The following is a 98332-nucleotide window of genomic DNA, read 5'->3' as shown; positions in this document are numbered from 1 at the left end:
ATGACGTCGACCAGCGGGGTGGTGTTGATGGTGCTGTTGACTTCGTCTTCACCATCTCCATCATTGCCAATTGCCATTGCCATAATGTGTTCTCTTTCGATGTTACGCTTTAACCCTTAAAACCTCTCAACACAGACACACAAAGATCTTTTTTCTCTGTGGTGCAGCAGGGGTTTCGAGTGGCATGCCACTCGCCTGCGGAACGAAGACTTCTTGCAAGAAGTCTTTCCTTCCTCTGTGCCTCTGTGGTTAAGGGTCTTGGTTCTGTCAGTTTACAACCGAATTACTTCTTAGCAGCCGTTTTGCCCATATTGCCGGACAGAACAACGGAGTGCAGGTCAGCGGAGAAGGCACGGACTTCTTCCATGGCGCTCTTGTTGCGACGAACCAGGAAGTTGTAACCCAGAACAGCAGGAACAGCGACCGCCAGACCAATCGCGGTCATGATCAGCGCTTCACCAACCGGACCCGCTACTTTGTCGATCGACGCTTGACCGGACATACCAATCGCTGTCAGCGCATGGTAAATACCCCATACTGTACCGAACAGACCAACGAACGGTGCTGTGGAACCAACTGTCGCCAGGAAAGCCAGGCCGTCTTGCAGGCGGCTTTGAACTTTATCAACAGCGCGCTGGATGGACATGGAGACCCAGGTGTTCAGATCGATTTGTTCGAGCAGCGCGCCTTCATGGTGTTCTGTGGCTTTGATACCAGAGTCAGCGATGAAGCGGAATGGGCTGCCTTCTTTCAAAGAAGCGGCACCGGCTTGGACAGAGGCTGCTTTCCAGAATTTGGAACGGGCATCTGTGGCTTGACCGGACAGTTTGACTTGATCAATGATTTTAGTGATGAGGATGTACCAGCTGCCCATGGACATGATGACCATGATGATGAGGGTGCCTTTGGCAACGAAGTCACCGGTTTTCCAGAGAGCATCGAGACCGTATGGGTTTTCTACCATTTCTTTGGCAGCTGCAGGTGCTGCTGGGGCGCCAGCGTCTGCTGGGGCTGGTGCAGGGGCTTCAGCAGCGGGGGCTGGAGCAGGTGCAGCGGCGGAGGCAGCAGCAGAGGCGGATTCCTGTGCAGAAACAGGGGCGACGGCAACGGCGGCTGTCACAGCCAGGAGTGTTGCAGCCAGGAATGCGGAGAAACGGGTTTTCATTGAGGTGCTTCCTTTTAACAAAATAAGGTTGGTATTGCTTACTGCTGTTTTTATGTATTACTTGGTTTGTTTGTTGCCTGGTACTTATCTTTTACGAATCGATCTGAACCATCTCTTGCTTCATTTTCTTGGGTAGAGCAGCCTGGTAGATCGACTGCTCTTGCCTGGGATTCCTGATTACTCGAGCTTCCATACATACTGGACTTTGGCCCAGGTCTGTTGTGGTTTGCCGTCGACGGTACCTGGTTTGTTTTTGCAGGAACCTGACATCAACTGGGATTTCACCGCATTGTCGAGACCGCGGAAGCCGCTGGATTTGTCGATCTTGACGTCGGCAACAGAACCATCTGCACCAATCAGGACGGACAACAGGACGGTGCCTGTTTCTTCATTACGCAGGGAGGCACGCGGATATTCCGGTTTGCATCCACCAACGTTGAAGTCGATCACGCCTGGTATGGTCACGGGACCTGTGGCCTTGGTTTCTGCAACTGGTGCAGGTGGGGCCTGGGTCTTGGTGAATGTCGGGTTTTCTGGCTTGACATTCGATACCGCTGATATCGCTGGCTGTTGCTGGACCGGCTGCTGGACCTGAACTTCCGGTGGCGGAATGAACGGTGGCGGCGGGGCCAACAATTTTGGCGGCGGCGGCGGCGGGGTGTCTGGTGGCGGTGGCGGTGGCTTCACTTCTTCTACCAGCTTGACTTCTGCTGGCTTGATCACCACTTCCATCGCTTTGCGCGCCAATCCAGATACCAGGGCATATACCACCAGTACGTGAAATGCGATAACCAGCCCTAAGCCTATAAACTTCTTCCCCGGCTCTTGCTGGCGATTTGAAAAATCCATTACTGCTCCTCCACTACCACAAGGTCAACTGTCTGACGCAAGTCAAAACATCTCAAACAAAAAAGTGATTATAAATGCTGTGTATCAATAAAAAGCCATACCGATACAAAACCACTTATAAATTCATAAGCTGCGGGCTCGTCAAAATATAAATCGAGGTTTTTGATAAAACTGACTTATTTAATTCTGCCTGCAACCAAAGCACCAGCTTCTACTGAGGCCATATATACCTGACCAAGTAATAAAAAATATTAATCAATTACCGCTACCAGATTCTCCGTGCCGTAAATGGCTACACCAGCGATGCAAAGCTGAAAATTTTTTATTACCTGCAGCAAAGTCAGACGCTACAGTCATTTCATCTTTATCAGAACAACTAATTATGTTCCCATGTAAAAAAGCACGAACTTACCGCATGGAAAATGTAAATTTAGTCGTCAGAAATTTTTCCGAAGGCGCATAAAACCACTTATGCCCAGAAACTGTCAAGTGCTTTACTTTAAGCTCTGCCAAAAAACAACATGGCGCATTTTGCCAAAAAAACACCCGTATAGGAAACCTAATTTCTTGTGCTATGCAGCATAAATTATTTCAATGCAGCTTTTTTTACACTTCATTACATTGAGAAATTCGCCCAGACCCTCACTCACCAGAATTTAATTTTTTTTGAGCCTTTTTTCAGGCACCAAACTATCTAAAGTTGCGTCCGAATGTCGCACTACAATGGTGCGCGGCACCATCATAATCCCGTTAACGATGCGCACCCATTGCCAAAATGCACTCAAAAACCCAGAATTGAAAAGAATTGTCACACCGTACAATTCGACAATGAAATAAAAATTTCTTTCCTTCTCCCATCGATAAGACTCTTGCGTTATGGTTACGGCTTTTTAAAACTGAAGCGGAAAAAGCTGCCAGGCAAATAGCGAAGAAAATTAATTTGCACCTGCAATATGTAAATTAATCTATACGGTTTGTGTTCCGTCCTGGTTTTAACGTACAAAACTGCGTTTTGCTTACCGGGCCTGATCCATGCTTACACAGGTCAAACTCGCCAGACGAATTTGTTTTACCAGACAATGAGGTTAAAGAATGTTCATGCGTCACCAGACAGTTGCTTGCATTTTCACTATGCTGCTATCGACATTTCCCTTGCAAATTGCTCAGGCAGCCAATCCTGCGGACCTCAATAAAGTAGTCAGACAAGCCTTTGAAGCTGCGGATGACGGTTTTGACATGGCTAAAACCCAGAATTTCTATTCTGGCTGGGTCAGCGAGGCCATCTTCGAGCCTTTGCTAAGTTATGACTACCTCTCCCGCCCCGCCCGTCTCCTCCCACTTTCAGCAGAAAGCATGCCAGAGGTAACCGAACAGGGAAAAGTATTTACCTTCAAGGTCAAGCCCGGCATTTACTTTGCTCCCGACCCAGCATTCAAGGGTAAAAAACATGAGCTGACCGCGCAAGACTATGTTTACACCTTCAAGCGCCTGCTTGACCCGGTTAACCGTTCGCCCAATGCCAGCTTCATCGAAGGCAAGATTGTGGGCCTTGATGATGTCGCAGCCAAGGCAAAAAAAACAGGTAAATTTGATTATGATGTACCTGTTGCCGGCCTGAAAGCCGTTGATAAATACACATTAAGAATAGAATTAAAAGCGACTGATTACAATTTTCTGTACGTCGTCGCCTATGGTGGCTTTGGTGCCGTGGCGAGAGAAATCATCGAAGCTTATGGCGACCAGACTGGGCTGCACCCCGTCGGCACCGGGCCGTATATGGTGGAGAAATACCTGCCGCGCAGCAAGATCGTGCTGACCGCCAACCCGGAATACCGTGGCTACACCTGGGATTTCAAATCGACAGGCAGCGCCCGAGATGAAGAAATCGTCAAGCAAATGAAGGGCAAGAAAATGCCTCAGGTGGGCAAAGTAGATATCAGCATCATAGAAGAAGAGCAATCACGCTGGCTGGCTTTTCAGGATTCGCAACTGGATATCGACAAGCTGCCGCAAAGTGCAGCAACGGCAGCACTGGATGGAATTGCATTAAAACCTGAGCTGGTAAATCAGGGCATCAAGATGGACAGGGTCACAGATGCTGGTATTGTATTTACAATTTTCAATATGCGTGACCCCGTTGTTGGCGGCTACACCAAGGAAAAAATCGCCCTGCGTCGCGCGATAGGCATGGCTTACAGCTATGAGGATGAAATCGCCCAGATGCGCCTGGGACAGGCCATACGCTCGGAAATGATTATTCCTAAAGACGTAGTTGGCTATGACCCTGCCTATCGCAGCAGCCTGGCTTACGACATCAAGCTGGCCAATAAACTGCTCGACCATTTTGGCTATAAACGTGGAGCGGATGGATACAGAAATAATCCTGACGGCAGCCCGCTCACCCTCAAAAAAACCGTGGAACCCGCAGCCATCTATAAAGTTCAGTCTGAGATTTATAAACGTGGCCTGGATAAAATCGGCTTGCGCATCGAATTCCCGGTCAGTAATTTCGCTGACAATCTGAAAGCGGCTTCCGCCTGCAAGTTGAATATGTGGGGCGGTGCCTGGAATGCCGACTTTCCTGATGGCGAAAACTTCCTGCAATTACTCTACGGCCCCAAAGCCGGTGCAGGCAACCATGCCTGCTATGAGTCGCCCGCCTATGATGCATTGTTCCGCAAGGCAGTATCGCTGCCGCTGGGTGAGGAGCGTAATAAGGTATATGCACAAATGAACCGTCAGGTTGAAGCTGATACACCATGGATTGTGCACACTTCCCGCATCCGTAGCTGGTTGTACCGTCCGTGGATCACAGGATATAAAAAACACCCCATCTTGCATTCAGACTGGGCATTCATTGATGTAGAAAAACATTAAGCCCGGCTCTAAAGTTTCAGTTTGATTCAATACGCACTTATTATCATCGCACAAAATAGCAGGAGAATTTGTTAATGAAGTCCACTCATCCGTTTCAGCACAAGCTGACCAGAACAGGTATGGCAATCTGTCTGGTACTAGCCGGTCTGATGTCATCTACCCTGCCCTTGCAGGCGCAGGCCGCCAAACCTGAATTTGCTGATCCGGAAAAAGTGTTACGCACCATTTTCCCCGTTGCCGAGACTGGCTTTGATCCTGCTGCAACACGTGACCTGTACTCCAACGCCATCAATGAAGCGATCTTTGAACGCCTGTTTACTTATGACTATCTGGCGAGCCCGGCGAAAATCATTCCAGAAACCGCCGACGGCATGCCAGAAATTTCTGCCGATGGCAAAACCTATACGATCAAGCTGAAGAAAGGCATTTACTTCACCCCTGATGCAGCCTTTGATGGCAAAAAACGTGAACTGACGGTCGATGATTATGTGTATTCATTCAAACGCATCATGGACCCGAAAATCGCTTCTACACATGTCTGGCTGTTAGAGGACAAGATCGCGGGGCTGGATCAACTGGCGGCACAGGCAAAGAAATCCGGCAAGTTTGATTATTCAGCCAAAGTACCAGGTCTGGAAGTCGTCGATAAATATACTTTGCGTATACACCTGACCCGCCCTGACTTTAACTTGCCTATGATATTGGCTTACACCGCCATGTCTGCTGTTGCGCGCGAGGTCATAGAAAAATACCAGGATGTACAGGGGGCTGCCATGGCAAACCCCGTTGGCACTGGCCCTTATAAACTGACTGAATGGGTGCGTGGCTCCAAAATGATATTGGATGCCAACCCGGATTTCCACACAACGATTTGGGACTTCCAGGCCAGCTCTGACCCGAATGACCAGAAAATCATCGCCGCGATGAAAGGCAAGCGCATGCCGCAAATCGGTCGCGTTGTCGTCAATGTGATATTGGAAGATCAGTCTCGCCTGCTGGCATTCCAGAAAGATGAAATTGATCTGTTCCAGTTATATGGCGGCCTGGCACCCCAGGTATTGAACGGCCCTGATTTGAAACCTGAATTTGTCAAACGCGGCATACAGATGTCGCGCATCGTTGATCCTGAACTGACTATCTATTACTGGAATATGCAAGACCCGGTATTTGGTGGCCTGAGCAAAGAGAAAGTCGCCTTGCGCCGAGCGATGGCCATGGCACACAATGTCGAAGAAGAAATTCGTATCGTCGATAATGGACATGCTATTCCCCTGCAATATCCCATCCCTCCTGGCGTAGTCGGTCATGATCCTAACTACAAAAGCAGCATCCAATATAATCCCGACGCTGCCAATGCCTTGCTCGACAAGTTCGGCTACAAAAAAGGCAAGGATGGTTATCGCACCATGCCAGACGGTAGCCCGCTGGAAATTGTGCATACTGCCCAGACCGAATCACGCGGCCATTTACAGGCTGAAGTCTGGAAAAAATCCTATGACGGCATAGGCATCAGGATGCGTGCCGAATTCCGGCCCTTTGCTGAAATCCTCAAAGCAGAAAAGCAGTGCCAGTTGATGCAACGCATTTCACCATGGATAGCGGACTATCCCGATGGCGATAATTTCATGCAACTGTTTTACGGTAAAAACATTCACATGAATAATAACGGCTGCGTCACTATTCCTGAATATGACAAGATGTATGAACAATCACAAAAACTGGCTCCGGGGCCAGAGCGCGACCTGTTGTATCACAAGATGACACGCATCATGGAGCTGTATGCAGCACAACGCCTGGGTTATGCGCGCCATCGCATGATGCTGTCGCAGCCACGCGTGATAGGGCACAAGAAACACCCCATCATGCATATAGAATGGATGCAGATAGACATCGACAAAAACAAGTAATTCACAGGCTGACTGAAATTTGAAAACCGAGAGACAAACATGACCGCTTATATACTGCGCCGCTTATGGCAGATGGCACCCACGATGCTGGGTGTCATCCTGCTGGTGTTTTTTCTGTTCAACTGGGTGGGTGGCGACCCCGCTTACATCCTGGCAGGCAAAATGTCGAATGCCGAACAGATTGCCAATATCCGCACCCAGTTGGGCATAGATCAGCCTTACTATGTGCAGCTATGGATCTTCATCAAACAAATCGTCACCTTCAACTTTGGTAATAGCTGGAGTACCGGTGAAGCCGTTTCCTCCATCATAGGCACACGCCTTGGCCCTTCACTGACAGTGCTGATACCGCTGACGATTATCGAAACCATCATCGCGATTGCGCTGGCGCTGGCCATTGCCTTCAAACGCGGCTCTCTGACAGACCGTGGCGTGATGATCGCCTGTACCGTCGGCATGTCAGTCAGTATTCTGGTCTACATCATCGTGGGCCAATATTTCTTTGCCTACAAACTGGGGCTGTTCCCGGTACAGGGCTGGGGTAATCATTTTGCCGAAAACCTGTTCAAGTACTCTGCCCTGCCTATCCTGATTGCCCTGGCAGTTGGCGTGGCACCTAACCTGCGCCTGTTCCGCACCTTTGTGCTCGATGAAGTGAACCAGGATTATGTACGTACTGCCCGCGCTAAAGGCGTTAGCGAAAGCCGCGTGAAATGGGTGCACGTCTTGCGTAATGCATCGATACCTATCATCACCCACGTTATGTCCAACCTGCCGGCCTTGCTGATTGGTGCCTTCCTGATAGAGCGTTTCTTTTCCATCCCCGGCATAGGTCGTGAAGTAATACTGGCAGTGGAACGCAGTGACTTTCCCGTGATCAAAGCGATCACCGTGTATGTCGCCGCAGCCACTATGTTTTTTAATTTGTTGACCGATCTGCTGTACCAGGCGGTTGATCCACGCGTACAGTTGAAATAAGGATCATTCATGAGCACGACTATCACAAATCCTACTGTACAAGCAGTTTCACCCGGACTGTGGGCACTGGCCTGGCGTCGCCTGCGCGCCGACAAAGTCGCCATGATTGCCTTGGCAATCGTAGCTGCGTTTTTATTGACGCTAATACTGTCTGCTACTGGCATCATCGCCTCTGACTGGGAACAAGAAAGCGGCGTCAGTTATGCGCCACCCAGCTTTGTCGGTGCCGATACAGGCCCGGTCGCCAAGGCAGAGGTAGAAGCACCGCCTCCAGAGAATCCACTTGACCCTTTGGCGGACATCATCCGTGAATTGCGCAAGCAACCAGATGCGGACCAGGCCGTCATCGTCAATGACTACGGCATCCCTGATCCGCTAGCAAAGGAAATGGCAGAAATCCGCGCTGAGCTGGCCAAGTCTGGCAAGGCTGTCGTGGGCGAACGCCTGACCACCCTGCCCTTTGGTGCGGACAAATGGGGACACGACATCATCAAGAAAACCATCAAGGGTGCAGAGACTTCCATCGTTGTTGGCCTGGTCGCCGCTTTCCTGGCGACCCTGCTGGGTACCATGTTTGGTGCACTGGCCGGTTACTTTGGCGGCAAAGTTGATGATTTCTTTAACTGGTTTTACAGCATTTTCACTTCCATCCCCTACCTGCTGTTGATACTGTCAGTCGCGGCTGTATTGCAGCAAAAAGGCGTGACCACTATCATCCTGATCCTGGCTTTCACTGGCTGGACCGGGCCTTTCCGCCTGATCCGCGCTGAATACATGAAGCACAAGGCGCGTGAATATGTATGGGCGGCAGATGCCATCGGTGCCTCACACTGGCGCAAGATGTTCGTGCATATCTTCCCAAATGTCAGCCATGTGGCACTGGTACAGGTATCAATCCTCGTTGTCGGCTTTATCAAATCCGAAGTTATCCTGAGTTTCCTGGGCTTTGGTGTGCCGGTTGGCGTGGTGTCCTGGGGCAGTATGCTCAATGAAGCGCAGAATGAATTGATTTTGGGTAAATGGTGGCAATTGGTTGCCGCAACTGCAGCTATGGCCGTGCTGGTAACAGCCTTCTCATTGTTCACCGATGCCTTGCGCGATGCGCTTGACCCCAAGTTGAAATAAGGACAGATCATGAGTCAAGACAACACAAATCAAGCTTTGCTGAAAGTAGAAAACCTGCGCGTGTCTTTCCGTGTCAATAAAAAAGACAGTGTGGAAACCGTCAAGGGTATCTCCTTTGAAATACCCCGCAATTCCACCGTCGCCCTGGTCGGTGAATCAGGCAGTGGCAAATCAGTCAGCTCTCTCGCAGTCATGGGCTTGCTGCCGCCAGACACCTCCAGCATTGCCGCTGACAGCAAGATCATTTTTGAAGGCCGCAGCCTGCTGGAACTCAGCATCGCTGAAAGACGTGATCTCTGCGGCAAGGAAATCTCCATGATTTTCCAGGAGCCGATGACCTCGCTGAATCCGGTGTTTACCGTTGGCTTCCAGATAGGCGAAGTCTTGCGCCTGCACATGGGCATGGATGCCAAACAAGCCCGCCAGCGTTCTATAGAATTGCTAGAAGAAGTCGGCATCCCCGATCCAAAAAACAAGATCGACGCCTATCCCAGCCAGATGTCCGGTGGCCAGCAGCAAAGGGTCATGATCGCGATGGCGATTGCGTGTGAGCCAAAATTGCTGATTGCCGATGAACCGACCACGGCTCTCGACGTCACCATACAAAAACAGATCATCGACCTGATTGATGCCTTGCGTATCAAGCACAAGATGTCCGTCTTGTTCATCACCCATGACCTGGCTTTGGTGGGTGAAATTGCTGACCATGTCATCGTCATGCGTAATGGCGAAATTCGGGAGGCGGGAACGGTAGAACAAATCTTTGAAAGCCCCAAAGATACCTATACCCAGGCGCTGTTGCACTGTCGTCCAACACTGGACACTCGCCCATGGCGCTTGCCAGTGATTGCTGATTTCATGAACAACAACGGTGCTCTGGTCGAGCAAAAACAACGCCCGCGTGGCCTTAATGGCAGCGAAGAAATCGTGCTCGAAGTCAAGGACCTGGGCAAGAGTTTCTACTCCCGTGAAGGTTTCTTTGGCAAAAAAGAATTCAAGGCGGTTGAAGGCGTCTCTTTCAAACTGGCACGTGGCAAGACCTTGGGCGTAGTGGGTGAATCAGGTTCAGGCAAAACCACGGTGGGCCTGACTCTGATGCGCCTGCATCAGGCTACCTCTGGCCAGGCCCTGTTTGAAGGCAAGGATATCTTGTCCATGTCAAACAAGGAATTCCATCACTACAAGCGCCGTATACAAATCATTTTCCAGAATCCGTATGCATCGCTAAACCCACGTTTTACGGTGGGACAGATTTTGATGGAGCCCATGCACATCCATAATATTGGTGCGAATGACAGTGAGCGCTCTGCCATGGCTTATCAGTTGCTGGAAAAAGTCGGCCTGCCTACTGCTGCTTTTCACCGCTACCCACATGAATTTTCTGGTGGCCAACGCCAGCGTATCGCGATTGCACGCTGCCTGACGATGAAACCAGAAGTGCTGGTTTGTGATGAGTCAGTATCCGCACTGGACGTATCTGTGCAGGCGCAGGTATTGAACCTGCTGCAAGACTTGCAGGAAGAATTCGGACTCTCCTATATCTTCATCTCGCATGATCTGGCGGTGGTTAAATACATTGCCGACCAGGTCATGGTGATGAACAAAGGCAAGGTTGTCGAACTGGCCAATTCGGACGATCTGTATCTGAACCCGACCCAGGCATATACCAGGACTTTGCTGAACGCCATACCAAAAGGCTTGCAACACTAAGTTGTAACTGCGAACCGGCTGTCTGCCGGTTCGCACTCTCCTGTTTGAAAAATCCCCTTACACTTATATTTTTGACCAATCCTGCAAACACTGGCAAGATGGCATTCGCCTGCGACATAACGAAACCGTGACGAAACAGGCACAATCTCCCGCATATCCCGTATGCGGCACATTCACTGGAGCCAGGATTGGAAGCACTAAGAAGTTTATTCCGGGAATTAATGCCCGCTGTTGATTTTTGCTCCATGCGCGTAGTCGATGAGCGCAGTGAAGAGTTATTGGCCAGACAAAATGTATTGCAACCGCTGCGCAATGCCCGCAGCCATGGTGCCATGCTGACCGTTATTCATGATGGTGGCTACGGCTATGCCGCAACCAGCGACTTGTCCCGCAATGGATTGAATACCGCAATGCAACATGCCTTGCACTGGGCCAGGCTCAGTTCTGGTAAGACAGTAACCAATTTCAGCCAAATCCCGCAGACCGCTGTGCTTGGTCAATATCAAGGTCCAGCCGCATCCATCTGGAACAGGAAAGACTTGATTGCCCTACTGATGCAGGAATCCGCCACATCACATTTCAGTGACAAGATTGTAGATTGGAGTGCATCCATAGGCGTGACACAAACTGAGCAGCTATTTATCAGTAGCGCAGGTGCTGACATCCATCAGCAATTCAATTACCTGATCCCCAATCTCAGCGTTACCGCCAATGAAGGATCAGAAACCCAGACGCGCAGTCTCGGTGGTCAATACAATGGTTTCTGCCGCCAGGGTGGCATGGAAGTTCTGCAGCAGTCTGGCTTTTATGGCGCAGGCAAACGCATTGCAGAAGAAGCACTGGCGCTATTGCACGCAGCAAACTGCCCGAGTGGCCGCATGGATTTGCTGCTAATGCCTGAACAGATGATGCTGCAAATCCATGAATCCATAGGACATCCGCTGGAACTGGACCGCATATTGGGTGATGAGCGCAATTTTGCTGGCACCAGTTTTGTCACGCCCGACATGTTTGGCCATTTTCAGTATGGATCTGAATTGCTGAACGTTACCTATGACCCCAGCCGCGCAGAACAATTTGCCAGCTTTGGCTGGGATGATGATGGCAGTACTGCAGAAAAAACCTGGATCATCAAAAACGGCATACTGGAAAAACCTTTGGGCAGCGCCCTTTCCCAAGCCCGTGCTGGCATGGCAGGCGTCGCCAATTCACGCGCTTGCGACTGGAACCGCCCAACTATAGACCGCATGGCCAACCTGAATATAGAAGCAGGCAGCAGCAACCTCGATGAAATGATAGCCAGCGTTGAATATGGTGTAATGATGAATACCAATGTGTCCTGGTCTATCGATGATTCCCGCAATAAATTCCAGTTCGGTTGTGAATATGGGCAAGTGATACGCAATGGCAAATTGCAAGAGCTAGTCAAGAATCCCAACTATCGAGGCATCTCAGAAAGCTTTTGGCGTTCGCTGAAAATGGTCGGTGATGCCTCTACGCTGGCAGTCATGGGCACGCCCTTCTGTGGCAAAGGTGAGCCATCCCAAGTCATACGCGTAGGCCACGCTTCGCCAGCCTGCCTGTTTGATCAGGTAGAAGTATTTGGAGGTGAAGCCTGATGCAAAGTTATTTCCTGTTACTGGCCACACATATAGAAACACAACTCGCGGCGAATGAAGTCAGCACCACCTGGCTGGCCGCAGAGTCCAGTGATTTCGTGCGCTTTAATCACAGCGCCATACGCCAGCCCGGCCATGTTTTCCAAATGATACTGAACCTGCAATTGATACAGGGGCAAACCCATGCCGCGATGAGCTTCAATCTCAGCGGCGAAATGGACATGGATTTACCCACCATCAATACTGCAATCCAGGATTTGCGCGCGCAGTTGGCGGATTTGCCAGCAGACCCGCACCTGATGATAGCCACTGAAATCAGTGACAGCACACAGATTCTGCCATCATCCCTGCCGCCAGTAGCCAGCATGCTGGAACAGATACTGGCTGCCGCAAAAGATGTGGACATGGTGGGCTTGCTGACTACAGGTACACAATATCGCGGCTTTGCCAATTCCTATGGTCAGCGCAACTGGTACGAAACCAGCAATGTTAATTTTGACTGGAGCCTGTTTTATGCGACTGACAAGGCCGTCAAATCCAACTATGCCGGCTTCACCTGGAATGAGACAGCATTTCTCAGTAAATTCGCCGCCGCCCGCAAAGAGCTGGCTCTGCTGGCACGACCACCAATTACGGTTGGCGCGGGCAATTACCGCGCCTACCTCAGTCCAGCTGCATTAAATGAATTAATCATGATGCTGAACTGGGGCGGCTTGTCGGAAAAAACCTTGCGCACCCGCCATAGCTGCTTGCGCCGCTTACAATCAGGCGAAGCCAGCATGCATGCCATGGTGAATATCTGTGAAGACAGTCGTGCAGGTCTGGAACCAGGCTTTCAGGCGCAAGGCTTTATCAAGCCCGAAGTAATTCCCCTGATACAGGCGGGCAAACTGGTTGGCAGCATGATTTCTCCGCGTAGCGCCAAGGAATATTCCTTGCTGACAAACGGGGCGCCAGAAGATGAATCGGCAAAATCCCTGGTCATGCAGGCAGGCATGTTAGCAAATGCAGACATACTCAAAGAGCTGGGTACGGGCATCTATATCGCCAATCTCTGGTACCTGAATTTTTCTGACCGCGCCACTTGCCGCATCACCGGCATGACGCGCTTTGCCACCTTCTGGGTAGAAAACGGTGAAATCATCGCGCCATTAAATGTCATGCGCTTTGATGATTCCCTGTTCAAGATGTTGGGAGAAAACCTGCTGGCGCTAAGCCAGGAAACCGAAGTCATCATGGATGACCGTTCTTACGGGCAACGGCATACGGGTGGCGCAATCCTGCCCGGAGCATTGCTCAAAGAGATGCGTTTTGTACTGTAGCGAGATGAGAAACCACATTTTGCGAACATGAAAGGCGATCTTGTGGCAATTTCAAGCAAAAATAGCGCATTTTTCAAAAGAGTATCTATGCTAATCAAAGGCAATTGTATCTGCGCAGATAAGCACAGGCAAACTTAGCATTTGCCCCTTTCGGTGAGAGCAACTACAATTCCGACCTGTTGCGGAAAAGGCGGCAATGAAAGCGTTACGCATCCAGGCAAAAACCTGATGCAGAAACAACAAGTAATAAAACCCACAGCGCAATAGAATAAGGCTTTCAATCTTGCTACCCGGAGAGCCTTAAGCATATTGCGGTCATATCTGGAGTCAACATGGCATTTCTGCAAGGCAAAAAAATTCTGATCACCGGTTTGCTGTCCAACCGTTCCATCGCTTACGGCATCGCCCAGGCATGCAAACGCGAAGGCGCTGAACTGGCATTTACCTATGTAGGCGAACGTTTCAAAGACAGGATTACTGATTTTGCGGCTGAATTCGATAGCAAACTGATCTTTGATTGTGACGTTGCCAGCGATGAACAAATTGAAGCGGTATTTGCCGACCTGGGCAAATCCTGGGACAAACTTGATGGCCTGGTACATGCTATCGGCTTTGCACCGCGCGAAGCGATTGCCGGTGAATTCCTTGACGGCTTCTCCCGTGAAGCTTTCCGCATTGCGCATGACATTTCTGCGTACAGCTTCCCAGCAATGGCAAAAGCTGCTCTGCCACTTCTGCGTGAAGACTCTGCCCTGCTGACCCTGTCTTACCTGGGTGCTATCCGTGCCATCCCGCATTACAACACCATGGGTATGGCAAAAGCTTCCCTGGAAGCATCGGTGCGCTACCTGGCAGAACACCTGGGCAAAAAAGGCATACGCGTCAATGGTATTTCTGCCGGCCCTATCAAGACTCTGGCTGCCAGCGGTATCAAGGACTTTGGCAAATTGCTGGGCTTTGTTGCCGAACACGCACCGCTGCGCCGTAATGTGACGATCGAAGACGTGGGCAATACTGCTGCCTTCCTGCTGTCACCACTGGCGAATGGCATTACAGGTGAAATCACTTATGTCGATGGCGGCTTCTCGCATGTCATGGGCTTGAATGCAGACTCTTACGACAAGTAAGCAGTCCAGTATTTAAAGACGGTACGGGATGCTTGCACATGTATCCCGTACTGGCCTTATACTATTGGCATGAATGAAGCACTCGCCACCATGCCCAAGATCCCAAACACTGTCTTGTCTATTGCACGGACTTTATTGCTGCTGATATTCAGTGTGTTCCTCGTGTCTTCCGGCAATACTTTCGCGGCATCCTGCAATGACCCATGGCCAGCCTGGGAACAATTCAAGAAGACTTTCATCGCCGACGATGGCCGCGTGATCGACCATAGCGGTACGCGCAAACCAACAACATCAGAAGGCCAGGCTTATGCCCTGTTCTTTGCCCTGAGTGCCAACGACAAAGGCGTATTTCAACGCATCCTGACCTGGACAGAGAATAACCTGGCAGCAGGTGACCTGACTGCCCGCCTGCCCGCCTGGCAATGGGGCCAGCGTGAAGACAATAGCTGGGGCATCATCGATAAAAATCCAGCCTCCGATGCCGACTTGTGGATAGCCTACAGCCTCGGCGTTGCCGGAGAAGTCTGGAAAGAAAAACGCTATGCCGCCCTGTCCAGTCTGCTGGCACAAAGAATATTGAATGAAGAAACCGCAGAACTGCCCGGACTGGGATTGAGCCTCTTGCCCGCACCAAGCGGCTTTAACCTGCCAAATAATCAATGGAAGCTCAATGCCAGCTACCTGCCCCTGCCTTTGCTGCGCTGGTTTGAGCAAAAAGAAAGCGATGAACGCTGGAAGCGCATGGTCTCCCCGGCAGTGCGCCTGATTGCTGGCAGTGCCCCCAAAGGCTACGTCGCCGACTGGATTATCTATGACGCGCAAAAAGGCTTCCTGCCAGATACGCAGGGCGTAGAAAAAGGCCAGGGTGCTTACAATGCCATCCGCATATATCTGTGGACTGGCATGATGGCAAGCCAGGATGCAGAGCGCGCAAATTTACTGAAGTTGCTGCGTCCCATGGCGCAGATCGTGGATAGCAAAGGATATCCGCCAGAATATATCGACATCCTGACTGGCGACATCAATGGCCCCGGCTCCAGCGGTTTTAGTGCCGCACTGCTACCCTTCCTGCAAGCGCAAGGCGTACAAAAAACCATCGTGCAGCAGCAATTACGCCTGCAGGCCCAGCCGATCAAGGCTGATGCCTACTACGATCAGGTGTTATCCCTGTTTGCCCTGGGCTGGCAAGAAAAACGCTTCCGTTTTGATGCGAAAGGGGAAGCAGATTTTTACTGGCAGCACTTTTGCTGGCACTTATTTTGAAGCATACGCAAGATATTCTTTGAAACTGGCTGCTTTTTCCTGAAAAATCCTGTATAGTTTCGTTTTTTGCGCTGCAATATAAATTGCAGCGTAGAACCAAGTAGCATCGCAAGCCTGTGCACATCCTCAGGATGGTGCATGTAAAAGCCCTCCCGCCTCGCATGTCTGGTAGTAATCCATAGACATCATCCCGGCGCAAAGCTTTTGTGCCGAAATTTCATTGTCGTCCCTTGTTGGATTTTCTGTGTTCATTTCGTTTGGTTGGCGCTGCATTGTTGCGCGCGTTCGTTAGCAACGCGCTAATTTATACTGGGACAGAAGCAAACGTTCCGGCAAAACATGCTGCAAACTGGCCTTATCGCCGGTGAGCTTGGCATTGCTGCCGCATTTTGCAAACGTCCCAATCACGAAAGAAATTCATGAGTTTTGAAGCACTAGGTCTCCACGTCAACATCATCCGCGCTCTGACTGACTCTGGCTATACCAAGCCAACTTCGGTACAAGAACAGGCAATCCCTGCCGCGATTGAAGGTCGTGACCTGATGGTCTCATCCCAGACCGGCTCCGGCAAAACTGCCGCTTTCATGCTGCCTGCTTTGCATAAACTGGTTACTGCTGAAGTTGTCAGCTACGACGCTGCCAGCAGCAAAACCCCTAATCAAGAACGTCAGGCTGCCCGTTCACGTGGCGACAAACCACGTTTCGTTGCTGCAAAACCAAAAATGCTGGTGTTGACACCAACCCGCGAACTGGCTTTGCAAGTGACTACTGCAACTGACAAATACAGCGCGTACTCCCGCCGCATCAAGGCTGTGTCCATCCTGGGTGGCATGCCTTATCCTAAACAGATGCAATTGCTGTCCCGCAATCCAGAAATCCTGGTAGCGACACCTGGCCGCCTGATCGACCATATGGAATCTGGCAAGATCGATTTCTCTGAACTGCAAATGCTGGTTCTGGACGAAGCTGACCGCATGCTGGACATGGGTTTCATCGACGATATCGAAAAAATCGTTGCTGCCACACCTCCTACACGTCAAACCATGTTGTTCTCTGCAACACTGGATGGCGTAGTCGGTAACATGGCTAAACGCATCACAACTGAGCCTCTGGTCATCCAGATCGCCGGTTCTGCCAGCAAGCATGAAAACATCCAGCAACGCGTTCACTTTGTGGATGACCTGTCCCACAAAAACCGCATGCTTGATCACCTGCTGCGCGACACTACTGTCGATCAGGCTGTTGTATTTACAGCCACCAAACGTGATGCAGACACCATCGCTGACCGCCTGAACATCGCTGGTTTCGCTGCTGCTGCCCTGCATGGCGACATGCACCAGGGTGCACGTAACCGCACACTGGACGCATTGCGTCGTGGCCAGGTACGTGTACTGGTAGCGACTGACGTTGCTGCCCGTGGTATCGACGTTCCTGCCATTACGCATGTATTCAACTACGATTTGCCTAAATTCCCGGAAGATTATGTCCACCGCATAGGCCGTACTGGCCGTGCTGGCCGTAAAGGTCTGGCGATTTCCCTGGTGAACCATGCTGAAGGCATGCACGTCAAACGTATCGAGCGCTTCACCAAGCAATTGATCCCTGTCGATGTTATCGAAGGTTTTGAACCTAAGAAATCTGCAGCACCAGCACGCTCTGCAGCCCGCAAGCCTAACGGCTGGAAACCAGGCGATGCCCGTAAAACAGGTGCCGGCGCAGGCGGTGGCGGTGGTTATGGCAACAATAAGCCAGGTCAACGCAGCTTCAGCAAACCAGCTGGCGCATCGACTGGCACCAGCGCTGGCCCACGTAAAGAAGGTGGCGGCTACAAAGGTAATCGTTCGAACGACAGTGGCGCACGTCGTACATTTGGCGACTATTGATTTGCCAATAGCTTTACCCGGTAAAGCGAACAACATAGACATTGCTGCATAAGCAATATCATTAAAAAGCGATCACTTTGGTGGTCGCTTTTTTTATACTTGTAGCTCCGGCGTATAATCTTTAGCTTCCGACCAATACAAAAGTATAAGCCTCATGAGTAAAGAAACTGACGCCCCTGTCCGACTCACCTCTTTTTCGCATGGCGGTGGTTGCGGCTGCAAGATTGCACCTGGAGTACTTGCCGAAATATTAAAAAAATCTTCAGGATTTCCCGTGCCAGCGGCTCTGATGGTTGGTATAGAAACGGCAGATGATGCCGCCGTCTATAAGCTTAATGATGAGCAGGCACTGATTGCCACCACGGATTTTTTCATGCCCATCGTGGATGATCCTTTTGATTTTGGCCGCATCGCTGCCACCAATGCCATTTCGGATATCTATGCCATGGGCGGCACGCCCATCATGGCGCTGGCACTGGTGGGCATGCCTGTTAATCAATTACCTCTGGATGTCATCGGCAAAATTATCCAAGGCGGTGAAACCATCTGTGCCGAGGCTGGCATACCCATAGCCGGCGGCCACACCATTGATTCTGTAGAACCCATTTATGGCCTGGTTGTCATGGGCCTGATTCACCCATCCAGGGTCAAACGCAATGCCGATGCCAAGGCAGGCGACAAACTCATACTTAGCAAGCCGCTGGGTGTAGGCATATTGTCTGCCGCACTGAAAAAGCAGGCGTTGGACGAGGCAGGCTATGCCACCATGATCGCCAATACCACCAAACTGAACAAACCTGGGCAGGCCCTGTCTGCCCTTGATGGCGTGCATGCCATGACCGACGTTACTGGCTTTGGCCTGCTAGGCCATATGCTGGAAGTCTGCCGTGGTTCGAAACTGGCAGCCCGGCTGGATATGTCAGCAGTACCTTTGCTGGCGAATGTGGAAGAACTGGCCACAAATGGCTATATCACCGGTGCCTCTGCCCGCAACTGGGCAGCCTATGGGTCATCTGTGCAGTTCGACACGCAGATCAGTCCCGCCCAGCAAGCCTTGCTGACTGATCCGCAAACATCGGGGGGATTACTGGTTGCCTGCGATCCGGCAGTTGTTGAAGATGTTTTAAGAATTTTCCGTCAGGGTGGTTTCTTGGAAGCTGCCGTGATTGGTGATATTGTTGCAGGTGAGCCCTCCATAGCGGTACTGCCCTGATTTTTTGATTTTGCCCCTACTTTTGCAAATACCATGAACCAATTAGAACAACTCAAGCAATACACCACCGTAGTCGCTGACACTGGCGATTTCCAGGCTATCCAGGCTTATGCACCGCGCGACGCGACGACTAATCCATCCCTGATCCTGAAAGCCGTGCAAAAACCGGAATACCTGCCTTTGCTGGAAAAAGCCGTCAAGGACACGGCAGGCAAGTCCATTGATGAAACCATCGATCACTTGCTGATTGCTTTCGGTCTGGAAATTTTAAAAGTTATCCCTGGTCGCGTTTCTACCGAAACCGATGCCCGCCTGTCTTTTGATACGGCTGGCACTGTTGCCAAAGGCCGCCAATTGATCGCCATGTACGAAGCTGCGGGCATACCGCGTGACCGCATCCTGATCAAGATTGCTTCCACCTGGGAAGGCATACGTGCCGCCGAGATACTGGAAAAAGAAGGCATACGTTGCAATATGACCCTGCTATTCTGCCTGGCACAAGCGATTGCCTGCGCTGAAGCCGGTGCACAACTGATTTCACCTTTCGTAGGCCGCATCTATGACTGGTATAAAAACAAGACAGGCCAGGAAATCTTTGGTGCAGATGATCCTGGTGTTTTGTCTGTCAAAAAAATCTATACTTACTACCGCAAGTTTGGCTACAACACAGAAGTCATGGGTGCCAGCTTCCGCAATACTTCACAAATCCTGGAGCTGGCAGGTTGCGACCTGCTGACCATCAGCCCTGACCTCCTGCAAAAGCTCAGCGACAGCAATAGCAATGTCACACAAAAACTGAGCAAGGAATTGGCAGCATCTTCTGATCTGCAAAAAGTCAGCATGGATGAAAAGACTTTCCGCCTTGATTTGAATGAAGATGCAATGGCAACTGAAAAACTGTCAGAAGGCATACGTGCCTTCTGTGCCGATACCGTCAAACTGGAAAAGATGATTGCCGCAATGCGTTGAATCAACACCGCCTGACAGGTTATGATGAGGGGGCAGAATTTTCTGCCCTTTTTTATTTTGATGACCCGGACATGAAAAAGCAGTTAGACATAGCAAACTGGAACAGGCGCGAGCATTACGCCTTCTTTTCGCAAATGGATGAACCCTTCCATGGCCTGAACCTGAATGTGGATTGCACCTGGGCTTACCAGCATTGCAAAAAAGAACAAAAGTCCTTCTTCCTGTTTTATCTGCATCAAATACTGCGCGCCATCATGCGCACGGATTCCATGCGTTACCGCATAGAAGATGACAAGGTATTTGACTACGAAGTCATACACGCGAATGCAACCGTGCAACGGGCTGACCATACTTTCGGTTTTTGTCCTATTTACTATGAAGAAGATTTTGCCGCCTTCGCCACCGGTGCTAACATCGCCATGGATAAAATCAAGAACAGCAGCGGCCTTTGCTTTAATGATGAATGCGCACGTGAAGATGTGATTCATTTTTCTGCAATCCCCTGGATCAGCTTTACTGGGCTCACGCATGCGCGACAATATGACCGCAAGGACAGTGTACCCAAGATCTCGGTAGGCAAGTTTTTCAAACAGGATCAGCGCCTCATGTTACCCATAGCGATCTTCGTTCACCATGGTCTGGTGGATGCTTATCACGTCCATCAGTTCGTCACTGCACTGGAGGCCGCCTTGTCTGGCCAAAGCAATTAAGATGATCAAACAGATAAAAACCTCCCTGTTCCTCCTTAGCCTGGTGATCTTGCCAGCCGCGTATGCCTGGACAGAAGCAGATCCTCTCTGGAATAAAACCATGTCGCAGTACAAACAGACAAATCAATGGGTGCCAAAAGACATGCGGACCCAGCTTGATGCTGAGCGTAAAGACCAGCCAAGCAAAACTGCTTATATCAAATCTACACTGAATGGCTGGGAAAAACAGGAACCTAAATATACCATTGCAGCCACAGACAGCAACTGGCAAATCCTGCCCGAGCAAAAAAAATCTGCTGAGGGCATCAACAAGATGCTGACCGGCCTTGATGAACTCAAATCCAGCCTGCTGGAAGGCGAGGTCAAGGTCAAACGGCTAGCCAATGAGAACCTGGATGGAAAAAATCTTGCGGTGTTCCAGCTCAGTGATGATGGCGCAGGCAAGAAAGTCAGTATCAAGGTATGGGTTCATCCTGATACCGCCTGCATGGTTAAAATGGATACCTCCATGCATGTGGCTTTTTATGCTGATGCCGATTTTAGTACACGCTATACTGAACCAGGCAAAGAAGGCCTGTGTTTCAGAGGGCAGATGCAGGGTAATATTGATATCCAGATTCCCTTCAAGAAAGCGAAGATGTCTATCAAACAAAACCACGCTGACTGGACACCAAAGCCAGTCAACTGATGCTGCTGACTTATCTGCACTTCGGAAGGAATTATCATGCACAAAATTAATCACGCCATCTTCCTGCTTGCCTCTGTGCTGGCAATCGCTACAACCCGCGCTGACGATTTCAGCAATGGTGTCAGTTATTACGAGCAGGGAAATTTTAGTTCTGCCATTGAATCATTCAAGGCAGCCGCAGCCAAGGGCAATGCGGATGCGCAGTTCAACCTGGGGTTGATGTATTTGAATGGTGAAGGCATAGACCAGGACTACAAGCAGGCACTCAACTGGTTTGAACAATCGGCGAGCAAGGGTAATGTCAAAGCACAGGTGAACATAGGCCGCATGTACGCAAAAGGCAAAGGCATGGTATCAAATCATGGCATAGCCGCCTCCTGGTTCAAAAAGGCAGCCGACCAGGGTTATGCCGATGCCCAATACAGCCTTGGTATTTTATATGTCACGGGTACCGGCGTGGCACGCGACTACAACAAGGCAAAAGAATTATTTCAGCAAGCAGCCAATCAAAGCAATGCCAGCGCACAGTATCAATTAGGCTTGCTTTACCTGAAAGGCAGAGGCGTCACGGCAAATCTTGTCGAAGCCTATAAATGGCTCAGTCTCGCAGGCGACTATGATGATAGCGAAGTATTCAGAAAATATGTCGCCGCCAAAATGAGCAAGGAAGACGTTGCAGAAGCGCAGGCATTGGCAAAAGACTGGAAGCCTCAGAAAGCAGCCGAGTAAGCAAGCATCTGACAATTTTCGCCTTTCATGCAGCAGATTTTTAACAGGCTTTTTAACTGGCACTACGGTTCAGATGATAGCAATATGCCCATCGTGTATTTGATAATTACCTGGGCCTGAGTCTTCCTTGACCTGCCATTTATGTCTGCCTATCTGTATCTCTGTGCCTTCGTGAATTTTCTTGATGATTTTGACGCTGGCCTTTTCTATCAGCTCTTGCTCAGATTCCAGCTCATCGAGCTCTTTTTCCAGGGCATCTAGTTCTTCCAGTAAATGCAGGCGCTTGGCTTCAACCTTTTCGCCAATGCCACCTGCTGCTTTTTCTGGGTGAGTCATAAAGAAAGCTTGCAACTTGATCAGTTGATCCAGTTCAGCAGCTTTGCGCCCTATCTGGTATTGATTGCCATGAATTTGCGCATCCCTGTATGGATCAAAACCGACCTGTATCTGTGTACGTGTACCAGCAGCAGATCCCAGAGATACGGCACTGATCATCAGTGCCGCCTGTGTCTTGCCACCAAGAATATTACCTACATTCGACCCAGGTTTGCCGACAGTGATTTCTTTTCTGGCAATCAACTCACATTGCCTGGCATTTTGTTCCAATCGTATGCTGTCGCCAGCCTCAATATGGGCATTTTCGGCAAATAGCGCCTGTACTGAACCACCACATTTGATGCGTGAGGTGGTGCCACTGAGAATTTGCGTACCAGGTTTTCTTTCTGCCAGGCCGATGATGCCGCCTTTCACAGCGACATTGCCACCTGCAATAATATCGGCTGCCTCAACCAGTCCATTGACGATGACATCTCCCGTTACGTTTAATATCATCCCGGCCTTGATATCGCCCTCGACATGGATAGTCCCCTCAAAACTGATGTTACCTGTACTCAAGTCCACATCCGGCACTTGCAACACCGGATTGACGACAACCCCATCGTCAACAACTACAGGCTGACCTGCATTGGTCGCCATCAACAAATCCGGGTTCGTTGCCGACGGTGCGGCGCCTTGCAGATTAGCCCCAAATGCCATCTCTGGCAGCGGCTTGGCCAGTATCACTTGCCCCCTGATATTCATGCCAAACTTGCCCTGCACTGGTGGTATGCGTCGCATCAGTTCATCGCCGACATGCACGAGAAGCAAATGGCTAAGCTCGCGAAACTTGATAATCGCCAGTTCATCCCTTTGGGTCACTTCGCTTTTGTGTGCGCCAAACAAAGGCTCAAGGCGACCTGCAACACCCTGGCGCGGAGCATCGCCCTGGGCAATCAGCAAGTTTTCGCACCTGCCTGCTGCCAATGCCGCATCCAGTTCTTTGTGCAATATCCCATGAATAATGCCTTGCTCGCGCAAGGCGTCATTTACTGCCTCACCTACCTGCTTTCCGCCTTGGGCAGGGATCAGCGTTAGCCAGGCCGACAATAAATCATCCGATAACATCAAAGAAAATTCTGCATCCTTGCGGGCACCTACATCCAGCCTGGCCACCTCTGTGGCATCACGACATAATGTAACGAAGGCTAGCAGAGCAGTGGAATCCCTGTAGAAACTGGCATATTCACTGGCGTTCAATGCCTCTTCCAGATCAGCCAAATCAGGGGCGCGAATGCCATTCTGAGGCACGTAGCGGGCGCAGAGTATCCCTGAAGAGTCATCAACAGAAAAAGATAAAATTGCTGAATTAGAAAGCGACTCGCCCACGATGCTTCCTTAAAGTAGATGTTTGGCCTCCACGCTGCTTATTATTACATCACAAATAAGCGACTTTAAGCAATCTAGACTCAGGCGACTTAAATCAAAGTCATATTGACAAGTATGGCGCCAGATTTTAGTTTAATCTGCCCCGGGAAAATGTTCGACATGCACCTCACCAGCATGACCAAAATAACTGACATGCCGCCCCGCCATCCAGACTATATACCCCACACAACCAGCCATCATCGATGGCCGTATGAATTCGGGATAGCGCACCTCATCACGTTGCGCACGACGGATAGCTTCAACCAGGGCGCCTGCATCAAAAGCCATGGGAATAGTCTGATCTTTCTTGCCCAGGGCTACCACGTGCACGCTGTCATCTGCCAAGTAGTAGCTGGTATTGCCAGTGCGGTAATCTGCAAAATATGACTCTACTCCCACCGCCATCAAGCTGCCGACTACATGCCCAAAGTCAGCTTGCCTGCATAAGAGTCGTGGGCAACCGCTTCTATCGTTTGCAATACTGGATTTTCCATTTTCAATCCTTGGTTCACTATCCTTGATTTTCACTAATTCAACTGCTTTATTTGACAGGTACAGCCCTCAAATCATGCATGTTAACGATGTGCTTCATCAACGCGATCAGTTCCAAACGCTGAGTACCAGACAAATGCCCAAAGAACAGAGCGTCGTTTTCATCAGCCAAGGCTGCGAGCTTTGGCACCAAAATTTTCCCCGCCACCGTCAATAGAATTTGCGTCGCCCTTTTGTCGGTAGCGGACATTAGACGGGACAGCAGCCCCTTGTGCTCCAGGCGGGTAATGATCTTGGATACAGCACCTTTGGTCATTCCCAATTCACGTATCAATGCAGCGGGATCAGATGCCCCCGTATCAAACAGGCTGCGCAATGCAACCCATTCAGAGAGCGAAATATCTTCCGCCGCTAAACTGGCCTCAAATCTGGCTGATACATGATTGGAGACAAAGCGCAGCCAAAAACCAGTATGTGACTCCAGCGCACTGACGGCACCCTGAACAGGCGAGTCACGTGATGTGCTAGTCTTTTTTTCACCCATTACCAAATCCTGAATATGTTCAATTTCAGCATTTTAGTTTCCAAGGAAACTAAAATCAAGGATTTTCCAAATTTTTTACTTCATGAATATCAAATAAAAACGGAAAATAAACGCTTGACCCTGTAGTAAACACCATAGTTCAACATAGTCTTTCCTAATTTTGGAAAGACTATATGCATCTGAAAACCTATCTGCGCATCGTGCGCGCCAGTGCCTGGTATGACCTGGTTGTCACTATCGGCTTTGCTACTCCCTGGAGTTTTGCTCTGGTTCACCAAAGCCTGTTGCAGCTCAATAGCAGCCTGGGCATTGCAGGTGAATTCCCCACTTTCGCTGCAACCCATGTATTGATGGCGAACCTGCTGGGGTCTATCGTCACCATCTGGGCAATTTTGCGCCTGCGTGACACGCGCATGGAATATGGCCGCTATGACGCTGCCGGACGCGTCCTGTTCAGTATGTGGCAGCTATATGCGGTTGCTCATGGAGCCAGCCAGATCATACTGGCCTTTACCTTGTTTGAAATCGCTTTTGGGATTTTACAGCTATTGCCCATTTCGCATAAGGATAAAAGATAGTGTTAGGGCGCTTAGCTTAATGAAAAATAAGGAGCCGTATTTCATTATGGTTCCCATTTTTTCATCAACTCAGACAATTTCTTTTCGTCGTTACATTTTTTTTCCGCCATATACAGATTCATCCCAAATTTTCCGGCCCAATCATCAATCAAATCTGCCTCTTTGAGTCCGGCGCCAGTCTTTAAAAAATGGTTAATTTTTTCTCTTTCTTCTTGACTCAAGAATTTGACTAATTCGGCGTAAACTTTCGGTAAAAAAGACAAATTGAGCGCCATTTCTTGTGCAAATCTTTCTGGATCAACTGTTATGCGTAAGGCTTTATACACCGCTACCAAAAATTGTATTTCTTCAGATTTAGATTTTACGCTTACTTGGAAATCGAAATATCCGGGAAATTCGAGATCCCTCTTTTGCCTGGCAACGTCAGCATCCATATAAACTCTTTTTGCAAAAGAAATATATGCAAGGTATTTTTTTCCAACTGGAGATTTATAAAATGCTTTCAGTTCTTCAAACTCTTCTTCAGTAAGATTTTTGGGTATAGCGTATTTATAAGCATTCGCCAGCGACTCACCTGAATTTGAATTTTCAACAAGCACTGGTAAAGTGCAACGATTCCAGTTATCTCGTAATATTTCAGCAATATCTTTCGTCGCTTGCTTATACGAGTCTTTAAATTTGGGGTTATCCCATTTCCAATTTTTCCCGCCGAGACGAAATTGTTTCAGCGCTGTCACTTGAATTGAAACCAAGGACTCTTTGACGGCCGTATCAAAGTTCATGGGAACTGAATATGAGACGTTCCTTTTCGCTACAAAACTTTGAGTCTCTTCGAGGCTGATTGCATTGGCTGTTGAGCAAGTGGCGAGTATACAAATGATCTGTAATTTTGACGTGGATTTCATATTAATTTTCCAAGAGCATCCTCAATCTAAAAGCTGCAATTTTTCCAATAAAGGTTGGCACACATCTGCCACCCTATTGAGGCTATGCTCGCGCAAGGCCGCCAGATCAACCTTGTGCTCGCTTTCCAGCCCCGCCCAAGCCAGCAAGGCGGCACAGGCTTCGGGGTGGTCGAACAGGCCATGCAGGTAGGTGCCGAGTATCAGGTCATCGGGTGAACGTGCACCTTCGTCTTCGCCATTGATGGTGAAGACAGGCTGCGTGTCATTGCTGGCATAGGTGATGCCCATATGGATTTCGTAGCCGCTGACTTGTGCAGTGCTGGCGTTGAATGCGCAAACTCCTGTCACTTGTTGCAGACGTTTTTCCTGCGTCAGCTCGGTGGTAATGTCTAATAGACCCAGTCCATCAGAATCACCAGCCTGCCCTTCTACGCCATGCGGGTCGCTGATGATTTGGCCCAGCATTTGATAGCCACCACAAATGCCGATGACTTTACCGCCATAGCGCAAATGCTTTTCCAGCACAGGCTGCCAGCCTTGCGCTTGTAAGAACGCCAGGTCAGCACGAGTATTTTTGCTGCCGGGGAGGATAATCAGATCGGCAGACGGTATCGCCCTGTTCGGGCCTATGAATTGCAGATCGACATCAGGATGCGCGCGCAGTGCATCGAAGTCTGTATGGTTGGATATACGCGGTATGGCAGGCACAATAATGCGGAACTTGCCTGCATTGCCCTGGCTGGACTGTATCGCGTCTTCAGCATCGAGTTGCAGGCCATGCAGGTAAGGCAGGACTGCCAATACAGGTTTGCCGGTCTTTTTCTCCAGCCATTCGAGGCCAGGTTCCAGCAAACGTATATCACCGCGAAAGCGATTGATGACAAAGCCTATGATGCGCTTTTGCTCTGACTCAGACAGACAATCCAGGGTACCAACGAAATGGGCGAACACACCGCCACGGTCTATATCAGCCACCAGGATGACAGGACAATCCACCGCTTCAGCAAAACCCATGTTGGCAATATCGCGATCACGCAAATTCACTTCGGCAGGGCTGCCTGCACCTTCAACGATAATCGCTTCATATTGCTGTTGCAGGCGTTCATAAGACTCCAGCACGGCTCCCATAGCAATGGTTTTGTATTGGTGGTAATCACGTGCATCCATGTCTGCCCTGACCTTGCCATGGATGATGACTTGAGCGCCGGTATCCGAAGATGGCTTCAGCAAGACCGGGTTCATGTCAGTATGCGCAGGCAAACCTGCAGCCATGGCCTGCAAGGCCTGGGCGCGGCCTATCTCGCCGCCGTCAATGGTCACGGCACTGTTGAGCGCCATGTTTTGCGGCTTCATTGGAACAACGTGCACACCCTGGCGGTACAACAAGCGGCACAGGGCCGCAACCACCGTGCTTTTGCCAGCGTCAGAAGTCGTACCTTGCACCATCAGCGTGGATATTTTCATAGGATAAATTTCTTGTTCAAACGGTCTGTGCAGACTGCCATTCAGCAATCAGTATATGCAATTGCACCAGTCCATGCTGTATCGCTGATGGGCCGGGCGAAAGTATATCTGCCGATTTAATTTCCAGCACCCTGCCATTTCTTACAGCAGGGATATGATCCCAGCCTTCACGGGCAATCACGCTGTCAGGCCGGAACTTCTTGCCACACCAGGAGCCGATGATGATATCTGGTGCACGCCGTATGATTTCTGCAGGGTCGGCAATAATGCGCTCTCGGGCACTATGATGCTGCGCCAGGTCAGCAAAAGCATCTTCACCACCAGCGATATGGATGAGTTCTGACACCCAGCCTATGCAGGACATCAGTGGATCATTCCACTCTTCAAAATAAATTTTTGGCCTGCGTGTCCAGCCTGCGCTTTGCTGTTTGACAGTTGCAATTTGCGATTCCAGTTCTGCGATCAACACGGAACCCTGCTCCTGCTTGCCGACCAGGTTCGCCAATACCCTGATCATATGCAAAATACCGCCAACGTCGCGCTGGTTGAAGGCATGCACTTCTATGCCGGCACTGATCAGCTCACGCGAAATCTCAGATTGCATATTTGAATAGGCAACGACCAGATCAGGTTTGACTGCCAGGATGCGGTCTATCTGTGCAGACGAGAAACCACTGACCTTGGGCTTCTCATCACGGGCGCGGGCCGGTCTGGTGGTGTAGCCAGAGATGCCGACAACATAGTCTTCTGCTCCCAGGGCGTACAAGACTTCTACCGCTTCTGTAGAAAGGCAGGCAATGCGTTGATACATGCTGGCTGAATTCATTTCTTCCCTTGTGGCTGTGCTACGTTTTTGTCGCGCTTCTGTCTGGCTTGCTCCAGTGCCTGGCAAATCAGTTTGGCACCCTCGATAATACGCGGACCAGAGCGATTGACGAGATCACCCTCTATGGAGATCAAATTATTGTTTTTTGTCGCCAGCAAGCTAGGGAAAGTCTTCCATTGCTCGACACCACTCACGGCCTGGGTTTTGCTGTCGCCGGTGATGATGACCTCAGGGTTTTCCTGCAAGACTGCTTCTGTGCCGACCACGGGCGCTGTCGTGGCTAATTTGCCAAAGATATTCTCACCGCCGCAGTTACGAATAGCGTCGCTGACGATGTGGCTGTCATTGAGTGTATAGAGAGGCTTGCCCCAGACCTGATAGAAAACCTTGACCTTGCTTTTATTCTGGTACTGACTGTTTAGCTGTTGCACCTGCTGCCTGAACTCTGCCGCAGCTACCTGCGCCTGTTTTTCTGTACCAAACAGACTGCCGAACTTGATAAGGGTCTCTGCCACATTATCGAGCTTATGCGGTTCACTGAAAAAATACGGGATACCGGAATTGTGCAACATTTCCAGTTGACGCTCATAAGCACCGTGCATCCAGACGATGAGCAAATCCGGTTTCATCGCCAGTATGCGTTCAATATCCAGTTGACGGTTGTCCCCAACCCGCGGGATATTTTTTGCCGCCGCCGGATAATCACTGTACTTGACTGTAGCAATGATCCTGTCACCCGCACCTGCAACGTAAATCATTTCCGTCACATGCGGTGACAGACTGATAATCCGCTGCGCAGGCTTGGCCAGGGTTACCTGATTACCCATGTCGTCAGTCACCGTAATAGCTGCGTGCGAATGTGCAGTTAATACAACAAATCCAACCGCCATCATTACGTTTAATAACCTGGACATAAACTTCCCATATTCAAAATATAAAACCGAAATACATCTCTGAATTTTCTCTGTGCTTACTCTGTGGTGTAGCAGGGAATTCGAATGGCATGCCATTCGCCTGCGAAACGAAGATTTCCTAAGAGAAATCTTTCCTCCCTAGGTGTCTCTGTGGTGAGTGGTTTGAAAGATTTAACTCACCCCATTCATCCAGACCAAGCTCCAACCGCAACCACCCAGCTTCACTGCCAGGCAAGCCAAAACGCAAACCATGCGGCCTGTGTGGCCCTTGCGCAAACCAGCGCAGCCAGATGCCACGTTCTGCCATGAATTGCTTTAGCTGTTCCGATTTATTATTCAAATCTCGATGACTGCACCACTGGAACAAATCAGTACCTGATGAACGCATCTCATGCTCCTTCAAAAGCTGACGCAGTCGTTCGCCCTCTTGCTGCAAGTGTTGCGCTGTCCGTATTTGCCACTGCCCGTCATTCAAAGCAACAATGGCGATTTGCTGGGCAGCCCCGCTGACACTCCAGGGTCCAAGATAATTCGCCAATTGCTGTAACAGTTTTTTTTCAGCTGCGACAAAGCCCACGCGTATTCCTGCCAGACCAAAGAACTTGCCTACTGAACGCAAGACGATCAGTCCTGGCTGATCTGCATGGGCAGCTACACTGATATCTGGCACAGTATCAGCAAAGGCTTCATCAACGACCAGCCAGCCACCACGTTTAGCCAGTTGTGCAGCCCAGCTTAAAAGCTGGACTGATGGGATGAATTCACCAGTAGGATTATTTGGATTACACAGCACCACGACGTCCGCCTGTTCGACGGCGGCATCTAGTTCTGCATATCTGCACTCTGTCACCGCGTGACCGGCCTGCCGCCATTGGTAAGCATGTTCAGCATAGCTGGGTGCCGATACGACGACCCTAGCAGCCGGGCGCAAGCGTGGCAGGGCCTGAATCACTGCCTGCGAACCTGCTACCGCCAGCATCTGTGGTGCACGATAATAAGTCTGCGCAGCGTTTACCAGTGCATCAGAATACTCAGGCAAGCGGTACCATGCATTCGCTGCCAGTTGCGGTACCGGATAAAAATGAGGATTGATGCCTGTCGATAAATCCAGCCAGTCTTCCAGCGGGCGGCCAAAATGGCGCACAGCATCGCGCAGGTTGCCACCGTGTTCAAGCATGGATGACTCCACTCAAAAATAAAGCGGCCAGCAAGGCTATGCCACACCACGAGGCGGCGCCAGTTTCTACCAGACGCAGAGCACGCAAAATATCAATCGCCTTTGCTGTATCGCCTTCACCCAGCGGTGGACGAACTTCTGCCACGCCGTCATAACTGGCAGCACCACCGAGCGCCAGGCCAAGCGCACCGGCACCGGCGGCCATCACCGGCCCTGCATTCGGGCTTGGCCAGCCGGGAGCCTGACGTTGCCAGCATTGCCATGCCAGACGGGTCTTGCCCAATGTGGCATAAGTGCATGCAGTCAGGCGTGCAGGTATCCAGTTCATGACATCGTCAATGCGCGCAGCTACACAGCCAAAGCGCAGAAAGCGCGTGGAGCGATAACCCCACATGGCATCGAGAGTATTTACGAGGCGGTACAAGACTGCACCGGGGCCACCCAGCAAGATGAACCAGAACAAGGTGGCAAAGACAGCATCGCAACCATTTTCGAGAACGGATTCGACACTGGCCTTGGCCAGGTAGGCTTCGTCTGCATCGTCAGTATCGCGACTGACGATATAAGAAGTACGTTTTCTCGCTTCCGTCAAATCACCGGCCTGCAAGGCCGTGGCGATGGCTGCATTATGTTCACGCAGGCTGCGCAAACCCAGACAAAAATACAGCATTACGATGTGCAATATAGCCACCAGCCAATAGTTGAAATATTGAACCAACAGCAGTACCAGTACACTTAATGCAAGCAGTGGCAAAACCGCCAGACACCATGCCAAAGCACCGGTCCAGCGGCTGGCTGTTGGTGTATTCAAGCGGCGTTCTATGGAATTTACCAGATTGCCAAAACCAACCAGAGGATGAAATTTGCGCACTTCGCCCAGCGTCAAGTCCAGCAAAACGCCCAGCAGCAGGCATAGCACCATGACCACGCCATCCAGCATCACCATGGCTGGCCTTTCAAGTACAGTGGCAAACCGGCAGCAACCCAGACTACATTGTCTGCAATGGCTGCGACAGACTGGTTCAGTCGCCCCGCTTCATCGACAAACCAGCGTGACACTGCTCCCATCGGGACAATGCCCATGCCGACTTCATTGGACACCAAAATAATTTTGCCCGGGGCCTGTGCCAACGCATACAACAAGGCCTGACGTTGCACGGCAAACTGTGGTGGAGGCGTGATGTGCCCTATCTCAGGAAAATCTACCTCTCCTGAAAACAGCAGATTAGACAGCCAGACTGTCAGGCAATCAACGAGGAGGATGTTGTCTGCCCGGCTGCGCGCCATGATGGTCGCACCCAGTTCCAGGCTTTGTTCCAGCGTGCCCCAATCTGCCGGGCGGCGTGCACGATGGTGGGCAATACGCTCCTGCATTTCAGTATCGCCTGCGCTGGCAGTTGCAAGGTAAAGTACTTGTTGTTTACTGTCACTGAGTTTGATTGCCAATTGCTCGGCAAAGGCACTCTTGCCCGAACGCGCACCACCAAAAATCAGGCTGGTACTATGTGCGGGTTTCATATTTGATCTCATGATGTTTCAACTGAGAACAATGCTGCCGTTGCCGCTGGATTGGAAGCAAAGTAGGCATGAAAATAAGAAGCGCGCACATTGCCAACGCGGTAAATAGCTTCGCCCTGCTGCTGTGTGGAATGCTTGATGGTATGGCTGCTGGCAGTCAACGTGGTTTCAAAACGCGAGTAATGAAAGGTATGCCCGCGCAATTCACCCTGCGGTGTTGCCAGGGCTTGCGCACCCAGCGCTGCCAGCCGTTTTTGCATGATGACTTTGCCCGGCAATATACCCGCCATGGGCCAGCTTTGTTCCTGTTGATCCACCAGGCCTTCGGTAATCGCCATCATGCCGCCGCACTCCGCGAATATAGGCATGCCCTGCGCATGGGCAGCGTACAGCGTTGCCAGCCAGTTGCTAGCCTGCGTCAGTGTCTCTGCATGCAATTCAGGATAACCGCCAGGCAGATACAGGGCATCCGCTTGCGATGGTATCGCGTCATCTGCCAAAGGCAAAAAGAAAACCAGTTCCGCCCCCAGCCCGATCAGACATTCAATATTGGCTGGATAGATAAAGGCAAATGCGGCATCACGCGCAATGGCGATGGTCTTGCCAGCCAGATTGGCGGCTGATTGAGATACATGCTGTGAAACATGTTCTCGTAATTCAAAACTGGTATCAGGCAAGGCATCCCAGGCTTGCATATCCAGTTCCAGGCTGTCAGCCATGGCATCAAGTATGGCTTCAATGCGGTCCACTTCTTGTGGCAAGACCAGGCCCAGATGGCGTTCTGGCAAGGCTTCATCCTGCCTGCGCAGGCTGCCGAGCAAGGGTATATCGCGCATGGCAGCCGCAACCATCTTGGCATGGCCTTCTGAGGCGATGCGGTTGGCGATGACGCCAGCCAGGTGCACAGGACCAAAATCGCGCAAACCCATGGCCAGCGCACCGACAGTCTGCGCCATGGCAGATGCATCGAGAACCGCCACAACAGGCACACCAAAGGCACGCGCCAGATCAGCCGATGAGGGATTACCGTCATACAGACCCATGACACCTTCGATGAGGATGACGTCCGCATCCAGCGCTGCGCGTGCCAGCATGCCTTCAGAATCAGCCTGCCCCACCATCCACAAATCCAGCGAATGTACGGCAGAACCGCAAGCACGTTCCAACATCATGGGGTCGATAAAGTCTGGCCCGGTTTTAAAGACGCGTACTGTCTTGCCGAGTTTGACGAGCTTGCGTGCCAGTGCTGCGGTAGTCGTGGTTTTTCCCTGGCCTGAGGCTATGGCCGAGATCAATACGACCTTGGCGCTGGGCCTTACCATTCCACACCCGCCTGCGCCACGATGCCTTCTTTGAAAGCATGCTTGATGACATTCATTTCTGTGACTGTATCAGCAATCTCGATAATCTCTGGCAAGGCACCACGACCGGTGACGGCGACGTGCTGCATTTCTGGCCTGCCATCGAGATCATCAATGACCACCTGCAAATCCAGATAATGATATTTGAGGGCGATATTGAGTTCATCGAGCACGACCAGACCTATGGTCGGGTCATTCAAAAAGCGTTTTGCCTGTTCCCACGCAACTGCGGCCTTTTCCATATCACGTTCGCGGTTTTGCGTGACCCAGGTATAACCTTCGCCCATTGCATGGAATTCAACTTCATCAGGGAAACGGCGCAAGAAAATTTCTTCACCAGTTGACATCGCCCCCTTGATGAACTGCACGACACCCACCTTCATGCCATGTCCCATGGCACGCATGACCATGCCAAAGGCGCTGGAACTTTTACCCTTGCCATTGCCGGTATGTACCAGCAAGACACCGGTCTTGCGCTGGGCTTTTTCTATCTTTTCATCCATCATCGCCTTCTTGCGCTGCATGCGGCGTTCATGACGGGTGTTGATATTGTCAGTCTCTGTGTCCGGCTTGGGAGGCAATGCACTTGTCATGATGGTAGTTTCTCGTGTGTTTAGTTTTGAGGCAGGAATATGGTTTGCCCGCCATGTGTGAAGCGCTCGATTGGATGCCCCAGACAGACACTGAGTTGGGATGCGCTGAATATGTCATCTGCTGGCCCGGCTTGCCAGCTACCATCACCCATCAGCAACAGGGCATGGGTGGCAATACGATAGGCCATATTGAGGTCATGGCTAACCATGACAACAGCCTTGTTTTGTTGTGCATCTGCTTTACTGCACAAGCGGGCAAACAATTGCATGACGCTGACCTGGTGCCCGAGATCAAGTGCATTCGCTGGCTCATCCAGCAACATCCATTTGGCGTCCTGGGCCAGCAAGGCGGCAATCGCTACGCGCTGTCTTTCGCCGCCAGACAGGCTGCGCACGTCGCGCTCTGCCATGTCGGCGACATCCATTTCACGCAGGGAAGCCATGGCAAGATCCATGTCGTCATTGTTTTCCCAGTAATGCGAATTCTGGTATGGATGGCGGGCGCTGAGTACAGTATCCAGTGCAGAATAGCCAAAAGCATCTACCCTGCCCTGTGGTAAAAATGAACGCTCACGGGCCAGCCCCGTCAATGTCCAATCTTGCAACGGTTTATCACGCAAATAGACCTGGCCACTTTCTATGGGACGCAAACCGGCAAGTGTGCGCAGCAAGGTACTTTTGCCAGCACCATTACGGCCTATGATGCACCAGCATTCACCTGGCTGTATTTGCCAGTTGAGTTCACGCACCAGTACGCGCTTGCCTACCGATAAATTCAGATTGCGGATATCCATCAGCGCCTCCGCAATTGATGCAATTGCAGCAGGAACATCGGTACGCCTACCAGCGCAGTAATGACGCCAACCGGCAACTGCTGTGGTGCGACCACAGTACGGGCCACCGTATCTGCCAGCACCAGGAAACAACCACCAGCCAGTGTCGCAACGGGTATCAGCAAACGGTGATCAGGGCCCCAGGCAAAGCGGCAGATATGCGGCATGATGAGGCCAACAAAACCTATGCTGCCCGCATTGCTGACTGCACTCGCGGTCAACAAGGCAGAACATAAAAACAGCAGTTGGCGCAAACGGCCAATATTGACCCCCAGGGTGCTGGCATTGTCGGCATACATGGCTGCGACATTGATGGAACGCGCATTGCGCATGACGAACATTAATATGGCACCAAGTATCAACCAGGGCAGATAACGTGACTGGGTATTCGACAGATCACCTATCATCCAGAACACCATGCCGCGCAAACGGCTGTCTGGCGCGATCGACAGCATGAGGGTGATGATGGCACCGCAACCGGTAGCGACGATAACACCAGTCAGCAACAGGATAGGTGCACTGCCATCGGTACTACCCGCACCGCGCAAGTCGCGGTAAGCAAGGCCGAATAACAAGAGCGCAACGGTAATTGCACCGACAAAGGCAGCCACGTCCACCAGCCAGAATGCTCCAAAAAATAATATGGTTGCCAGCGCACCGACAGATGCCCCACCAGATATGCCCAGCACATAAGGGTCGGCCAGAGGGTTGCGCAACAGCGCCTGCATCATGACACCTGCCAGCGCCAGCGTGGCACCGGTCACAAAGCCGGTCAGTGCACGGCCAAGGCGCAAATCAAGCAAGCTGCCTGGCAAGCTCGTTGGCGGGCCGCGTAGCAATTCCAGCAAGGCTTGCCATAACTCGGCAAAGCTCAGAGATACCGAACCGCAGACGCAGGCAATCAATACACTGCCTACGGCGGCGGCCAATAAAATAGGGAGAACCAGACCAGCACGTTGAGCGACCGCCATCCTGGGGGATTGCTTGCGCTGTCGTGCAGAAAAAAAAGACGCCATCATCAGTCTGGTCCAAAGGTGAAACAGGTTTTGATGTGCAGCGTCTTTAAAAAACCAGACCTGTACATCAGCTTATCAGCTTGCGGATGTGTGGGCGATGCAGCCATATCCGCCGCATCGCTACACATCAATGCCAGACTTATTTAAAGCCGTAGTTCACGCCAACAAATACATTGGAACCGGCTGTTGCATAGCCTCTTGCCAGTTCATAGTCTTTGTTCAGGGCATTATTCCAGCGTGCCAGTACCGTTGTGTTTTTTGCGATCTCATATGTTGCGTACAGGTTCAGCAAATTATAAGAGCTCAATAATCTGTTGTTAGCTGCGTCATCATAACGGTCGCCAGAGAAAATGGTTTCCACACCAACTTTTGCGTTTGCAAAAGAATATTCTGCAGCCAAAGTACCGTGCTGTTTGGAGCGACGAGCCAGACGTTTGCCTGTCGTGTCGTCCTTAGGATCTTGGATGTCGATAGATCCGCGCAAAGTCAGATCAGCAAAACGGGTACTGCCGCCTATTGTCAGGCCAGACAAAGTTGCCTTATTGACGTTGTAGGCACAACCAAAAGGATAATTTGGTGGGCAGACATCTTTACCAGCTGAAATCAACAAATCAGTTGCCTTGTTTTGATAATAAACAGCGCTTAACTGTGTATCACCCTGCTCAAAATACATCCCAATTTCAGCATTTTTTGCTTTTTCCGGTTTGTTAGTGGCAACACCATAATTAGGGTAATACAGCTCATTGTAAGTCGGCGCGCGGAAGCTAGTACCATAACTGGCATTGACGCGCAGTGCATCGTTGAAGCGGTAACCATAGGCGACGCTGCCAGTGGTATTTGAACCATATTGCGAACTGCGGTCATTGCGGATACTAGCGCTGGCCAGGTGTGCATCCTGTTTGAGCACATAAGATGCGGCAAAAGAATCCGTAGTACGCTTGCGATTGAGCGCTGCAGTTGCAGTATCAACATTTTCCTCGCGTGTTTCCACGATCAGTTGCAGGACATCCTTGCCGAAACGGATATCATTCTGAAAACTCACACTATCCTGGGTGGTAGTAATCTCACTGGCAGTATATTTGCTTGAAGTCGCAGTTTCACTGACACCCTTGTCAGTAGCTTTGGCCACCTGCAGCGAGGCAGACCAGTTGTCAGTGAACTTGCCACGGCCAAAGACGGCAATGGTTTCCAGTGTAGAGATACTACGGTTGTCCTGGTTCAGGCCAGAATCATACTGCGCATTGTTGCGGCTGTGTAAAACGCTGGCACCAAGCTCGTAACCTTTGCTGATTTCCCATACCAGACGACCATTGAAACTATCCAGTTTGTAGCCGTCTTTGTCAGGGTTATAGCCAAAATCCGCTGTTGGCTTGGTCGCAGAAAACCCCTCGCTCTCTTCGTGGCCAGCATTCAAGCTGAGACTGAGATTATTGGCCACAGAACCAAAGATACCCGCCTGCAATTTACGAGTGCCATAGCTACCCAAACCAGCCGACACGGTAGGAGAGAGAACACCAGTACCCTTTTTAGTGAATATCTGTATCACACCACCCATGGCATCAGCACCATAGAGGCTTGACAGTGGGCCATACACGACTTCAATACGGTCTATCTGTGACAATGGAATGGAAGACCAGGTAGCACCGCCGGTAGTGGAGGAACCGATGCGCACGCCATCAATCAACACTACGTTTTGCGCATTGTTGCCACCGCGCATGAAGACGGAAGCTGTCGTGCCAGGGCCACCATTGCGGGCGATTTCTATGCCACGTTGCTGTTGCAAGAGATCAACAACTGAAGCAGCGCCGGATTTGGCGATGTCTTCCGCCGTGATAACGACGTTGTCAGCCAACACATCCTTGGCGGCCTGGGTCTGGCGACCAGCGGTAATCACCACGCTGGAAGCAGCGCCTACAGCAGCAGTTTGTGCAAAAGCGAAGGTGGATGGGAATGCAGCAGCAATGGCCAGGCTAATGGCAAGCGGTTTGAATACAGATGTCATGATATTTCAGAAAAAATAGAGCAAGTAACCGACGTCCCCGCAGGCTACTTTGAACAAAGCAATAAGGACAATTAGTCGTCAGCGACAGGGCCACGCAGGCAGCCTGTGCTGTCAGGATTTCACACCATGCCAATCAACGGCAATGCATGCGTTTCTGTTTAACGAAATTTCCCCGTCCGTATTGCTTCACTTATTCTGGCCGGTATCCGGGCTGACAAGTATCACCATCTGACCTTCCCATGCACATAGCACAGTGGTATTGGAAAATGGCTGGCTGCGTGTGAACTATGTAAGTGTTCTAAATTCGCAGCAACTTGTACACCGTTGCGGGGGCAGCACACTTTTGCAAGAGCTTAGTGTTTCCCGTTTAACCGCAGATATGAATATACCCGCGAGCACCAAAACCCCGCCATTCTATAGACAGATGGGGGTAGCCGCAAGTTTGGAAGGTTTAAAAACTGACGCAGCTCAGTTTATTAACTTATTGAAAACAAAGCAGATTTGCTCCAAGCCGGGCCCGAATTCAACTCAAATGGGCGGTCTTGGATATCCACGCGGTCACCAGTTCAGTATGCAATTCAGACATTTCTGAGAGCTGTATGCCTACGTGATAGACCTCGCCACTGAGGATGGCATGCCTGATTGTGCCTTTGCAACTGACCTTGTAAATCTGAGATTCCTGAAAAATGCCGGGGATTTCTATCAACATGGGGTAACTGCGTTGCGGTATCAGGTTTTCGGTCGTATGCAAGAGCACACCCTCGGCCGATATATTGACCAGCTTGGCGAGAACTAGTTTGCCGTCAGGCAATTTGACACCTGCGCGCCAAGTCACGGTAATGCGTGGGGATCTCCTGAGTTCTATCATGCAATGACCATGGGAAACATGGATACCTGTCAGTCTTGCGTAAATACTATCTGCATTAAGTATGAAATACCAGTATTTCCTGATATTCACCAAAGGCAAGACTGCGGTTTTGTGCACAGATCAGCTCTGCCAGTTCCTCTGCCCCCATACCTGCCTGCCAGGCCAGCAACATGCGTATGACACCGGCGTGGGTAACTACAATGGCTTCCGGTATATTCAGTGCACGCATATCATTTAGCCAGTTTATTACGCGTTGCGCCAGGTCTATAGCGGATTCAACGCCGCCAGGCTTGTAGCTGGCGGGAGCTGCAGCCCAGACATCTATGTCGGTTCTTGGGATCACGTCCCAGGCTTGCATTTCCCATGCACCGAAATTGAGTTCTTGCAAACGCTCATCAAATACAGGTTCTGTGTGCAACAAGCTGGCTAGCCTGGCACAACGTTGCAAAGGGCTGGAAAATACTGGCAAGCATGTTTGCAGTTGACTGGACAATTGCTGCGCCAGTGAAACACAGTCGGCATCAAAGACATCAACATCTGTTTGCCCATAGCACAGACCTTCTGCTATTCGCGGTTTGGTGTGCCGGAGTATATGCAGGCGCATATCAGGCCACCTGAAAAGCCAGCAAACCCAGGTAGATAGCCACTTCTGCCACTTGCTGGGAAGCCCCCAGACAATCACCGGTAAAGCCGCCTATCCTGCGCCGGAACATACGCGCCATACGCCAGGTCAGCAATAACACCAGGCAAAGGGCCAACAGCAGCGAATACAATGGAAAAGGAAAGAAGTACAGCAGCGCTGCGCCCGGCAAAAGCACAGTCAGGCAGGCGACGAAAAATTCGCCATTACTCATCTCCTGTGCCAGCGGCTTGGCCTTGCCTTCATGCCGCGCATATTGCATGAGCCAGATCAGGCTGCATGAAGCCAGCCGCGAGAGGGGGTGTGCGAGCAGCAAGGCAGGTACCACTGCCGAGGCAGGCAAGCTGATGAGTAAAGCCAGCTTCAGGGCCAGCATCAGTAAAATACCTATGGCACCATAGGCTCCGACGCGTGAATCCTTCATGATTTCCAAGACGCGCTCTGGCGTCATGCCACCGCCAAAACCATCGCAGACATCAGCAAAGCCATCTTCATGAAAAGCGCCTGTCAACAAGATGCCTGCAATAGTAGATAGCACCACTGCCACCGCATGTGGACACAATTGCGCTGTGGCTGCATAGACACTTGCACACACTGCCCCCACAATCCAGCCTGTTGCCGGGAAATAGCGTGATGACTGGCGCAACCAGTCAGGCTCAAACCCTACCCAGGCCGGTATGGGGATGCGGGTAAAGAACTGCAGGGCGATGAAGAATAAACGTAGTTGATGCAAGCCAGCTCCTGCAGTATGGGTAATCGCAGTATGGGTAATATCTAGTCGCCGCTCTTTTCGCTCACCTGCGCAGACGCAAAAGTCGCCATCTGGTTCAGGAAGTTAACCGCAGCCTGCAGCATAGGATAAACCAGCGCTGCCCCCGTACCCTCTCCCAGGCGCAGGTCGAGTTGCAGCACAGGCTTGGCCTGCAATGCCTGCAACATGCGAGCATGGCCACTCTCGTCAGACTGATGAGAAAACACACAGTAATCGAGTATTGCCGGCTGCATCCTGGCTGCCACCAGTAAGGCGCTGGTCACGATGAAGCCATCTATCAGCAAGACCATGCGACGCTCTGCCGCCGCCAGCATGGCACCGACCATGGTCGCAATTTCAAAACCACCAAAGGTAGCCAGCACATCTGCAGGTTCTTCTACATTTGCATGCAAGGCCACCGCAGCTTCAATGACGGCCTGTTTATGGCGTATGCCTTCTGCAGACAAACCTGTGCCTGCACCTACGCAATTCGCAACAGGAGCACCCGTCAGCTTGTGCATGAGTGCAGCCGCAGCCGTGGTATTGCCTATGCCCATCTCACCAAATCCCAGTACATTGCCAGACAAGCTGGCGACTAGTTCAACACCATTTTGCATGGCAGCCTGACATTGGGCAGCAGTCATTGCCGGTTCTTTGGCAAAATTGCGAGTGCCATTGGCGACTTTCATGCTCAGTAGTTTTTCACGCGGGCCAAATTCATGATTGACCCCGGCATCCACCACATGCAGAGCGATGCCATTCTGCCTTGCAAAGACATTGATCGCCGCACCATTGCCCAGGAAATTCTCTACCATCTGCCAGGTCACGTCCTGAGGAAAAGCAGAGATACCCTCAGCCACGACGCCATGATCACCAGCAAAGACGACGATAGCAGGCTCACGCAACTCCGGCTGTGTGCTTTGCTGTATCAAACCTATTTGCGCCGCCAGATGCTCAAGACGGCCAAGGCTGCCCAAGGGTTTGGTCTTGTTGTTGATGGCAGCACCTAGTTCAGCTTCCAGTGCAGGATTGGCGGTGCTGGCAATATGGAGATTAAGCATTTCTCACAGTCGGTAGTAAAAACAATTAATAGTAAAAACGGTCAAGCAAAATGACTACCCAGGTTGCCAGTGCAATCAACACTGTCAGCAAGACAGCGGCACTACCAAAGTCCTTGGCGTTCTTGGACAAGGTATGGCGTTCCAGCGAGACGCGATCTACTACAGCTTCAATCGCTGAATTGATGAGCTCAACCACCAGTATCAACACCAGCACGGCTATCATCATCAGTTTTTCAAAAGCTGACACTGGCAAAAACAAGGCAATAACAGAGCCACTAACCACCAGCACCAGTTCCTGACGGAAGGCATGTTCGTTTTTCCAGGCAGAGCGCAAGCCATCGATGGAGTAAAGGATGGCCGAAAATATACGGCGCAGGCCACTTTTGCTTTTGAATTCACTGACAGCTTGTTCTTTTTCAGACATTTTTATTCCTTAAACCCACACTTGAACAGTATCGCAGATGAAGACCGGGCCAGCCGACCTTCACTCAGGTGGCGAATTTTACAGGACTATAAGTCAGTAACAAGCAGATTTACTTATTGCAAATCAATTTCTTGCATGCTGGCAGCGTCCCTGCACACCATCTCGCTGCATATATTGTATTTTGGCGACGAAGCCGTGACGTTCATTTCACATTGTGGTATAACTTATATATTGCAGCGCACCAACCATAATATGAAAAACGATACGCCCGCTTCTGATAAAACATCCATACAGGTCATAGAACGCATGGTGTCCTTGCTGGATGCCCTGTCGCGTTACCAGGACCCGGTCAGCCTCAAGGAACTAGCTATCGTCACAGGCTTGCACCCCTCCACTGCCCACCGCATCCTTAATGATATGGTGCTTACCCGTTTTGTAGATAGGGCAGATACTGGTTCTTATCGCCTGGGGATGCGCCTGCTGGAACTGGGCAATATCGTCAAGAGCCGCCTGAATGTGCGTGAGGCCGCGCTGGAATTCATGCGTGCCCTGCACCGCCAGACCAACCAGACCATCAACCTGTCGGTACGCCAGGGCGATGAAATTGTCTATATAGACCGGGCCTTTTCTGAGCGCTCAGGCATGCAGGTGGTGCGTGCAATCGGTGGACGTGCTCCGCTGCATCTGACTTCAACAGGCAAACTCTTCCTGTCCCTTGATGAACCGAAGGCGATACGCGCCTATGCAACCCGCACCGGCCTGGCTGGTCACAATAAGAATTCGATTACTGATCTCGCTAAACTGGAAAAAGAATTGTCGGCTGTGCGTGAAAACGGCTATGCACGGGACAATGAAGAACTGGAACTGGGCGTGCGCTGCATGGCAGCAGGCATCCATGACGACAGCGGCAAAATGATTGCTGGCCTGTCTATCTCTGCGCCTGCAGATCGCCTGCAGGAAGAGTGGCTAAGCAATCTGACTGAAACTGCGAGGCAGATTTCTTTCACTCTGGGCTACATGGAAACGAGATAAAAGGGAATACCTTTGCCAGCACTGGCTTAGCCCATGATACGGTCATGGGCTAAGCAAATCATCTTTCCAAACTAGCCAAGGTACTCGATGTAATCAAAGCCATGTTGAATGGAGCCAATAACTTTCAGCTTATTCTCCTGACCTTCAGTAAAACTGGCCAAAGTCCCAGCAAAACTGATTTTATTGGCACTCAACTCATTTTTCCAGTAGTCGTAACCCGCCTGATCTGGGATACGACCCAAGATATTTTTGTACAAAGTCGTCAAGAAAGTATCAACTGAGGGATTTGCACCATAAAGCGTCTGGAATTCTTTCGATTGCATAAATCCCGCTGCGACCGTCGTCAAGTTAGAACCATTGTCCATATCCTTGATCCAATATCCGAGACCGGCCAGATCTGGAGTGCGACCAAAAGCAGCCTGATATATCCTGTAAGCCTGACCAGCAGTACCATCAATATCAAGCGCTACCGACACATCTGCAAATTTGAGTCGCTCAACGCTGTTAAGTGTATCCACTCCTTGAGAATTTGGTTTACTCACATTGAAACCCGTATTGTTTCCCGCAATTGAATAGGTGCTTCTCAAACCAGTGTACTGGGCAGTATCAAGTCCAGCGGCGCCATCAAGAAAGTCGTCACCACTACCACCAACAAAGAGGTTGTTGGAAGCATTGCCAGTAAACTTGTCGCTAAAAGCAGCACCAATGATATTCTCTATCGTTGCATCGAAAGCGATAGACAAATTATTGATCGCTGCATCCCCGGCAACAATGCGCCCCACAGAATTCAATGAACCCGGTGTAAGATTGATGGTTGCAGCCAATGTTGCCTTCGATACATCAATAGTATCGACCACGCCAGTATCATTGATGATCTTCAGCGTCTGCCCATCAACATCGCCATAGGCGTAGGTATCATTGCCAGTATGAAATGGTCTGCTTCCATACAAATACTTCAGGGCCAACATATCGTAAGTCGCAAAAAACTCGCCTTGCTGGTTTTGCGCGATCGGATTGTAGGACATGATGGAAATCCAGCTACTGTCCTCGGATGTCGCAAGATAATTGCCCGCCTCAGCACTTGGCGGCTCACCAGCATTATAGTTACCAGGGTGGTTAAGTCCTATCGCATGCCCTATTTCATGAATCAGTATCTTGTAGGCATCACTGCCTTTTTGATAACTCGCATCCATGTAAGTTGTCGACATGAATAAATCGCCACTGCCCGCACTGAAGGTTGAACCATCCGATGCAGGCACGGGTAGTTTGGCATATCCGGCGCTCTTCTCCTGGATATTATTCGCCAGCCTGATGCCAGACTGGATATCAGCCTCTGCAACTTCCTTGAAAGTTACATTCAACACTTGGGATATCTCAGCAAAGATGGCTCTGGCAGCTGCCATCTGTTCCACAGTGAAAGCCTTGAACCCATTTTTATCAGAATCGGAAGCATAGGAAGCTGAAGATTTGATAAAGCTAAAGCTGATCTCTACCGGGGTTCCTAGCGCTTTGCCCGCATTCCAGCGGTAATTAATATCATCAATAAGTACATCTATCATGTAGTCGCCCGAAAACGGCTTAGCAATTTGTCCTTTCAATAGATTGAAAACATTCGGGCAAAAAATAGAGCGCAGCAGAAGCGTGAAAACTCAAGTAGACGAAGGATATAAGGAGCAAATTTTACGCCGCAGCGACAACCAAACCGTTGCTTTTTTGGCACGCAAAGTAATTAAACTTTAAATTGCTTTGGTGGCACCGAAACAAATCAATTCTCGATGTAAAACTTCGCTTTTTTTCATGAGGAATTAACTTGATTATCTCCCTGCTGCATCAACCTGCCAAACACGAAAAGTGTAGCATATTTGAAATGCAAAAAAAACAAGGCCAGCGGAACCGCTGGCCTTGCGTTCGAGTCAATCCATCAGACTTATTTATAGGCACCCGCACCAACAAAATAATCATCAACTTTTTCGAAGTAACTGGACTTGGTTTCCAGGGCCTTAGTGACAGGGTTTGGCCATTGATAGTCAATCCAGCCGTCATTCTTGGTTTTGAGAGCAGTGATCATTTCCTTGATGATGGGCTTGCCTTCCACTTTCAAATCCAGCAAATTCTTACCGACCATCTTGGGATTGGCACCATGAGACAAGTTCAGACCATTCATGTCATACACAAACAAGTACAGGTCACGGTCATGAAAGTCTTTGTTTGCGGTGTCATTAAAATCGGCAAAGGCTTTTTCCTTGCCATTTTTCTTGATGTGTGCGATTCCTTTTTTAACCATGGCTTGCGCTTGAGCAGTCGTGCCGCGCTCTTCCCTTGCCATCGCTGACGATGACATAAAGAAACCCATTACTGCCAACAAAAACAGTTTGCTCATTAATTTCATGACTATCCTCCTCGTTAGGTCCGGCCTGCCTGGCCGGCGCATGGTGATTATTGCTTTGCAGAACCAATCATTCATGACTTGGGCTTTACAGTCCAGTATTAGTCACTGTGCAGTGCAATAAATTTACTTTCCTTTTCAATTAGAGCCATCACAGCATAGTCTAAAAAAGCTATTTATAAGTCAGCAAATTTACAACACCCTCTACATCATCCAGGTGACGCACGAGTTTTTCCAGCTCTTTTGCCTGACCAGCAGTTTGCACACAGCCCTTTAAAGTGACAAAACGCCGCTGCCCTTCTATCCAGATGCTGGTTTCGGCAAAACGCCCATCTGCTTCTATGGCACGTTTTACCCGGGGAATGATTTCCTGGTCGTACTGGTAGGAATTTGGCAGGCGACAATGCCCTGAGTGATAACAACTTGTGCCGCGCTCTATTCTGGAGTGTGCCTCGGACCTGGCCTGCGCTGTGGTCAGCAAAGGACCTTCAGGCGCGGCACAATCACTGATGGCATGAGTTACTTTGAGGAAGGGGTCGTTGAAGTAATTGCTGCGTGGCTCTTCTGCATTCGCGGTGCCAGCACCAGCAATAAGTAGCGACGCAAAAAACAGATGGCAGGTAAATTCTTTTGGTGACATGTAAATCCCTATCAGCGAAATGCGCTGCAGAATTGCGCAAACAAGAATTTACATATTAACCATATTTCAAACAACATGCTTGACTCATAAAAAAGCCAGCACCTGCTGGTACTGGCTTTCTCGCTTTCTGACTCAAACAATGCTTTACTAGATTTTTGCCCCAAAGCGATCGAAACGTGGAGAATAATACTGATCCCCATTCAGTGAATACATCAGGCGTTTGACTTGTCCGGTGATCAGCTCACGCTTGACCAGGCCTATGTAGCGGGAATCCTGGCTATTATCACGATTATCACCCAGCATCATGTAATCACCTTCCGGGACTTTGACAGGGCCAAAAGAACGCAAGGCTTCGCGTTCCGGCATGACGATCATGTCATGTTGCAGGCTACCCAGGCTTTCTTTGTAAACCAGTTGCTGGCCCTTGTATTCACGCTTTGGTGTCAGATGGTCGTCACTGCGCGGCTCTAGCGCCTCATAGCTGGCAGCAACACCATTAATGAACAGCTTTTCTTCGCGCATTTCGACCACATCGCCAGGCACGGCAACCAGGCGCTTGATCAGGCGCACACCATCTGCTGGCGAGGTAAAGGTCACCACGTCACCACGCTGTGGATCAGCGACATGCGCAAGGATGACATCGGTGAACGGCAATTTGACGTCATACGCCAGACGGTCGCAAATGACGCGATCACCTTCCAGCAAGGTCGGATACATGGAACTGGTAGGCACGATATAGTAGTCAGCCAGGGCGCTACGTACAAAGACCATGCCCAGCATGAGTACGATGAAACCTTTATTGTCAGCTAACAGTTTCTTGAGCTTCACAGCAATCTCCCAAAACAAAAATATCTTTCAATGAACCAAGCTTACCCTCAATAGACAAAAAAATACCCCGAAAGTTCGGGGTATTTTTCAAGTATGTTGCAAAAACCATCTGAACAACAGATTTAACAGATTATTTTGCGTGCATCAATGCAACAGTGGTGTCCAGCATACGGTTGGAGAAGCCCCACTCATTGTCATACCAGCTCGATACTTTAACCAGACGGCCAGATACTTTTGTTAGTGTTTCATCATAAGTACTGGAAGCTGGATTGTGGTTGAAATCCACAGACACCAGAGGTGCGGTGTTGTAATCCAGGATACCTTTCAGGGCACCTTCGGATGCATCTTTCAAGACCTGGTTGATCTCTGCCACTGTCGTATCACGAGCAGCAACGAAAGTCAGGTCAACGACGGATACATTGATGGTTGGTACGCGCATGGCGTAGCCGTCCAGTTTGCCATTCAGTTCTGGCAAGACCAGGCCAACGGCAGCAGCTGCGCCAGTTTTGGTCGGGATCATGCTCATGGTGGCTGAACGGGCGCGACGCAGGTCTTCATGCATGACGTCAGTCAATACCTGGTCATTAGTGTAAGCATGGATAGTCGTCATCAAACCATTGACGATACCGATAGCATCATTCAAAGGCTTGGCCAGAGGTGCCAGGCAGTTGGTCGTGCAGGATGCATTGGAAATCACTGTGTCAGTGGATTTCAATACATTGTGATTAACGCCGTAGACGATGGTTGCATCAACATCTTTGCCGCCTGGGGCAGAGATAATGACTTTTTTCGCGCCGCCAGCCAGATGGGCAGACGCTTTTTCTTTTGTTGTGAAGAAGCCCGTGCATTCCAGCACGACGTCTACATTCAACTCACCCCATGGGATGTTGGCAGGATTGCGTTCTGCAAATACCTTGATCTTGTCACCATTGACGATCATGGTATCGCCCTCAACCGTGACTGTACCTGGGAACTTGCCGTGGGCTGTGTCATAACGGGTCAGGTGGGCATTGGATTCTGCATTGCCGAGGTCATTGATCGCAACGATCTGGATCTCGTTCTTGAACTTGCCACCTTCGTAATGAGCGCGAAGGATGTTGCGGCCGATACGGCCATAGCCGTTGATTGCGACGCGAATCGTCATGGTTTTATCTCCAAAGGACTAAACAACAATAAATACAAATCAAAAAAAACGTACTGGAGCGCTGATTAAGCGTAGCGAGCGGCGCTAGTTTGAGTTAAGAAGCGCAGTCGTACGAATGTACGATGAGCATCGCAGGCTCAAAATCGCGTCGCGCAGTAGCTTAATCAGTGTCTCCTAATGCAAAGAAGCAGAAGTACGCATGGCATTCACCGATGCCATCAGCACCGACAAATCGCGCCAGCCGTAACCCACTTCCATCAAATCCATACCATCCCAACTGAATGCCTGTTCTATCAACAGCGCACCGCCCAGCTCTTCATAGAAATTGCGGGCGATGGAATTGCCGGAGATGACCCATACCAGCAAACTCTCTGCGCCTTGGGCCTGCAGGGTACGGGCAACCTTTTGTACCATGCGACGGCCTATGCCAGAACGCTGCCAGGCTGGTCGCAGATAGACTGCAGTCAGCTCAGCCTGCATGCCCAGCTTGGGTTCAGGCAGCACCATACCGGAGGCAAAGCCTATGATATGGCCTTCGCTCTCAGCCACATACACGCAGATGCGGTCTTCTGCCTGCGACATGGCTTGCAGGATTTGCCGCCATTGCAGCATGCTGTCTTCTATCCGCATTTCATCCAGATAATTATCCGGAATCATGCCGCGGTAAGTAGCTTGCCAGCTTTCCACACGTACAGCAGCAATCGCCTCTGCGTCATCTACAGTAGCACGACGCAGGCTCACCTCTTTGATGCTGCTCACAGTAATGTCTGTCAATTCCGTCTTCCAGCTTAAACTAAAGTCGCTTTTACTTTGGCAACGACATTGTCAACAGTGAAGCCAAAGTATTTGAACAGGACGCCCGCTGGTGCTGATTCACCGAAAGTATCGATACCAACCACTGCGCCTTCCAAACCTACATATTTATACCAGAAGTCTGTGACACCGGCTTCGATGGCAATACGTGGCAAGCCCTTGCCCAGCACAGCAGCCTTATAAGCAGCATCCTGACGGTCAAATACATCCGTCGATGGCATGGACACCACGCGCACGGCAATGCCTTGCTGTGCCAGTTCAGCCGCAGATTTGACAGCCAGTTCAATTTCAGAACCGGTGGCGATCAATACTGCCTTGGCATCAGCCACGTCTTGCAAGACATAGCCACCACGCTGGATATCAGCGATTTGCTGGGCGTTACGCTCTTGGTACGGCAGGTTTTGACGAGAGAAAATCAGGGTCGATGGACCGTCATTGCGTTTGACTGCATGTGCCCAGGCAGCGGCCGATTCCACTGTGTCACATGGACGCCAGTTATCCAGATTAGGGATCAGACGCATGCTCGATACGTGTTCGACGGATTGATGCGTAGGACCATCTTCACCCAGGCCGATAGAGTCATGAGTGAACACAAACAGGGTACGGATTTTCATCAGTGCAGCCATGCGGATGGCATTGCGGCTGTAATCAGAGAAAGTCAGGAAGGTCGCGCCAAAGGGGATATAACCGCCATGCAAGGCAATGCCATTCATCATTGCGCTCATACCGAATTCACGCACGCCATAATTGATATGGTTACCAGCCTGGTTGCCACGTACCGCGATGCTTTCTTTCCAGTTGGTCAGGTTGGAACCTGTCAAATCGGCAGAACCGCCAAGGAATTCTGGCAGCGATGGGGCAAATGCCTGGATGGCGTTCTGGCTGGCTTTGCGGGTAGCGATGTTTTCTTTTTTCTCTACGCAGGATGCAATCGCATTCGCCACCACTTCATCGAAGTTGGCAGGCAAGTCACCATTCATGCGGCGTGTCAGTTCAGCCGCTTTTTGTGGGAACTGGGCTGTGTAGGCTGCAAATTGTGTATTCCATTCAGCTTCGGCTTTAGCGCCATCTGCTTTGGCATCCCAGGCTTGGTATACATCTGCCGGCACTTCAAATGGTGGGTATTCCCAACCTATGTGCGCACGTACTGCGGCAATTTCCTTGTCGCCCAAAGCGGCACCGTGCACATTGTGGGTTCCTTCCATGTTTGGAGAACCCTTGCCGATCACGGTTTTGCAGCAGATCAGCGTCGGTTTGTCAGATGTTTTGGCGGCAGCAATCGCATTGGCCACGGCTTCTGCATTGTGACCATCAATTGCCGGGATCACATTCCAGCCATAGGCTTCGAAACGTTTTGGGGTGTTGTCTGTGAACCAGCCTTCGACATGACCGTCAATGGAGATGCCATTGTCATCCCAGAAAGCGATCAGTTTATTCAGTTGCAGTGTACCGGCCAGTGAGCAGGCTTCATGCGAAATGCCTTCCATCAGGCAACCGTCGCCCATGAATACATAGGTGTAATGATCAACGACTTTCAGGTCGCCCTGATTGAATTCAGCTGCCAGCAGTTTTTCAGCCAGCGCCATACCGACGGCATTGGTAATACCCTGACCCAGTGGGCCAGTAGTTGTTTCCACGCCTGGTGTGATATGTACTTCAGGGTGACCGGCAGTTTTGGAATGCAATTGACGGAAATTTTTGATCTCTTCTATAGGCAGGTCATAGCCTGTCAGGTGCAACAGCGAATAATGCAACATCGAGCCGTGGCCATTCGACAACACAAAGCGGTCGCGGTTGATCCATTTAGGATTAGCCGGATTGTGGCGATAATAGCCTTTCCACAAAGCAACAGCGATATCCGCCATGCCCATAGGCGCGCCTGGGTGGCCAGAATTGGCTTTTTGTACGGCATCCATGGACAAGGCACGAATTGCATTGGCCATCTTGGTGAGTGTTGCTGGCTGAAGAGATGAAATCATGGTGTCAGAAGGTAGTCTTGAGAAAACTGGTCAGTGTTGCGAGCTGGGGACATGAAACTCTCCCCGCGAAAACCCGATATTTTACCAGAGCATGGGGTCCATACTACAATTGCGACGCTTCAGAAGCGCAATCTTGCTCTTTTAAACTGTAAAATCACTGGGTTTACATATAAAGCTTACGCATGTCATCAAAAAAACGTCACTTCTCCCTCGACGATCTTGCCCGGCAATTTCCTCATGAGGTGTTCATACGCGGCATCAGTTATGCAACAGAAAACAAGGTCAGGGGTTGGAGTTTTGACAATGACTTTGTCGAGAGCGAAGTCCAGGGCAGTGGCCGCAATATTTATGCGCAAGAGATTGAACTGGTGTTTGAAAACGGCAAACTGGAAGCCGTGAATGGTTCCTGCAGTTGCCCGGTTGAATACAATTGCAAGCATGTGGCGGCAGTTTTACTGAATATCCTCGACCATCACAACAAGGCCCATGCCCTGCCCGGCCATGCCGATGGCAATGATGCTGCACTGGGTTTCAATGAACAGAAATGGTTGCGTGAGCTGGAATTTGCCACGCATGAATCCCCAACTCCAGCGATAGATACAGAATTTGCCAAAGACGAGCTGGAAGATGGCATGCTGATTTTCAGCCTTTCCACAGTAGCAGGCAGCAAGGAAGTGCGCCTGATACCCGGCAAGGCCAAGCAAAATGCCAAAGGCGACCTGAAGTACACCAAGCTGTCATTGGCAGTGCGCGACATGATGAAGTCAGCCAGTTTTTTGCAGGAAGCAGATTACGAATTGCTGGCGCTGTTCAATATGTGCACCATGAATTCGTTTTATTACTCCCATTATTCTCCCAAGGGCAGGATGGGTGCGGTCTTGCTCGAGCGTGTCGCCAAGGCTGGCAAACTGTATTGGCTCAATACCGAAAATAAGCAAAATCATTTATCCAGGCTGGCCTACCACCCTTTGCAACAGGCACACCTAGCCTGGCAAGAAGAAAATGACTACCTGCGCCTGCGCTGGCAACTCGATAGTAGGGATGCAGAGATACCTGCCCCGCCGTATATCCTGCCCACCGAACCACCCTGGCTGATAGGGCAAGATAGCTGTGGCGAGCTGCATGTAGCAGCGACCAGCAAGTTCCCGCTGCCTGCACTGATTAACCTGGTGCAGGAAGCGCCACTCCTGGCTGTTGGTCGCGCAGAAACCCGGCAGGCAATGGCCAATCGCTTGCTGGACATGGGCCTGCAGAACCTGATCCCCTTACCAGCAGAATTGGAAGCACAACTGCGTGCAGATATCCGCATGCGCCCGGTGCTGGAACTGAATAGCATGACGACACCCAGTGCATGCACTGATTACGCCATCCTCAGGTTCGCCTACGAAGACGCAGTAGCTGAATCGGAGCAGCCAGGCGATCATTTGCTGCGTCGTGGTCAGCATGGCCTGGAAAAGATACTCAGGGACCTGCCTGCAGAACAAAGTGCCAGGCAAACCCTGCAGGACTTGGGTTTTCAAGTCCAAGCCATAGCAGGTCATGAAAAAGAGCTGCTACTTTGTTTGCCGGACCAGAATGCCTGGTTGAATTTTGCAACAAAAGACTTGCCTGATCTGATCAGCCAGGGCTGGGATATCCGTCCGCAAGACGACTACCGCTACGATCTGCAAGAAGTGGAAGACTGGTATGCCGAGGTTGATGAAGATAACCAGCAATCCGTCTGGTTTGAGCTGGAGTTGGGTATCGTCGTCAACCAGGCCAAGATTTCACTGCTGCCCTTGCTGGTCAGCCTGATACGCCAGGCACCGCAAGACTTTAGCTTGCAACAAGTCAATCAACGCGCTGATGACGAACAAGTCTTGCTGGCCCTGCCTGACAATACCCGCGTCGCCCTACCCTATGCACGTATCAAGCCTATCCTGCTGATACTGGGCGAGTTGTATTTCAATGAACAGCAAGGCGACAAACTGCGCCTGCCCATGCTGGACGCGGCGCGTCTGGCAGAATTGTCTGCTACTACCCACTTGCGCTGGATAGGTGGCGAACGCCAGCAAAGCTTTGGCAAGCGCCTGGCAGAATTCGGCGGCATCAACAGCATCACGCCACCCGCAGGTTTGCAGGCCAGCCTGCGCGATTACCAAAAAGAAGGTGTGGCATGGATGCAGTTTTTGCGCGAATACCAGCTTGCAGGCATCCTCGCTGATGACATGGGTCTGGGCAAGACTATACAAACCCTGACCCATATCCTCATGGAGAAAGAAGCCGGCCGCCTGACCCAGCCAGCGCTGGTGGTTGCCCCCACCAGCCTGATGGACAACTGGGCCAGCGAGGCGCAACGCTTCACACCTGATTTGCGCGTGCTTGTCTTGCAAGGCAAAGACCGCAGCAAGCTGTTTGAACAAATCCCACAGGTCGATTTGGTGCTAACCACTTACGCCCTGTTGCCGCGCGATGAAGAAGCCCTGCGCCAATACCGCTATCATTTGCTGATACTTGACGAAGCCCAGTACATCAAAAATGCCCAGGCCAAGGCCAGCCAGACTGCCAGCCTGTTGCAGGCCAACCACCGCCTGTGCCTGACTGGTACGCCGCTGCAAAATCATTTGGGCGAGCTGTGGTCGCAATTTAACTTCCTCATGCCCGGCCTTTTGGGGGACATCAAGTCATTTACCAAGGACTTCCAGCACCCCATAGAAAAACTGGGAGACAGCCAGCGCCATGCCCTGCTGACACGCCGCATCAAACCTTTCTTACTGCGCCGTACCAAGGACAAGGTGGCGACGGAACTGCCAGCCAAGACCGAAGTCTTGCGTCACATAGAACTTAGCGGCGCACAACGCGACCTGTATGAAACCGTGCGCCTGGCCATGGACGAAAAAGTCCGCGAAGAAATCGCCAAGAAAGGTGTGGCACGCAGCCAGATCGTCATCCTTGATGCGCTGCTGAAACTGCGCCAGGTATGCTGCGACCCGCGCCTGGTCAAGATTACTGGTGCCAAAGCCGTCAAATCTGCAAAAGGTGGCAAGGACAAGATGCCGCCGTCGGCCAAGCTCGAAGAATTGCTGGCGATGATAGATGAACTGTTGGCGGAAGGCCGCAAGATCCTGGTGTTTTCACAATTCACCAGCATGCTGGCCTTGATCGCAGAAGCACTGACTGAAAAACAATTACGCTTCGCCATACTGACAGGCGACACCGAGCACCGGGGTGAAGTGGTACGCCGCTTCCAGGAAGGTGATATCCCCCTATTCCTCATCAGTCTGAAAGCTGGGGGCGTGGGCTTGAACCTGACCGCAGCCGACACCGTCATCCACTACGACCCATGGTGGAACCCGGCTGCAGAAAACCAGGCCACTGACCGCGCCTGGCGCATAGGACAGGACAAACCCGTATTTGTCTATCGCCTGATAGCCAAGGGTACGCTAGAAGAAAAGATACAGGAAATGCAGGCTAAAAAATCTGACCTGGCACGTGCCATACTCGACCAGGGTGAAATTGCCAGCGTAGAACTGACTGCAGAAGATTTGCAGGGCATTTTTGAACCATTGAATTAAAGAAAGACTTATGGAAGGCTTACACCTGACCGCCGACTGCTTTGACTGTGAAGCAGCGCCAGAATATTTCGTCAGCCCACAAAGCCTGCGTCTTTGCCTCAGCGAAATCACCATCGCTGCCGGCCTAACCATTGTTGGGGAAAAATTTCACCCCTTCAGGCATGAAGATGGCAGCCCGGCTGGCGTCACAGGAGCCTTGCTGCTGGCAGAGTCGCACGTCGCCATCCATACCTGGCCAGAACGCTATGCAGTGACGCTGGACGTGTATGTCTGCAACTTCAATCATGACAATGGCAGCAAGGCCAGGCAAATTGTCGATGCATTGATTGCTGTTTTCCAGCCACGCACAGTCTCGCGTCAGGAATTGCAACGCGGTGAACATGGTCCCGCCATGGCCTTTGAAGCTCTGACAGAAGATAGCTTTGCAGTCACCCGTATCAATCAGGTATTGGCGCGCCAGCGTAGCGCCATGCAGGATATCGAGATCGCCGATACCACCAATTTTGGCAAGGTCATGCGCATAGACAGTGCCATGATGACTTCAGAAAAAGATGAATTCTTTTATCATGAATGCCTGGTGCACCCTGCGGCGATGACCCATCCGGAACCACGCACTGCCCTCATCATCGGTGGTGGCGATGGTGGGTCTTGTGAAGAATTACTGAAACACCCCAGCATCGACAGCATCACCCTGTGTGAAATTGATGAAGAAGTCGTCAAGATGGCACGTCAGCACCTGGCAAATATTCATCGAGGTGCACTGGATGATCCAAAAATACAACACCGTTATGAAGATGGTTTTGCCTATGTCCATAACAGCACAGAACAATTTGACCTGATACTGCTGGACCTGACCGACCCGATCAGCCCAAATGGTAGCTCGCTGGCAGCCACCTGCATGACAGAAGAATTTTTCCAGGCTTGTGCGCAAAGGCTGACTGAGCAAGGCATGCTGGTACTGCATCTGGGCAGCCCCTACTATCATCCACAACGCTTTGCTGGTACCTTGAAGAAACTCAGCAATATATTTCCGCAACTACATCCATATACTGTCTTCATCCCCCTGTACGGTGCTTTATGGGGGATGGCTATTGCCAGCAAGCATGGCAACCCATTATCGATAAGCGCGTCAACGGTAAATCTTCAGATCAAACACCGTGGTTTGCCATTGCTAAAGTATTACAATGGCGATGTGCATCAGGCATTATTTGCCTTACCCAATTATGTGAAAGACCTGATGCCGCGACCCTAACATGGGAAAACAGGAGAAACCGTGAGTGCCGGAATAAGCAAACAACATGGCAAACGCAGAGTCAGCCGCACTCTGCCGCTAATGCTAGTGACCAGTGCTGCCCTGACTGCGTGCAGCGTCAGCAGCGATAGTGCCGACAATACTGGCAGTGGCGGCAGCCAGGAACTGACATCCATACGCGATCAGTATAAAAACCTCGAAGACTGCCAGAAAGACTGGGGTACTGGCACGGCCTGCGAAACCGTCGCCTCCAGTACTGACCTCAATGCCGCCAGCATGCCAGCCTCATCGACTGGTAGCAGCTACACCGGCACTAGTGGCAGCCACTACAGCGGATACTCACACAGTTTTTTCGGACCATATTATTCGCCTGGTTATCGTGACAGGGTGCAGAGAAATTTCGGCGTCAGCAATTCTGGCAGCGATCACGCCGTCAGCCGCAGTGTATCCACCAGTCGCAGTAGTGTCAGCCGCGGCGGTTTTGGCGGCACTGCACACGGCCATAGCGGGGGTGGTTAATGATACGCACTTCATTAACGCCACGCACGGGCTGGCAGCAGCAATTTGAATCCCTCGGTTTTACTTACCACTCCATCGATGGTCTCTACTGGGATGAACGTTATGCCTATCGTTTTACTGCCGACCAGGTAGATACACTGGAACAAGCCAGTCTCGACTTGCACCAGATGTCATCGCAAGCGGTGGACCATGTCGTCAGACACGGCATGCAAGAAAAATTTGCCATTCCCCAGGCCTTCTGGTCACAAGTTGAAGACAGCTGGCGCGCAAAAGAATTTTCTTTGTATGGCCGGTTTGACCTGAGCTGGGATGGCACAGGCGCACCCAAGATGCTGGAATACAATGCCGACACACCCACCGGACTGGTGGAATCCAGTGTCGCACAATGGTATTGGTTGCAGGATGTATTTCCTGATGCTGACCAGTTCAATTCCCTGCATGAAAAACTCATAGACCAGTGGAAAAAATTCCCTGGCAAAGGCCTGTTGCACTTTGCCTGCGCAGGTGGCAATGAAGAAGATGAAGGCAATCTCTCTTACCTGCGCGACACAGCCATACAGGCGGGCTTTGCCACCAAGCAGTGCGCGATAGAATCGCTGGGTTGGGATGAAGACGAAGGCGTGTTCGTCGATGATCTCGACAGCCGTATCGATAACCTGTTCAAGCTCTACCCATGGGAATGGCTGTGCCGCGAAGACTTTTCCAATCATTTGCTGAAGCGTCCCATGCGCATCATAGAGCCAGCCTGAAAAATGATCTTGTCGAACAAGGCGATATTGCCGATATTGTGGGAACTGTTTCCGAATCACCCGAATCTACTGCCCGCCTATTTCGATGCATGGCGCATCAGCGGCAACCATGTGAAAAAACCTCTGTACTCACGAGAGGGAGAAAACATTTCCATCTATGCCAATGGTGAAGTGATGCATACTGGTGGTGAATATGGTGAAGAAGGCTATATCTATCAGGCTTATGCACCACAACCAAAATTTGATGATGGCATCACACCGGCTTACACCTCCATCGGTGCCTGGATAGTGGGTGATGAACCCGCTGGCATAGGCATACGCGAAGATGAAACCCTGATCACCAAAAACACCAGTCGTTTCATTCCCCATTATTTTGTAGAATAGGATGCTCCATGAGTGAACAATTACTGGCACACGGCCTACTTGCCTTCTTCAGCCATATTGCTGCCGCTTTCATCTTGCTGGCGATATTTGTCGTGGTGTATATACGCATAACACCTTACCGTGAAATTGCCCTGATACGAGAAGGTAATATTGCAGCAGCAGCCAGCCTGTCTGGCGCTGTGCTGGGTTATTGCACGGCGTTGGCGTCGGCCATTGCCAACAGTGTCAGCCTGATCGATATGTGCTTCTGGGGTGTGATAGCGCTGGCAATACAATTGCTGGCCTTTGGCATCGCGCGTTTATTGATACCCGGTATTGTCTCTGACATACCCGGCAATAAAATTGCCTCTGGCGTCTTTCTTGGTGCCTTGAGTCTGGGCCTGGGTATGCTAAATGCTGCCTGCATGACCTACTAAATTGGACATACGAAAAAGCGCTCCAGCTGCGTTGTAGCTCCTAGTCGTACTTAAGTACTGCCGTCGTCGCTACGCTTGCTGGAACGCTTTTTCGTAAGTCCCTTAAAGAAATTGCTTCCGAACAAAGAGAATTGAATGCCACGTTTTTACTGTCCTCGCCCTTTAAGCATAGGGATCACCATCGACCTCCCTGATGAAGTCGCGCATCATGTTTTTGTGCTGCGCCAGAATGTGGGCGATAACATCCATATTTTTAATGGAGAAGGTGGCAGCTATGTCGCCACTCTGACCCAGGTCGCCAAGAAAAACGTGACCGCAGAAGTCAAAGTATTTTTGCCAGAAGAATGCGAATTGCCTTATTCACTGAACCTGGTGCAGGCACTGCCAGAAGCATCCAAGATGGACTGGATCATTGAAAAAGCCATGGAACTTGGCGTCAGTGCAATCCAGCCCTTGGCAGCGCAGCGCTGCGTCGTCAGGCTGTCTGCAGAGCGTGCCGAGAAAAAGCAGGCGCACTGGCAAGGCATCATCGTTGCAGCGGCTGAACAATGTGGGCGCAACCGCCTCGCTCACCTGGCACCGCTCATGAATTTCAACCAGTGGCTGAGCCAGCAAGATATGCATCAGAGAATATTGCTGACCCCGCGCGCAGAACAATCACTGGCAGACTGGTCACGCCATCATCCCGCACAAGCTGTAAGCTTAATGATCGGGCCTGAGGGCGGTTATTCCGATGAAGAAGAAAGTCTCGCTATTAAACACGGCGTGCTGGCACTGTCCATGGGGCCACGCATATTACGCACCGAAACGGCAGGCCTGGCTGCGATTGCCATGTTGAATGCAGCATGGGGTGGCATGTAACGGACTCAGCAAATTAAAAGAGAAAATTTCCATCGCCGTAAAACATTGTCAAATTTCATACAGAGTTCACAATTCCCGCCGATACTCAGATTTACACTTGCTGCACTTTATCAATTCAAAGAGGAACATCATGGGATTACTCGATAGCGCATTAGGCATGCTTGGCGGCATGAACCAGGACAATGATGGCAAGGCAGGCTTGATGCAGGCAGTGGTTGCCATGCTGGGTGATAAACAAGCTGGCGGCGTTGGTGGCTTGCAAGCCCTGATCAGCGCGTTCCACCAGGCTGGCCTGGCTGACATCGTGCAGTCATGGGTGGGTACGGGACAAAACATGCCCATATCCGCTGCACAAATCCAGCAAGCCTTAGGGGGCAACTGGCTGATGCTGCTGGCATTTCACATGAAGGTGCAGCAAACCACCTCGCTGAATTTTTGCCAGGCATCATTGATCACCTGACGCCCCATGGCCAGGTGCCCGAAGCTGGCAATATCAACCCGGCTGCGGTGCTGCAACAGTTTTCATCCCTGTTCGGCAAGTAAGCATCAACAGCTTGCCAGGAAAAAACAGCGGCAGACTCTCCTGCCACTGTTTTTTTAAGGAGCAAGATAAATCTCTACTCTCTCCTTACCCCGCCCTATATTGTTACGCTTCAATTTTATGTGCCCCAATTCTCCAGTACGTTTGACATGCGTACCGCCGCAAGGTACTCGGGAAAATCCTGCAATTTCCCAATAACGTCTTTCTGTAGCTTCATCTTCAAAAGCGCATGTGATGTCGAGATTTGCATCTATAATGGTCTGCGCTTCTTGCATATAAGCAGGCAGCAAGGGGGCAATACTTTCAGGCCAGACAAAGTCTATACGTGCCTTGTCTTGTGCGATATGCGCACCGACCTTGCCCACACCTGGCAAGGATTTGTAAAACAATTCCAGCACTAGCTCAGCAGCAAAATGCAGGCGCATGATGCGATAACGTCTGTCCCAGGCTATGCAAACTTCCACATCCTGCCCAGCCAGCAAGCCGTGGTCATCAGCCAGTGTATATACCAACTCCAGCCCCTCCTTGCGCGCTGTAACAACTGCTTGTCCGGCAATGCTGCCATGATCACTTTCCTGCCCACCAGAGAAAGCAAAGAAAATGCTCGATGCGAGGTAAACGTCATTGCCATCCACTTTACTGACTTGCGTTTGCAAACTGGTTTGATACGGGTCATTCCAAAAAAATTTCTTTGTCAATTTGCATCCCTGGATTCAAGATACCAGTCTGGCAGAGCTTCGCGTCTCGCTCTCCAGCTGTCAGGGATACCTTTGTCGCCGACGAATGAGGCAACGACACCTCCTGCAATCGCACATAAAGTATCGCGATCCCCGCCTGCACTGACAGTCAGCCACATGGTTTTTTCAAAATCTTCCAGTGTCTGTCCGCAACACCACAAGGCCAGCGGCACTGTATCTTGCGCCGACATATTGTTCCCATTCCCGAGAAGAGAAACCAGAAAATCCATAGACCCGGCAGTCTCTATGGACTGAGCGCGAACCAGTTTGGAACGCACTTCACTTTGCGGTAACAAGTCGATAATCTTTCCTAAAAATTCTGCATGTTTGGGTCTTATTCCCGCATCGCTGTAAAGGCAAGCCTGAGCGGCAGCCAAAGCAACAGCAACGGCTCCCGCTATTCCTTCTGGATGCGCATGTGTCACTTCGGCAGACAAACTTGCCTGCCTCATTAACAAACCCAGGTCATCGGCGAAATATGCACCCAATGGTGCTGCACGCATGGCAGCGCCATTACCATACGAACCCTGCCCTTCAAAAGCGCTGGCAACCACCTCCTGCCATGCTTCGCCAGCATCAATACGTGCCAGCACTCTGTGCATGGACGGACCATAGGCACGGTCATAGCTGTAGTGTTTCGCAAAACTTTTTGCGAGGATGTCCTGATCAATTTCACCATGACTGCGCAATACATGTACGATGGACAAAGTCATCTCTGTGTCATCAGTAAAGTACCAGGTGGCCTCAGGTAGTTGCTGACCCTCAGCAAGAAGCAGTTGATTTTCTGTCTGAAAAAAACACTGTCCAAAAGCATCGCCGATGGATAAACCTTCCAGTGACGTCAGTGCGCGTTTTAATGATTTCATTATTCAGGTATTTTTTATTGATGCTAGACAAACTCAAAATCAAAGGCGGATTCAAGTTTGATCTCAACCGTAAATCTTGATTTGATTTTCTGTCAATGGCAATGCCATATTTAAGATACGCCCTGACTGGCAATCGGACAAGCATTGCGTATCTCAGCATCTGACATCAGGAAAGTCCAGTGTTGTTCGTAACGTGGCAATTCAGTCGCAAGTCGCCCCAGGTCCAATGCTTTGCGATAAATGATACTGACAAAAATATCTGCCATCGTAAATTGATGGCCAACTGCAAATTGACTTTGTAGCCATAAACGATTTTGCAATTTTTCCAAATTAATAAACAACCAGTTGGCACGCACTGGCCGCATCTGTTCCTTGCTCCAGTCGGGATGATAAAACCGGACGGTACTGCTATTTTGCTGGGGGTGTATGGAAGAATTGACTGCCTCGCAAATCTCCCGCACCTGTGCGCGCGCGAAGGCCTCGGTATATTGCAGTGGTGGATTGGGCGCAATCTCTTCAATGAATTCCGCCATAGCCATGGATTCACTGAGGGCGATGCCATCGACTTCCATCAGCGGTACGCGGGCAAAGGGGCTCAGCAACCTGACCTGTTCACCAACATCACCCAAGCCTACATCAATGCGCTCGTATGCGATTTTTTTATAGTCAAGTATCCACAACAGGCGTTCGCAGCAGTTTGCATCTGGTGCGTGATAAAACCTGATTTTCATTTTGATCTCCGGCATTCGTTGGGTAGATAGCTTGGCTAGATGACATATATTACCGCGAATCGCACAAATAAAAAAAACCCGCCAGACCTGGCGGGTTTTCTCGTTTTTTCTACTTCAGCATATAAAAAAGTTTATTGCGAAATCAGCGATATATCATCGATCAGGAAAGATGTCGCTGTCACGCTACCTTCAACACCCACAAAATACACGCGTATGGTCTGACCTTTATAGCTGCTCAGGTCAAAGGTTTTGTTGACATAGGTCGTACCCTTATTCAGGTTCGAGTACGTCGCCAGTGTTGCCAGTACCGTGCCACTGCTGTTTTGAATTTGCAGTTTGAGAGTATCGTAAGCCTGGGTAGTAGTGGTTTCGTCCGAGCTGACTTTCAGCCAGAAACTCAGGCTGGCGGATGTTGCTGCGGCAGGGATAGTCACTTGTTGATACAGAGTATCAGTGTGAGCGCTGCCATAGCCATTGAGCCAGGCTTTGTAGCTGCCTGTGCGCGATGTTTCAGAACCGCTGTTGCTGATCACGCCTGAGCTGGCAGTCCATGAACTGGCACCACTCTCGAAGCCGCCGTTGGTAATCAACTGTGTAGAAGTACTGTTATTGACAGTAAAACTTACGGTAGAAGAAGTACCAATATTGTTGGCAGCATCATAGGCTTTGGCCACCAGGCTATGCGTACCGTTTGACAAAGTAGTTGAATTCAATGTCGTTGAGTATGGTGACGTTGTGCTGGTCGCTTTCAGTGCACCATCGACATAAAACTCCACTTTGGTCACGCCCACATTATCTGTCGCTGTCGCTGACAGACTAATGTTACCGCTTGTGCCGCTTTCACTGGCCGACACTGTAGGTGCAGTCGTATCACTGACAGGGTTATTGATAGTGAAGCTGACTGCCGATGAAGTACCGACATTATTGGCCGCATCATAGGCCTTGGCGACCAGGCTGTGGCTGGCGTTTGTCAAGCTTGTGGAGTTCAGCGTCATGCTGTACGGTGTACTGGTAGCGGTGCCTTTGAGTGCACCATCGACATAGAACTCAACTTTACTGACACCGACATTATCTGTCGCATTGGCAGACAAGGTGATGTTACCGCTAGTACCGGATTCGCCTGCACTGACTGTCGGTGGCGTGCTGTCCGTACTATTCGACTGGGTAACCCAGATAGGTGCTGACCACAGAATTTTACCGTCATCCTGGGTGATCTTTGCATAGTAAAAATGCTCACCCACTGCCGGGGTAATCGTTGTCGTTGCAGTGCTGGACAATTGCGTGACTGTGCCATTACGGCCTGGTACACCTTCATAAATCACAACGGTAGAAACAGTTCGCCCACTGGTGCTGGCGAAATTGCTGACCAGGGTCAATGGGCCACTATTGGTGAAGCGCTCACCCATGATATGGCCATTCGCAGTCAGGATGATTTGCGAAGTCTTGTCCATGGTGGCAAAGATGCGGCGTGCCTTCATGGCATCGACGAAATTTGCATTATTCAGAGCAGCACCGTTTGCCAGCAAGATGCCGGTACGGTTGGTATAAGACGCACCCCAGTTGGCACAGTGATTATCCTGGTCTGTCGTAAATGCAACGTGGAAACCGGCTTCCAGTGCCTTGTTACATGCACCTTCATAGGTGCTGCGGCTGGTTTCTGTCTCTGTGGTGTTGGTCGAGAAAGCTGAAGTATTCAAAACTTCGCAGGCAACCATGGCCTGGTCACCGTCAGCGGTGTAGCCAAGTGCAGTACCATTGACAATGAACTGACCACTGCTCGATGGATGATTGAACTGCCCTATCCAGCCACGCTGACGCATCAGGGTATACAAGCCAGCATAATCATTCTTGGCAGTCAGTGTATCGGCGATCAACTGATTGCTGCTATTGTATTCCCAACCCAATAATTCATTGGAGTTGAAAATATTCATGTGGCCGCCATTGTTGATGACGCCCCATTCCAAACCGTAAATCGCCAGGAAGCCAGCATGGCCAGAATTAAAACTGCTCGCCGCGGTCAGGCCTGACTGATACAGGTTCTTTGCTGTTACCGGGTTGGCCGAAGTATTCGTGCTGTCAGAACCATCATACATATGGTTGTGCTCAGACGTCATCAGGAAATCCAGGCCCTTGTTCAAGGCAAACTGATACGCATCTGTAGGGCCATAGGCAGCAGATTGCGGGTTTTGCGCGCCTGTGCATGAAGTCAGCTCACCACCACCATCACTGTGATTGGTCTGGCTGTGCAGGTTGCCGTAGTAGATAGTGTAGGGCAAAGAACCTGTCGCCGCTGCTGGCGGCGGTGCCATGCCTGCGACAGACTTGGCTGTAGATGCCGTGGCAAGTGCCTTGCTGGCCTTGGTCGGCAAGGCGGCAAAGCTTGGCATTTTTGGTGTTGCCAGTTTGCCGACTTGCAGCGGCCAGTTTTGTGTAATGATTTCTGTATCGTGGACAGCCAATGCGCGCTCAACCGTGCTGGCAACATCGCCAGCGGGAGACGCCTGCAGCGCAGATGTATCCGTCGCCTTGGCGGTAAGCCTGACTTGATAGACGCCATCTTTCAAGGCTGCGCCAGTTGGGCCACGGCCACTCCAGAACATTTGTGCGGTGACAGTTTTCTTGAACAGTTTTTCTGTGCCATACCAGCGGTCAACGACCTTGCCATCACTGCCCAGCAATTCCAGACGCCAGGTGATGGTCTGCTCTTTCGTCACGTAGGGGTATTCAAACTCCATCGTGAAATAGCGGGATTCGGCACCGGCTTTTGCATCCGAGCGATATGGCACATGCAGACTTGCGTCAAACTCGTGATGATCCGGGATAGACGCGTAGGCTGCGCCCATGCCCGCAAAACTGACTGTGAAGATAAGACCGAGTTGCAACGCCAGCGCTTTTAGCTTGCCGGCTTTTTCTAGACCTTGCATAAAAATATTCCCCCTGAATGATTGTTCATTAGTATTGATCTATGTGGCCGTCTCGCACATATCCCCATCCAGATGAAAGTATCAAAGCAGAGTCATACTTTGCCTGCACATATCCCCCTCAGGAATACGCCTATCTCGCTTCTTTTTCTTCAGCCTTTTGTTCAGATATCCGTAAGCAGCCATTCTTGTACAGCTCTACTATTTTTCTTACCACCATGCTGTCTGCAGCTTTCCAGAAACGAGATTTAACGACAGTTATATTAAGCAATCGTTTGCGCAAACGATTACTAGATTAACATCCGCTTATGTCAGTTTTGTTACCAAGGTTTGACTTTTTTTAACAAATTTGTGAAAAAACCACTCTTGCTTATCTGTTTTGTGCATTTCTATGACTTTTGCACCACAATTTTTGTAGGTGCACCAAAACAGACGAGAGAATGTTTTTCCTGAAGGAAATTTAAATTTCCACAGTGAAATATTTATCAAAAAAGATGAATAACAAAATCTGCGCAGAGCAGAATTTTGCTATTCATGCGCGCAATGCGGCCTGATGCCTGTTCAGCCAATCGATTTGTTCTTCGGTATCGGGAACGGTAACACCGCGTGCCTTGCTGATCGTTGCCAGCGCAGCATTAGCATCAAGCCCGTGTCGTATTAACACTGCTGCAGCAAGCAGGTCAGTCCGCCCTATTCCGGCGCGACAGTGGATGACGGTATTGTTCCCCTTGAGAATGTCATCATGCAATTGCTTCACTATTTTCTGCGTGGCAGAAAAAGAAGATGGCAAGCCTCTGTCCTTGATGGGGTAATGCATAAAATTGATCTGATTTGCTGCGCATAAGTCTGGTGCAGCCTGCAAACCCAGGTCACGTATTTCATGGGTCTCTAACAACGAGACCAGTCGACTTATACCGAATTGTGAGATCCCGCGAAATTCATCTTCTATCCATTCGCCTGCGACGGGTTTGGCCATGACGACCAGGAAGCCTTGACCGATTTGGGTAACTCTATAAATATCTGGGCGCATTGCTATTTGCTGTTGAGAATCATGTCAGCTTGATTTGCACAATACTAAGAGCATTGCGGAGGGAACTTGCCAGAATATTTTCCCATCTTATCGCCTGTGCCCGCTTTTCCTAAGGTCAATACAAGCTGTTCATTTATCCAATCAATTTTCGATACTTGCGTAAAGACCTTGCCTTTATTGCTGACTTCACTCACCAAATCACCAGCATCAGTGATCTGCCAGGTACCTTCAATAAAACTCAGCCCAAGTTTACGCAAATCTTCCGCCTTTTTCCCACAAGGTGGATACATGACAAAACTATGGTCCGCCTTGTATTGAACCACTTCTCCTAAAGGGCTCGACGATTTGTAAAGAGCCAGTTTATCTGCGCTTAATGCAGCAATTTCAGCGGTCAAACCTTTTTGCCATGTGCCGATAAGTAGTTGTTCTTTATCCTTGATACTACTTTCCAGACTGAATGCGTAACCAGGGCATATCGCCATGAGAACTAAAATAGAATTGAATATTTTTAATCTGATCATGGCGGGCGACTTTGCTTAATAATTTTTGACGGAGAAGAATACTAGCAACTATTCCGGATTCATTTAAGAAATTTTTATTTTCCCGCATCCTTCAACATCAACTTCTTGATCATCCCCACGGGCGCACTGCCATAGCTCAGGAATTGCTCATGGAATTGCTTGAGTTTGAACTTGTCGCCCTGCTGTTTTTTAAGTTGCTCGCGGAATTCAAGTATCTCGCTATAACCACTGAAATAGCTGGTGAGTTGCACGGATGTGTATTGCACACGCAGCCATTTGCCATCGGCTTCGGCCTTGGTCTGGAAAGCCTGGTTCATCAAAAAGTCTTTGGCTTCTGCCTCTGTCATACCTAGTACGTGCACCTGATAATCGAGAATAGTATTGCAGACCGCGCGCAAGTTCCATTTGTAATACATAAGCCACATCTCGGGCGTATTGCCGCCATAGCCGGACTCCAGCATCATGCGTTCGCTATACACGGCCCAGCCTTCTATCATTGCGCCATTGCCAAACAGGGTCTTGATGACTGACGGTGATTTATTCGCATGTTGCAGCTGCGTGTAATGGCCGGGGATGGCTTCGTGGATGTTCAATATTTGCAAGACCCAGTGATTGTATTCCCGCAGCGTGCTTTCAACTTGCTCGGCGGGTTGTCCATCAAAAGGGGTGACGTTGTAATAGGTTTTATCATTGGGTCTGAAGATGCCAGGCGCTTCGATGGAGGCCAGGCTGACGCCGCGTTGATATACTGGCGTCTCGCGCACGACCAGTGGCTTTTTCAAGTCAAGGCTGACGAGATCATGTTCGCGTATCCATTTTTCCAGCTGCGGCAATTGCTGGCGAATTTCAGGGTACAAGTCTTTTGCGACCACATGATTTTCAGACAGTTTGTCGATGACCATGGCGATCTTCTTGGCGCGATCTGCAGGCTTGGCTTGCGCACCCATGGTTTTATCCCAGAGCTGGTCAGCCAGTTTTTCCATATTATTATGCGCTTCGTCCCTGGCGATCAGTGCGCGTTGGTAAGTCTGTTCTGCGCTCAGCGAAGACTGGATATCAGCGGTGAATTTACCTTCATATAGCTCCTTGCCTATGCGGAAAGAACGGGCCGTTGCAGGATCAAGTTTCTTTTCCAGGTTTTCCAGAAATTGCACATAGTCATTGACGGCAGCCCGGGCATTTTTCAAGCCCTCTTCCAGCGTTTGCTTGTCTTTTGTTGCGAGCTTTTCCTGAGATGCTGCTTTCTCCAGATTAGCCAATACCGAAATCGCGCCAGCACTTTGCTTGATCGCCAGACGGGTATGCTCAGGTGTAGGGTTTTTGATGCTGGCTTTGGCTGCTGCATAATAGGCAGGCACTGCTTGCAGGCGCTGTATTGCTACCTGCACCCGCTTTGCTTTCGGCGCGAAATCCGTATTGAGAATGGCATCAAAACTGCCGGCAATATTATGCTGGGTAGGGTTCCATTCAAATTCACGGAACTGTGTCAAATACCATCGTGTGCCATTCAGGTAATTGCGTATCAGCGCCAGGTCAGTCTGTTCTTTGGCGGACAAGGCATCTGCGCCCACCTTGTTCAATTGTGCCAGCCAGTTATCGGTGAAGGCGACATAGGCATCGCGGGTAGCCTGATTTGGCAATACTAGTTTATTTGCATCCTGGTAGCGGCCTGCTGCCATCGCCATGTCTGGATCTTGTTGCCACAATGCGCTGAGGAAAGCTGTCTTGATCTGTGCAAAACCCAGGTCTGCCTTCTTGCTTTCCAATGCGGTAGAGGGAGTGGCAGCCAGGCTGAGAGGAGCAGCAATAATCAATGACGACAACAAAGTCGCAAGAACAACAGGACGAAATTGGAAAGGCATAGTGAGTTCCTTGTAGGCTAATAGCAGGCTTAATATATTAAGAAACATGAGGTTAACATAAGATGGCGCCTGGCATCTGGATTTTTTAGTTTGTCCCAATGAGGAAAACTCGCTTGCAAAACCGTGCGCATCCTCACACTTCCCTCATCCAGGCAGCATTCTTTGTTACACTCCAGCCTTGGCCAGACACTGGCAAACCTGCAGCATCAACAAAATCAACAAAAAGAAAAATATGAACACCCCCGATCCCGCTCCGCAATTGCACTGGACAGAAAACGACGAAGCACGCTCATGCCGCTGGCATTCCGAGAGTGGTGCACCAGCGCCCAAGCGTGTGCAGATCGCCGATGACCGCATGAATGTCGAAACCGCCTATAAGCTGGCCTGCGAAGGCACGGCCCTGCTATGGCGTGGTGATTACCACAATGCCAAGCAGCTATTGCAGGCACTGGCACGCCGCATCGATAAAAAACCAGCCAGGGCCAGCAAAAAGGCCAAGGTGCCTGAATCTGCGAAAGAAGCATTCAACCTGCACCGCCAGGCGCAGTCTCAAAGAGCGCGCGTACTGGCCATGCTCTTGATACCCTTTGAAGCCGATTACCGCATCACCCTGCGCCGTGCGCCGGATGTAACACTAGCCTGCCGCGAAGTCTATGGCGAGCCCAGCACAGCCTTTGTGGCTTCCCTGCGTGAATTGCTGGGTTTGATAGGTGCACATGAATGGCGCAAGAATGGCGTAGAGATCGCTGCGCTGGGTGCAAAAATCCACCCTTTCTACGGTGTGTTTTCTCCAGTACGTGGTGAATACATAGATTTGCTGGCAAAAGCCCCGCTGCCATCGACGACACTGGCTTTTGATATTGGTGTCGGCACTGGTGTGCTGTCTGCCTTGCTGGCCAAACGTGGCGTCAAAAAGATCATCGCTACCGACCAGGACCAGCGCGCCCTCGCCTGTGCCCGTGAAAACATAGACAGACTGGGTTTGTCCAGCCAGATTGAATTGGTGCAGGCAGACTTGTTCCCGCCAGGACGCGCGCCTTTGATAGTGTGTAACCCGCCATGGTTGCCAGCACGTCCTAACTCACCGATAGAATATGCTGTGTATGACCCTGACAGCCGCATGCTGCGCGGTTTTCTGGCTGGCGTGGCAGAACATCTGGAGCCACAGGGTGAAGCCTGGCTGGTCATGTCAGACTTTGCCGAACACCTGGCCCTGCGTACTGCGGCAGAGTTGCAAGGATGGATAGATGCAGGTGGCCTGACAGTAGCTGGCAAGATGGATATCAAACCGCGCCATCCAAAATCCACAGATGAAAACGATCCCTTGCATGCTGCCCGCGTCAAAGAAGTTACTTCATTATGGCGTTTGAAATTAAAATAGCATTTGTATTTGTGGTCAGTAGCTATCAAAACACTGACCACATGAATTGATTAATTGTTTAGAAAATTAGCATCATGATCAACAAACCCGCCCGCATTCTGACCTTTAAATGTAAAAATTGCAGCAAATCCGTCCAGGTTTTCCTGCAAAAAGTTTCAGCCTGCTCGCACATTCAACCCTATCAAGGCATTTGCAGCTGCGGCGAGATCATGAAACATGCGACTGGTAATAAGGAAGCCGTTGCCTCCTATCTGAGTTCCAATGATGTTTTGTGGTCACATCATCATTGATTCATGCGCCAAATGCTGAGAAATCGGATGATTTCACAAATTAAACCCTTGTGAAATTTACATTTCCACCTCAGATCAGGTCTATAGCCAGACGAAAGCATTTATAATCTACGGCTTTGCAGCAGTTTTCTGGAAACAATGAAGGTATTTCGCGGACTTCCAAATGCAGCCTCCCGTGCCCCCTGTGCGCTGGCGATAGGCAATTTTGATGGCGTGCATCTGGGCCACCAGACTTTGCTTGCCCATTTGCGGGATGCGGCCACACGTCTGGGCATAGAAGCTGCCGTCATGACATTTGAACCACATCCACGTGCATTCTTTGCCCAGATGCTGGGTGATCTGTCGAAGGCACCTACCCGCATCGCCAATTTGCGCGACAACATGGCTTCATTACAGGCTGCTGGCGTAGATCGCGTCATCGTTGAACATTTCAATGCCCACTTTGCTACATTGTCACCGCAAGATTTCATAGAAAAAGTGCTGGTCGATGGCCTGCATGTGAAATGGGTCATGGTCGGTGAAGATTTTCGCTTTGGTGCCAAACGCGCTGGCGATGTCGCCACCCTGACCGAAGCAGGCTTGCGTCATGGTTTTACCGTAGAGACGCTGCCCTCAGTACAAAACAAGGGCGTACGCATTTCCTCATCTGCAGTTCGCCTTGCGCTGGCCAATGGTGATTTTGATGAGGCAGAAGCCTTGCTGGGTCACCCTTACCGTATTTCAGGCCATGTGGTGCATGGTCAAAAGCTGGGACGCACCATAGGTTTTCCTACGCTGAACCTGCGTATAGTCCATCACCGCCCTGCCCTGCATGGCATCTTCATAGTACAGGTGCATGGCCTGGCTGAGCATCCCTTGCCCGCCGTTGCCAGTCTCGGCGTACGCCCTACTGTTGATGACAGTGGCCGTGTGCTGCTAGAAACCCATGTATTTGATTACAGCGGTCATGCCTACGGCAAAGTCGTGCAGATAGAGTTCTTGAAAAAACTGCGCGACGAAGAAAAATACATAGACCTGCCTACCCTGACTGCGGCCATCAACAAGGACGCTGAAAAGGCACGTGCCTATTTTGCCGACAGCCGCCGCCCTGCCCGCTCTGCCACTGACCGAATTTGAAGCTCACACATCGTTTTAATTCCTTGTAGTTTGTTGTGACTTCATCCCGATTTTAAAAATAGAAAACTCATTATGTCTGAAAACAAAGCGGCAAAAACTGCCAGTAAATACCCGGTCAATATGACCGAAACCACCTTCCCCATGCGCGGCGATCTGGCCAAGCGCGAACCCAAATGGGTCAAGGAATGGCAAGACAAGAAAATCTATGAACGCGTGCGCAAGGCATCTGCCGGTCGTCCGAAATTCATCCTGCATGACGGCCCACCGTATGCCAATGGTGATATCCATCTGGGCCACGCCGTTAACAAGATCTTGAAAGACATGATCGTCAAAGCCCGCACCATGGCTGGCTTTGATGCACCGTATGTGCCAGGCTGGGATTGCCATGGCATGCCTATCGAAATCCAGGTGGAAAAACTGTTTGGCAAGAATCTGCCAGTGGCAGAAGTGCATGCCAAGGCACGCGTGTATGCGAACGAACAGATAGAAAAACAAAAAGCTGGCTTCATCCGTCTGGGTGTATTGGGCGAATGGGATAACCCGTACAAAACCATGGCCTTTGGCAATGAAGCGGACGAATTGCGCGCACTCGGCAAATTGCTGGAAAAAGGCTACGTCTATCGTGGCCTGAAACCAGTCAACTGGTGTTTTGATTGCGGCTCTGCTCTGGCGGAAGCTGAAGTCGAATATGAAAACAAGCGTGATCCATCCATCGATGTTGGCTTCCCGTTTGCTGAGCCAGAAAAACTGGCTGCCGCCTTCAAACTGGACAAGCTACCGCTGGACAAAGGTTACTGCGTCATCTGGACTACAACGCCATGGACCATCCCATCCAACCAGGCGCTGAACATGCACCCGGAAATCACTTACGCCCTGGTCAAGACCCAGCGCGAAGGTGAAGACATCCTGCTGATACTGGCAAAAGACCTGGTCGAAGCCAGCCTGACCAACTATGGTCTGACAGGTGAAGTCATCGCCACCTGCCTTGGTGCGGACTTGTCTGAAATCAAATTCAAACATCCATTGTCAGCACTGGATGCTGGCTATGACCGTTTTTCTCCAGTCTATCTGGGTGAATATGTGAGTACAGAAACCGGTACTGGTGTGGTCCACTCTGCGCCAGCCTACGGTATCGAAGATTTCCAGTCATGCAAGGCACATGGTATGAAGGATGACGATATCATCGCCCCAGTCATGGGTGATGGCAAATTCGCATCCAGCCTGCCTTTCTTTGCTGGCATGACGATCTGGGAAGCATCCAAACCTATCTGCGACAAGCTGCGCGAAGCGGGTACCCTGTTCTCATTCAAGATGTTTGAGCATAGCTACATGCATTGCTGGCGTCATAAGACACCGATCATCTATCGCGCCACGTCACAGTGGTTTGCCAGCATGGACAATACGCCCAAAGCCGGCGGTGACAGCCTGCGTCAGACAGCATTGAAAGCCATCGATGAAACTGCCTTCTTCCCGGCATGGGGCAAGGCCCGTCTGCATGGCATGATCGCCAACCGTCCTGACTGGACCTTGTCACGCCAGCGTCAATGGGGTGTGCCTATGGCCTTCTTCCTGCATAAGGAAACTGGCCAATTGCATCCACGCACACCTGAGCTGCTGGAACAGATCGCACTGCGCATAGAGAAAGAAGGCATAGAAGCCTGGCAAAAAATCGAAGTTGCTGATTTGCTCGGCGATGAAGCAGCCATGTATGTCAAGAACCGCGATACGCTGGATGTGTGGTTTGATTCTGGCGTAACACATCAGACCGTCTTGCGTGGGTCGCACAAAGAGCAATCAGCCTTTCCGGCAGACCTGTATCTCGAAGGCTCAGACCAGCATCGCGGCTGGTTCCATTCTTCTCTGTTGACAGCGTCGATGCTGGACGGCCGCGCACCTTACAAAGCCTTGCTGACACATGGTTTCGTCGTCGATGGTCAAGGTCGGAAAATGTCCAAGTCCTTGAAAAATGGTATGGAGCCGCAAGAAATCTCCAGCACCCTGGGTGCTGACATCTTGCGGCTGTGGGTAGCGTCTTCTGATTACTCTGGTGAATTGTCGATCTCTGACGAAATCCTGAAACGTGTGACGGAGGCCTATCGTCGCATCCGTAATACCTTGCGCTTCTTGCTGGCTAACACCTCTGATTTTGATGCAGCAAAAGATGCTGTTGTGATCAATGAGTTGCTGGAGATAGATCGCTACGCCATCGCCAATATGGCGGCACTGCAAAAAGATATCCTGGCACATTTTGATGCATTTGAATTCCACCCTGTGGTCAGCAAATTGCAATCATTCTGTTCAGAAGATCTCGGTGGTTTCTATCTCGACATCCTGAAAGACCGTTTATATACCAGCGGCACGACTTCGCATGCACGCCGTTCTGCACAAACTGCAATCTGGCATATCACGCAATCGCTGTTGCGTCTGATGGCACCGATGCTGTCTTTCACTGCTGAAGAAGCATGGCAGTTCTTCGCCGCTGCCGATGCCTACAAAGACAGCGATGAAACCATTTTCACGCAAACTTATTACGGCTTGCCTGAGATTGCAGATGCAGAAGCCTTGTTGGCTAAATATGCAGCCCTGCGTGCAGTGCGTACAGATGTCACCAAGCAGTTGGAAGAAGTACGTGTTGCCGGTGGCATAGGTTCATCCCTGCAGGCAGAAGTGACAATCAAGGCCAGCGGCAACAAGTTTGATGTATTGAACAGCTTTGCCGATGACTTGAAATTCACATTGATCACCTCTGCAGCAGGTGTGGAACAGGTTGCCAACGAAGCGGAAGAAACCGTGGTCGTCACGCCATCCAAATACGAAAAATGCGAGCGTTGCTGGCATTATCGTGCAGATGTAGGCAACAATGCTGAACACGCTGGCCTGTGCGGCCGCTGTGTCAGTAATCTGTTTGGCGCTGGTGAAGCGCGTCGCTTTGCATAGTAAAAATGTAGTTGCAATGTAGTTGCGCGGGTGGAGCAGGTGCAAACCTGCTCCTGCCTGCATTAATCAAGACTTCACAAGAGTTCAATATCCATGGCGACCAAAAAACGTCCGGCTGCATCAAATAATTCTTCAGGTACCAAGTCCTCTGGTTCCAGCCTGATACCCTGGCTGGGTCTGGCCGCCATCATTATCTTGCTGGACCAGGTCACAAAAATCACGATCAGCAAGGCCTTTGCTTATGCCGAAACCCTGAGCATTACCTCATTTTTCAACCTGACACTGGTGTACAACAAGGGAGCCGCTTTCAGCTTCCTGGCCGCAGAAGCAGGCTGGCAGCGTTATTTCTTTACTGCTATCGGTTTGATCGCAGCTGCGTATATCACTTACCTGCTGAAGCGCCATGCAGGACAAAAACTGTTTTGCACTGCACTGGCGCTAATCATGGGTGGTGCCCTCGGCAATGTTATCGACAGGGTGTTGTATGGCCATGTCATTGATTTTCTGGATTTTCATTACCTGGAAATTTACCATTTCCCGGCATTTAACATCGCTGACAGCGCGATTTGCGTAGGTGCTGCATTATTCATAGTAGATGAATTACGCCGCGTCAAAAAATAAGGAGTAGCACCATGAGTCTGCGACTGGCTGGTAAAAAGATTGTTCTGGGCCTGACTGGCGGCGTAGCCTGCTACAAGATTGCAGAACTGACGCGGGCACTCGGCAAGGCCGGTGCAGATGTACAGGTGGTGATGACAGAATCTGCAACCCATTTCATCACGCCGGTGACCATGCAAGCCCTGTCTGGCAATACGGTCTATACCGACCAATGGGATGCGCGCGTCAATAACAATATGCCGCACATAGACCTGACGCGCGATGCAGATGCCATCGTCATCGCGCCTTGCAGCACGGACTTTATCTTCAAGCTGGCACATGGTGCCTGCAATGATTTACTGTCCACCCTGTGCGTTGCCCGCCCCGCCAGTTTACCCCTGCTCATCGCTCCGGCAATGAATGTAGAGATGTGGCAAAACCCGGCCACGCAACGCAATGTGCAACAGATCAGGGCAGATGGCATACATCTGCTAGGTCCTGCTGCCGGCGACCAGGCTTGTGGCGAAACCGGCATGGGCCGCATGCTGGAACCCGAGCAATTACTGACAGAAATCATCGCCTCCTTCCAGGCCAAGACCCTGGCGGGCAAACATGTACTGATCACCGCTGGGCCTACATTTGAGCCAATAGACCCGGTACGTGGCATCACCAATCTGTCATCTGGCAAGATGGGTTATGCGATTGCGCAGGCCGCCTGGGAAGCCGGCGCCATTGTCACCCTCGTCTCCGGCCCTACGGCACTCGATGCGCCATATGGCGTGCGCCGCATTGACGTGCAAACTGCGCAGCAAATGTTTGATTCCGTAGTGGCTCAACTCAGGCAGCACAAGCAGGATGTGTTTGTTGCCGTTGCCGCCGTCGCCGACTGGCGCGTTGCCAATGCCAGCACGCAGAAACTGAAAAAGACCAGTGAAGGCGATGCGCCGCAACTGCAGTTTGCGCAAAACCCTGACATATTGGCCAGCGTCGCCGCCATGCCGAATGCACCTTATTGCGTAGGCTTTGCCGCAGAATCAGAAAACCTTTTGCAGTATGGCGCTGCCAAACGCCAGAAGAAAGACGTGCCTCTGCTGGTTGGTAATATCGGCCATCACACCTTTGGCAAGGATGAGAACGAGCTGGTGCTGTTTGACGTGCACGGCCACACTACTTTGCCGCGCGCAGACAAACAAGCGCTGGCTCAACAACTGGTGGCAGAAATCGCCTTGCGTTCCAGCCTCATTTAAATCTCCCCTACCTGCTCAAAGAGCGCCCGCTCTTTGAGCATTATTTTTTCTCAATACCATGAAAAACATAGACCTGAAAATTCTCGACAGCCGCATGAAAGACATGCTGCCAGCCTACGGCACACCTGGCAGCGCCGGCCTCGACCTGCGTGCCTGCATAGATGAAGCGATTACCATACAACCCGGCCAGACAGTCCTGATCCCTACCGGTTTGGCCATCCACATCGCCGACCCAGGCTATGCCGCCATGATCCTGCCACGCAGCGGCATGGGCCATAAAAATGGCATCGTGCTGGGCAACCTGGTTGGCTTGATTGATTCTGACTACCAGGGCCAGTTGATGGTATCAACCTGGAACCGTGGCCAGTCAGAGTTCACCCTGCAACCTATGGAAAGACTGGCACAACTGATCATCGTGCCTGTGCTGCAAGTAGGCTTTAATATCGTCGATGAGTTTGGACAGAGTGAGCGTGGTGAAGGTGGGTTTGGGAGTACAGGCAAGCATTGAAATTGTCATTGTTGAGAGATCAAAAAGCTATGTTGTTTCTGCAACTACAGGAAAAATCAGCTTGGCTTCCAGGCCGCCGCCGTCACGATTACTTAATGTGATGGAGCCATTTACAGCAAGTGCCAATTGCTGAGCAATTGCCAGGCCAAGACCAGTCCCGCCAGTCTTGCGGTTACGCGAATTTTCCACACGATAGAATGGCTGCAATACTGCAGCCATTTCACTATCAGGTATCCCTGGCCCCCTATCTAATACCGACACCGATATCTGTCCTGGCGATATTCTGCTAACTTGCATCTCGACATCTCCAGCAAATTTCAAGGCATTGTCTATCAAATTAATCATGATGCGCCTGAGCGTATTGGGTCTTGAAGAAAGTATCGTGCCGATTTCCCCACTCAGGCGTAAAGCGTGTTGGGCATCCACATAATCACAGACCAGGCTGTCAAGTAAAGCATCGATATCCACGCGACATACTTCTTCTGTGGTTCTTCGTACGCTTCGTGCGTAGGTGATCCCCTCCTCTACCAGTTGCTGCATGGCGTCGAGATCTTTCAACATTTTTTCTTGCAAGCTGCCGTCATCCATTAGCTCAGCTCGCAAGCGCATGCGTGTAATGGGGGTCTGCAAATCATGTGAGATCGAAGCCAGTATCTGCACCCTCTCAGCCAGATGTTCTTTGATCTGTGCCTGCATGGCATTGAATGCAGCCGCGGCTCTGGCAACTTCGCGGGGGCCATCTTCTGGAATGGCTTGACCGTGTAATGACGAACCCAGCGTATCCGCTGCCTCAGCCAAACGCTGCAATGGGCGTGTCGCCTGTTTTACAGCCAGCCAGGTAAACGTGATCACCGCAAGCATTTGAAGTGCGAAGACTAAACCTGCCCCCCAATCTATAGGCCAGACAGTTTTATTAATAATGGCAATTAATACTGTTCCGTCTTTCAATGAGAAATACAAACGCCCCATCTCTCCCGGAAAGAGACCAGCCGAGCTTCTCGCGGCATAGCTTGTAGCCAGCTCCTCCTTGAGAGAATCGGCCAAACCATGCCGACGATGCGGATTTATCCATTTACTCGTTGATGTTGCCAGATAATCTGGAGCAACTGTACTTAACTCATAGCGGTAAGCATGTCGCTGCATTTTCTCCATCCAAAGCTTGCGTTCCGATGGCGTGGCCGTGTCAAGAATGGGCAACAGTACTGATAAATCTTTTGTCAGGTAATAATCTGTGCGGGCAATCTGATCTTCATGGATAGAAATGTATCCATATACGTTGCTGATAAGATGTCCAAGCAATAAAGCTAATATCCATACAAAAGCCAGGCGTGAAAATAATGAATTGGGCCAGATACCTTGTAATTTCGGTTTCAACTCGGTCATGACTGATCATCCCGGTGTTCTACCGTACTCGAAAAAATATAACCTTCACTTCTCAGCGTCTTAATGTACTGGGGTTCTCGCGAATCGTCACGCAGGCGCTTGCGCAAACGACTGACCAGTATATCGATGGAACGATCAAAATAGTCCGCGTCCCGGTTCTGTGTCAGGTTGAGCAATTGGTCACGCGTGAGTACGCGCTGTGGATGGTCGAGAAAAACCCGTAACAGGCGATATTCGGCACCGCTCAAAGAAACAATCGCGCCACTGTCGTCAATTAACTGTCGGGCATGCGTATCCACGACCCAGACACCAAAACCCAGCATGCGGCCACCACTGATCTCACGTAATTGCACCGGAATCATTCGGGTACGGCGCAAGATGGCGCGTATGCGTGCCAGCAATTCACGCGTCGCAAAGGGTTTGGTCAGGTAATCGTCCGCACCCATTTCTAGGCCCAGAATGCGGTCTGCCTCTTCATTCCTGGCCGTCAGCATCAAGATAGGAACTGGTTGCACTTGCGTTGCCGTCAACTCGCGGCACAGGCTAAGACCGTCCTCATGCGGCATCATCAAATCGAGCACGATCAGGTCTATGCCTCCAGCAGCAAGTATGCTGCGCATCTGCCGCCCATTGGCGGCAACGCTCACCTTGAAACCACTTTTTTCAAGGTAGCGCTTTAATAGATCGCGAATTTCTTCATCATCATCGACGATCAGTAAATGATCTGTTTTATCCATAGCTTGCTTTATAACTGATTTATTCATCAAATCGGTGCCTTTTTTCCCCATATTTGTTTCTGAAATGTTTCTGAGCATCCCTGGAAACACGGCGTTGCAAGAAATGCCATGCACTGACACACAACAGAAACACCGCAGGAATTAAATAGCTTCAGTCGCAGTTCTGCACAGTATCCCGCTGGCAAATGCGTCTATCAAACCATATGGAAAAAAAATGCCAATACAAACAATAGCAAGACAATTGATCGTATTAAAAGACATATGCAAAAAATATGAGACTGCATCAGGTGCATTCACGGCACTTAAAAAAATCAGCCTGGAGATACGAGAAGGGGAATTTGTTGCCATCATCGGTAAATCTGGCAGTGGAAAATCGACTTTGATGAACGTCATGACAGGCATAGACCACATCAACTCAGGAGAAATATTTATAGGAGCAACTCCTGTACACACTTTAAAGCAGAGTGAACTGGCGACCTGGCGCGGTAAAAACATTGGCATTATTTTTCAATTTTTTCAACTTCTCCCCACCTTGACCATAGCCGAAAACGTCATGCTCCCTATGGATTTTTGCCATACGTACCTGCCGCGGGAACGTAGGCTGCGCGCCATCGCTCTGCTTGAAAAGCTGGGTATAGGCGAGCAAGCTGATAAATTGCCCAGCAGCTTGTCTGGTGGTCAGCAACAGCGCGCTGCCATCGCCAGGGCGCTGGCAAATGATCCGCAGATTTTGGTGGCAGATGAACCTACCGGCAATCTTGATACGGAAACGGCAAATAGCATCATGCAATTATTTGCACAATTGGTGGTGGAAGGAAAAACCGTGTTGATGGTGACCCACGAGCGTGACTATAGCCACTATTTTAGCCGCAGCTTCACCATGGCCGATGGCGAGTTTCTCAATCCAGCAGACCTCATTTCTGACACAAATTGCGGGAGGCAATATGTTGCTTAACACTCGCTGGATGAAACTGACGCGCGACGCGCAATTAGCACCTGGTCGCACTGCCATGATGATACTGGCCATCGCTGCCGGTGTGTTTGGCCTTGCCACCATGCTCAGCAGCTATACGATATTAATACGTGAAATCCGGCAAAACTATCTGGCTACCAATCCAGCTTCCGCCACGCTAAGGATAGATAATATCGATGCTCAGTTGATACAGTCGATACGAAATTTCCCTGGCATAGCGGCTGCACAAGCCAGTGCGAAAGTGGATGCGGGCATACAACTGGCAGATGGTCGTTTGCAAGCGCTCAACTTGATGATTGTCGATGACTTTAAAGAACTGCGCATCAATAGTATTTTTCCAGAAACTGGTGCATGGCCACCACCGCCAGGCACGTTATTATTAGAAAAAGATTCTTTAAAAAAATTGAAGTTGAAAGCAGGTGATGTCCTGCAATTGAAAATGACTGATGGCAGCCAACGCCAAATAGCTGTCTCTGGCAGTGCACATGATCCGGGCGTGCCTGTACCCAGCATGTATGCCTTTGCCTACGCAACGCCCGATACCATGGCAGCCATGGGTATCAGGGATGGTATGCATGATTTAAAAATTACCATCCGCGACAACCCCTTTGACATCGACGCCATCGAGCAGCTTGCCTGCAGCCTAGCACTTTGGATACAGCAACAAGGACATGTCGTAGAACGCATCAGAATACCGCCACCCGGTGAACATCCGCACCAACTGATCATGACTTCCATACTGGGAATGTTGCTAGTGTTTAGTGGCATTGCATTGGTGCTAAGTGCTGTGCTTACCGCGACTATCATCGAAAGCATGCTAGCGCAACAGGTGCGCCAGATAGGTGTGATGAAAACCATAGGCGCGCGAACTTCGCAAATCTCCACCTTATATCTCGGCTTCGTCTTAATCATAGGTTTGCTGGCGACTTGCATAGGCGCACCAGCTGGCTTGGCGGCAGGTCGCGCCTTTTCTCAGCAAATTTTAGTGAGTGTACTTAATTTCAATATGAATAGTGGCGCAGTCCCTGACTACGTATATCTGGTACTGATCATGGCTGGAGTACTAGTTCCTCTTTGCATGGCAGTAGTACCTATTTCCAGAGCATGCAATGTAAGCGCACATACTGCAATGACTGACTTTGGTAGCAAACAAAAATATTTTGCAGAAAAAGCTTTTGGCAAATGGCTATCTCATTTACCTGGACTGGATCGCGGCATGCTGATGTCACTACGAAACAGCTTCAGAAGCCGTGGTCGCTTGCTACTCACGCTGGCTTTGTTAGCGACTGCCGGGGCGATGTTTATCAGCAGTCTTAACGTCAGGAAGGCATCGCAGGAACATCTGGTGGAAGCAGCCGCAGAACGCCACTATGACCTTGAAATCCATTTAAGCAAGCCAGAAGACAAGAATAGAATCATTCGCATTGTTGGCACCATCTCTGGTGTGAACCTGGTCGAAGCCTGGAGTAGTAGCGCAGTGGCCCGACACAGGACAGACGGTTTGAATATAGAAAGAACCTATCCTGACGGCGGCCACGGCTCACTCAATGTGACCGCTATTCCCGATGGTAGCAAACTGATCAGCCTAACCATGCAAAATGGGCAGTGGCTTAGTGAAGTAAAGAGTAGCGCAGGAAATGACCTTGACACAGTAGTCTTAAACAACAAGGCGCTGGAATCATTTCCCAAAGTTATCGTTGGTGACACCATTACCCTGGGAGTACGTGACAAGACAGCCAGCTTGCGCGTGGTCGGTATCGCCAGACAGAAAATGACTGGCGCAATGGCTTACGTCTCACCTGCCACCTACGCCAAATTGACCAGCCAGAGTGAGCTTTACAGAAGCTTTCGTGTAGTAATGGATCAACATGATCCAAAAACGGTAGCGGCAATGACAAAACAAATTGAGGCAGCGCTCGGCAGGCAAGAAATTCGCATCAGCGCGAGCATTACAGAAAACATGCTGCGCCAGGAAGTTGACGATCACTTTGATCTTCTGGTCAACGCCTTGCTGTTTATTTCTATCCTGATGGCGCTTGTTGGCGTACTTGGCCTGGGCTCATCCATGACTAGCAATGTAGCCGAACGTACTCGTGAATTTGGCGTCATGCGCAGCATCGGTGCCAGCCCAGGTGTTGTGATACGCAACGTCATTACAGAAGGCTTGTTCATCGCCCTGATGAGCTTTGGCCTTGCCGTTGCCATGGCGCTGCCTTTGTCAGCAAGCATAAGCGCATTTTTGGGTAATCTGCTATTTGACGAAGCCTTCCCTCTGGTCATCTCACAAAAGTCTTTGTGGATATGGTTCTTAATTGTCACAAGTGGCGCTGTTTTGGCTTCAGCTTATCCGGCCTGGAAAGCATCACGTTTAAGCATACGCGCCAGTTTTGCGCATTGAACTCTTTAATTCTTTGAAAGTATCATATGAAAAAATCTACCACCATTGCGATCGCCGTCATCGTTTTCCTGATTACTTTATTCATTGTGGCGCATCACTTTGATCTGACACTGATACACAAAATGGTGCATGGTGGTTAAAAGCCATAGTCATGTGGGGGCAGTCTTTCCCCCCCATATTTTCTTCATGAAAAGCCTGAGTGAAATTTTCTTGCAACTAGCGGGGGAATTAAAAAAAGTGAGTAGATCCCAACTCAAGCCAGACTTGCCATTGCCGTCACCAATTTAGCTTTCAATTCCTCATTCTTCAATTCCTGCCTCTCCACATCAAAATTATCATGGAAGGCAGGCACAGACAAACTGGCCTTCAGTTGCCCGCCAAAAAATGGAGCAGATCCTGTGGCTGCAGCCAATACACTGGCACCACCACGTGCACCAGGAGAGGTCGATAGCATGACCATGGGCTTGCCCTGAAACACCTTGGCATTGGCACGTGAGCACCAGTCAAACAGGTTTTTATAGGCAGCGCTGTACGAACCATTGTGTTCAGCAAAAGAAATCAGGATGGCGTCGCTGTTAGCGATCTTGTCCAGAAATGCCAACGCCAGTGCTGGCTTGCCCAGGTCGGCTTCTTTATCTACGCTAAACAAAGGCAATTCATAGTCATTCAAATCCAGCAATTCAACCTCAGCGCCTGCGACCTGCCTGGCAGCATAAGTGACCAGTTGCTTGTTGATGGATTTTTTGCTGCTACTGGCGGCGAAGGCGAGTAATTTCATGATGACGTCCTTATTGAAAAGTAAGAATCAAATTAAGTGCAAATCTGCTTGTTACATTGTAAAGCAAGATGATCAAGTGTCGATGCGATGAAACCTGGCGTACCTGGGCAAGGCTGCAATGATCAATCTGGATTAAAATGCTGATTAAATGATATTAGGCGACATCACTGTCACGCGATGTTTATTCAAACTGAATAACTGAAGCCTGAACTCTGAGCGACTTGAGTATCCTTACAAATCTTTATTGGAAATCTATCATGAGCGTCATCAGTCTGACCATACCTGCACGCAGCAAAGACCTTGGGGGTTTTACTGTCGGGCGCATTTTACCCTTCGCCAAACGGCATCTGGTTGGCCCATTCATCTTCCTGGACCACATGGGACCTGCCCAATTCGAGGCCGGACAAGGCATGGATGTGCGCCCCCATCCTCACATAGGCCTGGCAACAGTCACTTATCTATTTGAAGGCAGCATGTTCCATCGCGACAGCCTGAGCTCAGAACAAGAGATACTGGCTGGCGCAGTCAACTGGATGACTGCAGGACGCGGCATTACCCATTCAGAACGCAATAGCGATACACAACGTGCGCAGACGCGCACTGTACATGGCCTGCAAAGCTGGGTGGCCTTGCCCAAGGAATTTGAAGAAGTTGAGCCCTCGTTTCATCATCATGCGGCTGAAAGCCTGCCTGTATTTGACATAGACCAGGTGACACTGAAACTGATTGCCGGTTCTGCCTATGGGCACACCGCTCCCGTTAAAATTTTCAGCCCGCTGTTCTATGTAGAGGCAAAAATGCCTGCTGGTACGCAATTGCGGGTACCAGCCGAATATGCTGAGCGTGCTTTGTATCTGATCTCCGGCCACGTCAGCATCAACGATGAAACCGTTGAAGAACGCACCATGCCAGTTTTCGAGGAAGGCGCAGAAGTGATTATTACAGCCACCAGCGATGCCCATCTGGTATTGCTGGGCGGAGCGAACCTGCCTGAGCAGCGTTATATTTTCTGGAATTTTGTCTCGACTTCAGAAGCGCGCATAGAGCAGGCAAAAGCCGACTGGAAGGCAGGGCGTTTTGCCAAAGTACCAGGCGACAATGAATTTATTCCATTACCAGAATAGGAAACAGCATGTCAGATCAAACCATCTTCGCCCATGTCATGGAAACCGGCGAAAACGCTTTTGCCGTAGATATCAATGTCTCTGGCCACCAGATCAAAGGTGATGAGCCACTGGATGCCGGCGGCGGCAATCTGGGCCCTGCCCCATTCGACTTATTGACTGCAGCGCTGGGTGAGTGCACAGCCATGACCGTGCGTTGGTATGCGAACCAGCATCAATGGCCGTTGGACAAGGTTGAGGTCAAATTGACCCATCACAAGGAGGGGGTGCAGGATATTTTCAAGAAAGAAGTCATCCTGCATGGCGCAGACTTAACAGAAGAACAAAGGACAAGGCTGGTCGCTATTGCAGCAAAGTGCCCGGTGCATAAAACCATCACCAGTTCACCCATCATAGAAACCAGCGCTGGCTGAAAAAGCAAAAAGCCCGGTTCAATTCTATCTGATTCGGGCTTTTTATTTTTACAACTACTTTTTCAGTTTGCGGCTGCGCCCCGCAGATTCACGCAAGATGGTGTAATTCCAGTCGTCATCATGAGAACCTACTGAGACGCGGAACATGTCACTGTCGCCTTTCAAGCGCTTGCCAAGTGCGACATGCTTCTTGCTGACATCGCTACGTTCATAGACATCAACTTCAACTTCATTTCCTTCCAGGGCAGCCTGGGAAAGAACTGCATCTATGGTCTTGGTTGTATATTCAAGTACATATGTGGGAAGTGTCAGGCCTGCCATACTTGTCTCCATCACGCAAAAATATACAAAATTAATGAAAAACCCCGGCCGTAGCCGGGGCAGACAAGGGTGGAATTATTCTACTTCTACCACCTCTTGAGATGCCTCTGGTGGGGTAGCATCGCCTTCAGAAAATTCCAGTTTGACCTGGTCTTTATCGTCAAGATCGACAATCACACGCCCGCCTGTCACCAGCTTACCGAATAAGAGCTCATCCGCCAAGGCTTTACGTATCATATCCTGTATCAATCGTGCCATAGGACGGGCACCCATCAAAGGATCAAAGCCTTTTTTACCGAGGAACTTGCGCAGGTTTTCAGTAAATGTGGCTTCAACTTTTTTCTCATGCAATTGCTCTTCGAGCTGCATGAGGAACTTATCGACCACACGCAAGATGATCTCTTCGTCGAGTGCACGGAAGCTGATAATGGCATCCAGACGGTTACGGAACTCAGGCGTAAACATGCGTTTGATATCAGCCATTTCATCGCCAGCTTCTTTGCTGTCGTTGAAACCGATAGAACGTTTTTGCAAACTTTCAGCGCCCGCATTTGTCGTCATGATAATAATGACATTGCGGAAATCTGCCTTGCGACCGTTGTTATCTGTTAACGTGCCATGGTCCATCACCTGCAACAAGATGTTGAAAACATCAGGATGGGCTTTTTCAATTTCATCCAGCAACAACACGGCATGTGGTTTTTTGGTGATGGCCTCAGTCATCAAACCACCTTGATCAAAGCCCACATAACCCGGAGGCGCACCGATCAAACGGCTGACGGCATGACGCTCCATGTATTCAGACATGTCAAAGCGGATCAGCTCTATACCCAGGGTAAAGGCCAATTGCTTGGCAACCTCGGTTTTACCCACACCGGTAGGACCGGAGAACAGGAAAGAACCGATAGGTTTGTCTGTCTTGCCGAGACCAGCACGCGCCATCTTGATCGAGGAAGCCAATGCTTCAATCGCAGGCTCCTGACCAAACACGACATTTTTCAGGTCGCGCTCTATGGTTTGCAACTTGCTACGGTCATCCTGGTTAACCGTTTGTGGCGGAATACGGGCAATTTTCGAAATAATGTCTTCGATATCTGCCTTGCCTATGGTTTTCTTTTGCTTGGACTTAGGCAAAATACGCTGGGCAGCACCAGCCTCGTCGATGACATCAATCGCCTTGTCGGGCAAATGGCGGTCATTGATAAAGCGTGCTGACAGCTCAGCCGCAGTCGTCAGCGCCGAGGCTGAATACTTGACGTTGTGATGCTCTTCAAACTTGGATTTCAAGCCGCGCAAAATTTGCACAGTTTGCTCTACCGTTGGTTCATTGACATCGATCTTCTGGAAACGACGTGCCAGCGCATGGTCTTTTTCAAAGACACCACGGTATTCTGTGTAAGTGGTCGCACCTATGCACTTCAGTTGCCCACTGGACAAGGCTGGTTTCAAGAGGTTGGACGCATCCAGCGTACCACCCGATGCTGAGCCAGCACCGATAATGGTATGGATTTCATCAATGAACAAAATGCCGTTAGGCGTGTCTTTCAACTGTTTGAGCACACCCTTGAGGCGCAATTCAAAGTCGCCACGGTATTTGGTACCCGCCAGCAAAGCACCCATGTCCAGAGAATAGACAACGGCGTTTTGCAAAATATCAGGTACATCACTCTGGGTGATGCGCCATGCCAGACCCTCGGCAATAGCTGTTTTACCAACACCGGCTTCACCCACCAGCAAAGGATTGTTTTTGCGGCGACGGCACAGGATCTGGATCACTCGCTCAACTTCATTGTCGCGGCCTATCAGCGGATCTATCTTGCCTTCAGCAGCGGCCTTGTTCAGGTTCTGAGTGAACTGGTCGAGCGGATTTTCCTTGGCTTGTGCTTCTGCCTGGTTTTCCTCACCGCCTTCGGGCGATTTAGGCACTTCGTTATGGCTGTCTTTACGCACGCCATGCGAAATGAAGTTGACGACGTCGAGACGTGTCACACCCTGCTGATGTAAATAATACACAGCATGCGAATCCTTTTCACCGAAGATGGCGACCAGTACATTCGCACCAGTCACCTCTTTTTTGCCATTCGATGCTGACTGCACATGCATGATGGCGCGCTGTATCACGCGCTGAAAACCAAGCGTAGGCTGGGTATCAACCTCATTCGTGCCAGGTACGGTGGGGGTATTATCAGTAATGAAATTACCCAGGGTTTTGCGCAAATCCTCGATATTGACTGCGCAGGCCCTTAGCACCTCCGCAGCAGAAGGGTTATCCAGCAAGGCGAGCAGCAGGTGCTCTACCGTGATGAATTCATAACGAGCCTGCCTGGCCTCGACAAAGGCCATATGCAAACTAACTTCCAGTTCTTGCGCAATCATACTTCCTCCATCACACATTGCAGGGGGTGTCCTGCCTTACGGGCGTGCGTTAAAACGAGTTCCACTTTGGTCAGCGCAATATCCTTGGAATAGACACCACATATCCCTTTGCCATCCCTGTGCACCTTGAGCATGATCTGCATGGCAGTCTCACGATCCTTATTAAAATATTCCTGAACGATCGCCACCACAAACTCCATAGGAGTGTAGTCGTCGTTGAGTAAAATTACCTGATACATGGAAGGCGGTTTTAACTTCTGTGCCTGACGTTCCAGTATCGTACCGTTTTCTTGCTTGTTTCCCATACGTATATTCTAGTACGTTGATTCATTTCAGAGACAAATAATAAGCGAATAAAAACGGCTTAATTTTCTCCTTGGTCAATGTTACGCGCTTTCTGCTTTCCTCGCAGATGGTGATCAATTCCTTTAGATCAAGTTTCAATGGTAAAACTATTTCTTCACATCAAATGTCACGGTATTTTCTTGTCATTAAGTAAAAATACAACAGTACTGCAAAACTACTTGATATGTAACCAGAAGTTTCTTGACTTTAGCTTTTTTTCCGCCAAGAATGATATTTATTGACAAATAAAGTAGTAAATCGTCAATATGAAGTGAGCAGGTCAAGGGGGAGGTAGCGTAGTGCTAGGTTTCTTGCTTTTACGGCTCGTGTGATTAGTTTTTATTTGAAAGATGCATTATGGCAACAGGTACCGTCAAGTGGTTCAATGATTCCAAAGGTTTCGGCTTTATCACTCCGGATGACGGTGGTGAGGATTTGTTCGCCCACTTTTCCGCAATCCAGATGAACGGCTTCAAGACCCTGAAAGAAGGTCAAAAAGTTTCGTTCGAAGTCACGCAAGGCCCTAAAGGCAAGCAAGCTTCTAACATCCAAAACCCTTAATCTTAGATTTTTCTCAGATTTTGGTTTTTTAAAGAGCCCCGCATTGCGGGGCTTTTTTTCGTCCAGTGGCAATTCTCTTATCACTTGTCGCCCCTCCTCTCACTGATTAAATTTTGCTTTAATAGAGTTCAAGGCTACAGTAGATACCTTTTTCAAATGCTTTTATTAAACGCAGGCTCAGATTTTCCCCATGAAGCTCAGGCATAAAATCATCTTGCTGGCTGTTGTCCCGCTGCTGCTGGCTTTTGCCGGCATTGCCATGGCGGTATTTTATCAAGCGACTTTTTTGGCAAAACAACAGAGAAGCACGATAGAACAAGCCTACATTGCCAGTAAGGAAGCCGAACTCAAGCATTATGTCACCCTTGGCACTGCAGCGATTGCCCACCTTTACAACAGCAAGCAGCAAGGCCCTGCCACGCAGGAAGAAGCCAAGAAAATACTGGCGGCCCTGGATTTTGGTGATGATGGTTATTTTTACATCTATGACATGGATGGCAAAAACCTCATGCATCCCCGCCGCCCTGACCTGGTCGGCCAGGACTTGTGGAATATGACCGACCCTCAGGGCAGCCTGACCATACAAAACCTGCTCAACAAGGCCAAGGCGGGTGGTGGTGCCATTCGTTATATGTGGGAAAAACCCTCGATGCACAAGGTCATGCCCAAACTCGGTTATGTGGTGCACCTGGAAAAATGGGGCTGGATGATGGGTACGGGCATCTATCTCGACGACGTCGATACCGCCCTCAATAAAATTGATGTACAAGTGGCTAAAAACATACAAAGCACCATGTCATGGATTGCTGGCATCGCGATTATAAGTGCCTTGCTGATTGCCCTGTCCGGCCTGGCCCTGAATATCACTGAATCGCGACTTGCCGAAGCCAAGCTCAAGGTACTCGCGCAAAGCGTGGTCAGCTCGCAGGAAGATGAGCGTGCCCGCCTGTCCCGTGACCTGCACGATGGCCTAAGCCAGCTGTTGGTCTCAGTGAAACTGCAAATAGAATCAGGCCAGGTCAAACTGCATCAGGCCAGCGCAGGCCCGGAAGCCGCCAAGCTGTCATTTGCGCGTGCCACCGACCAGCTCAATGAAGCACTCAGCGAGGTCAGGCGCATCTCGCACAACCTCCGCCCCGCCCTGCTCGATGATCTGGGCCTGGTGGCCGCCTTTGAACATCTCAGCGATGAGTTTGAGCACGACAGTGGCTTACCGGTCAGCTTTCATGCTTCTGGTGATTTCCATGCGCTTGATGAAATCGGCAACACTGTCCTGTTCAGGGTGGCACAGGAAGCCCTGACGAATATACATAAACATGCCCAGCAAGTCAGCCACGTCAATGTGCACCTGCTCAGCGACGCTGAAAATATCAATCTCATCATCAGCGATGATGGGCGTGGATTTGATATCAAGGGTGTAGCGAATCACCCACACCGTGGCATAGGCCTGAGCAATATGCGTGAACGTCTGGCTGCAATCAATGGCAGTTTGCAATTACAATCCGATACCGGCGGCACTACCGTGACCGCCTGCATACCAAATGGAGACAACCAATGACCGAGCAGATACCGGTCCAGCCTGCACGACAAGTGCATTTATTACTGGTCGATGATCACCCGCTGGTCAGGGACGGCTTAAGAGCAAGGCTGGAGACCATCGCCAGCATCAGGATAGCTGGTGAAGCAGGTACTGCAGAAGAGGCGCTGGCCATTGCTGCCAGCACCCCTGTAGATTTGATACTGATGGATATTAACCTGGGCACTGGCAATGGCATCAGCCTGACTGCGCGTTTCAAGACCGAGTACCCACACATCGCAGTCATCATGTTGTCGATGCATGAAAAAACTGAATACGTGAATCAGTCCATACAGGCCGGTGCCCGCGCCTACGTACTCAAAGATGCGCCCGCAGTAGAAATCATAGAGGCAATCGACACCGTCATCGCAGGGGGCACATATTTCAGTTCGGGCCTGAACCGGCAGACTGCCAGCAGTGACGCCGGCCAGCTTTTGACGCAGAGAGAGCAATCCATCCTGAAATGCATAGCAACTGGCAAATCGAATAAACATATTGCCAGAGAACTAGGGCTCAGTGTCAGGACAGTGGAAACCCACAGACTCAATATCAAACGCAAGCTCAACATCGAAGGTCAGGCCGACCTGATACGCTATGCCTTGAGCAATGTGATTGTTTGAAAATTCAAGGCGGTAAATCCCATCGCAGAAATCAATCAATCTATGCCCTGGAACACGCCTTGGAACATGCTTTGGAAAAAACAGCCAGTCCAGAAAATCACTCACACTGGACTGGCGAATTTTTATGGTCTTTTATTTCTTTTTGAAGGTTGCCAATGAACGGCTACGTTCATCCAGGTCTTGCTTTTCCATGTCCAGCAGAGCCTGTCTTTCTGCATTGATCTGCCTGACGAGGCTGTTATATTGATTGACGTCCTGCTCGCTGTCGAACACCAGTGTATCACCTTCAACTTTTATTTTTCCAAATCTGCTCTCACACAATGCCAGCACCTGTTTTTTCAGTTCAAGAAAAGCACGCAAATGTTCATTGCGCCTTATCCTCAGATCGAGGATATCTTCCATATTCTTTTTATTATTGGCGATGACATCCTGCCTCTGTTGCGGCGACATGATGATTTTTTCAATTGCGTCGGTATAGCTTGCGCGCAAACTATCATAGCGCTTGGAGTTATTGTCAAACATGGTCTCTGCTGCGAGGATGGCCAGGTTGCTATTTTCTATGCCCTGGCGGGAAATCAGGGTGGCAGGCTTTAATGCATTCGCCAGGTCCAATGCCTTGAGTTCTTCAGAGAAACGCAAATTCTGTTTGATGTTGGCACGCAGGTACTCGAAAGTCAGGCGGGTTTCCTGATCAAAAGAGCGTTGACCGGTAAGAGGAATACGTTCGGACAATTTGACGTTTTCGTCAATTTCTTCTTTTTCAAGCTTGATACTGATTTCCATCAGTTCTGCAATTGCCTTGCGCGCTTGCTGTACCCTCGCACGCATTTCATTGCCTGACCAGTTCCCCAACTCTTCCTGACGCTCCTCCCGGCTGTTATTGAGTGCATTGAGCATACTCAGGAAGGTTGGCGAAGAGCGAAAGTCGTTAACAGCCTTGCGATCAGCTGGTGACAGCTTATTGAATTCGCTACGTGCCGCATCAAGACCCTGATTCATTTCAGCCCGCCAAAGACGGGTGGAGATTTTACCAGCAGGCTTGGGCAATTCCTTCAACAGCTTTTGTGCATAATCAGATGAAATGTATTTTGCCAGCACGACAGAAATATGCTGATTAATCGCCTCGACTGTAAACGGCTGCATATAAATTACCGGATCAAAATACAATTCAGGCTTCGTCTTGTTATTATTTTCCAGGTCACGACGAATGGAATTCTGTATCCCCTGGTCTATACCAAAGGTACTGACAATCTGCTGCACATCCTCAAGCGCTGCCGGATTCTTGATCGGTATCCCGGCAGCATCAGAAAACGATGCCAGAGACGACAAAAACAGCACTAACAATAATCTACACACCAACATCATTACTCCCTCATTAATAGTTTTATTTGTTTTTCTTCAACCGCTCTGCTTCAAACTCAGCCAATGGTCTGTAATCTGCATTGAGCATGCTTTTCTCAAAAGACCTTTGCATATAAACCAGGGCCTTGATCTTGTTACCGTTAATCATATTCAATTGAGCGATGTAGAAATATGCCTCGGCCAGCGCCACATCAAGTTCATCTCCTGTACGCTTGTGCACCTGATGCAATACCTGGTCTTCAGACTTTCCACCTGGCTGCGTGGCAGACAACATGTCATTGAGCCAATCGTCACCGCCATCGCTATTGCTCGCTCCTATGACTGACAAATTCTGCCGCCTGAGTGCAAGCTGGCGCATGATGCTGGCGCGCAGTTTGGACTGGCTGCCACTGCTTTTTTCTATCGCTAAAGCAAAACTGTCCGTGGCATCCTTCCATTTGCCCAGGGCATACAGGGACATGCCACGCAACATGTAGAGCCTGCCATCAGCGGCCCCCATGGACAATAATCGCGCGCTGTCAGCCTCGCTATTCTTGAAGTCACCGAGCGCAAAGTAAGTACTTGCGCGGCAACGCACATATTCCTCAGTATCCAGGCCATCTTTTTTGGCCATTTGCAAATCCGCCAATGCATCAGACTTGCGCCCCACACGTGCATACGCCAAGCCGCGCTCGCAAAGAGCCATTGCAGAACTAATGCCGCTGGCGCGCGATTCATTGATCAGACTGGATTTGTTGCGGATGTCTTCCTCCAGTTGCTCTTTAATTCTCTGCTTCATGGGCACATCAGGCACATCCGGCACGTTAGGCAGACCAGGTACCTTACGGACAGCCGCATCGCGCAAGTCCGTCTTGCGTATCTGTATGCTACCTTCCAGCATGAGACCGACTTTGCGGGTATTCGCCATAAAATCAACTACGTCCTGCGGCGCTACCCTGTCTTTCAGGCTGCGCAGCTCTACACTGGCCTTGAATATATTCTGTTTAAAAGTCAAAGTTTCACTTGCCTTAAATGCCGTGTCATCGATATTTGTCATCGACGGCGTGTAATTCGCATTGACCTCTTCTGGCAATCTGGCTTCCAGTTCATAGCGTATCAAGGGCGGATGTGTCGGCACGAGCAAGGCTTGCTTGCGTTTCGGGTTTTCGGGAACATAAAAACGTTCACGCATATTCGATGCCTGATAACGCAGTTGCCATCCCGAAGCATTTTTGACCAGCAAGCCAGGTATCTGGAATTTCAATTCAATATTGACTGTATTGGCCTGGCGGTTGTCAGATACAGTGGGGCCAGACTTGAGCTCGGCATCAGGGTAACGCCTTAACACTGAGGCGATATAGGCATTTTTCAATTGCTCCCTGGTTTGCCGTGCCACATAGGAGCGTATCTGCTCTGCCTCTATGCCTGAATATTGATGCGTGACCTGAAACTCGGCTACACCATCCATTTTATCCAGGCGTATTTTTTCCAGGCGTGCATTGACGGTCGCGGTACCCTCTTCATTTTTGGAAATCGTGGCAAGTTCAAAAGTATCCTTGTTAATCACCAGTACTTCAGCACCGCCATGTACCTGCCCCATATTGGCAAGCGGCCCGTACTGGGCCGCCCTGGTCGGGTCGAGGTAATAGACTTTGCCATTCACTTTTACCCTGACAATTGCATGGTCAAATGCCAAAGGTGAAGGTAGCATTTTTCCGGGCATTGCTGGATTAGATGCAGAAATCAGAACCGGGGACGCCTCTATTCCCAGTTTGCGCAAAATCGTCGATAACAACAAAGATTTATCCTTGCAATCACCATAACGGCGCGCCAGCACCACATCTGGCGGGAAAGGCTTGTGAGAATTCTCGCCTATGGAAATAGACAGATAACGTATCTCATTCTGTACATAAGCCAGCGCTTGTTGCACAGTCTGGTCTGAGCTGCCGGTACCACGCAGGCCTGCCACGACTTTGTCGAGCTCAGCACTATTGGTGTTCACATCAAACAGGTTTTGTGCCCACTGATTGACTTGCTGCCATTGTGAAAACTCTGAAAACTGTATGGCCCTGACCTGGAATATGTCGTGCGGCACATAGGGTTCAAACTCTATGGCCTTGATCTGATCGGCAGTAAATGTAATGATCTTGCGGCCCGCAAGCTGCTCTTCCCTGGTTTGGATATTGCCACTGCCCTGGCCAAGAATGCGGTACTTGACAGGCCTGCTGGCTGGTGTGTTCAGGCGTATGCGCTTACGTAAAATCGGGTAGCCGTTATCCCATACCAGGGTCGAGAAGAAATGGCTATCAAAAACGGGATTCTGCCCCGTTGTTGAATACGCTATATCGACAATATCGCCCACGCGGATATCATCAATCACAATCGACGCAGTAACTGAACCCGTAAAAATACCGGAATCAAGTTCACTTTCCATCTGCAGATAACGGATATCAGCAGTGGTCGTTTTGTCAAACACCTGACTGCCCCGTATGACCCGGATGCTGTGCAAGCCCACTTTTTGATATTCAGGATGAAATGGAATCTCAATCCGGCCCACCTGGGTCAGCATAGAGGCTTCATTTGCCTGCATCATGCGATGCACATAAGTGCTCGCCTGCTTATCCACATAGGTCTGGACGTCAGACAGGCGAACCACCAGTGGCGCTGCGTTAATGGCATTTGCCACCTGGCTTCCATTATCATATTCCACCCACGAGGGCACTGGTTCACCGCGAGTCAGGTTTCGTTCAAAGCGCTGAGACTCCTGCGGCCTGCCGCTCGCCTGCGCTTCGGTTTGCACCGCAGAGGCATGGCTGCACAAGACCAGCAAACAGAGGCAAAAACAGATGCACAGTACAGAAACTGTACTCTTGAAGGATATAGAGGATATTTTATTCAGCCCGGTCAGTTTGAACAGGGCGGGTGTCATCAATGGCGTCATAAGTATGCGAGGAATGGGCACTTACTTGAAATCCATGATCAAGATAAGTGCATAGCATTCTGCTGTCACAAGCCACAGGAACACAGACCGGAGTGGTCTCATACGGGTCCCGAAGCCTCGATCCAACAAACTGTACCTGCCTTGAAAATCAACTTCGAGATTTGTTTTTCAACTTGATTCTATCAGAATGACATGTTTTTTTGTCTAAAAACCGGTAGAAGAAATCTTCATTAAGTCTCACGCTCAGGGTGCAGATAAGTGACAAAAAAGCCCCCTGTCGCAAAACAGGGGGCTTTGACTGCGTCTTGACTGTCTGGCGGGATTTACTCCTGCCAAACAAACAAACAGCGGACTCAGATTTACATGTTTTCTATCATGACATCGCCGAAACCGGAGCAAGACACTTGTGTCGCGCCTTCCATCAAGCGGGCGAAGTCATAAGTGACTTTCTTGGCTGTGATGGCTTTTTCTGTTGCGCTGATCAACAGATCAGCCGCTTCCAGCCAGCCCATGTGACGCAACATCATTTCTGCGGACAAGATCAGGGAACCTGGGTTCACATAATCTTTACCGGCATACTTAGGTGCTGTACCGTGAGTTGCTTCAAACATCGCGATAGAGTCAGACAAGTTTGCACCTGGAGCAATACCGATACCACCAACCTGAGCAGCCAGAGCGTCAGAGATATAGTCGCCGTTCAGGTTCAATGTAGCGATAACGCTGTATTCTGCTGGACGCAACAGGATTTGCTGCAGGAATGCATCAGCGATGGAATCTTTAACAGTGATTTCTTTACCTGTTTTTGGATTCTTGAATTTGCACCATGGGCCGCCGTCGATCAGCTCAGCACCGAATTCTTTTTGCGCCAGAGCATATGCCCAATCACGGAAGCCACCTTCGGTGTACTTCATGATGTTGCCTTTGTGAACGATGGTCACAGATGGCTTGTCATTATCGATAGCGTACTGGATCGCTTTGCGTACCAGACGTTCTGTACCTTCGCGGGATACTGGCTTGACGCCGATACCAGACGTTTCCGGGAAACGGATTTTCTTGACGCCCATTTCTTCTGTCAGGAACTTGATCAGTTTTTTAACTTGATCAGAGCCTTCAGCGAATTCGATACCAGCATAGATATCTTCAGAGTTTTCACGGAAGATGACCATGTCTGTTTTTTCTGGCTCACGCACTGGGGATGGCACGCCTTTGAAATAACGTACTGGACGCAGGCAGACATACAGGTCGAGCTCTTGGCGCAGGGCCACGTTCAGGGAACGGATACCGCCGCCAACTGGCGTAGTCAATGGGCCTTTGATGGAAACAACGTAGTCTTTCAAGACTTTCAGTGTTTCTTCTGGCAACCAGACATCAGGGCCATATACTTTAGTGGATTTTTCACCAGCATAGATTTCCATCCAGCTGATTTTGCGTTTGCCGCCATAGGCTTTCGCTACGGCCGCATCAACGACCTTGATCATGACCGGGCTGATATCAACGCCAGTACCATCACCTTCGATGAATGGGATGATAGGATTGTCAGGAACATTCAATGAAAAATCAGCATTGACGGTAATTTGTTTACCTTCAGCAGGTACTTGAATATGTTGATACATCGTTTTCTCCGTAGTTGGGCGATCAAGCGGGTCACGCTTTTCTCATCATTTGCCTTGCGTGCGAATATTTTATAGAGTAACCACTCTTCTATAAGACACAAGACCATCTTTTCGTATTATGCACTACTATTTTACCGTATGCCATCAGTTTGTCAGCTTTGCTGGCGTCACGGCGACTTCGGTTTTCACGTACTACCCTGTTTGAAAATACAAAATGACAAGCTCTGAGGCAATCTCACTTGGACAGACACAAAGTAATTGGCATAGGGGAAATTATCTTCGCATACACTCGTTCTTCACATGGCAGACTATGCACCACTGTTCAATCATGCAAGTGCATTTTACGGTTACCATATTGCCATGAAACTGATTTTACTCAACAAACCATTTAATGTGATGTGCCAGTTTTCGGCACACCCCAGCCGCCCTACCCTGGCTGACTATGTCAAGATACCGCACATCTATCCGGCAGGCCGGCTTGATGCAGATAGTGAGGGATTGATATTACTGACTGATGACGGCCAGCTACAAAACCGTATCAGCCATCCCGATCACAAACAGCCAAAAACTTATCTGGTGCAAGTCGAGGGCACACCCACTCGCGAATCACTGGAGAAACTGCGTCAGCCTTTGGACCTTGGTGATTTTGTGACCCAACCCTGCGTCGTCAAACATATATACCCGCCAGAATGGCTATGGCCACGCAATCCGCCGGTACGTGAACGGGCGAACATTCCTACCAGTTGGCTAAGCCTGACTTTATCAGAAGGGAAAAATCGTCAGGTCAGGCGTATGACAGCAGCAGTTGGCTTGCCAACTTTACGCCTGGTGCGTATCAGCATAGGTGGATATTCACTGGAAACCCACCCTTTACTACCCGGCGAATGGCAAGAAGTTAAAATTTAAATAATGTTTGCACAGAAATTCAGAAAAAAATCCATAAACGTTATAAATTAATTAGAATTCCTGTCAACGCCCGATTCATCGGTAGCGTTATTTGCCTTGATTCAATTGAATCACTCTTAACCAATACTTTATGAAGGACACCAAAATGAAAAAATTGATCGCCGCTCTGGTCGTAGGTCTGTTTGCTTCTGCTGCTTTCGCCCAGGCACCTGCTCCTTCAGCATCCGCTGCTGCTTCTACTGAAGCTTCCAAACCAGCAAAAAAAGCGAAGAAAGCCAAGAAAGCTAAAGCAGCATCTGCATCCGCTTCTGCATCCATGTAATTCTGTCGCTTTTCAGTACAGAAGCAAGGCAGGCTTAGTCCTGCCTTTTTTGCACCCCAATTTTTGCGTCGCAATTAATAAACTAGTAGCTGTAGTTAGGGTCGTCAGCACCATTAGCCATGCGCGCCACTTTGATGACTTCGTTGGCAGCAAAGTGCGCGGCAGGAATCAGTGCAATGAAATGACACTTTCATGCATTGCAGCAATGCCCGAATCAAGTCACCCTTGAAGGTGAGCCCTATCACCATCGGGCATCCTCTGCTATTATTTTAGGCATCGCCGTCGCGGACGTAATGGTTGGGGGCGACACACATCAGTCAGATGCCTGCTATACCTGCTTAGTGCTCAAGAGGATTCCGTGAGCTTTCTACAAAAAATCAAAGATAAATTAAACCTTTCTTTTCAGATACAGCCATACGATGACATCACAAGCAAAGCCAGCCTTGGGATACACAAACAAGATCAATCCAGATGGCCCTCATTATGTGACTTTCGACGAGGTGCGGCGTGCAAGCGACGGGAGTTGGTGCATGATTCTTAATCTTGAAGAACAAAGCGACATCGAAAAAAGGAAAGACCGGTTTTTGCTCTGCTTGGAAGCGCTCGAACAGAACAAAGACTTTGGCTGCATGGTGTTGCTTAAGGAAAATGACTGCCCTACATTTCACGAACTGGCCCAGCAGTTTGAGTCAAGGTATCTCAGCGCTCTGCAGCGAACACAATTTGCTAGCGAGTGATGCTGCTGGAATGATCACTAGAGGAAAGTTCGCAAGCAAAACAAAAAGCCGCAAAATAATTTGCGGCTTTTTTTACTTCAGGCAGTCAAGTCAGCACATTAGCACTAACTTACAGCTTTAGAAGCAGGCTTAAATTAAGCCAGTGCTTTCAAAGCAGATGCCAAACGGCTCTTATGGCGAGCTGCCTTGTTTTTGTGAATGATTTTCTTGTCAGCGATACGGTCAATAACCGATACGGAGCTTTGGAAAATTGTTGCTGCAGCAGCTTTGTCACCAGCTTCGATTGCTTTACGAACAGCTTTGATCGCTGTGCGCAGCGTAGAGCGCTGGCTGGAGTTGTGTGCATTCAGTTTAACTGCTTGACGAGCACGTTTGCGTGCTTGTGCGGTATTTGCCATGAGATTTCCTAAACGTGGTCAAAGCGACGAGGTCAAAACATTTGATTTAAATGCCACGCCGCAAAAATTCTATACAGCTTTGCAGTATAACCGGATTTATTTTTGATAGCAAGCTTTCCTATCGATTCTTGCAACAGGAAGGCATATTTCTGCTGTTTCAGCGAAATTTACGCAACTGTCATGCTCAAAATCTGCACGACTGTATCTATGCGCCTGGGTGTAGGGATGCAAAACTAGGCCCAGCTCAAATATTACTACCAATGCCATTTCTCTGCCCACATCACAATCCACAATCACAAGGATGAACATGCACTGCAACGCCATTACTTTAAAGGGAAAACACGTCACTCTGGAACCGCTGGAACAGCATCACCTGGCTAATATCCAGGCCGCCGCAGCCGATGGTGAATTATGGAAGCTGTTTTTTACCTCAGTCCCCTCCCCTGATAATACCCAGAACTGGCTCAATATCGCTCTGGACATGCAACAGCAGCAAAAAGCCGTTCCTTTTGTCGTCCGTGAAAATGCAACTGGCCAGATAGTCGGCGCTACTAGATACTGTAATATGGACATCAATAACAAGCGTCTGGAAATAGGCTACACCTGGTATGCGCAGCGGGTGCAGCGCAGCCCGGTGAATACCGAGTGCAAGCTGCTGTTGCTGGGCCATGCCTTTGAAGAGTTTGGCTGTATCGCCGTTGAGTTCCGCACTGACTGGTTCAACCGCCGTTCACAGGCGGCGATAGAACGCCTGGGCGCCAAGCGTGATGCTGTCTTGCGCAA

86 protein-coding genes, 2 pseudogenes and 1 riboswitch (1 of these 89 only partly in view) are annotated in these 98332 nt (G+C 50.1%); of the genes and pseudogenes, 42 read left to right on the top strand and 46 right to left on the bottom strand.

The genetic code is table 11. The annotated features are described in order from the left end of the window. Positions 1–283: 283 nt before the first annotated feature. The gene (locus ACO0LN_RS13030; RefSeq protein WP_422974357.1) at positions 284–1165 is read right to left on the bottom strand and encodes a MotA/TolQ/ExbB proton channel family protein; all 882 of its coding nucleotides are present in this window, start codon (positions 1163–1165) and stop codon (positions 284–286) included. Positions 1166–1342: 177 nt separating this feature from the next. Further along, positions 1343–2014, bottom strand: a complete 672-nt coding sequence (locus tag ACO0LN_RS13025; RefSeq protein ID WP_162040463.1) for an energy transducer TonB — start codon at positions 2012–2014, stop codon at positions 1343–1345. A gap of 1098 nt (positions 2015–3112) precedes the next feature. Between ACO0LN_RS13025 and ACO0LN_RS13020 the strand changes: the two genes are divergently transcribed. The 15 genes from ACO0LN_RS13020 (at position 3113) to ACO0LN_RS12950 (ending at position 22134) form a co-directional block, all read left to right on the top strand. After that, positions 3113–4891: an ABC transporter substrate-binding protein gene (locus ACO0LN_RS13020; protein WP_422974355.1), complete on the top strand. Its 1779-nt coding sequence runs from the start codon at positions 3113–3115 to the stop codon at positions 4889–4891. Between the two features lie 74 nt (positions 4892–4965). Beyond that, a complete protein-coding gene (locus ACO0LN_RS13015) occupies positions 4966–6798 on the top strand; it encodes an ABC transporter substrate-binding protein (protein WP_422974353.1) in 1833 nt (610 codons plus the stop codon). 39 nt (positions 6799–6837) lie between these two features. Continuing rightward, complete coding sequence (locus ACO0LN_RS13010; RefSeq protein ID WP_162058455.1) at positions 6838–7776, top strand: ABC transporter permease; 939 nt, start codon at positions 6838–6840, stop codon at positions 7774–7776. A gap of 9 nt (positions 7777–7785) precedes the next feature. After that, positions 7786–8901, top strand: coding sequence for an ABC transporter permease (locus tag ACO0LN_RS13005; protein ID WP_162058454.1), 1116 nt, complete (start codon positions 7786–7788; stop codon positions 8899–8901). 9 nt (positions 8902–8910) lie between these two features. Then, on the top strand, positions 8911–10611 hold the full coding sequence (locus tag ACO0LN_RS13000; RefSeq protein WP_422974350.1) for an ABC transporter ATP-binding protein: 1701 nt from the start codon (positions 8911–8913) through the stop codon (positions 10609–10611). A gap of 221 nt (positions 10612–10832) precedes the next feature. After that, the gene (locus ACO0LN_RS12995; RefSeq protein ID WP_422974371.1) at positions 10833–12230 is read left to right on the top strand and encodes a TldD/PmbA family protein; all 1398 of its coding nucleotides are present in this window, start codon (positions 10833–10835) and stop codon (positions 12228–12230) included. Continuing rightward, positions 12230–13552, top strand: a complete 1323-nt coding sequence (locus ACO0LN_RS12990) for a metallopeptidase TldD-related protein (protein ID WP_422974348.1) — start codon at positions 12230–12232, stop codon at positions 13550–13552. The genes ACO0LN_RS12995 and ACO0LN_RS12990 overlap by 1 nt, the downstream gene beginning before the upstream one ends. 332 nt (positions 13553–13884) lie before the next feature. Then, a complete protein-coding gene (gene fabI, locus ACO0LN_RS12985; RefSeq protein ID WP_110257315.1) occupies positions 13885–14679 on the top strand; it encodes an enoyl-ACP reductase FabI in 795 nt (264 codons plus the stop codon). Between the two features lie 69 nt (positions 14680–14748). After that, the gene (gene bcsZ / locus ACO0LN_RS12980; RefSeq protein WP_422974346.1) at positions 14749–15942 is read left to right on the top strand and encodes a cellulose synthase complex periplasmic endoglucanase BcsZ; all 1194 of its coding nucleotides are present in this window, start codon (positions 14749–14751) and stop codon (positions 15940–15942) included. A gap of 419 nt (positions 15943–16361) precedes the next feature. Further along, positions 16362–17825 (top strand): DEAD/DEAH box helicase, encoded by a 1464-nt coding sequence (locus tag ACO0LN_RS12975; RefSeq protein WP_422951117.1) that lies wholly within the window; start codon positions 16362–16364, stop codon positions 17823–17825. Positions 17826–17979: 154 nt separating this feature from the next. Next, positions 17980–19038, top strand: coding sequence for a selenide, water dikinase SelD (gene selD, locus ACO0LN_RS12970; RefSeq protein ID WP_422974344.1), 1059 nt, complete (start codon positions 17980–17982; stop codon positions 19036–19038). A gap of 33 nt (positions 19039–19071) precedes the next feature. Continuing rightward, on the top strand, positions 19072–20007 hold the full coding sequence (gene tal / locus ACO0LN_RS12965; RefSeq protein WP_422974342.1) for a transaldolase: 936 nt from the start codon (positions 19072–19074) through the stop codon (positions 20005–20007). A gap of 71 nt (positions 20008–20078) precedes the next feature. Next, positions 20079–20717: a CatA-like O-acetyltransferase gene (locus ACO0LN_RS12960; RefSeq protein ID WP_422974341.1), complete on the top strand. Its 639-nt coding sequence runs from the start codon at positions 20079–20081 to the stop codon at positions 20715–20717. 1 nt (position 20718) lies between these two features. Further along, the gene (locus ACO0LN_RS12955; protein WP_422974339.1) at positions 20719–21405 is read left to right on the top strand and encodes a hypothetical protein; all 687 of its coding nucleotides are present in this window, start codon (positions 20719–20721) and stop codon (positions 21403–21405) included. A 36-nt stretch (positions 21406–21441) separates the two neighbouring features. Beyond that, on the top strand, positions 21442–22134 hold the full coding sequence (locus tag ACO0LN_RS12950; protein WP_422974338.1) for a tetratricopeptide repeat protein: 693 nt from the start codon (positions 21442–21444) through the stop codon (positions 22132–22134). 69 nt (positions 22135–22203) lie between these two features. Here ACO0LN_RS12950 and ACO0LN_RS12945 read toward each other — a convergent pair whose 3' ends face one another. The 3 genes from ACO0LN_RS12945 to ACO0LN_RS12935 all read right to left on the bottom strand — a co-directional run bounded on the left by ACO0LN_RS12945 (position 22204) and on the right by ACO0LN_RS12935 (position 24913). Next, positions 22204–23838: a DUF342 domain-containing protein gene (locus ACO0LN_RS12945; protein WP_422974336.1), complete on the bottom strand. Its 1635-nt coding sequence runs from the start codon at positions 23836–23838 to the stop codon at positions 22204–22206. 132 nt (positions 23839–23970) lie between these two features. Next, positions 23971–24405, bottom strand: a complete 435-nt coding sequence (locus ACO0LN_RS12940; protein ID WP_422974334.1) for a DUF1398 family protein — start codon at positions 24403–24405, stop codon at positions 23971–23973. 13 nt (positions 24406–24418) lie between these two features. Then, positions 24419–24913, bottom strand: a complete 495-nt coding sequence (locus ACO0LN_RS12935; protein ID WP_422974332.1) for a MarR family winged helix-turn-helix transcriptional regulator — start codon at positions 24911–24913, stop codon at positions 24419–24421. A gap of 173 nt (positions 24914–25086) precedes the next feature. Between ACO0LN_RS12935 and ACO0LN_RS12930 the strand changes: the two genes are divergently transcribed. Next, positions 25087–25491, top strand: coding sequence for a hypothetical protein (locus ACO0LN_RS12930; RefSeq protein WP_422974330.1), 405 nt, complete (start codon positions 25087–25089; stop codon positions 25489–25491). A 44-nt stretch (positions 25492–25535) separates the two neighbouring features. Here the strand turns inward: ACO0LN_RS12930 and ACO0LN_RS12925 are convergent, their stop codons facing one another. From ACO0LN_RS12925 to ACO0LN_RS12845, 17 genes are all read right to left on the bottom strand, one after another. Further along, positions 25536–26396: a DUF2059 domain-containing protein gene (locus ACO0LN_RS12925; RefSeq protein ID WP_422974328.1), complete on the bottom strand. Its 861-nt coding sequence runs from the start codon at positions 26394–26396 to the stop codon at positions 25536–25538. A 21-nt stretch (positions 26397–26417) separates the two neighbouring features. After that, entirely contained in the window at positions 26418–27842 is a 1425-nt protein-coding gene (locus tag ACO0LN_RS12920) for a cobyric acid synthase (RefSeq protein WP_422974369.1), read from the bottom strand. A gap of 34 nt (positions 27843–27876) precedes the next feature. Beyond that, positions 27877–28686: a cobalamin-binding protein gene (locus tag ACO0LN_RS12915; RefSeq protein WP_422974326.1), complete on the bottom strand. Its 810-nt coding sequence runs from the start codon at positions 28684–28686 to the stop codon at positions 27877–27879. Continuing rightward, the gene (locus ACO0LN_RS12910) at positions 28683–29600 is read right to left on the bottom strand and encodes a cobalamin-binding protein (protein ID WP_422974324.1); all 918 of its coding nucleotides are present in this window, start codon (positions 29598–29600) and stop codon (positions 28683–28685) included. Before ACO0LN_RS12910 ends, ACO0LN_RS12915 begins: the two co-directional genes overlap by 4 nt. A 118-nt stretch (positions 29601–29718) precedes the next feature. Then, on the bottom strand, positions 29719–30777 hold the full coding sequence (cobD, locus tag ACO0LN_RS12905) for a threonine-phosphate decarboxylase CobD (protein ID WP_422974322.1): 1059 nt from the start codon (positions 30775–30777) through the stop codon (positions 29719–29721). After that, the gene (cbiB, locus tag ACO0LN_RS12900; RefSeq protein ID WP_422974367.1) at positions 30770–31717 is read right to left on the bottom strand and encodes an adenosylcobinamide-phosphate synthase CbiB; all 948 of its coding nucleotides are present in this window, start codon (positions 31715–31717) and stop codon (positions 30770–30772) included. Before cbiB ends, cobD begins: the two co-directional genes overlap by 8 nt. Continuing rightward, positions 31717–32295, bottom strand: coding sequence for a bifunctional adenosylcobinamide kinase/adenosylcobinamide-phosphate guanylyltransferase (gene cobU, locus ACO0LN_RS12895; RefSeq protein ID WP_422974320.1), 579 nt, complete (start codon positions 32293–32295; stop codon positions 31717–31719). The genes cbiB and cobU overlap by 1 nt, the downstream gene beginning before the upstream one ends. A gap of 8 nt (positions 32296–32303) precedes the next feature. Then, on the bottom strand, positions 32304–33617 hold the full coding sequence (locus tag ACO0LN_RS12890; RefSeq protein ID WP_422974318.1) for a cobyrinate a,c-diamide synthase: 1314 nt from the start codon (positions 33615–33617) through the stop codon (positions 32304–32306). Continuing rightward, positions 33611–34249, bottom strand: coding sequence for a cob(I)yrinic acid a,c-diamide adenosyltransferase (gene cobO, locus ACO0LN_RS12885; protein ID WP_422974316.1), 639 nt, complete (start codon positions 34247–34249; stop codon positions 33611–33613). Before cobO ends, ACO0LN_RS12890 begins: the two co-directional genes overlap by 7 nt. Positions 34250–34269: 20 nt before the next feature. After that, positions 34270–35043, bottom strand: coding sequence for an ABC transporter ATP-binding protein (locus tag ACO0LN_RS12880; RefSeq protein ID WP_422974314.1), 774 nt, complete (start codon positions 35041–35043; stop codon positions 34270–34272). Then, the gene (locus tag ACO0LN_RS12875; protein ID WP_422974365.1) at positions 35043–36098 is read right to left on the bottom strand and encodes a FecCD family ABC transporter permease; all 1056 of its coding nucleotides are present in this window, start codon (positions 36096–36098) and stop codon (positions 35043–35045) included. The genes ACO0LN_RS12880 and ACO0LN_RS12875 overlap by 1 nt, the downstream gene beginning before the upstream one ends. A 139-nt stretch (positions 36099–36237) precedes the next feature. Further along, the gene (locus tag ACO0LN_RS12870; protein WP_422974312.1) at positions 36238–38100 is read right to left on the bottom strand and encodes a TonB-dependent receptor domain-containing protein; all 1863 of its coding nucleotides are present in this window, start codon (positions 38098–38100) and stop codon (positions 36238–36240) included. A gap of 180 nt (positions 38101–38280) precedes the next feature. Then, positions 38281–38518: riboswitch (cobalamin riboswitch) on the bottom strand. Between the two features lie 105 nt (positions 38519–38623). Next, positions 38624–39085 (bottom strand): PilZ domain-containing protein, encoded by a 462-nt coding sequence (locus ACO0LN_RS12865; protein ID WP_422974310.1) that lies wholly within the window; start codon positions 39083–39085, stop codon positions 38624–38626. Then, positions 39024–39572 (bottom strand): histidine phosphatase family protein, encoded by a 549-nt coding sequence (locus tag ACO0LN_RS12860; protein ID WP_422974308.1) that lies wholly within the window; start codon positions 39570–39572, stop codon positions 39024–39026. The genes ACO0LN_RS12865 and ACO0LN_RS12860 overlap by 62 nt, the downstream gene beginning before the upstream one ends. 1 nt (position 39573) lies before the next feature. After that, positions 39574–40341, bottom strand: coding sequence for an adenosylcobinamide-GDP ribazoletransferase (locus ACO0LN_RS12855; protein ID WP_422974306.1), 768 nt, complete (start codon positions 40339–40341; stop codon positions 39574–39576). A 41-nt stretch (positions 40342–40382) separates the two neighbouring features. Continuing rightward, positions 40383–41420, bottom strand: coding sequence for a nicotinate-nucleotide--dimethylbenzimidazole phosphoribosyltransferase (gene cobT / locus ACO0LN_RS12850; protein ID WP_422974304.1), 1038 nt, complete (start codon positions 41418–41420; stop codon positions 40383–40385). Between the two features lie 25 nt (positions 41421–41445). Then, the gene (locus ACO0LN_RS12845) at positions 41446–41844 is read right to left on the bottom strand and encodes a diacylglycerol kinase (RefSeq protein ID WP_422974302.1); all 399 of its coding nucleotides are present in this window, start codon (positions 41842–41844) and stop codon (positions 41446–41448) included. Positions 41845–42096: 252 nt separating this feature from the next. Here ACO0LN_RS12845 and ACO0LN_RS12840 point away from each other — a divergent pair, with 252 nt between their 5' ends. Beyond that, complete coding sequence (locus tag ACO0LN_RS12840) at positions 42097–42876, top strand: IclR family transcriptional regulator (protein ID WP_162058428.1); 780 nt, start codon at positions 42097–42099, stop codon at positions 42874–42876. Between the two features lie 71 nt (positions 42877–42947). Here the strand turns inward: ACO0LN_RS12840 and ACO0LN_RS12835 are convergent, their stop codons facing one another. The 7 genes from ACO0LN_RS12835 to tkt form a co-directional block, all read right to left on the bottom strand. Further along, positions 42948–44435, bottom strand: coding sequence for a DUF4214 domain-containing protein (locus ACO0LN_RS12835; RefSeq protein ID WP_422974299.1), 1488 nt, complete (start codon positions 44433–44435; stop codon positions 42948–42950). 368 nt (positions 44436–44803) lie between these two features. Next, the gene (locus ACO0LN_RS12830) at positions 44804–45265 is read right to left on the bottom strand and encodes a cache domain-containing protein (RefSeq protein WP_422974297.1); all 462 of its coding nucleotides are present in this window, start codon (positions 45263–45265) and stop codon (positions 44804–44806) included. A gap of 169 nt (positions 45266–45434) precedes the next feature. Next, the gene (locus ACO0LN_RS12825; protein WP_422974295.1) at positions 45435–45902 is read right to left on the bottom strand and encodes a BON domain-containing protein; all 468 of its coding nucleotides are present in this window, start codon (positions 45900–45902) and stop codon (positions 45435–45437) included. Positions 45903–46049: 147 nt separating this feature from the next. Continuing rightward, entirely contained in the window at positions 46050–46730 is a 681-nt protein-coding gene (lepB, locus tag ACO0LN_RS12820; protein WP_422974293.1) for a signal peptidase I, read from the bottom strand. A gap of 130 nt (positions 46731–46860) precedes the next feature. Continuing rightward, the gene (gap, locus tag ACO0LN_RS12815) at positions 46861–47874 is read right to left on the bottom strand and encodes a type I glyceraldehyde-3-phosphate dehydrogenase (RefSeq protein ID WP_422974291.1); all 1014 of its coding nucleotides are present in this window, start codon (positions 47872–47874) and stop codon (positions 46861–46863) included. A 174-nt stretch (positions 47875–48048) separates the two neighbouring features. Continuing rightward, complete coding sequence (locus ACO0LN_RS12810) at positions 48049–48648, bottom strand: GNAT family N-acetyltransferase (protein WP_422974289.1); 600 nt, start codon at positions 48646–48648, stop codon at positions 48049–48051. A gap of 14 nt (positions 48649–48662) precedes the next feature. After that, entirely contained in the window at positions 48663–50666 is a 2004-nt protein-coding gene (tkt, locus tag ACO0LN_RS12805; protein WP_422974287.1) for a transketolase, read from the bottom strand. Between the two features lie 182 nt (positions 50667–50848). Between tkt and ACO0LN_RS12800 the strand changes: the two genes are divergently transcribed. From ACO0LN_RS12800 to ACO0LN_RS12770, 7 genes and pseudogenes are all read left to right on the top strand, one after another. Beyond that, positions 50849–54220 carry an SNF2-related protein gene (locus tag ACO0LN_RS12800; RefSeq protein WP_422974285.1) on the top strand — a complete coding sequence of 1124 codons (3372 nt, stop codon included), beginning with the start codon at positions 50849–50851 and terminating at the stop codon, positions 54218–54220. Between the two features lie 10 nt (positions 54221–54230). Beyond that, on the top strand, positions 54231–55472 hold the full coding sequence (gene speE / locus ACO0LN_RS12795; RefSeq protein ID WP_422974283.1) for a polyamine aminopropyltransferase: 1242 nt from the start codon (positions 54231–54233) through the stop codon (positions 55470–55472). 21 nt (positions 55473–55493) lie between these two features. After that, a complete protein-coding gene (locus tag ACO0LN_RS12790; protein ID WP_422974281.1) occupies positions 55494–55991 on the top strand; it encodes a hypothetical protein in 498 nt (165 codons plus the stop codon). Beyond that, positions 55991–57124 (top strand): annotated as a pseudogene (locus ACO0LN_RS12785) (glutathionylspermidine synthase family protein). Before ACO0LN_RS12790 ends, ACO0LN_RS12785 begins: the two are co-directional and overlap by 1 nt. Before the next feature lie 8 nt (positions 57125–57132). Then, positions 57133–57540 (top strand): DUF350 domain-containing protein, encoded by a 408-nt coding sequence (locus ACO0LN_RS12780; RefSeq protein ID WP_422974279.1) that lies wholly within the window; start codon positions 57133–57135, stop codon positions 57538–57540. A 135-nt stretch (positions 57541–57675) separates the two neighbouring features. Continuing rightward, positions 57676–58401 (top strand): 16S rRNA (uracil(1498)-N(3))-methyltransferase, encoded by a 726-nt coding sequence (locus ACO0LN_RS12775; protein WP_422974277.1) that lies wholly within the window; start codon positions 57676–57678, stop codon positions 58399–58401. Further along, positions 58379–58824: pseudogene (locus ACO0LN_RS12770) on the top strand (YidB family protein); the annotation flags it as partial. The gene ACO0LN_RS12775 and the pseudogene ACO0LN_RS12770, both read left to right, overlap by 23 nt. Before the next feature lie 174 nt (positions 58825–58998). On the opposite strand, the gene ACO0LN_RS12765 reads toward ACO0LN_RS12770, so the two are convergent. From ACO0LN_RS12765 to ACO0LN_RS12735, 7 genes are all read right to left on the bottom strand, one after another. Continuing rightward, on the bottom strand, positions 58999–59640 hold the full coding sequence (locus tag ACO0LN_RS12765; protein ID WP_422974275.1) for an alanyl-tRNA editing protein: 642 nt from the start codon (positions 59638–59640) through the stop codon (positions 58999–59001). Beyond that, the gene (locus ACO0LN_RS12760; RefSeq protein ID WP_422974273.1) at positions 59637–60545 is read right to left on the bottom strand and encodes an ADP-ribosylglycohydrolase family protein; all 909 of its coding nucleotides are present in this window, start codon (positions 60543–60545) and stop codon (positions 59637–59639) included. Before ACO0LN_RS12760 ends, ACO0LN_RS12765 begins: the two co-directional genes overlap by 4 nt. A 110-nt stretch (positions 60546–60655) precedes the next feature. Next, positions 60656–61276: a glutathione S-transferase family protein gene (locus ACO0LN_RS12755; protein WP_422974271.1), complete on the bottom strand. Its 621-nt coding sequence runs from the start codon at positions 61274–61276 to the stop codon at positions 60656–60658. 131 nt (positions 61277–61407) lie between these two features. Next, a complete protein-coding gene (locus ACO0LN_RS12750) occupies positions 61408–64200 on the bottom strand; it encodes an Ig-like domain-containing protein (protein WP_422974269.1) in 2793 nt (930 codons plus the stop codon). A 529-nt stretch (positions 64201–64729) separates the two neighbouring features. Continuing rightward, positions 64730–65227, bottom strand: coding sequence for a protein-tyrosine phosphatase family protein (locus ACO0LN_RS12745; protein WP_422974267.1), 498 nt, complete (start codon positions 65225–65227; stop codon positions 64730–64732). A 44-nt stretch (positions 65228–65271) separates the two neighbouring features. Continuing rightward, positions 65272–65748: a hypothetical protein gene (locus ACO0LN_RS12740; RefSeq protein ID WP_422974265.1), complete on the bottom strand. Its 477-nt coding sequence runs from the start codon at positions 65746–65748 to the stop codon at positions 65272–65274. Positions 65749–65822: 74 nt separating this feature from the next. Beyond that, entirely contained in the window at positions 65823–67610 is a 1788-nt protein-coding gene (locus tag ACO0LN_RS12735; protein ID WP_422974263.1) for a DUF885 domain-containing protein, read from the bottom strand. 232 nt (positions 67611–67842) lie between these two features. On the opposite strand from ACO0LN_RS12735, the gene ACO0LN_RS12730 reads away from it, so the two are divergent. From ACO0LN_RS12730 to dut, 7 genes are all read left to right on the top strand, one after another. Next, entirely contained in the window at positions 67843–68991 is a 1149-nt protein-coding gene (locus ACO0LN_RS12730) for a methyltransferase (protein ID WP_422974261.1), read from the top strand. 74 nt (positions 68992–69065) lie between these two features. After that, the gene (locus tag ACO0LN_RS12725; RefSeq protein ID WP_241458797.1) at positions 69066–69281 is read left to right on the top strand and encodes a hypothetical protein; all 216 of its coding nucleotides are present in this window, start codon (positions 69066–69068) and stop codon (positions 69279–69281) included. Positions 69282–69419: 138 nt separating this feature from the next. Further along, positions 69420–70397, top strand: coding sequence for a bifunctional riboflavin kinase/FAD synthetase (locus tag ACO0LN_RS12720; RefSeq protein WP_422974258.1), 978 nt, complete (start codon positions 69420–69422; stop codon positions 70395–70397). 72 nt (positions 70398–70469) lie between these two features. Beyond that, positions 70470–73334, top strand: a complete 2865-nt coding sequence (gene ileS, locus ACO0LN_RS12715; protein ID WP_422974256.1) for an isoleucine--tRNA ligase — start codon at positions 70470–70472, stop codon at positions 73332–73334. Positions 73335–73427: 93 nt separating this feature from the next. Further along, complete coding sequence (lspA, locus tag ACO0LN_RS12710) at positions 73428–73955, top strand: signal peptidase II (protein ID WP_162058406.1); 528 nt, start codon at positions 73428–73430, stop codon at positions 73953–73955. Positions 73956–73972: 17 nt separating this feature from the next. Beyond that, entirely contained in the window at positions 73973–75178 is a 1206-nt protein-coding gene (coaBC, locus tag ACO0LN_RS12705; RefSeq protein WP_422974363.1) for a bifunctional phosphopantothenoylcysteine decarboxylase/phosphopantothenate--cysteine ligase CoaBC, read from the top strand. Positions 75179–75236: 58 nt separating this feature from the next. Beyond that, positions 75237–75686, top strand: a complete 450-nt coding sequence (gene dut / locus ACO0LN_RS12700; protein ID WP_162040755.1) for a dUTP diphosphatase — start codon at positions 75237–75239, stop codon at positions 75684–75686. Positions 75687–75713: 27 nt separating this feature from the next. Here dut and ACO0LN_RS12695 read toward each other — a convergent pair whose 3' ends face one another. Then, a complete protein-coding gene (locus tag ACO0LN_RS12695) occupies positions 75714–77069 on the bottom strand; it encodes an ATP-binding protein (RefSeq protein ID WP_422974254.1) in 1356 nt (451 codons plus the stop codon). Continuing rightward, positions 77066–77806: a response regulator gene (locus tag ACO0LN_RS12690; RefSeq protein WP_422974252.1), complete on the bottom strand. Its 741-nt coding sequence runs from the start codon at positions 77804–77806 to the stop codon at positions 77066–77068. Before ACO0LN_RS12690 ends, ACO0LN_RS12695 begins: the two co-directional genes overlap by 4 nt. A 214-nt stretch (positions 77807–78020) precedes the next feature. Here ACO0LN_RS12690 and ACO0LN_RS12685 point away from each other — a divergent pair, with 214 nt between their 5' ends. Further along, on the top strand, positions 78021–78761 hold the full coding sequence (locus ACO0LN_RS12685; RefSeq protein WP_422974250.1) for an ABC transporter ATP-binding protein: 741 nt from the start codon (positions 78021–78023) through the stop codon (positions 78759–78761). Further along, a complete protein-coding gene (locus ACO0LN_RS12680; protein WP_422974248.1) occupies positions 78751–81177 on the top strand; it encodes an ABC transporter permease in 2427 nt (808 codons plus the stop codon). The genes ACO0LN_RS12685 and ACO0LN_RS12680 overlap by 11 nt, the downstream gene beginning before the upstream one ends. Before the next feature lie 253 nt (positions 81178–81430). On the opposite strand, the gene ACO0LN_RS12675 is transcribed toward ACO0LN_RS12680, so the two are convergent. Next, positions 81431–81955: an NADPH-dependent FMN reductase gene (locus ACO0LN_RS12675; RefSeq protein WP_422974246.1), complete on the bottom strand. Its 525-nt coding sequence runs from the start codon at positions 81953–81955 to the stop codon at positions 81431–81433. 257 nt (positions 81956–82212) lie between these two features. On the opposite strand from ACO0LN_RS12675, the gene ACO0LN_RS12670 reads away from it, so the two are divergent. Together ACO0LN_RS12670 and ACO0LN_RS12665 are read left to right on the top strand one after the other, a co-directional pair. After that, positions 82213–83079: a pirin family protein gene (locus ACO0LN_RS12670; protein WP_422974245.1), complete on the top strand. Its 867-nt coding sequence runs from the start codon at positions 82213–82215 to the stop codon at positions 83077–83079. Positions 83080–83087: 8 nt separating this feature from the next. Beyond that, positions 83088–83492: an OsmC family protein gene (locus ACO0LN_RS12665; RefSeq protein ID WP_422974243.1), complete on the top strand. Its 405-nt coding sequence runs from the start codon at positions 83088–83090 to the stop codon at positions 83490–83492. A gap of 54 nt (positions 83493–83546) precedes the next feature. On the opposite strand, the gene ACO0LN_RS12660 is transcribed toward ACO0LN_RS12665, so the two are convergent. The 3 genes from ACO0LN_RS12660 to clpS form a co-directional block, all read right to left on the bottom strand. Then, positions 83547–83813 carry a hypothetical protein gene (locus ACO0LN_RS12660; RefSeq protein WP_422951172.1) on the bottom strand — a complete coding sequence of 89 codons (267 nt, stop codon included), beginning with the start codon at positions 83811–83813 and terminating at the stop codon, positions 83547–83549. 75 nt (positions 83814–83888) lie between these two features. Further along, complete coding sequence (clpA, locus tag ACO0LN_RS12655) at positions 83889–86189, bottom strand: ATP-dependent Clp protease ATP-binding subunit ClpA (RefSeq protein ID WP_422974241.1); 2301 nt, start codon at positions 86187–86189, stop codon at positions 83889–83891. Then, entirely contained in the window at positions 86186–86494 is a 309-nt protein-coding gene (clpS, locus tag ACO0LN_RS12650) for an ATP-dependent Clp protease adapter ClpS (protein WP_110257372.1), read from the bottom strand. Before clpS ends, clpA begins: the two co-directional genes overlap by 4 nt. Before the next feature lie 397 nt (positions 86495–86891). Between clpS and ACO0LN_RS12645 the strand changes: the two genes are divergently transcribed. From ACO0LN_RS12645 to ACO0LN_RS12635, 3 genes are all read left to right on the top strand, one after another. Further along, entirely contained in the window at positions 86892–87095 is a 204-nt protein-coding gene (locus ACO0LN_RS12645) for a cold-shock protein (protein WP_110257373.1), read from the top strand. A 190-nt stretch (positions 87096–87285) separates the two neighbouring features. Then, positions 87286–88653 (top strand): cache domain-containing protein, encoded by a 1368-nt coding sequence (locus tag ACO0LN_RS12640; protein WP_422974239.1) that lies wholly within the window; start codon positions 87286–87288, stop codon positions 88651–88653. Next, on the top strand, positions 88650–89291 hold the full coding sequence (locus ACO0LN_RS12635) for a response regulator transcription factor (protein ID WP_422974237.1): 642 nt from the start codon (positions 88650–88652) through the stop codon (positions 89289–89291). Before ACO0LN_RS12640 ends, ACO0LN_RS12635 begins: the two co-directional genes overlap by 4 nt. A gap of 132 nt (positions 89292–89423) precedes the next feature. On the opposite strand, the gene ACO0LN_RS12630 is transcribed toward ACO0LN_RS12635, so the two are convergent. The 3 genes from ACO0LN_RS12630 to icd form a co-directional block, all read right to left on the bottom strand. Then, positions 89424–90653, bottom strand: coding sequence for a hypothetical protein (locus tag ACO0LN_RS12630; protein WP_422974235.1), 1230 nt, complete (start codon positions 90651–90653; stop codon positions 89424–89426). 22 nt (positions 90654–90675) lie between these two features. Beyond that, the gene (locus tag ACO0LN_RS12625) at positions 90676–93573 is read right to left on the bottom strand and encodes a DUF3857 domain-containing protein (RefSeq protein WP_422974233.1); all 2898 of its coding nucleotides are present in this window, start codon (positions 93571–93573) and stop codon (positions 90676–90678) included. A gap of 359 nt (positions 93574–93932) precedes the next feature. Beyond that, the gene (gene icd / locus ACO0LN_RS12620; protein ID WP_422942419.1) at positions 93933–95186 is read right to left on the bottom strand and encodes an NADP-dependent isocitrate dehydrogenase; all 1254 of its coding nucleotides are present in this window, start codon (positions 95184–95186) and stop codon (positions 93933–93935) included. Positions 95187–95546: 360 nt separating this feature from the next. Here icd and ACO0LN_RS12615 point away from each other — a divergent pair, with 360 nt between their 5' ends. The 3 genes from ACO0LN_RS12615 to ACO0LN_RS12605 all read left to right on the top strand — a co-directional run bounded on the left by ACO0LN_RS12615 (position 95547) and on the right by ACO0LN_RS12605 (position 97151). Next, a complete protein-coding gene (locus tag ACO0LN_RS12615) occupies positions 95547–96092 on the top strand; it encodes a pseudouridine synthase (protein WP_422974231.1) in 546 nt (181 codons plus the stop codon). A gap of 145 nt (positions 96093–96237) precedes the next feature. Further along, complete coding sequence (locus ACO0LN_RS12610; protein WP_422951180.1) at positions 96238–96414, top strand: hypothetical protein; 177 nt, start codon at positions 96238–96240, stop codon at positions 96412–96414. 419 nt (positions 96415–96833) lie between these two features. After that, a complete protein-coding gene (locus tag ACO0LN_RS12605; protein ID WP_422974229.1) occupies positions 96834–97151 on the top strand; it encodes a hypothetical protein in 318 nt (105 codons plus the stop codon). A gap of 134 nt (positions 97152–97285) precedes the next feature. On the opposite strand, the gene rpsT is transcribed toward ACO0LN_RS12605, so the two are convergent. Then, positions 97286–97549, bottom strand: a complete 264-nt coding sequence (gene rpsT / locus ACO0LN_RS12600; RefSeq protein WP_162040741.1) for a 30S ribosomal protein S20 — start codon at positions 97547–97549, stop codon at positions 97286–97288. A gap of 307 nt (positions 97550–97856) precedes the next feature. On the opposite strand from rpsT, the gene ACO0LN_RS12595 reads away from it, so the two are divergent. After that, positions 97857–98332: the 5' portion of a GNAT family N-acetyltransferase gene (locus ACO0LN_RS12595; RefSeq protein WP_422974227.1), read on the top strand. 115 nt of this gene lie beyond the right edge of the window; the window shows 476 of its 591 coding nt (coding positions 1–476); its start codon is at positions 97857–97859; its stop codon lies off the right edge, out of view.

The sequence above is a fragment of the Undibacterium sp. TC9W genome, from assembly GCF_049339865.1.
In the GTDB taxonomy this organism is placed as follows: domain Bacteria; phylum Pseudomonadota; class Gammaproteobacteria; order Burkholderiales; family Burkholderiaceae_D; genus Undibacterium.
The sequence above is the reverse complement of the archived record's forward strand: the minus strand, read 5'-3'. Positions and strand labels throughout refer to the sequence as shown.

What these genes read in the sequence shown, in the direction of transcription:
- gap (WP_422974291.1), bottom strand. Translation starts at nt 47,874, where the DNA reads ATGACGATTCGCGTCGCAATCAACGGCTATGGCCGTATCGGCCGCAAC.
- ACO0LN_RS12615 (WP_422974231.1), top strand. Translation starts at nt 95,547, where the DNA reads ATGAAACTGATTTTACTCAACAAACCATTTAATGTGATGTGCCAGTTT.
- bcsZ (WP_422974346.1), top strand. Translation starts at nt 14,749, where the DNA reads ATGAATGAAGCACTCGCCACCATGCCCAAGATCCCAAACACTGTCTTG.
- fabI (WP_110257315.1), top strand. Translation starts at nt 13,885, where the DNA reads ATGGCATTTCTGCAAGGCAAAAAAATTCTGATCACCGGTTTGCTGTCC.
- lspA (WP_162058406.1), top strand. Translation starts at nt 73,428, where the DNA reads ATGGCGACCAAAAAACGTCCGGCTGCATCAAATAATTCTTCAGGTACC.
- cobD (WP_422974322.1), bottom strand. Translation starts at nt 30,777, where the DNA reads ATGCTTGAACACGGTGGCAACCTGCGCGATGCTGTGCGCCATTTTGGC.
- ACO0LN_RS12730 (WP_422974261.1), top strand. Translation starts at nt 67,843, where the DNA reads ATGAACACCCCCGATCCCGCTCCGCAATTGCACTGGACAGAAAACGAC.
- cobO (WP_422974316.1), bottom strand. Translation starts at nt 34,249, where the DNA reads ATGACAAGTGCATTGCCTCCCAAGCCGGACACAGAGACTGACAATATC.
- ACO0LN_RS12870 (WP_422974312.1), bottom strand. Translation starts at nt 38,100, where the DNA reads ATGACATCTGTATTCAAACCGCTTGCCATTAGCCTGGCCATTGCTGCT.
- ACO0LN_RS12995 (WP_422974371.1), top strand. Translation starts at nt 10,833, where the DNA reads ATGCCCGCTGTTGATTTTTGCTCCATGCGCGTAGTCGATGAGCGCAGT.
- ACO0LN_RS12875 (WP_422974365.1), bottom strand. Translation starts at nt 36,098, where the DNA reads ATGGCGTCTTTTTTTTCTGCACGACAGCGCAAGCAATCCCCCAGGATG.
- ACO0LN_RS12670 (WP_422974245.1), top strand. Translation starts at nt 82,213, where the DNA reads ATGAGCGTCATCAGTCTGACCATACCTGCACGCAGCAAAGACCTTGGG.
- ACO0LN_RS12800 (WP_422974285.1), top strand. Translation starts at nt 50,849, where the DNA reads ATGTCATCAAAAAAACGTCACTTCTCCCTCGACGATCTTGCCCGGCAA.
- cbiB (WP_422974367.1), bottom strand. Translation starts at nt 31,717, where the DNA reads ATGCTGGATGGCGTGGTCATGGTGCTATGCCTGCTGCTGGGCGTTTTG.
- ACO0LN_RS12685 (WP_422974250.1), top strand. Translation starts at nt 78,021, where the DNA reads ATGCCAATACAAACAATAGCAAGACAATTGATCGTATTAAAAGACATA.
- rpsT (WP_162040741.1), bottom strand. Translation starts at nt 97,549, where the DNA reads ATGGCAAATACCGCACAAGCACGCAAACGTGCTCGTCAAGCAGTTAAA.
- ACO0LN_RS12720 (WP_422974258.1), top strand. Translation starts at nt 69,420, where the DNA reads ATGAAGGTATTTCGCGGACTTCCAAATGCAGCCTCCCGTGCCCCCTGT.
- ACO0LN_RS12825 (WP_422974295.1), bottom strand. Translation starts at nt 45,902, where the DNA reads ATGTCACCAAAAGAATTTACCTGCCATCTGTTTTTTGCGTCGCTACTT.
- ACO0LN_RS12780 (WP_422974279.1), top strand. Translation starts at nt 57,133, where the DNA reads ATGAGTGAACAATTACTGGCACACGGCCTACTTGCCTTCTTCAGCCAT.
- ACO0LN_RS12960 (WP_422974341.1), top strand. Translation starts at nt 20,079, where the DNA reads ATGAAAAAGCAGTTAGACATAGCAAACTGGAACAGGCGCGAGCATTAC.
- ACO0LN_RS12845 (WP_422974302.1), bottom strand. Translation starts at nt 41,844, where the DNA reads ATGTCTGAAAAAGAACAAGCTGTCAGTGAATTCAAAAGCAAAAGTGGC.
- ACO0LN_RS12690 (WP_422974252.1), bottom strand. Translation starts at nt 77,806, where the DNA reads ATGGATAAAACAGATCATTTACTGATCGTCGATGATGATGAAGAAATT.
- ACO0LN_RS12660 (WP_422951172.1), bottom strand. Translation starts at nt 83,813, where the DNA reads ATGGCAGGCCTGACACTTCCCACATATGTACTTGAATATACAACCAAG.
- ACO0LN_RS12915 (WP_422974326.1), bottom strand. Translation starts at nt 28,686, where the DNA reads ATGAATTCAGCCAGCATGTATCAACGCATTGCCTGCCTTTCTACAGAA.
- ACO0LN_RS12735 (WP_422974263.1), bottom strand. Translation starts at nt 67,610, where the DNA reads ATGCCTTTCCAATTTCGTCCTGTTGTTCTTGCGACTTTGTTGTCGTCA.
- ACO0LN_RS13015 (WP_422974353.1), top strand. Translation starts at nt 4,966, where the DNA reads ATGAAGTCCACTCATCCGTTTCAGCACAAGCTGACCAGAACAGGTATG.
- ACO0LN_RS12925 (WP_422974328.1), bottom strand. Translation starts at nt 26,396, where the DNA reads ATGAAATCCACGTCAAAATTACAGATCATTTGTATACTCGCCACTTGC.
- ACO0LN_RS12640 (WP_422974239.1), top strand. Translation starts at nt 87,286, where the DNA reads ATGAAGCTCAGGCATAAAATCATCTTGCTGGCTGTTGTCCCGCTGCTG.
- ACO0LN_RS12975 (WP_422951117.1), top strand. Translation starts at nt 16,362, where the DNA reads ATGAGTTTTGAAGCACTAGGTCTCCACGTCAACATCATCCGCGCTCTG.
- ACO0LN_RS12725 (WP_241458797.1), top strand. Translation starts at nt 69,066, where the DNA reads ATGATCAACAAACCCGCCCGCATTCTGACCTTTAAATGTAAAAATTGC.
- ACO0LN_RS12880 (WP_422974314.1), bottom strand. Translation starts at nt 35,043, where the DNA reads ATGGATATCCGCAATCTGAATTTATCGGTAGGCAAGCGCGTACTGGTG.
- ACO0LN_RS12955 (WP_422974339.1), top strand. Translation starts at nt 20,719, where the DNA reads ATGATCAAACAGATAAAAACCTCCCTGTTCCTCCTTAGCCTGGTGATC.
- ACO0LN_RS12630 (WP_422974235.1), bottom strand. Translation starts at nt 90,653, where the DNA reads ATGTTGGTGTGTAGATTATTGTTAGTGCTGTTTTTGTCGTCTCTGGCA.
- ACO0LN_RS12910 (WP_422974324.1), bottom strand. Translation starts at nt 29,600, where the DNA reads ATGTCCAGGTTATTAAACGTAATGATGGCGGTTGGATTTGTTGTATTA.
- ACO0LN_RS13025 (WP_162040463.1), bottom strand. Translation starts at nt 2,014, where the DNA reads ATGGATTTTTCAAATCGCCAGCAAGAGCCGGGGAAGAAGTTTATAGGC.
- ACO0LN_RS12740 (WP_422974265.1), bottom strand. Translation starts at nt 65,748, where the DNA reads ATGATCAGATTAAAAATATTCAATTCTATTTTAGTTCTCATGGCGATA.
- ACO0LN_RS12745 (WP_422974267.1), bottom strand. Translation starts at nt 65,227, where the DNA reads ATGCGCCCAGATATTTATAGAGTTACCCAAATCGGTCAAGGCTTCCTG.
- ACO0LN_RS12610 (WP_422951180.1), top strand. Translation starts at nt 96,238, where the DNA reads ATGAAAAAATTGATCGCCGCTCTGGTCGTAGGTCTGTTTGCTTCTGCT.
- ACO0LN_RS12695 (WP_422974254.1), bottom strand. Translation starts at nt 77,069, where the DNA reads ATGACCGAGTTGAAACCGAAATTACAAGGTATCTGGCCCAATTCATTA.
- ACO0LN_RS13005 (WP_162058454.1), top strand. Translation starts at nt 7,786, where the DNA reads ATGAGCACGACTATCACAAATCCTACTGTACAAGCAGTTTCACCCGGA.
- ACO0LN_RS13030 (WP_422974357.1), bottom strand. Translation starts at nt 1,165, where the DNA reads ATGAAAACCCGTTTCTCCGCATTCCTGGCTGCAACACTCCTGGCTGTG.
- ACO0LN_RS12755 (WP_422974271.1), bottom strand. Translation starts at nt 61,276, where the DNA reads ATGAAAATCAGGTTTTATCACGCACCAGATGCAAACTGCTGCGAACGC.
- ACO0LN_RS12605 (WP_422974229.1), top strand. Translation starts at nt 96,834, where the DNA reads ATGACATCACAAGCAAAGCCAGCCTTGGGATACACAAACAAGATCAAT.
- cobT (WP_422974304.1), bottom strand. Translation starts at nt 41,420, where the DNA reads ATGCTTAATCTCCATATTGCCAGCACCGCCAATCCTGCACTGGAAGCT.
- clpS (WP_110257372.1), bottom strand. Translation starts at nt 86,494, where the DNA reads ATGGGAAACAAGCAAGAAAACGGTACGATACTGGAACGTCAGGCACAG.
- selD (WP_422974344.1), top strand. Translation starts at nt 17,980, where the DNA reads ATGAGTAAAGAAACTGACGCCCCTGTCCGACTCACCTCTTTTTCGCAT.
- ACO0LN_RS12625 (WP_422974233.1), bottom strand. Translation starts at nt 93,573, where the DNA reads ATGACGCCATTGATGACACCCGCCCTGTTCAAACTGACCGGGCTGAAT.
- ACO0LN_RS13000 (WP_422974350.1), top strand. Translation starts at nt 8,911, where the DNA reads ATGAGTCAAGACAACACAAATCAAGCTTTGCTGAAAGTAGAAAACCTG.
- speE (WP_422974283.1), top strand. Translation starts at nt 54,231, where the DNA reads ATGGAAGGCTTACACCTGACCGCCGACTGCTTTGACTGTGAAGCAGCG.
- ACO0LN_RS12775 (WP_422974277.1), top strand. Translation starts at nt 57,676, where the DNA reads ATGCCACGTTTTTACTGTCCTCGCCCTTTAAGCATAGGGATCACCATC.
- ACO0LN_RS12920 (WP_422974369.1), bottom strand. Translation starts at nt 27,842, where the DNA reads ATGGTGCAAGGTACGACTTCTGACGCTGGCAAAAGCACGGTGGTTGCG.
- ACO0LN_RS12990 (WP_422974348.1), top strand. Translation starts at nt 12,230, where the DNA reads ATGCAAAGTTATTTCCTGTTACTGGCCACACATATAGAAACACAACTC.
- ACO0LN_RS12840 (WP_162058428.1), top strand. Translation starts at nt 42,097, where the DNA reads ATGAAAAACGATACGCCCGCTTCTGATAAAACATCCATACAGGTCATA.
- dut (WP_162040755.1), top strand. Translation starts at nt 75,237, where the DNA reads ATGAAAAACATAGACCTGAAAATTCTCGACAGCCGCATGAAAGACATG.
- ACO0LN_RS13020 (WP_422974355.1), top strand. Translation starts at nt 3,113, where the DNA reads ATGCGTCACCAGACAGTTGCTTGCATTTTCACTATGCTGCTATCGACA.
- tal (WP_422974342.1), top strand. Translation starts at nt 19,072, where the DNA reads ATGAACCAATTAGAACAACTCAAGCAATACACCACCGTAGTCGCTGAC.
- ACO0LN_RS13010 (WP_162058455.1), top strand. Translation starts at nt 6,838, where the DNA reads ATGACCGCTTATATACTGCGCCGCTTATGGCAGATGGCACCCACGATG.
- clpA (WP_422974241.1), bottom strand. Translation starts at nt 86,189, where the DNA reads ATGATTGCGCAAGAACTGGAAGTTAGTTTGCATATGGCCTTTGTCGAG.
- ACO0LN_RS12645 (WP_110257373.1), top strand. Translation starts at nt 86,892, where the DNA reads ATGGCAACAGGTACCGTCAAGTGGTTCAATGATTCCAAAGGTTTCGGC.
- ACO0LN_RS12930 (WP_422974330.1), top strand. Translation starts at nt 25,087, where the DNA reads ATGCATCTGAAAACCTATCTGCGCATCGTGCGCGCCAGTGCCTGGTAT.
- ACO0LN_RS12665 (WP_422974243.1), top strand. Translation starts at nt 83,088, where the DNA reads ATGTCAGATCAAACCATCTTCGCCCATGTCATGGAAACCGGCGAAAAC.
- ACO0LN_RS12675 (WP_422974246.1), bottom strand. Translation starts at nt 81,955, where the DNA reads ATGAAATTACTCGCCTTCGCCGCCAGTAGCAGCAAAAAATCCATCAAC.
- ileS (WP_422974256.1), top strand. Translation starts at nt 70,470, where the DNA reads ATGTCTGAAAACAAAGCGGCAAAAACTGCCAGTAAATACCCGGTCAAT.
- ACO0LN_RS12830 (WP_422974297.1), bottom strand. Translation starts at nt 45,265, where the DNA reads ATGAAATTAATGAGCAAACTGTTTTTGTTGGCAGTAATGGGTTTCTTT.
- ACO0LN_RS12935 (WP_422974332.1), bottom strand. Translation starts at nt 24,913, where the DNA reads ATGGGTGAAAAAAAGACTAGCACATCACGTGACTCGCCTGTTCAGGGT.
- icd (WP_422942419.1), bottom strand. Translation starts at nt 95,186, where the DNA reads ATGTATCAACATATTCAAGTACCTGCTGAAGGTAAACAAATTACCGTC.
- cobU (WP_422974320.1), bottom strand. Translation starts at nt 32,295, where the DNA reads ATGAAACCCGCACATAGTACCAGCCTGATTTTTGGTGGTGCGCGTTCG.
- ACO0LN_RS12760 (WP_422974273.1), bottom strand. Translation starts at nt 60,545, where the DNA reads ATGAAATCATTAAAACGCGCACTGACGTCACTGGAAGGTTTATCCATC.
- ACO0LN_RS12750 (WP_422974269.1), bottom strand. Translation starts at nt 64,200, where the DNA reads ATGCAAGGTCTAGAAAAAGCCGGCAAGCTAAAAGCGCTGGCGTTGCAA.
- ACO0LN_RS12890 (WP_422974318.1), bottom strand. Translation starts at nt 33,617, where the DNA reads ATGGTAAGGCCCAGCGCCAAGGTCGTATTGATCTCGGCCATAGCCTCA.
- ACO0LN_RS12635 (WP_422974237.1), top strand. Translation starts at nt 88,650, where the DNA reads ATGACCGAGCAGATACCGGTCCAGCCTGCACGACAAGTGCATTTATTA.
- ACO0LN_RS12680 (WP_422974248.1), top strand. Translation starts at nt 78,751, where the DNA reads ATGTTGCTTAACACTCGCTGGATGAAACTGACGCGCGACGCGCAATTA.
- ACO0LN_RS12835 (WP_422974299.1), bottom strand. Translation starts at nt 44,435, where the DNA reads ATGATAGATGTACTTATTGATGATATTAATTACCGCTGGAATGCGGGC.
- ACO0LN_RS12860 (WP_422974308.1), bottom strand. Translation starts at nt 39,572, where the DNA reads ATGCGCCTGCATATACTCCGGCACACCAAACCGCGAATAGCAGAAGGT.
- tkt (WP_422974287.1), bottom strand. Translation starts at nt 50,666, where the DNA reads ATGATTTCATCTCTTCAGCCAGCAACACTCACCAAGATGGCCAATGCA.
- ACO0LN_RS12950 (WP_422974338.1), top strand. Translation starts at nt 21,442, where the DNA reads ATGCACAAAATTAATCACGCCATCTTCCTGCTTGCCTCTGTGCTGGCA.